A 112,813-nucleotide genomic window follows, 5' to 3' on the forward strand; every position below is an offset into this window, starting at 1 on the left:
CGGATTGTTCGCGATTCGTTAACACGCAATAAACGCCATGGGCATTTATTGCCTGGGCAGCAATCTCTACAGTTGCATCCATCGATGAGCCGCAACCGTATAACGACTCACCGAGGCTGGACAAGACGGAGCGCGACAGTAGGCGCTCACCGCCATGCCCGGACAAGTTTTTATGACCGTTTCACTCAAAGGATGACCACCATGTTCGCCAAGCAAGCCCAAATCGCCGTCGCTGCCCTCGCCTTTGCCGTGGCCGGCAGCGCCTTCGCCGCCGATGCGCAGCGCAATGTGTTCGACACCGAGACCAACCTGCGCGCCCCGGCCGCCGAAACCAAGCTGACGCGTGAGCAAGTGCGCGCCGAGTTCCTGGCCGCCCGCGCCAATGGCGAAGTCAACGTGTTCGACAACGAGACCGTCGCTTACGTCAAGCCGGTCGTCCGCGCCGACCAGACCCGCCTGGCCCAAGCCAAGGCCAAGTAAGCCTCCTGCGGGGCGGCGGCCACCCCCACCGCCGAGTCCTGCACCTGGCACTGCTCCACTTCAAAGAATCGATACACGCCGATACCGGGCTGAAAGGACGCGCCACGAGCGCCCCAGCACGATGAGGCCTTGTCTCACCAAGACCCTGAAGGACACCACCATGTTTGCCAAGCAAGCCCAATTCGCCGTCGCCGCCGTGGCCCTGTCGCTCGCCGGCGGTGCGTTCGCCCAGTCGGCGCAACGCAATGTGTTTGACACCGAAACCGACCTGCGCATGCCGCCGGCCGCGTCGGCCCACGGCCTGACCCGCGAAGCGGTGCAAGCCGACTACATCGCCAAGCGTGATGCCAAGGGCATCTCGAGCTTCAACCCCGAGGCGTACTACTTCGCCCAGAACAACGACTCGGGCCCGGCCCTGATGGCGCTGTTCTCGAGCCAGAAGACGCAAACCGCGTCGGCCTCGGGCCTGACCCGCGAAGAGGTGCGCGCCGAAGTGCTGGCCGCTCGTGCGAACGGTGAAATGAACCCGTTCGACACCGAAACCAACCTGCGCCTGCCGCAGAACGTGCGCCGGCCGGCCCCGACCGCGCTGGCCCGCCGCTGAGCCACGGCGCCTGACCCGGCGCGGGGCCCTGGTGGCCCGGTTGATTCGCCGAGCGCCCAAAGCAAAAAGGGCGGGGAAAACTCCCCGCCCTTTCGCATTCCCCGACCCCTCTGCAATTCGCCACTCGACTTTATGCAAGCCGGTGGCGGCTGCCACCCACAAAAGGTTGATCCGCAGCCCGCTGAGCGCAGGGGTTTGTGCCAAGCCTCACGGATGCGCGGCCATCACCTCGGCCACCGAGGCCGTCAGGCGCTGGCCGTAGTCCAGGTGCAGGAACTCGTTCGGGCCGTGGGCGTTGCTCTTGGGGCCCAGTACGCCGCAGACCATCATCTGGGCCTGCGGGAAGCCCTGCTGCAGCAGGTTCATCAGCGGGATCGTGCCACCTTGGCCGATGTAACCCAGCGGCTCGCCGAAGTGGGTGCGTGAAGCGGCGTCCAGCGCCGTTTCCAGCCATGGGTCGGTGGCCGGCGCGTTCCAGCCGGTCGCGCCCCAATCGCCGGCCCGGCCGTCGGGCTGGAAGGTGACCTTGGCGTTGTACGGAGCGTTGTCCTCCAGCAGCGCTTTCAGTGCCACCGCGGCCTCGTGGCCCGGCACCAACGGCGGCAGCCGCAGGCTCAGCTTGAACGCGGTGTAGGGGCGCAGCACGTTGCCGGCGTTGGACAACGGCGGCAAGCCGTCGACACCGGTGATCGACAGCGTGGGGCGCCAGGTGCGGTTCAGCAGCGCCTCGACCGGGTCGGTCGTGGTGGGCAAGGCCACACCACCGTCGGCCCCGCAGGCCCACGGGTAGCGCTTCCAGACCTCGTCACCCAGCGTCTGCGCGGTGGCCTGCGCCTGCGCGATGCGCTCGGCCGGGATGTCGCAATGGAAGATGCCGGGCAGCAGGTTGCCGGTCTTCGAGTCCTCCAGCCGGTCCATCACCTGGCGCAGGATGCGAAAGCTCGACGGCACCAGGCCGCTGGCGTCGCCCGAATGGATGCCCTCGGTCAGGATCTCGACCTTCAGCGTGCCGGTGATGTTGCCGCGCAGGCTGCTCGTCAGCCACAGCTGGTCGTAGTTGCCGGCACCCGAATCCAGGCAGACGACAAGGCTGACGTCGCCCAGGCGCGCCCTCAGCTTGTCCAGGTAGAACGGCAGGTCGAACGAGCCGGACTCTTCGCAGCTCTCGATCAGGCCAACGATGCGCGGGTGCGGGATGTTCTGCGCCTTCAGCGCCTCGATCGCGCTGATCGCGGCGTAGATGGCGTAGCCGTCGTCCGCGCCACCGCGGCCATACAGCTTGCCGTTCTCGATCTTTGGCGTCCACGGGCCCAGGTCGGAACGCCAGCCACTGAACTCGGGCTGCTTGTCCAGGTGGCCATACATCAGCGCGGTTTGCGTGCTGCCGGCGCGGGTCGACTCGACCTCGAAGAAGATCACCGGCGTGCGGCCCTCGGCACGGATGACTTCCAGCGTCAGGCCCGGCACCTTGCGGCTTTCGACCCAGGTGGCGGCGTCGCGCACGACCTTGTCGATCAGGCCGTGTTGTTGCCACTCGGGATCGAACAACGGGCTCTTGGCCGGCACCGCGATGTAGTCGGTCAACTGCGGCACGATGCGTTCGCGCCAGGCGGTGTCGACGAAACGGCCGAGCGCGGCCGAGTCCAGTGAGGGGAGCTTGTCGGGGGCGTTCATGGTGTGAACCTCGGGAAGACGACGGTGGCCGAAAAGTGCGGCGGGTAAGCCGAGCCTGTGATTGTGCGCCGCCCGTGCAGGGGCCTATTCGGTGTGGGCCTGGAAATCGCGCCAGGTCAGCCCGGCCGGAGGCGGCACGCACTGGAACGGCGGCGGTGACGCCGCCATCTTGTCGGGGTCGTTGCAGACCTCGAAGAATTCGGCCGAGGCGGGGTTGCGGAACTCGCGCAGCCGCGCGGCCAGGTAGCTGGCCTTGTCGCGGTTGCCCGACTCGGCCAGCGCCTGGGCCCAGGCCAGCATCAGGCGGGTGTCCAGCAGCGAATGGGTCGTGGTGCCGAAGGCGGCCATGGCGGCCGAGGGCGGCGTGGTGGTCGTCGCCGCCGCGTAGTCGGCGTGGTGGGAGAAGAAGAGGCTGCCTTGGCCACGCTCGATCCGTTCGGGCAGCGGGCCGGCGTCATCGGTCGGTGCGTAGATCGCGACGACCTTCCAATAGTCGTACAGGGCGTACAGGCTGCCGACGATCATCAGGACACCGGCCAGGCGCAGCAAGAGCGGTGCGCCGAAGCGGGGCGCGGGCAGCTCGTGCTTGGGCTTCGCCGCTTCGGGCAGGCGCAGCGCATAGCCCCATGCCCAGGCCGTCGGCAGCAGAAAGTAGGCGTACCACAGCGGGTACTCGAACAGGCTGTGCACGCCGATCATCAGCACCATCATGAACGCGGCGCGTGAGCCGGCACCCTCTTCCCCCGGTACCCGCCACGAGCGCACACCGGCCTGCACCAGCGCCCACAACAGCAGGCCCAGCACCAGGCTGCCGAGTGGAATGCCCAACTCGACCCACAGCTGCAGCGGCAGGTTGTGCGTGTGGTCGAAGAAGGCAACGGGGCGGCCGGGGAACGGCGTCAGCGTCCAGGCGAAGTTGAATTCGCCGAAGCCCACGCCGGTCCAGGGTTGCTGCCGAATCATCTCGATCGTATTGGCCCAGATGCCGAAGCGCGAGGCCGACACATCGCCCTCCGCCAAGCGCCCTTCACCGCCGAAGGTGTGGCCGGTGGTGTGCGCCCAGCCACTCATCGCCAGCGCGATCAGCGCATAGGCCACGGGCGCAGAAACCAACGCGATGCGAACCCAGCGCGCGAGCCGCTTGTCGACCAAGCCCCATAGCGCGAGCAAGACCACACCGACGATGCCGGTGCGGGAGGCGGTCAGCACGACTGCCCACATCAATAGCCCTGCAATACCGAGCGCCAACACCTTTTCCCGTTGCCGAGCCAGTTGGCTCGCCTGCGCCAGCGGCACCCACTCGACCAGCGCCCACATGAGCAGGCTGCTCAGGTGATTGGGTTGTCGAAGGTTTCCCACCGCCCGGCCAGGTAGCCCGGAGTGTGCGATGAAGCTGCCATCGGCCGCAGTGGGTGCTAAGACCTGGAGTAGCGCGACCACCACGCTGGCCAGGCCGGCGAGCAGCATGGCTTGATGGAAGGCCCGCACCAGCGCGCCATCGCGGCGCGTTGCTGCGTTCAGGCCGTGCCAGGCCACGGCCGCGCCGGCGGCGAGCAGCGCCAACGCCGACCATGCCAATGGCGAGGACAGGCCTTCCTGCTGAGCCCAGCCGATCGCGACGAACAGGACCACCAGCGCCAGCCACAGCGGCTGCTCGTGCGCCGTTGGCGACAGGCCAGGCACCGGCACTGCGGCCAGCACCAGGCCCCAACCCGCGAGGGAAAGCAGCTGATTCAGCAGCGTGGCCGAGGGCGAGACGTTGTAGGCGACCAGCGTGGGGCCTGCGATGGCCAGCGCCAGCACGAGGTGGACGAGGAATCGGAAAGGCAATGCTGCCTGCGTCACGGGGGTGGATCGGGAGTCGGCCGGGGACGGCGCAGTATAGATAGAGGGTGCCCTTGCGCATGACAGCGCTGCACAATGTGCGGATCATCGAAGGCAGGGTTGCTCGTCCGCATGACAAGAACGCTGAAGCTGCTGGCCCGCGTGGGCATCGGGGGGTATTTGCTGCTCGTGCCGCTTGCATTCGTCTGGGTGCGTGGGCCGAGTGGACATGACGCCGCACGCATGCTGCAGGTGCTGCTGATGGCGATGTGTACGGTGGCCGCCGCGTGGCCGGGCGCGAATGGACCCACATTGCTGCCGCGCACCCCACTGTGGCGCGGCGTGGGCCTGCTCGCACTGCTGCTGGCCGGGTTGTCGGTGGCGCATGCCGCCGTGCCTGGGTGGGCGATGCGCGAGGTGGCGCTGTGGCTCGGCATGCTGGTTGTGGCAATGACTGTGGCGCAGGACTCCGGCGCCTGGCGCTGGCTGGGCTGGGCCGCCGTGCTGGGCACGCTCATCTACAACGTGGTCGCGCTGGGGCTGGGGCTGTCCGGCATGCTGCAAGGCTTCCCGGCACGCGGCGAAGAACTCGCGCTGGGCTACAACAATCATCGCTTTCTCAACCACGCCCAGACCGTCGCGTTGCCGCTCGTCGCCATGATGGCCGGCCGGCCGGGCGACCTGCGCTGCGGGCGTGCGCTGATCGGCGTTTCGCTCGTGAGCGGGGTGGCGCTGCTGATGGCCGTCGGCGGGCGGGCCACCGCGCTGGCGCTGGTGCTGGGCAGCGTGGCGGCACTGCTGGCTGCGCCGAAGGCAGGGTGGCGCGCGACCCGGTGGCTCGGTGCCGCTGCCGTGGCCGGCGGGCTTCTGTACGCACTGGAATTCGTGCTGTTGCCGGAATGGCTGGGCCTGCCTTCCGGAGACTTGTCCCGTCGCGTAGGCCAGGTGGATTCGGTTCACGCACGGCTGTTCCTGTGGCGCACCGCGCTTGGTCAAGTCTTTGAGTCGCCCTGGTGGGGATTGGGGCCGATGCATTTCGCCTATCGGCCGAACGGTGAGGCTGCACATCCTCACAACATCTACCTCCAGATTGCCGCGGAATGGGGCGTGCCCATGCTGCTGCTGCTCGTCGCTGCCGTGGGCATGGCGCTGGCGGCGCTGATGCGCCGGCTGCGCAATCTTGGCGTCGGCGCTGATGCGCAGATGGGTGCGGCGCTGCTCGTCGCACTGGTCGCCGCGCTGGTCGACGGCGGCGCATCCGGCAACTTCGTCATGCCGGTCTCGCAGGTGTGGATCGCCGTCGCGGCAGGGCTGGCATGGCGTTGGTGGCTCGATCAGTTGCCCCCACAGGCTGGGGCCGGCGTGAGGAACAGCCGGGGATGGACCGACGCCGCGTTGAGCGTCGGCGCCGCGCTGTTGAGCGCCTGGTTGCTCCTCGTGTCGGCGCGAGACGTGCCCCGCCTGGCGGAGCTGGGGAAGGCATCGGAAGCGCTGTCGCCCGCCTCGCCGCGTCAGAACCCCCGGTTCTGGTCGTCGGGCTGGTTCTGAGCGAGCTCACGCGCCCTGGCCGTCGCGGCGAACAGCAGGCCGGACCAGACCGCGAATTGCATCAGCGGGACCGGGTAGTAGAAGACGCCGTCAACCAGGCCGAAGGCCGCGTAGCCCGTCAGCAACGCGATGAGCGCGCGCACCCCGGTGTGTTGTTCGGCGGATTCGCGCCATCGCCATGGCCGCGGCGCGCGGCGCAGCAGTCGCAGCGCGAGAGCCAGCAGCAAGAGCGTGCCGACGAGCCCGAACTCCTCGAGCGATTGCAGCACGAAGTTGTGCGCCTGCGCGGTGTTGGCGAGGTACAGCCCGCGCCCAGGGCAGCACTGCGATGCGATGTGGCCGTCGGGGCCCCAACCGAACCATGGGTGCGCTGCGATCCCGCGCAGTGCGTCCAGCCACAGCTCCAGGCGGTCGTTCGTGCTCGCGATGTTGCCCAGCCGAGCACGCGCCCACAGGTGTTTTGACGTCAGCAGGCCTTGGGTCTGCAACAGGAGCGACACCCCTGCGGCCAAGGCGAGCGCGAGACCGGCGTGCAGCAGGAAACGCAGGCGGTGGCCGGCCGGCCACAGCATCGCCGCGACGAACACCAGCCAGGCTACGAAGGCCCCGCGCGAGCCCAGCTGGACAATGCCGAACAGGGCCGCCGCACCGAGCAGCACGCCCGTTAGGGCCAAGCGGTGCGATTGCAGCACCAGCGCGGCGCCGGCAGCGGCAGCGAGGTAGCCGAGGTAGCCGAAGTGGCGCACGTTGCCGAAGTGCGGCATGTGCGCCGCGGAGGCGTCCCCGCGTTGCACCATCACGAGCCAGAAGACCACATCCACCAGCACCAGCGCATGCACGACGCCGATGGCGACCAGGTAGGGCGCGAGGTCAACGGGCGTGGCGCGCTGCCACAGGAAGATCGCGAATCCGAGCAACGCCAGGCCGTAGTAGAGCAGCAGGCGATCGAGTGCCAGGGGCCACCGTGGTGCTCCGAACGTGGAGACGGCCATCGCCACCAGCAGCGCAATCAGCAACCAACGGATACCGCTGTCGATGTAGGGGCGCGGTGTGCCGGCCAGCAGCAGCAAGCTCGACGCCGCGATGAACAGCTTGGCAAGGATCAGCTGCTGTGCCAACTCCGCATCCGGCGGCATCGCGCCGGCGGTGCATAAATAGACGAGCAGGCCGAAAACGAGCGCGCCGCCCCAGGCACGCCAGGGCGAGGTCACGGTATGGAAGGCCGGCAAATCGCTCACTTCGCGGGCCGGGCCGCTCGGCGCGAGGCCATGGCCCCGGCTTGCAGCAGGCGCTGTCGGTAGGCGTCGATGCGCTGGATGTCCGCGGCCGCCGGCGCCTGTTCGCTCGGCACGACACCGGGGGCGAGCCGGTAGGTGCGGTACTGGCCGTCGCGCGGAGTGAAGACGGTAAGACGATCGTTGCAGCGCAAGCCGACGTCCTTCTTGGCAATCAAGGATTCCAGTTCGGACTCGCGCAGCCGCAATCGGCCCTCGTCGTCGATTTCATACAGCGATAGGCCTTGGGCCGCGACCTCGCGCAAGTCCAGATGTCGGTAGTCTTCGGCCGCCGCCAGGCGCAGCTCCGTCTCGACCGGGATGCAGTCCGAACTGCCGTTGAGCTTCACTTCACCGCTGCGCACGAAGCGCTCGATCGCCGGACGCACGTCGAGCAGCGAGACAAATTCCCCGTCTTGGGCGGGCTGACCCACGGGCTGCCCGTGGCGGTAATGCAAGGTCGCCAGCACGATGCGGTTCTGGTGCTCGCTCAGCAAGTTTGCCCCATGCCCATAGGAGTGCAATGGGTCCAATTCGCCATCGGCGCGTCGAACGGGCTCCATATCGCCGAGCGCCTCGCCATGGTCTGACAGCAAGATGACGAGCGTGTCTTCCAGGCGGCCCTGGGCTGCCAGGGCGTCCATCAGCCAGCCCACCTGCGCGTCGGCCGCGGTCAGGCCCTCGACGTGGCCGACACGAAGGGCATTGCCGCTTCGATGGGGCGCCGGGGTGGCGTGTCGAGTCGCGAAGGGGAAGTGCCCGCTGAGGAAGTGCACCGCGAGAAACAGCGGTCGCGGCCCGGCACTGGCGCGACCGATCTCATCAACAAAGCCCCGCGCGTCGTAGCTTGGGACGGCCGCCACGTTCAACCGCGAAAAGGGCAGCAGCCAATCGGCGGCACGGGTCTGCAGCAGCAGGTTGGTCAGCGGCGTGTCGTTGATGCCTTGGAGCACGAAGTCCAGTGCGCCGGCTTGTGGACCGACGACACGATCGAAGCCAAAGCTCTCGTCGATGTTGTTGAAGCGGCGTTCGTCGATCGCGTAGACGGTTTGGTAGCCCTGGGCCTTTAGGGTGCGACTGATCAGATCCTGGCGATCTACCTGCTCGATGCCCCGCAGGTTGAACAGCGCGCCATGGATCGCTGGCACATGGCCCGAAAGGATGGTCACCCAGGCCGGATAGGTTCGTCCCAGTGGCGTGTAGGCGTTGTCGAAACGGGTGCTCTGCGACAGCAAGTGCGCAAGACGGGGAAGGGCCGACTGCTCGCGCTCGAGCAGAGGCATCGAGAGTGAGTCGATCCCTATGACGATGACATTGCGCGTGGGCGCCGAACCTGCCCTCGCGACGGAAGTTGCGTGTTGGGCCAACATCAGTCCGCCGGCGGCAGCTGTAGCGGCGCCAAGCCCGTACGCGACAGGTTTCCAGCGTTGGCGTTGCGACCACAGCGCGGCAGCAAGACAAGCCGCCAGCACGGCGCTGGATAACGCCCAAGCCTGCGGATTGGCGATGGTGGCAAACGGCACGGAATAGTTCGAGTGGCTGAAGACCACCGCATTGCCCGCCGTCAACCAAACCCAGCCGGCCAAGAGCACGAGCAAAGTTGCCAGGAACGGCGAGACGACGGCGGTACGCGCCAGACCTCGCGCCAGCACCCTGAGCAGGGTATAGCACGCCAGCAGAAGGGTGAGGTGGGTGAGCAAGTCCCTAGCCAAGGCCCGTAGGACGGCTGGCGATGCCAGGGCATCCGCCGCACCCTGGCTCAGGCGGTTGTCAGAGGTGGCTGCCCCGAGCAGCGGGGACCAGACCGGTAACGTGTACACCGCTGCAAAGCCGGCGAACAGCAACACCTCGCAGGTGCCTTGCCGAAAGCTTGCCAACGCAGTCATGGTAAGTGCTTCGTCGGTGTTCGGGAAAGGAAAAACGGCCCCGGTGTCGTTCACGCGGGGCCGTCGGAATTCAGGGCCGCGGGGTGGCGGCGCTGCTCAGGTCATCAGCTGGCGCTGCGGCACTCGGACGGGACATACTTGAAGTCGCTGCTGGTCGAGCAATGCCAGTTGATCGGACCGCCGGAGACCTGTGTGGGGCTCAGGACGATAACGACGCTCTTCGCGGTGGCGTCCATGGTGACCGTGATGACGCCTGCGCTGCAGGCAAGGGTCGACACATGGCCGCCTACCGTTTGGTTGACGCCGGCGCAGGTATCGGCGGTGCTATTGGCCATGTTTTCGGACACGGTCGTCTTGGCGCCGGACGCCAAGCCAAGGCCCTCGGTCACGCGGGCGCGCACCGTGTAGTCCTGATACGCCGGCAGCGCAACCGCCGCCAAGATGCCGATGATCGCCACGACGATCATCAGTTCGATGAGGGTGAAACCTTGTTGGACGCGCTTCATGGTGAAACTCCTTGATCAGCGGGTGGGGGAGGAAACGTTGGGGGGCGGGATTCGCCCTTATCCCCCTAATTGCGAAACGCGTGCCAGCTTTTTCGGGGTCTTCTGGCGTGAACTTTGCACTGTCGTTGACGGATCTGGTCGCTTTTTGCCGCCCAGTTCTGTCGATGCCGCCCTAGGGTGACGAAATTTGTCAGTCGAGGTGCAGGGTCTGGCCGGCGGCCAGGGCCTGCACACGACGGCCGGGCAGGCGCCGCGCCAGATCCGCACGGATGGTGTCGAGCTCGCCGGGCTTGATGTGCGTCAGCAGCACGTCGGTGCCGGTGGGCACGTGGCGCAGTTCGTCCGCCAGCGACGACGGGCAGTGGTGGCGGCTGTCGGCGGCGATCGCGCGTTCGCTTTCGGCAAAGGCCACCTCGATCACCAGCTGTGCCACCGGACGCCCGGCCAATGACGCCCACAGGGCGGGGTTCGGACCGGTGTCGCCGGTGTAGACCCAGCTGCGCCCGCTGGGCGCCGTGACGGCGAAGCCGCAGGCCGGCACGGCGTGCGCGGCGGGCAGCACATCGATGGGCCGCTGGGCGGCGCCCAGGCGCAGGGTCTGGCCCACCGCGAGGGGCTGCAGCTGCAGTACAGGCTGGCTGGCGCTGGGCAGGCGGGTGAAGTCGGGCCACAGCCGGTCGTTGAACAGGTGTTGCCGCAACACCTGAAGCGTCTCGGGCAGCGCGTGGACCTGGATCGGCGCCCGGCCATGGCGGCGTCGCATGACGCTGTCGGCCAGCAAGGGCACACCCAGCACGTGGTCCAGGTGCGAGTGGCTGAGCAGGATGTGGTCGATGCGCGCCAGCTCGTCGAGCGTCAGGTCGCCGACGCCGGTGCCGGCGTCGATCAGCACGTCGTCGTCGAGCAGGAAGCTGGTGGTCCGGCAACCCTGGGCGATCGAGCCCGAGCAGCCGAGGATGCGGATGTTCATGCGGCGGCGACGGGCGCGAGCACCGAAAAGGTGATGAACGACAAGGTGGGTGGCGCCCCGGGGCGCGCAGGTCAACGCGCCAGGAGAGCCGGCGCATCGGACCGATGGTGCGGCGGCTGGCGCTGCAGCGCAAGATGCCAAGTGCGCAGATCGACTGTCACATTCGCGGCCCGGGTACCGCCGTGTCGACCGGCGTGAACAGCGTCACGATTGAGACACGCGCCCCGCAGGGCGCCGTGCCGCGATTCAGGCCGTTGCTTCAGCCTTGGATGAACTGCATCTGGGTGCCGGCCAGGTCGATGATGTCGCCGTTCTTCAGCGAGATCACGCCGTCGCCGACCTGGCTGCCGTTGACCGTCGGGTGCGACACGCCTTCGACGTGCGACAGCACGTAGCCGGTGGGGCGCTTGGCGATCGAGGCCACTTGCACGCCGGGTTTGCCGACGGTGGTGACGGCCTTGGTCAGCAGCACCTCGCGGCCGGCGGCGCCGCCGTTGAGCACCTTGATCGAGGCCGGGATCATCGCGTGCACTGGCGGCGGGATGGTCACCGGGTTGGCCGGGTTGAAGCCCGGGCGCAGGACCATCGTCTTCTCGTAGTCGGGCACCTCGTCGACCAGGTACTTGATGCGGTACTTGCCGATCTCGACGGTGTCGTTGTGCACCAGCAATTGCTTCTTGATCGCCTTGCCGTTGATGTAGGTGCCGTTGGTGCTGTTGAGGTCTTCGATGAACACATCGTGACCCACGGCCAACATCACCGCATGCTCGCCGCTGACGGCGAGGTTGTCGATCACGATGTCGTTGTACGGACGTCGACCCAGTGTCGTGCGATCTTTGGAGATCGGCACTTCCTTGATCACGACGTTGTCTAGCGAAACGACCAGCTTGCCCATGCCTGTCCTCTTGTTGTCACAGTTCAAACCCGCAGGTTCGACCTACGCGTGAACCACCTTGCCCCCTCAGGCGCGGCGGAACGGCCACCATGCACGCCCGGCGTGGGCGGCTCCCCCTTTGGCGCGTACCAGGACCACCGAGATATTATCCCGCCCGCCCGCCGCATTGGCAGCAGCAATGAGGGCGTTCGCGGTGGCCTCCAAACTGTCGCTTGCACGCATCACCTGTGCAATCGCGGCGTCGGGCAGCATGTCCGACAGGCCGTCCGAGCACAGCATCACCAGATCGCCCGGGCGCAATTCGTGCCCGACGACCTCCAGCTCGACCGCCGGCTCGACGCCCACGGCCCTCGTCACCAGGTTGCGGTTCATCGAGTAGACCGCTTCTTCGGGGGTCAGCAGCCCCGCGTCGATCTGCTCCTGGAGCAAAGAATGATCCCGGCTCAATTGCTCGAGCTTGCCGCCGCGCAGCCGGTAGGCACGTGAGTCGCCGATGTGGCCGACCCACAGCCGGTCGTCGTTGAACAGCGCGCTGACCAGCGTCGTGCCCATGCCGGCATATTCGGCCCGGCTTTGCGAGGCCTCGTAGACGACCTGGTTGGCGTGCTGGGCGCTGGCCATCATGGCCTGGCGGATCTCTTCTTCGTCCCGCGGGCCACTCGGCGCGGAGAGCCAGCGGGCGATGTCTTCGCAGACGCATTCGACGGCCATCGCACTGGCCACTTCGCCGGCGTTGTAGCCACCCATGCCGTCGGCCAGCACGGCCAGGGCCAGGTTTTCGTCGACCCGTACTGCGTCCTCGTTATTGCTTCGCGCGCGGCCGGTGTCCAGCGCGCTGAAGAATTCGAGTTGCATGCTCACGGGCGGAGTCGCGTTCAAGACGGCGTGGCGGTCGGGGGGAAAGCCATTGTGCCTGCGCCAGGGGGGCCTGACGCACCGGGAGAAACCAAGGCTGCGCGCAGCGCACTGCCGACGTGACGCAGTTCGCGCGCCAGCGCCACCCCGTCGGACGGGCGGTCTTCGGGCCGTTTGGCCAGCAGCTGGGCGACCAGGTTCGACAGCTCGACCGGCAGGTCGGGCCGCAGCGAGATCAAAGACGGCGCCGGCTGTGTGGTGATGGCCAGCAGCAGGTCTCCCATCGAGGCCGCCTCGAACGGCAGCCGACCGGTCAGCAGCTCGAACAGCACCACCCCCAAGGCATACAGGTCGCAGCGGCCGTCCACCGGCGCGCCGGCCAGCTGCTCGGGGGCCATGTAGACGGGCGTGCCGGCCAGCACGCCGCTGCGGCTGCGTTCGGCGTCGCTCAGGTGGGCACAGCCGAAATCGGCAATCTTCAGGACTGCCCGGCCGGGGCTGAACAGCAGGTTGGCGGGCTTGATGTCACGGTGCACCACGCCGTGGGTGTGGGCATGGTTCAGCGCCTCGGCGGCCTGGGCCATCAGCTCGATGACCAGGGGCTCGGGCAGCAGCCGCGGTGCGGCCGAATAGCGCGCCAGGTCGCTGCCCGGCACCCATTCCATCGCGATCCAGCCGACGGCGCTGTCGCCATGGCCTTCGACGCCGGCCCCGCGCGTGCGCACGATGCCCGGGTGCCGCAGGCGACCGGCGGCCTGCGATTCACGCAGGAAGCGCTCGCGCGTCAGCTCACCATGGTGCAGGCGCACGGTCTTGATGGCGACCGGCGCGCCGCTGTCGGGGTCGGTGGCCAGGTGCAGCTCACCCAGGGCGCCATGGGCGAAGGTTCGCACCAACGGGTAGCCGCCAACGGTGACCCCGGGCATTTCGCTGGCATCGGCCATGGCCGATGGCGGCGGCAGCTGGCGATCGCGCTGCCACGGCCAATGGCGCCGCAGCGCCCGGCTCCAGAACGTGGTTCCGTTGCCACCCATTCGCTTGAACCCCCCAATGCGTGCGTGGTTGGGGGCACCTTATCACAGGCGTTTTCGGCCCGTTGTCAGCGCTGGTGACCACCCTGCCGCCGAAACGAGTGACAGGGCTGTCGCCGAGGCGACGGCAGCGTCAGGCCGGCACGGCCTGCTGGCGCTTCTTGATGAACAGCCCCAGGCCGACGACCAGCGCGGCGCCGATCGCGGCACCGATGTACTGGGTGGTGTGCGGCAACTCGCCGAAGCGTGCCACCACGGCCGGGTCGGTCAGGATCATCTCGCCGGCCAGCCAGCCCAGCAGCGCCGCCCCGAGCGTGATGATGACCGGGAAGCGTTCCATCACCTTCAGCAGCAGGGTCGAGCCGAAGATGATCAGCGGGATGCTGATCGCCAGGCCCAGCACCAGCAGCACGGTGTTGCCCTTGGCCGCGGCAGCCACGGCCAGCACGTTGTCCAGGCTCATCACCAGGTCGGCCACCAAGATGGTGCGGATGGCGGCCAGCAAGCCGGTGTTCTCGGTGCTGCCGTCGCCCTCTTCGCCCTCGCCTTCTTCCAGCAGCAGCGAAACGCCGATGTAGACCAGCAGCACGCCGCCGACGATCTTCAGCCAGGGCCACTTGAGCATCTCGACCGCGATCAGCGTCAGCACGATCCGCATCACGATCGCCGCGGCGCTGCCGAAGAAAATCGCCTTCTTCTGCTGGTGCGGCGGCAGGCCGCGCGCGGCCAGCGCGATCACGACGGCGTTGTCGCCGGACAGCAGGATGTTGACCCAGATGATCGAGCCGAGGGCGGCCCAGAAGGCGGCGGAAGTGAAGTCCATCGTGGCCCCGGAAAACTTGGCGTCGCAGCAGAACGCAGAACAAAAAAGAGGGCGTGCAGCCCTCTTTCGGTCGGGCGCGCTGAAGTGTAGGTTCGAGCGCGCAGCGTCGCGTTCGTACAACTACGAACGCGGCGCGGAGGTCAGAGCAGGCCCTTGAGCAGCTTGCCCATCTCCGACGGATTGCGCGTGATCGTGAAGCCGCACTCTTCCATGATCGCCAGCTTGGCGTCAGCCGTGTCGGCGCCGCCGCTGATCAGCGCACCGGCGTGGCCCATGCGCTTGCCCGGGGGCGCCGTGACGCCGGCGATGAAACCGACGATCGGCTTCTTCATGTTGGCCTTGCACCAGCGGGCGGCTTCGGCCTCGTCGGGGCCGCCGATCTCGCCGATCATGATGACGGCGTCGGTGTCCGGGTCGTCGTTGAAGGCCTTCATCACGTCGATGTGCTTCAGCCCGTTGATCGGGTCGCCGCCGATGCCCACGGCCGACGATTGGCCCAGGCCGATCTCGGTCAGCTGCGCCACGGCTTCATAGGTCAAGGTGCCCGAGCGCGAGACCACGCCGATGCGGCCCTTGCGGTGGATGTGGCCCGGCATGATGCCGATCTTGATCTCTTCGGGCGTGATCAGGCCGGGGCAGTTCGGGCCCAGCAGCAGCGTGCGCTTGCCGCCAGCGGCTTCCTTGGCCTTCATCTTGTTGCGCACTTCCAGCATGTCGCGCACGGGGATGCCTTCGGTGATGCAGATCGCCAAGTCCAGGTCGGCCTCGACGGCCTCCCAGATGGCGGCAGCCGCGCCGGCGGGTGGCACGTAGATCACGCTGACGGTCGCGCCGGTCTGGCCGGCGGCTTCCTTCACGCTGGCGTAGATGGGGATGCCTTCGAAATCTTCGCCGGCCTTCTTCGGGTTCACGCCGGCGACGAAGCAGTTCTTGCCGTTGGCGTAGTCGCGGCAGCCGCGGGTGTGGAACTGCCCGGTCTTGCCCGTGATGCCCTGGGTGATGACCTTGGTGTCTTTGTTGATGTAGATCGACATGTTCTGTGCTCCTGGGCTTACTTCACCGCGGCGACGATCTTGGTCGCCGCTTCGGCCATCGTGTCTGCGCTGATGATGGGCAGGCCCGAATCGGCCAGCATCTTCTTGCCCAGGTCTTCGTTGGTGCCCTTCATGCGCACCACCAGCGGCACGTTCAGGTTCACCGCCTTGCAGGCGGCGATCACGCCGTCGGCGATGGTGTCGCACTTCATGATGCCGCCGAAGATGTTGACCAGGATGCCCTTGACGTCCGGGTTCTTCAGCATGATCTTGAAGGCCTCGGTGACCTTCTCGGCGGTCGCGCCGCCGCCGACGTCCAGGAAGTTGGCCGGCTCGCCGCCGAACAGCTTGATGGTGTCCATCGTCGCCATCGCCAGGCCGGCGCCGTTGACCAGGCAGCCGATGTTGCCGTCCAGGCTGATGTAGGCGAGGTCGAACTTGCTGGCCTCGATCTCGGCCGGGTCTTCCTCGTCGAGGTCGCGGTAGGCCACGATCTCGGGGTGGCGGAACAGCGCGTTGGCGTCGAAGTTGAACTTCGCGTCCAGGGCGATCAGGTTGCCCTTGCTGTCACGGTTGAGCGGGTTGATCTCGACCAGCGAGGCGTCCGTCTCCATGTAGCAGCGGTACAGGTTCTGGAACAGCGTCACGGCCTGGTCGACCGTGGTGCCGGTCATGCCGACGGCCGTGGCGACCTTGCGCACCTGCGCTTCGGTCAGGCCGGTCAGCGGGTCGACCAGCTCGGTGATGATCTTCTCGGGGGTCGAGTGGGCGACCTCCTCGATGTCCATGCCGCCTTCGCTCGAGCAGATCAGTGCAACCTTTTGCGAGGCGCGGTCGGTGACGAGCGAGACGTAGAACTCCTTCTGGATGTCCGCGCCTTCTTCGATGTACAGGCGGCGCACCTTCTGGCCTTCGGGGCCGGTCTGGTGGGTCTTCAGCTGCATGCCCAGGATCTGGCCGGCCAGCGTCTTGACCTCGTCCATCGAGCGGGCCAGCTTGACGCCGCCGCCCTTGCCGCGCCCACCGGCGTGGATCTGGGCCTTGACGACCCAGACGGCCCCGCCCAGCTTTTGAGCGGCCTCGGTGGCCTCCTGCACGGTGAACGCCGGGTAGCCGCGGGGCACCGGCACATCAAACTGGCGCAGGAGTTCCTTGCCTTGGTATTCGTGGATCTTCATGGGGCTGGTTTCGTGAGTTCAGGACGAAAGCGGGTGGCGACGTGGGCGTGAGGCTCAGTCGCCGCCGCCGGCGGCGGCCGGTCCGGATGCCGGCGTCGGATTTTGCGTCAGTTTGTTGGCACCGGGCTGACGGTACCAACGGGGGTAGTGCAGACGCACGGCTTCAGCGTCGGCCGCCAGCGCATGGCAGCGGTCGAGCTGGAAGGGTTGGGTGTCGCTGTCCGGGTGGACCTTGAGCACGTCGCCGGCGAAGGCCTGCACGACGGCCGTAGGCAGCACGTCGGCCAGCTCGGTCAGGTGGGTGCAGCCGTGCACGCCGCCCAGGCGCTCGCGCACGGCGCGCTTGAAGCCGCGCATCAGGTTCAAGCCGGTCAAGGCGGCGTAGCGGTCGCCATGCTGGTCGCAATGGCCGGGGTACGGCATCGCCAGCGATTCGGCGCCGGCCGCGACGATGTTGAACGAGGTGTCGACGACGATGCGCAGGTGCAGGTCGTGGATCGGTGCGCCGGCCGGGCGTTCGCGGCCGGGGCTGCCGGTCGGGCGGGTCTTGGTGTCGAGCACGAAGGCGTCGATGTCCCACAGGCCATCGCTGCGCGCATAGGCCTGGACCTGGATCGAACGCTGGTGCTTGAGCTGGCGTTGAGGGTCGGCGGGGGGCAACGGCATGGCGGGACAGCGGAGGTGCCCTCGGGCCGCCCCTGGGTCGGGGAGCACGGCGGGCAACATTTCACTGTAGCACGCGTGCTGCAATGCAGCATACGTGGTGGCCGCAACGGGTCGAACCGGTGGCGGGGCGGCCTATTCGTCGTCGCGGCCGCCGACCACGCGGCGCACCACATCGCCCGCAAAACCCCGCGCGGCGAGAAACCGCATCTGGCGTGCCCGCTCGGCCGGCTCGGTGGCCGGCTCGCCGCCGTACTTGCGGCGCCACACGTCGCGTGCCCGCGCCAGCTCGGTCTCGCGCAGCTGGCGTGCGGTGTCGGGGTCCATCTCGACGCCGTGGCGGGCGAGTTCTTGCTTGATGCGGGCCGTGCCCTGGCGCTTGGCGCGGGCGTGGATGCGGCTTTCGGCGAAGCGCGCGTCGCTCAGGTGGCGGGCGGCTTCGAGTTCGTCGAGCAAGGCGTCAACTTCGCTGGCCGTGGCTTCGGCGTCTTCAGCTTCGGCAAAGAGGGCCGGCGAGGCTTCGTCGGGCGTGTCCCACGGGTCGCGTGGGCCGAGCGCAGCGTTGGCGGCAGCCAGCGCCGCGAGGGCTTGCGCGCGCTTGCGGGCATGGGCCAGCAGCTTGCTGCGCAGCTCGGCCCGGCTGTGTTCACGCCGGGCCAGCAGCGCGAAGGCCTGTGCCTTCAGGCTGAGTGGTGGTCGTTTCACGCCACCCTCACCGCGGCGGGGGCGCCTTACTTGGCGGCCGCCTCTGCGCCGGCGTCACCCAGCAGCGGCACGCCCATCGCTTCGCGGACCTTGTTTTCGATCTCGCGCGCCAGCTCGGGGTTCTCGCGCAGGAACTCGCGCGAGTTGTCCTTGCCCTGGCCGATCTTCTCGCCGTTGTAGGCGTACCAGGAGCCCGATTTCTCGACGATCTTGGCGGCCACGCCCAGGTCGATGATCTCGCCTTCGCGGCTGATGCCCTCGCCGTAGAGGATGTCGAACTCGGCTTCCTTGAACGGGGGCGAGACCTTGTTCTTGACGACCTTGACGCGGGTCTCGTTGCCGATGATCTCTTCGCCCTTCTTGATCGAGCCGATGCGGCGGATGTCCAGCCGGACCGACGAGTAGAACTTGAGCGCGTTGCCGCCGGTGGTGGTCTCGGGGCTGCCGAACATCACGCCGATCTTCATGCGGATCTGGTTGATGAAGATGACCATGGTGTTGGTCTTCTTGATCGTGGCGGTCAGCTTGCGCAGCGCCTGGCTCATCAGGCGGGCCTGCAGGCCGGGCAGGCTGTCGCCCATTTCGCCTTCGAGCTCGGCCTTGGGCGTCAGCGCCGCGACCGAGTCGACGATCACCAGGTCGACCGCGCCGGAGCGGACCAGCGAGTCGACGATCTCGAGCGCCTGCTCACCGGTGTCGGGCTGGCTGATCAGCAGCTCTTGCAGGTTGACGCCGAGCTTTTGCGCATAGCCGATGTCGAGCGCATGCTCGGCGTCGATGAAGGCGGCCACGCCGCCCTTCTTTTGCATCTCGGCCACGACCTGCAGCGTCAGCGTGGTCTTGCCCGACGATTCGGGGCCGTAGATCTCGACCACCCGGCCGCGCGGCAGGCCGCCGACGCCCAGCGCGATGTCCAGCCCCAGCGAGCCGGTGGAGACGACTTCGATGTCTTCGATCACCTCGCCTTCGCCCAGGCGCATGATCGAACCCTTGCCGAACTGCTTTTCGATCTGGGCCAGTGCGGCCGCCAGGGCCTTGGACTTCTCGGTGTTCAGGTTTTTCACGGGTGCATCCATGGTGGCGGGCCTCCTCATTCGGGTCGATCGGTAGTCAGCAAAGTGGGGCCGATTATGTCAGAAGCTGGATATCTGTACAGTGGATTTTCGAGCCTTGTCGGCCGTCAAGCAGGGGACAGGGCGGCTCCCTAGAATCACCGTGACGGTGCCGACACGCAGCGTTCGGGCGAGCCCAAGAGCCGCCTGCCAAGGAGACAAGGCCGATGCGCATTCTGATTGCGGAAGATGACCAGGTGCTGGCCGATGGGCTGCTGCGCTCGCTGCGGGGCGCGGGCTACGCGGTGGACCACGTGGCCAGTGGAAGCGAGGCCGACGCCGCCCTCGCCTCGCACGAGTTCGACCTGGTGATCCTGGACCTCGGCCTGCCTCGCCTGCATGGGCTGGAGGTGCTGCGCAAGCTGCGGGCACGCGGCTCGAGCATGCCGGTGCTGATCCTCACGGCGGCCGATTCGGTCGAGCAGCGCGTCAAGGGCCTGGACCTGGGCGCCGACGACTACATGGCCAAGCCCTTTTCGCTGCAAGAGCTCGAAGCGCGCGTGCGCGCCCTGACCCGGCGCGGCCTGGGCACGGCGTCCAGCGTGATCAAGCACGGCCCGCTGAGCTTCGATGCGACCGGCCGGGTCGCCTACATCAACGACCAGATGATCGAGCTGTCGGCGCGCGAGATCAGCCTGCTCGAGGTGCTGCTGCAGCGCGCCGGCCGGCTGGTCAGCAAGGACCAGCTGGTGGCTCGCCTGTGCGAATGGGGCGAAGAGGTCAGCAACAACGCGATCGAGGTCTACATCCACCGCCTGCGCAAGAAGATCGAGCAAGGCCCGATCCGCATCGCGACCGTGCGCGGCCTCGGCTACTGCCTCGAAAAGATCCAGAGCTGACGGCGCCCGGGGTGCGCGCAGCGCGGCCCATGTCAAGCGGCGCGTGCGGCTTTGGCCCGGCCGGTTGGCTGCGCGGGCGCCCGCGAGCGGCCTTATGCTGACGGCGTGAGCAAGGCCAACTCCCGCGAGCAACGGTCGCTGTTCGGCGAGATCCTGGACTGGATGCTGGTGCCGCTGCTGCTGCTGTGGCCGATGAGCGCGGCCCTGACCTGGCTGGTGGCGCAGAACATCGCCGCCCGCCCCTACGATCGCGACCTCGCGCAGCTGACGCGCATGATCGCGCGCCAGGTGGTGGCCGCCGATGCCAACCTGCCGCACGACAAGGCCTTGCGCCTGCCCGAGCCGGCGGCGGCGCTGCTGCGCAGCGACGATGTCGACCGCGTCTACTACCAGGTGCTGGGCGAACAGGGCGAGCTGCTGGCCGGTGACCGCGAACTGCCGGCGCCGGACACCGATGCCGGCCTGGCACCGCCCGCCGGCGAGGTGCAGTTTCGCGACGAGACGGTGCAGAACGAGCCGGTGCGTGTGGCCAGCCTGCGGCTGGTGCCGGCGCCGGGCGAGCCGCTGCGCATCGGCCTGGTGCAGGTGGGCGAGACGATGGAAAAGCGCAGCCGCCTGACGACCGAGATCATCAAGGGCGTGCTGCTGCCGCAGTACGTGATCCTGCCGGTGGCGGTGCTGCTGGTCTGGTTTGCACTGGCGCGTGGCATCGCACCCTTGAGCCACCTGCAGCAGCGCATCCAGCGCCGCCAGAGCCACGACCTGAGCCCGATCGACCAGCACGATGTGCCCGAAGAGGTGGCGCCGCTGGTGCGCGCGATCAATGACCTGTTGACCCGGCTCGACCAGTCGATGGCGACGCAGAAGCATTTTCTGGCCGACGCGGCGCACCAGCTGAAAACGCCGCTGGCGGGGCTACGCACCCAGGCCGAGCTGGCCCAGCGCGAGATCGACAGTGGCGCCGGCGACGCGCAGTCGATCAAGCGCTCGCTGCAGCAGATTGCCCGCTCGAGCCAGCGCGCGGCGCACATGGTCAACCAGTTGCTGGCGATGGCCCGTGCAGAAGACGAAGAATCGGCGCGCAAGGCGCAGGATTTCAGCCTCGTGCGCCTGGCGGTGGACACGGTGCAGGACTTCGTGCCGAAGGCGATGGACAAGCGCATCGACCTGGGCTACGAGGGCCCCGAGGTCAGCGGCGACGCGGTGCCGCGCTTGCGCGGCCAGCCGATCCTGGTGCGCGAGATGATCCGCAACCTGGTCGACAACGCGCTGCAGTACACGCCTGAAGGGGGCACCGTCACCGTGCGCGTGACGCCCGACCCGTTCGGCCAGGTGCTGGTGCTGCAGGTGGAAGACAACGGCCCCGGCATTGCCGAAGCGGAGCGCGAGCTGGTGTTCCAGCCGTTCTACCGTGCGCTGGGCACGAACGTGGATGGCAGCGGCCTGGGGTTGGCCATCGTGCGAGAGATTGCCGACAAGCACCAGGCGACGGTCACGATCGACCAGGCCCGGCCCTCGGCGGGGTCCCCGGCCGGGGGGCCGGGGACGGTGTTCACGGTGCGCTTTCCGGTGCAGGCACCGAGCCGGTCCGGACCGGTCAGCGCCTCACCGGCCTAACGCCGAAACGTGATCACTTGGCGGTCGAGACCTTGCCGTCGGCCTTGGCGCCGGTCAGCGGGTAGCCGGCAGACCAGGTGCCGCTGTTGATCAGCGAGCCGGATTCGGTTGCGTACACCGACCAGGTGCCGTCGGTGTTGACGACCCAGCCGTAGGTGGTGCCGAACTGCACGGCGCTGGCTTCGGTCAGCGAGTAGCCCTTGACGAGGCTGCCGGCCAGCAGCTTGCCGGTCGGGCCCATCACGGCGTCGGGCGTGTAGGTGCCGCAGTTCGTGAAGTCGCGTTGGCCGGTCACGTAGCCGCCGTTGACGGTCAGGTTGGTGAAGCCGTCGCAGTAGCCGTCGAACTTGATGTTGGCGGGGATCTTGGCGGCTTGGGCAGCGCCGGCGGTGGCCAGCAGGACAGCGGCGATCGTGATGATCTTGGACATGTAGTGAGTGCTCCGAAAGTCAATGGTTGGTATGTTGTCGGCCTGACATCCGTTGCGCACCGTCTGCCATGCCGCGGCGCAGTCTAGTGACCAGACGTATCGAAAGCTCTCCCCTACTCATGGGGTGTAAGTTGTGTAAGGTGCGCGCGGTTGACGCGCGTCAGCTTTGCATCAACCGCCGGCTGCGCGCGATGGACATCAACATGCCCAGTGCCAGGCCGAGCGTGACCATCGCGGTGCCGCCGTAGCTGATGAACGGCAGCGGGATGCCAACCACCGGCAAGATGCCGCTGACCATCCCCATGTTCACCATCGCGTAGGTGAAGAAGCTCAGGGTCAGTGCGCCGCCGAGCAGCCGGGTGAACACGGTGGGCGCCTCGGCCGCGATGATCAGGCCGCGTATCAGCACGAAGCTGAAGCAGGCGATCAGCCCCAGCGTGCCGAGCAGGCCGAACTCTTCGGCATAGGCGGCGAAGATGAAGTCGGTGGTGCGCTCGGGGATGAACTCCAGGTGCGTCTGCGTGCCCTTCATGAAGCCCTTGCCGGTGGGGCCGCCCGAGCCGATCGCGATCATGCCCTGGATGATGTGGAAGCCCTTGCCCAGCGGGTCGGTCGTCGGGTCGAGCAGCGTGCAGACGCGGTGCTTCTGGTAGTCGCGCAACAGCGGCCACTTCACGTCGTCCTGGCAGATCTGGTCGGCCGAGAACACCAGCGCGCCGATCGCCAGCATGCCGGCCAGCAACACCGGCAGGATCAGCTTCCACGACAGGCCGGCAAAGTAGATCACGTACAGCCCGCCCGACAGGATCAGGATCGCGGTGCCCAGGTCCGGCTGCTTGACCACCAGACCGACCGGCACCAGCAGCAGTGCGCCGGCCACCGCGAAGTCGAGCGTGCGCAGCTGGCTCTCGCGCTTCTGGAACCACCACGCCAGCATCAGCGGCATCGCCAGCTTCATCAGCTCGCTGGGCTGGATCACGACACCGATGTTGAGCCAGCGCGTCGCGCCCTTCTTGGTGACGCCGAACAAGGCCGTGGCGACCAGCAGCACGACACCGACGGTGTACAGCGGGACGGCGACGCGCATCAAGCGCTGCGGCGGCACCTGGGCGACCAGGAACAGCAGCATCAGCGCGAGCAGCATGTTGCGGCCATGGTCGACGAAGCGTGTGCCGTGGTCGTAGCCGGCCGAGTACATCGTCAGCAGGCCCAGGCCACCGAGCACCAGCAGGCCCAGCAGCAACGGCAGGTCGAAGCCGGAGAACACCGGCAGGATGCGTTGCCACAGGGGCCGGCGTTCGATCACCACGCTCATCGCTGGCCTCCGGAAGCGGTGGCCGACGCCGCTGCAGGCCGCGGTGTTGACGGCAGCGCCGCCCGCGGCGCCGACGAGGCCGCGCCCGCCGCGCTGGCCGCGCTGGCCGCACTGGCGGCAGGGTCCGGCGCCGCCACCAGGCCCATCGCCACCGAGGCGCTCACGCCGCTGGGCAGCGGCACGTCGGCCGGCTTGCGCGGCGTGCCGATCGGCGCCACGCCCTTGCCTTCACGCACCAGCGCGATGTCCTCTTCGCTCGGGTATTGGTCCACCAGCAGATAGTCCAGCACCCGGCGGGCGATCGGCGCGGCGGCGCCCGAGCCCCAGCCGGCGTTTTCCACGATCACCGCCAGCGCCACGCGCGGTTCGTCCAGCGGCGCGAAGGCGATGTAGAGCGAATGGTCGCGCAGATGCTCGGCCATGCGGGCCGCGCTGTATTTCTCGTTGGCCCGGGCGCCCACCGCCTGCGCGGTGCCGGTCTTGCCGCCGCTTTGGTAGGCCGCGCCGGCAAACACGCGTGCCGAGGTGCCGGCGATCGTCACGCCGTTCATCGCATCGCGGATCACCGACACATGCTCGGGCTTCAACGGGATCGGCTCCAGCGCCTGCGACGAGATGCTGCGCTTTTCGCCGCTGACCATGTCTTCGACCTCGTGCACCAGGCGCGGCTTGAAGCGCTGGCCACCGGACGACAGCGTCGCCACGCCGGTGGCCATCTGCAGCATCGTGAAGTTGTTGTAGCCCTGGCCGATGCCCAGCGAGATCGTCTCGCCGGGGAACCACTTCTGCTGCTCCGGCTTCTTGAAGCGCCGGCGCTTCCATTCGGTCGACGGCAGGTCGCCGGTCAGCTCGCCTTCCATGTCGATGCCGGTCTTGCGGCCCAGGCCGAACGGCTCGAGCTGGTCGTGGATCAGGTCCACGCCCATCTCGTTGGCCAGGCTGTAGAAGTAGACGTTGCTGGAGGTCACGATCGCCGCGCGCATGTCCTTCGGGCCGGCGCGGTCGGTCTCGGGGCTGCCGAAGGTGCGGCCGCCGAAGCTGTAGGTCAGGTTGTCCATGATCACCGTGCTGGCGGCGCGCTTGCCCGAGTTCAGCGCCGCGATCGCCATGAACGGCTTGAAGGTCGAGCCCGGCGGGTAGGTGCCGCGGATCGCGCGGTTCAGCAGCGGCTTGTCGATGTTCTCGTTCAGTGCCGACCAGTTCTCCTGGTCGATGCCGTCGACGAACAGGTTCGGGTCGAAGGTCGGCTTGGAGACGAAGGCCAGCACCTCGCCATTGCGCGGGTCGATCGCCACCAGTGCGCCGCGGCGATCGCCGAACAACTGCTCGACCAGGGCCTGCAGCTTGATGTCGATCGACAGGATCAGCGTGTTGCCCGGGGTCGACGGCTTGCTGTCGAGCCGGCGCACCGCGCGCCCGCCGGCCGAGGTCTCGACCTGCTCGACGCCGGTGCGCCCGTGCAGCTCGCTCTCGTACGACTGCTCCAGCCCGAGCTTGCCGATGTACTCGGTGCCGCGGTAGTTGGCCTGGGTTTCTTCCTCCCAGTCTTCCATCGCCAGCTTCTCGGCCTGGTTGATGCGGCCGATGTAGCCGATCAGGTGGCTGCCGGTCTCGCCCAGCGGGTAGTTGCGGAACAGCCGCGCCTTGATGTCGACACCCGGGAAGCGAAAGCGCTGCGCGATGAAGCGCGCCATCTCGGTCTCGGACAGCCGGTTGCGGATCGGCAGCGACTCGAAGCTCTTGCTTTCCTCGAGCTGGCGTTTGAAGCGGCGCCGGTCGCTGGGCCGGATGTCGACCAGCTCGGCCAGGCCGTTGATCGTCGCCTCCAGGTCGTCGACCTTGCTCGGTGTGATCTCCAGCGTGTAGGCGGTGTAGTTGTTGGCCAGCACCACGCCGTGGCGGTCGACGATGCGGCCGCGGTTGGGCACGATCGGCACGATCGCGGTGCGGTTCGCCTCGGCCTTGGTCGACAGCTCGTCGTGGCGGATCACCTGCAGGTAGACCAGCCGCGCCGTCAGCAGGCCGAAGCCGAGCAGCACGAACAGCGCCGCGGCCAGGATGCGCAGCCGGAAGCGGTCCAGCTCGCGTGCAAGGTCCTTTAACTCCGTCACGCCGGGCTCACAGCGGGCGGTTCTTGTCCGGGTCGGGCGGGCGGCGCTGCGGGGCCAGCATCAGCGCGCTGGCGACCGGCCACAACGCGGTCTCGACCAGCGGCGCGAGCACCAGCGTCCAGCCCGGGAAACTGTCGCCGACGATCAGCCGCACGATCAGCGAGGCCGCGTGCGCAGCGAAGAACAGCGGCAGGACCTGCAGCATCTGCTGCAGCAGGCCGAACCACACCAGGCGGCGGTGGACCATGATCGCCAGGTAGCTCAGCACCGTGTAGGCCAGCGCATGCTGGCCCAGCAGTGCCCCCTGGTGCACGTCCATCAGCAGCCCGAACAGGAACGCCCAGCCGATGCCCACGCGGCGCGGCTGGTGCACGTTCCAGAACACCAGCGTCAAGGCCACCAGGTCGGGCATCGCGGCGCTGCGGCCCATCGGCACGATGTTCAGCGCAAAGGCCAGCAACAGCGTGAACCACAGGAACAGCGGGTTGACCGGCAGCAGCAGCTGGTCGCCGCGCGGCATGATCATGGTGTCGCCCCCAGAGAGGGTTGGATCATCGCCGGCCTCCGCGGCGCGTGCGCGCGTTCTCGGGCTCCGGCGGCGGCTCGGGCCGGGCCGGCAGCTGCACGCTCAGCGGCTCCAGCACCAGCACGTGGCGCACGCCGTCGGGCAAGGCGGCCGGGGCCAGCGCGATGCGGGCGAAGGCCGAGTCGGCGCGGCGGTCGACCGCCGCCACCTTGGCCACCGGCAGGCCGGGCGGGTAGACGCCGTCGGTGCCGCTGGTGGTCAGCACGTCGCCGGCCTGCACGTCGTCGTTGCCGCCGACGAAGCGCAGCTCCATCGTGCTGCCGTCGCCGTTACCGAAGGCCGCGCTGCGGTGCTGGGTGCGGGTGTTGATCACCGGGATCGCGGCGTCCTTGTCGACCAGCAGCGTGACCTCGGCCGAGAACGGGTAGACCCGCGTCACCTGTCCCAGCACGCCGGCCTCGTTGATCACCGGCGCGCCGGCGACCACGCCGTGCTGGCCGCCGCGGTCGAGGAACAGCTTGTGCGAGAACGGGTCGGGCGCCTCGTACAGCACCTCGGCGGCCAGCGTCTTCACCGGCACCGCGGGCCGCAGCTCGAGCAGGGCCCGCAGGCGGGCGTTTTCCTGCGCCAGCTGGTCGGCCCGGGCCGAGCGCTCGGCCTGCTCGGCCAGGCGGGCGCGCATCGCGTTTTCGTTGGCCAGCGCGGTCTGCAGGCCGGCCAGGTAGTCGCCGCCGCTGCCCCAAGCCTGAACCGGCACGGTGAGCACCCGCACCAGCGGCAGCAGCGCGGTGGCGGCCGCGGCTCGCAATGGTTTGATCAGGCCGACCCGGCCGTCGGCGGCCATCAAGAAGATCGCCAGCGCCGCGAACAGCGCGAGCTTGGTCCGCGCCGGCAAACCCTGGCGGAAGAACGGTGGTGGCGAGCGGTCGAGCGTGCCGAGGGGCATGGCGCTGGCGCTGGGTTAACCGGGGGCCGGGCCGCCGTGGTCGGGGCGCGGCCGGTGCGGCGCAGGCGAACCGCCGAGCGGCAGGTTCATGCGGGTTCCGGGCACCGGCCTACAACTCATGGCGGCCGAGCCTCAGCCTCACTCCGAGGTGAAGATGGCGCCCAGGCGCTCCATGCGTTCGAGCGCCATGCCGCAACCGCGCACCACGCAGGTCAGCGGGTCTTCGGCCACCAGCACCGGCAGGCCGGTCTCTTCGGCCAGCAGGCGATCAAGGTCGCGCAGCAGCGCGCCGCCGCCGGTCAGCATCATGCCGCGCTCGGCGATGTCGGCGCCCAGCTCGGGCGGGGTCTGCTCGAGCGCGTTCTTCACCGCCGAGACGATCTGGTTCAGCGGGTCGGTCAGCGCTTCGAGGATCTCGTTGGAGCTGATCGTGAAGCTGCGCGGCACCCCTTCGCTGAGGTTGCGGCCCTTGACCTCCATCTCCTTGACCTCGCTGCCGGGGAAGGCCGAGCCGATGCTCTTCTTGATGCTTTCGGCGGTGGGCTCGCCGATCAGCATGCCGTAGTTGCGGCGGATGTAGTTGATGATGGCTTCGTCGAACTTGTCGCCGCCGACGCGCACCGAGCCCTTGTAGACCATGCCGCCGAGCGAGATGACGCCGACCTCGGTGGTGCCGCCGCCGATGTCGACCACCATCGAGCCCGAGGCCTCGCTGACCGGCAGGCCAGCGCCGATCGCGGCGGCCATCGGCTCTTCGATCAGGTAGACCTCGCTGGCGCCGGCGCCCAGCGCCGACTCACGGATCGCGCGCCGCTCGACCTGGGTCGAGCCGCAGGGCACGCAGATGATGATCCGCGGGCTCGGCTTGAGCACCGAGCGCGGGTGCACCATCTTGATGAACTGCTTGAGCATCTGCTCGGTGACGGTGAAGTCGGCGATCACGCCGTCCTTCATCGGGCGGATGGCCTCGATGTTGCCGGGCACCTTGCCCAGCATGGCCTTGGCTTCCTTGCCGACGGCCTGGATGGTCTTCTTGCCGCTCGGGCCGCCTTCATGGCGGATCGAGACGACCGAGGGCTCGTCGAGCACGATGCCCTTGCCGCGGACGTAGATCAGCGTGTTGGCGGTGCCCAGGTCGATGGCGAGGTCGGTCGAGAAGTAACGACGCAGTGGAGCGAACATTGGCGGTCAAATGAGGGGGGCTGACAGCGCCGGGGCGAACGCACCACGGGCGCCGCAAGGGCGCACGATCGGGTTCAGAGCCTCGGACTGCATGGGATGGGGCGCGGCGTTGGAGCGCGGAGGGCTGGTGCGGTGCGGTGAGTGGCGCAGGTTAAGGCCGGGACACCGCAAGCTGAGGATTCCAAACGTGACCCACGACACCGCGTGTTTCGCGCTGCCTCTCGCGTGACCTTCACGGCGTCGTCATCGACCTGTCGGAAAGGCCGCACCAGAGTGAACCGGCGGCTTGTGGATTAACCGGAGATAATACCGCAAGCCCCTGTGGCCACCGAGGTAAGGCACCCTATTTTTGCGGGCCTGCCGCCCTCGAAAGCCCGCCGCGCATACTGCGCGCTTCAACCCAAGTCCATCTCATGCCACTCACCCCCGCGGATGTGAGCCGCATCGCCCATTTGGCGCGGCTGGAACTCTCGCCCACCGAGGCCGATGCGATGCTGGGCCAGCTCAATGGCTTTTTCGGCATCGTCGAGCAGATGAGCGCGGTCGACACGCGCGGCGTCGAGCCGCTGTACACGCCCCTGTCGGCGGTGCAGGCGGTCGAGCTGCGGCTGCGTGACGACCGTGTCACCGAATCGAACGACCGCGAAGCCAACCAGGCCAGCGCGCCGGCGCTCGAAAACGGCCTGTTCCTGGTGCCGAAGGTGATCGAATGAGCGCCCCCTCTTCTGCCCCCTCCTCTGCCTTGCATGACCTGGGCGTGGCCCAGCTGAGCCGCGCCCTGGCCGACAAGCAGGTCTCCAGCGCCGAGCTGGTCGACCACCTGCTGGGCCGCATCAACGACCAGCGCGCACTCGGCGCCTTTCTGCACGTCGATGCCGAGGGCGCCCGCGCGGCGGCCCAGGCGGCCGATGCGGCGCGCGCTGGCGGCCAGGGCGGCGCGCTGACCGGCGTGCCGATCGCCCACAAGGACATCTTCGTCACCAAGGGCCAGCCCTCGACCGCCGGCTCGAAGATGCTCGAAGGCTACGCCAGCCCGTTCGACGCGACGGTGGTGGCGCGCCTGGCGGCCGCCGGCGTCGTGAGCCTGGGCAAGCTGAACTGCGACGAGTTCGCGATGGGTTCGGCCAACGAGAACTCGGCCTACGGCCCGGTCCAGAACCCGTGGGACGAGGCGCGCGTGCCGGGCGGCTCGTCCGGCGGCTCGGCCGCGGCCGTGGCGGCGCGCCTGGTGCCGGCCGCCACCGGCACCGACACCGGCGGCTCGATCCGCCAGCCGGCCAGCTTCACCGGCATCACCGGCATCAAGCCGACCTACGGCGTGTGCTCGCGCTACGGCATGATCGCCTTCGCCTCCAGCCTGGACCAGGCCGGCCCGATGGCCCGCTCGGCCGAAGACTGCGCGCTGCTGCTGTCGGCGATGAGCGGCTTCGACGAGCGCGACGCGACCAGCCTGCAGCGCCCGCCGCAAGACTTCCATGCCCAGATGCTGGCGCCGCGTGCCGGCGCCTCGGCCGCCAAGCCGCTGCAGGGCCTGCGCATCGGCCTGCCGAAAGAGTTCTTCCCCGCCGCGCTGGCCGCCGATGTGAACGGTGCGCTGCGCGCCGCGCTGGCCGAGTACGAGAAGCTCGGCGCCACGCTGGTCGACGTGAGCCTGCCGCGCACCGAGCTGTCGATCCCGGTGTACTACATCATCGCGCCGGCCGAGGCCAGCTCGAACCTGAGCCGCTTCGACGGCGTGCGCTATGGCCACCGCGCGGCCCAGTATGGCGACCTGCTGGACATGTACAAGAAGTCGCGCTCTGAGGCCTTCGGCCCCGAGGTCAAGCGCCGCATCATGATCGGCACCTACGTGCTCAGCCACGGCTACTACGACGCCTACTACCTGCAGGCGCAGAAGCTGCGCCGCATGATCGCCGACGACTTCCAGGCCTGCTTCAAGGCGTGCGACCTGATCGCCGGCCCCGTGGCCCCGACGGTGGCGTGGAAGCTCGGCGAGCAGGGCGACGACCCGGTCAAGGCCTACCTGGCCGACATCTTCACGCTGCCCGGCAGCCTGGCCGGCCTGCCCGGCATGAGCGTGCCGGCGGGCTTCGGTGAAGGGGGCATGCCGGTCGGCCTGCAGCTGCTGGGCAACTACTTCGCCGAAGGCCAGCTGCTGCATGCGGCCCACGCCTTCCAGCAAGCCACTGACTTCCACACCCGCCAACCATGACCAGTGCACCGCAACTCGTTCGTGGCTACGAGGTCGTGATCGGCCTCGAGACCCACGCCCAGCTGTCGACCGCGTCGAAGATCTTCTCCGGTGCGTCGACCCAGTTCGGCGCCGCGCCGAACACCCAGGCCTGCCCGGTCGACCTGGCCCTGCCCGGCACGCTGCCGGTGATCAACCGCGGCGCGGTCGAGCGGGCGATCCGCTTCGGCCTGGCGGTCGGCGCCAAGGTCGCGCCGCTGTCGATCTTTGCCCGCAAGAACTACTTCTACCCCGACCTGCCCAAGGGCTACCAGATCAGCCAGTACGAGACGCCGGTGGTGCAAGGCGGCACGGTGCATTTCTTCGTCGGCGACCACGCCAAGACGGTGCACCTGACCCGCGCCCACCTCGAGGAAGACGCCGGCAAGTCGATGCACGAAGGGCTGGAGACGCCGGGCTGCTCGGGCATCGACCTGAACCGCGCCGGCACGCCGCTGCTCGAGATCGTGACCGAGCCCGACATGCGCTCGGCCGCCGAAGCCGTGGCCTATGCCAAGACCTTGCACACGCTGGTCGTGTGGCTGGGCATCTGCGACGGCAACATGCAGGAAGGCTCGTTCCGCTGCGACGCCAACGTGTCGGTGCGCAAGCCCGGCGCGCCCTATGGCACGCGGCGCGAGATCAAGAACCTGAACAGCTTCCGCTTCCTGCAGATGGCGATCGACGCCGAGGTGCAGTGGCAGATCGACGAGATCGAAGATGGCCGCGCCGTGCAGCAAGCCACGGTGTTGTTCAACCCGGACGCCAACGGCGGCCGCGGTGCGACGCGATCGATGCGCACCAAGGAAGACGCACACGACTACCGCTACTTCCCCGACCCCGACCTGCCGCCGCTGGTGATCGCGCCCGAGTGGGTGGCAGAGGTCAAGGCCGCGATGCCCGAGCTGCCCGGCGCGATGGCCGAGCGCTTCGTCACCGCCGACGGCCTGGCCGAGTACGACGCGTCGATGATGACGCAGAGCCTGGCCTTCGCGCGCTACTACGAGGCGGCGCGCGACGCGAGCAAGGCGCCGAAGCTGGTCGCCAACTGGCTGATGGGCGAGGTCAGCAAACGGCTCAACACCGAAGACCGCGAGATCGCCGACGCGCCGGTGGCGCCGGCGACGCTGGCCGCGCTGATTGCGCGCATCCAGGACGGCACGGTTTCGAACAACGCCGCCAAGCAGGTCTTCGAAGGACTGTGGACCGGCGACGGCACCGACGTCGATGCCGTCATCGAGGCCAAGGGCCTGAAGCAGATGAACGACAGCGGCGCGCTGGAGAAGATCGTCGACGAGGTCATCGCCGCCAACACCAAGTCGGTCGAGGAATACAAGGCCGGCAAGGACAAGGCCTTCAACGCCCTGGTCGGCCAGGTGATGAAGGCCAGCAAGGGCAAGGCCAACCCGGCGCAGGCCGGCGAGCTGCTGAAAGCCCGGCTGAGCTGAAGGCCCTGCTGAACAAGTCCCTCGCGGGCCGCGCGGGAGGCTGTCCAGCGTCGCCTTAAGCCGGCGGCGCGCCTACCGTGCCGCGGCGCGGTCGGCGATGTAGGCCCGCACCTGGGCCCAGCTGACGCTGCCGTGGCCGGCGGCGTCGATCGCGTCGAAATGACGTGCGACGAAGCCCAGCCCTGCGGCCTCGGCTTGTGTGCGGCTGATGCTGCCCTGGCCCGACACATCGGCCGCCTCGAAGCGGCTGCGCAGCTTGGCATCGACCTGCGCCTGCAGCGCCGCGCCCTCGCTGGCCAGCGCCGGCCGGGTGTGGCGCAGCGCTTCGGGCAGCGCCGGGTCGCGCAGCATCGGCGTGGCGGCAAAGGTGCAGACGGTGGCCAGCAGGGCCGCGGTCGCGGCGAAGGCCTGGCGTTGCCAGTGTTTCATTTCGCCACCTCCGGGTTCGACGCGCGGGCGGCCGCCAGCGCAGCTTGGTAGAACGCCACCAGGTCGGCCTTTTCGACCTGGCGCGAGCCATCGTCGAGGTAGGTCATGTGGCCGCCGGCATAGGTTCGAACCGTGAAGCGCGGCGCCAGGGCCGGCAGGCGTTGGAGGTCACGCTCGGTCTGGTAGAACGGCGTCGCCAGGTCGTCGACCCCCGACAGCGACAGCACCTGCAGCGCCGGGTTCAGCGTCATCGCGGCGGCCAGGTCGGGCACGCCGTCGGGCACGACATTGCCGTCGTGTGAGAAATCCCAGTAGTCGATCGCATTGGTGACGGTGGCATACGGCGTCTTCGTGCCATAGCCCAGCACATGCGGCAGGTAGGCGCGGATCGCGTCGCTGAACTCGCTGCTGATGACGGTCGACGACGGGTCGCCTTCTTGCGCCAGCGGGCTGCCGATCGGCACCGCCATGCGGGCGTCGTAGCGGCCGGTCAACTGGCCGGCGATCAGCTGGTGCTGGAAGCGGTCGGGCCCGAGGCTGAACTCGCTCTGCCACAGGCTGTAGGTCGCGCCGGTGTTGTCGACCAGCTGGTTGTACAGCGCGTCGCTCGGGCTGCCGGTGCCGGCCAGGTGGTCTTCGACCGCCGGGTGGTAGCTCAGCTCGGCGAAGCTGCGCATCTCGCCGAGGAAGGCGCCGAGGTCGGTCGGCACCGGGTTCGTCAGCTCGAACCAGGCGCCGACGGCCGAGTAGGTCGGCAAGAAGCCGGTGCAGTCGGTCGAGTCGGGTGCGAAGACCGCGCAGTTGCTGTTGTAGTCGAGGATCGACGACTGCAGCACCACGCCGGCCAGCGGCACGCCGGCCGATTCGAGCCGCTCGGCCAGCACCGCGCTGCGCAGCGTGCCGTAGCTTTCGCCGAACAGGAACAGCGGCGACGCGTTGCGGCCGTTCAAGGCCAGCCAGCGCCGGATCGCGTCGCGGAACAGGTCCGCGTCGGCGTCCACGCCCCAGAAGCTGCGGTTCATGTACGGGCTGATCGCCTCGGACAGGCCGGTGCCGACCGCGTCGATGAACACCAGGTCCGACTGGTCGAGCAGCGATTCGGTGTTGTCGACCAGCGCAAACGGCTTCACCGGCGCGGTGCTGGGTGCGCCGGTCACCAGCCGCTTCGGGCCGAACGAGCCCAGGTGCAGCCAGACGCTGGCCGAGCCGGGGCCGCCGTTGTAGAAGAAGGTCACCGGCCGCGTCGCCGGGTCGGCGCCGTCCTTGGTGTAGGCGACGTAGAACATGCTGGCCAGGGCCGAATCGCCGACCAGCGCGCGGGCCGTCAAATGGCCCGCGGTGGCGGTGTAGGCCAGCGTGCCGCCGCCCAGCGCCAGCGTGTGCTGGGTCACCGCGGCGGCTTCGGTGGCGCTGCCCAAGGCCGAGCCGGGCGCACTGCTGTAGCTCACCGGGTCGTCGTAGGCCAGCTCGACATCGCTGCCGCCGCCGCCATCACCCCCGCCGCCACCGCCGCCGCAGGCCGCGACCAGCAGCGCGAGCAGGCCGCCGCCGATGGCGGCAGACCAGGGCCGGGTGCGCCGCGCATGGGCGGCCGAACGGCGAGTCAACAGGGGCAGGTGCATGGCGGCAGCTTAACGCCGGGCCCGCAGGCCGAGTGAGCGGCTGTGACGAGACGGGCGCCGGGCGGTGCCAGCCCGCGGTCAGCGCGACGGCTTGCTGGCGCTTTCGGGGGGCGCCATGCCCAGGGCCTCGGGCCGCAGCGCCTGCACGACGAGCTTGCACGACAGCTTGTCCTGGCCCTTGCGTTCCAGCACCGCATCGCGCTTGACCAGCGTGATCGTGACGCCGGCCTTGGGCGACACGTAGCGGGCCTCGCGCGAGTCGCGCACCCGCTGCAGCGTCCAGTTCTCGCCTTCGTAGCGCACCTGGGCACCGCGGGGCGAGAAATCGCCCTTCAGCGTCGTGCCGCCGTCGCATTGGTAGTCGGCGGGCCCGGCGATCGCTGCCGTGCCGGCCAGCGCCATCGCGCCGGCGAGCAGCCACTGGTGGGCGGGGTGGCGGGCGGGGTGGCGGGTGAACGGCGAGGTGGGCAGGTCGGTCATCGGGCTGATCGCGAAGTGAGGGTCAAAAAAGGGCGCCGCGGCGCTCACGGGGCCGAGGATGCGCGGCTCGCCGGTGCCGACGGCGTCGTGATCGGCCCCATCGCGCCCGGCGCGGCGCCGGCCCACAGGGCCCGCAGCCGCTGCAGCTCGGCGTCGAACTGCTGGGTCAGGCGCTCGCGCTCGGCTTCCTGGTCGCGCAAGATGATGTTCTGGGCTTCGATCGCGCCTTCGTTGGCGGCGATGCGCGCGCGCAGCGACTGCGGCAGCACCTTGCCGGGGGTGGACTCGCGTTCGCGCTGCAGCGCCTGGTTTTCGACTTCCAGCTCGGCCAGGCGCCGGCGGGCGGCCTCGATCTGCTTGTCCACCGGCTCTTGCGCCCGGGTGCGCGCGGTGTCGTGCCGCACCAGGTCGGGGTAGCGCGTCAGCAAGGCGCGGTCGCGCCGGGCCTCGGCCTCGCGCGCCAGGCGGGCCTGGTCGGCATCACGCTTGGCCTTGTCGGCCCGGGCTTTCTCTTCAGGGCTTTGCGCCGGCGGCAGCACGCCCTTGGGGCTGCCGTCGCGGTTGAGCATGCGTTGTTCCTGGGCGATGCACTCGGGGATCGGCCGGTCCGAGCTGAGCCGGTGGCCTTGCGCGTCGATGCAGGTGTAGATCGACGTGGCCGGCGCATCACCCGGCTTGGACGGCTTCGGCGGCGTGGCGGCGCCCGCCGCCCCGGTCAACACCACCAGCAGGCCGGCCCAGGTGTTGCGCATGGCCTGGCTCACACGCCGTAGCGCTGGCGGTAGGCCTCGACGCGGCCGGCGTTCGCCTTCAGCACGGGGTCGTCGGTTTCAGCCAGGAATTGCATCAGGTCGGCCAGCGTGGCGATGGACAGGACCCGAAGGCCCAGGACCTGCTCAACGTATTGCACGCCGGAACGGTTGTCCGCCGCGTTGTCGCTGGCGCGCTCTTGCCGGTCCATCGTGATCGCCACGCCCACTGGCGTGGCGCCGGCGGCGCGGATCATGTCGGCCGCCTCGCGCTTGGAGGCGCCGTCGGTGATCACGTCATCGATGATCAGCACCCGGCCCTTGACCGGTGCGCCGACCAAGGTGCCGCCCTCGCCGTGGTCCTTGGCTTCCTTGCGGTTGTAGGCGTAGGGCACGCTCTTGCCCTCTTTCGCCAGCCCGATCGCCACCGCCGCGGCGAGCGTGATGCCCTTGTAGGCCGGGCCGAACAGCATGTCGAATTCGAGGCCCGAGGCGATCAACCGGCGTGCATAGAATTCGCCCAATCGCGCGAGCTTGGCACCGTCGTCGAACAGACCGGTGTTGAAGAAGTAAGGCGACTGTCGACCAGCCTTGGTCTTGAAGTCGCCGAAGCGCAGCACCCCGGCTTCCACCGAGAACTTCACGAATGCCTGCGCCAGCGGGTCAGTGGAGGCCATGTTCGACATCGAGGACAACACCCATGGGTTTTCGCCTGGTCACGCTCAACCTGAACGGCATTCGTTCGGCCGCCAACAAAGGTTTTGTCCAATGGGCTGAGCAAAGTCAAGCCGATTGTATGGGGGTGCAGGAGGTCAAGGCCCAGGCCGCCGACGTGGCCGGCCGCTTCGAGCAGGTGGCGGGCATGAACGGCCACTTCCACTATGCCCAGAAGAAGGGCTACTCGGGCGTCGGCCTGTACACCCGCCACGAGCCCAGCGAGGTCATCACCGGCCTGGGCGAGCGCGAGTTCGACGACGAAGGCCGCTATGTCGAGGTCCGCTTCGACAAGCCCGGCCGCAAGCTCAGCATCATCAGCTGCTATTTCCCCAGCGGCTCGTCGGGCGAAGAGCGGCAGCTGGCCAAGTACCGCTTTCTCGACGTGATCTACCCGCACCTGCTGTCGCTCAAGGGCCAGCGCCAGTTCATCCTGGTCGGCGATGTCAACATCGCCCACAAGGAGATCGACCTGAAGAACTGGAAGGGCAACCAGAAGAACTCCGGCTTCCTGCCCGAAGAGCGCGCCTGGATGACGCGGCTGCTCGAAGAAGCCGGCCTGGTCGACGTGTTTCGGCGCCTGAACGACAAGGCCGAGCAATACACCTGGTGGAGCAACCGCGGCCAGGCCTGGGCCAAGAACGTCGGCTGGCGGCTGGACTACCACCTGGCCACGCCGGCGCTGGCCGCGCACGCCCACCGCGAGCAGATCCACCTCGAGCCGCGCTTCTCGGACCATGCGCCGCTGACGATCGACTACGACTTCACGCTCTGAGCCACCCGGGCCGAGGATCGCGCCACCTGGCGTGGCGGGAATTGCTCGACCCCGCCCTGGCTTGTCCGTACCATGCGCCGGTGGTCCAGGACCGCGCGGCCTGCAATTCCGCCTTGTTGCGCTGTCTTTGCGGCCCGCAAGGAGCACGTCATGGGATTCTTCAGCAAGATACTCGCGAAGCTCGGCATTGGCAGCGACGACGCCGCCGCCGCTGACCAGGCGCCGGCGGCACCGGCCCCCTCCGCCGCCCCGGCGAGCCCGGGCGTCGCCGCTTCGGCCCCGGTGGTCAACCCGATCGCGCTGGTCGATGTCGTGGCGCAACTCGAGCAGCGCGCGGCCGCGAACCCGCAGAAGCTCAACTGGCGCACCTCGATCGTCGATCTGCTCAAGCTGCTGGACATCGACAGCAGCTTTGCGGCGCGCAAGGAGCTGGCCGTCGAACTGCACTGCCCGGACGACCTGATGGGCGACTCGGCCAAGATGAACATGTGGCTGCACAAGAACGTCCTGGCGCAGATCGCGGCCAATGGCGGCAACGTGCCCAAAGAGCTGCTCGACTGAGCCGGCCCGCGTGTCGTTTCACCAAGGGGCAATCTCATGCAAATGACAGACATCCTGGCCCAGATGGGCGGCCTGCAGTCGGTGGCCCGGGAACTCGGCGTCAGTGAAAGCCAGGTCGCCAGCGGCGCCGATGCGCTCGTGCCGGCGATCCTCGGCGGGCTCAAGAAGCAGGCGCAGTCGCACCCGGCCGGGCTCGAGGGGTTGGGTGGCCTGCTGGGGCAACTCGGCGGCGGTGGCATGCTCGACCAGGTGCTGGCCTCGCAGCCTACCGATGTGAGCCCGGGCAACGAGGTGCTGGGGCAGATCTTCGGCTCCAAGGACGTGAGCCGGACGGTCGCGCAGAACGCGTCGGCGCAGTCGGGCCTCGACCCCTCGTTGCTGCGAAAAATGCTGCCGATGCTGGCGATGATGGTCGCCGGCTACATGGCCAAGCAAGGCGGGGCCTCGGCCGTGCAGCCTACGTCCGAGACCGGTGGTGGCCTCGGCGGCGGCCTGGGGGGTGGGCTCGGCGGCCTGCTCGGTGGTTTGCTGGGCGGCGCGTCTGGCGGTGGGGGCGCACCGGGGCTGGGCGCGATGCTCGACATGAACGGCGATGGCAACCCGCTGGACGACATCCTGCGCATGGCAGGCAAGGCGATAGGCTAGTGTCCTGTCCCACAAATAACTGCCATCTGGCCGAACTGCTGCGCAGCGGGCCGCAATGGGGTGCTCGCCGCGTTGCCAAGCCGGGCAGATACCACCCGGTATCTGCCCGGCTCGGCGCCTTGCGTTCATCCCCATTTCGGCCCGTCCAAATGTCAGCTATTTGCGGGACAGGACACTAGTGCCCTGTCCCGTTCGAGCCCCAGGCGCCCTGCCGCGGCATCGGCTCGGCGCCACGTGGGCGTCCCCGTGGCGGCGCGCCGTTTCTAACGCTTGACCACCGCGGCCGCCAGCAGCGGCAGCTGCGCCAGCAGGATGCAGCCCAGGATCACAGCGCAGCCGGCCCAGCCGCTGGCGCTGAGGCGGTCGCCGGCCAGCAGCGCGCCGAAGAACGCCGCGAACACCGCCTCGCTCGACAGCACCAGCGCCGCATCGGCCGCGTGGGTGTGGCGCTGCGCCACCACCTGCGCGGTGTAGCCGATGCCGACCGACACCAGCCCGGTGTAGGCGATCGCGCCGGCCGCGGCCCGCACTGCGTCCCAGCTCATGCTTTCCAGCGCCACCGCGGCCACCAGGCTGAGCGCGCTGCAGACCGCGAACTGCACGCAGGCCACCGTGTAGGGCGCGCCCAGGCGGCCGGCGGCCCAGCCGACCAGCACCACGTGCAGCGCCCACGGCAGGCTGCTGGCGATGACCCACCAGTCGCCGACCACCATCTGCACCGCCTGGCCACCGGTCAACAGCCAGGTGCCCGCCACGCAGCCCAGCGCGGCCGGCCACGCCAGCCAGTGCGGCCGGTGGCGAAACAGCAGCCAGCCCAGCAACGGCACCGCCGGCACGTACAGCGCGGTCAGGAAGCTGGCGTTGGTGACGCTGGTGGTCAGCAGCCCGATCTGCTGCAGCGCCGCGCCCAGGAAGATCAGCGTGCCCAGGCCCAGCAACAGCAGCCAGCGCGGCGGGCCACCGCGGGGTTGCGGCGGCGCCGGCCGGCCCCGCTCGCGCCACGCCAGCGGCGCCACCACCAGCGCGCCCAGCGCAAAGCGCAGCCCGGTGAATCCCATCGGCTGCATGCTGTCCATGCCCCAGGATTGCGGCACGAACGCCAGGCCCCAGATCGCGGCCACGGCCAAGAGCAGCCCGTCGGCCTGCCAGCGTTTCATGTCGATGTCTTGTTGTACGGCAAAGCCGATGAGCATAGCCGCAGCGCGCAGCCCACACGGCCGCCACGGCGCACTGGACAGCCCGCGGCTCGGGGCCGAAGATGGCCCAGGCGATCGGGCCGCGAGGGCCTCGCCGGGGGCCGTGCACCGGCGCACGGTCGCACGGCACCGAGCCACGCAGACAGAGGACGCCATGCACATCGGTTGCACGACAGGTGGGGTTCGAGCCCGGCGATTCGCGGCGCTGCTGCTGACGGGCCTGGCGTTGGCCGGCGCGGTGAGCGCGTCGCGGGCCGCCGAGCTGGTGCTGGCCGCGGCGCGCACCGCGTTGTCGTTGCCGATCCAGGTGGCCGATGCGCAGGGCCTGTTCGTGGCCGAGGGCGTGGCGGTGCGGGTCACCGAATGCATCGGCGGCCAGCGCTGCCTGCGCCAGCTGTTCGACGGCGCGGCGGCGCTGGCCACCGCGTCCGACCTGCCTGTGATGTTCAACAGCTTCGGCCGCGACGACTATGCGGTCGTCGCGACCTTCGTCACCGCCGCCAACGACCTGAAGCTGATCGCCCGCCGCAGCGCTGGCATCTCGGCCGCCGCGCTGCTGGAGGGCAAGCGCGTGGGCACCGTCAAGGGCAGCAGCGCGCACTACTTTCTCGACGCCTTCCTGCTGTTCAACAACATCGACCCGCAGGCCGTCAAGATCGTCGCGCTGGCGCCCGAGGCCATGGCCGGCGCGCTCGAGCGGCGCGAGGTCGACGCGCTCGCGGTGTGGGAGCCCGACGGCTGGCTGGCGGTGCGGGCCGTCGGGCCCGACGCCATCGTGTTGCCCAGCCCGCGCATCTACACCGAGTCGTTCAACCTGGTGGCCAGCCGGCGCGTGCTGGCCGAGCGCGAGGACGACGTGGTGCGCGTGCTGCGCGCGCTGGCGCGGGCCCAGCGCTTCATCGCCGAGCGGCCCCGCGACGCGCAGGCCGTGCTGATGCAGCGCCTGGGCCTGGACCAGGCTTTCGTTGACTGGGTCTGGAACGACCTGGACTACCGGCTGGGGCTGAACCAGTCGCTCATCACCACGCTCGAAGCCGAGGCCCGATGGGCGCTGCGTGAAGGCCATGTGCCGGCCGGCCAGCGGGTGCCCAACTACCTGCGTTATGTCGAACCCGGCCCGCTGCGCCGCGCGCTGCCGGACAACGCGACGATCCTGCGATGAGCCCGGTTTCGGCGTCCACCCGTTGGCAGCGGCTGTGCCGCCGGCTGGCGGTCGGCCTGCTGGCCGGGCTGGGGCTGCTGGGCGCCGCCAGCGCGGGCGACCTGCGGCTGGCGGTGTCGCGCGGCCCGGTGTCGCTGCCGCTGTACGTGGCCGACGCCAAGGGCTACTTCAGCGCCGAAGGGCTGGGCGTGCGGCTGAAGGAATGCAACAGTGGCCGCCAGTGCTTCACCCAGCTCGAAGAAGGCCAGGCCGATCTGGCCACCTCGGCCGAACTGGTCGTCGCGCTGGACAGCCTGCGCTCGTCGAACGCGACCATCGTCGCCACGCTCAGCAGCTCTGCGCAGCAGATCAAGCTCGTGGCGCGGCGCAGTGCCGGCATCAACGTGCCGGCCGACCTGCGCGGCAAGCGGGTCGGCACGGTGGCCAGGACCTCGGCCCAGTTCTACCTCGACAGCTGGCTGCTGTACCACGAGGTCGACGCGGCCGAGGTGCGCGTCGTGCCGCTGGCCATCGACCAGCTGGTCGACGCGCTGGGCGCGCGCCGTGTCGACGCGGTGGTGATCTGGGAGCCGATCGCCGCGCAGGCGCAGGCCCGGCTCGGCATCGACCTGGCCGAGCTGCCGTCGCCCCGGGTCTACAACCAGCATTTCGTGCTGGCCTGCGGCCGGGCGCTGCTGGCCGCGCGCGAGGCCGATGTGCAGCGCCTGCTGCGCGCCCTGCTGCGGGCCCAGCAACTGATCGCCGAGCGCCCGGCCGAGGCGGCCGAGATCCTGGCCAGCCGGCTGCAGCTCGACATCGCCCTGGCCCGGGTCGCGCTGGGCGAGCACGAGTACCGGCTGAGCCTGACCCCGGCGCTGCTCAGCACGATGGACAGCCAGGCCCGTTGGGCCATCCGCGAGCGCCTGGTCGAGCCTGGCCAGCGCGTCGGCACGCTGCTGGGCGCGGTCGACCCCGCACCGCTGCGCAAGGTCGCGCCGCAGGCGGTCAGCCTGCCGATGCCCTGACGCGCCATGCGCATCCGCCACCAGCTCGCCGTCTCGGCCGTGATCGCCGCGGTGATGACCGGCGTGCTGGTGCTCGGGCTGGCGCAGGCGATGCGGGTCAACCAGGCCGCACTGCAGCAGCAGGCCGATGCGCAAGACGTGTCGCGCGACGTGGCCAGCCTGCTGACCCTGACCAACGAGTTCGCCACCTATGGCGGCGAGCGCGCCGCGTCGCAATGGCGGCTGCGCCACCAGCAGCTGGTGGCCACGGTCGATCGGGCGCTCGAGCGCTCGCCGTCGCCCGCGCTACTCGAGCTGCGGCGCAGCATCGACCACCTGCCGCCGCTGTTCGGCAAGCTGGTCGAGCAGTCGGCCACCGCCTCGTCGGCGCTGGACCAGCGGCGCCACGAGCTGCTGGTCGAGCGCCTGCTGACCGAGACCCAGGAGGTGATCGAAAGCGGCCACCGCTGGGCCCACGGCACCGCCGTGCGCCTGGCCGACGACCAGCGCCGCTACCACCTGATGGTGCTGGCCACGCCGGGGCTGCTGCTGGTGCTGCTGGTCGCGCTGGGGCTGATGGTCTGGCGCCGCGTGCTGCGGCCGCTGGCGCGCATCGAGGCCGCGGTCACTCGCATCCGCGCCGGCGACCTGTCGGCGCGTTGCCATGTCGAGGCGGCGGACGAATTGGGCGACACCGCGCGCGCGGTCGATGCCATGGCCGGCGCGCTGGCCGAGCAGACCGACGCATTGCGCGCCTCGGAGCTGCGCCTGCGGCTGGTGACCGACAACGTGCCGGCGCTGATCGGCTATATCGGCGCCGACCACCGCTACACGATGGTCAACAAGGCCTACGAGGCCTGGCACGGCCTGCCCCAGCGCGCCATCGTCGGCCAGCCGCTCGACGCGCTCGAAGACGTCGACAGCCTGGCCTTGTTCGCCCCCTACCTGGCGCGCGCCTTTGCCGGCGAGGCGGTCGAGTTCGACGCCGAGCTGGTGCGGCGCGGGCGCCTCTGGGCGGTGCACCTGAACTACATCCCGCACCGCAACGAGCAGGGCCGCACGATCGGCATCTATGTGATGGGCCACGACCTGACGGCGCTGCGCCAGAGCGAGCGCCAGCTGCGCGTGGTGATGGAGTCGTCGCCGCTGGGCATGTTCCACGCCGATGCCGCGGCGCGCTGTGTCTACGTCAACCCGGCCTGGTTGTCGATCGCCGGGATGAGTCTGGTGCAGAGCCTGGGCGACGGCTGGGAACAGGCCATCCACCCGCAAGACCGGGAACAGGTGCGCGCGACGTTCCGCGATGCCCGCGCGGGCACCAGCGTCATCGCGTCCGAGCACCGCTACCTGCGGCCCGATGGCCGGGTGGTCTGGGTGCGCGCGAATGGCGTGGCGCTGCGCGAAGGCGGGCGGGTGATCGGCTACATCGGCACGGTCGAAGACATCACCGCCCGCCGCGCGCTCGACGCCGAGCTGGCCGCCCGCAGCCAGGAGCTGGCCCGCTCGAACGCCGAGCTCGAGCAGTTCGCCTACGTCGCCTCGCACGACTTGCAAGAGCCGCTGCGCATGGTCACCAGCTACACCCAACTGATCCTGCGCCGCCATGGCGACAGCCTGCCGGCCGAGGCGCGCGAGTTCATGGGCTTCGTCGAAGACGGCGGCCGGCGCGCCCAGGCCCTGATCGGCGACCTGCTGAGCCTGGCGCGCGTCAACAGCCATGGCAAGCCGATGGCGGCGGTGCCGCTGCAGGCGGTGCTCGACGAGGTGGTGCGCGGGCTGCAGCTGCTGGTGCAAGACAGCGGGGCGCAGATCACGCACGACGAAGCGCTGCCAACCGTCTGGGCCGACCGGCGCCAGCTGGCCCAGCTGCTGCAGAACCTGCTGGCCAACGCGCTGAAGTTCCGAAGCGCCGCGCCGCCGCGGGTGCACGTGGGTGCGCAGCAGCAGGCCGACGGGCGCTGGCGCATCAGCGTGGCTGACAACGGCATCGGCATCGAGCCCAAGTTCCACCAGCGCGTCTTCACGCTGTTCCAGCGCCTGCACTTGCGCGACGAGTACCCGGGCACCGGCATCGGGCTGGCGATCTGCAAGAAGGTGGTCGAACGCCACGGCGGGCAGATCGGCGTCGACTCGGTGCCGGGTCGCGGCTCGACCTTCTGGTTCACGCTGGCCGCCGCCGACGGGCACCAGGGGGCCGTGCCGTGAGGCTCATCCGCCGCAGCGGGTGGTGGCTGGCGGTGCCGGCGCTGGCGCTGGCCTACTACGCCGCGGCCCGGCTCGGCCTGCTGCTGGCGTTCCAGCACAGCAACGCCTCGCCGGTGTGGCCGCCGTCGGGCATCGCGCTGGCGGCGCTGGCCGTCGGTGGGCGGCGCCTGTGGCCGGGCGTTGCGCTCGGTGCGTTCGCCGCCAACGCCGTGGTCTTCGCCGCCAACGGTGCGGCGCTGCCGGTCGTGCTGGGTGCCTCGGCGGGCATCACCGTCGGCAACTCGCTCGAGGCTTGGCTCGGCGCCACGCTGCTGCGGCACTGGATCGGCAAGCCCAGCCCATTCGAGCGCCTGGCCGACGTGGCCAAGTTCATCGTCATCGTCGCGCTGGCCAGCGCGGCCAGCGCCGCCATCGGCACCGCCACGCTGCTGGCCGCCGGCATCGTCGCGCGGGCGGCCACCAGCACCGTGGCGCTGACCTGGTGGACCGGCGACGCCACCGGCATGCTGGTGCTCGCACCGCTGTTGATGGCGCTGCGCCGCCGCGTCATCACGCCGGGGTCGCTGCGGGCGACGCTGCCGGTGCTGGCGCTGTTGGGCGTGGTGGCGGCGCTCGGGGTGCTGGTGTTCGCCTACCCGGCCAGCGCGCCGAACGCCGACCGCCGGCTCGTCTGGCTGTTCATGCTGTGCATCGCCTGGGCCGCCTACCGCCACGGCCCGCTCGGCGCGGCCGCCGCCACGCTGCTGACGGCCAGCCTGGCGGTCTGGGGCACCACGCGCGGGCTGGGCCCGTTCTCGCGCGGTTTGCTGAACGACGCGCTGATCGTGCTGCAGACCTTCGTCGGCCTGGCTGCCGTGACCGGCCTGGTGCTGGCGGCCGACCGGCGCGAGCGCCAGCAGCTGGGCCGCCAGCGCGTGGTCAAGCGCGACCTGGCCGTGCCCTGGGCGGTGCTGCTGGGCTGCCTGGGCGTCGCGGTGGTCGGCTGGCACCTGGTGGCCGACGACACCGAGCGGCGCGCACACGAACGCTTTGCCTATGTCGCCGAAGACATCCGCGACCGGATCGACGCCCGGATGACCGCCAACGAGCAGGTGCTGCGCGGCGCGGTGGGCCTGTTCGCCGCGTCCGACGATGTCAGCCGTGCAGACTGGCGGGCCTATGTGCAGCAGCTGGGGCTGGCGCAAAGCTACCCCGGCATCCAGGCGCTGGGCTTCGCCCGCTGGTTGCGCCCGGACGAGCGGGCTGCGCACGAGCAGGCGGTGCGCGCCGAGGGCTTTGCCGACTTCGCGGTGCGCCCGGCCGGCGAGCGCGACGCGTACGCCGCGATCGTCTACATCGAGCCGTTCGACGCCCGCAACCGGCGCGCGTTCGGCTACGACATGTTCAGCGAGGCCACCCGCCGCGCAGCGATGGAGCGGGCGCGCGACAGCGGCGAGCCGGCGCTGTCGGGCAAGGTCACGCTGGTGCAGGAGCGACCCGAGCGAGCAGACGGTCAAGAGGCCGCCGCACGGCCCGAGGGCGAGCACGACGTGCAGGCCGGCGTGCTGATGTACCTGCCGGTCTACCGCCAGGGCCAGCCGGTCGAGACCGTCGCGCAGCGCCGGGCGCAGCTGCTGGGCTTCGTCTACAGCCCGCTGCGCATGACCAACCTGATGCGCGCGGCGCTCGGCCCGGTGGCCGAGCTCGAGGGCGTGGCGGTGCGGCTGTACAGCGGGCGCGACCTGCTCGACGCAGACCACCTGCTGTTCGACAACGGCGGCCGCGCTGGCGCCGGCGCCGGCGCGCCGGCGTTCAGCAGCCGCAGCACGCTGGTGCTGCCCGAACAGGCGTGGACGCTGCAGGTCGACGGCCTGCCGCTGTTCGAGTCCCACATCGACCTGCAGAAGGCCCAGATCGTGCTGATCGCCGGCGTCGGCCTGAGCCTGCTGCTGTTCGCCCTGGTGCGGGCCCTGACGCTGACCCGCGAACGCGCGCTGCTGCTGGCCGAAGACATGAACGTCGCGGTGCGCGATTCGCAGGCCCAGTTCCGCTCGCTGGCCGAGTCGGCCAGCGAGGCGATCGTCATCGTCGACAGCGCCGGCCGCGTGCGCTCGTGGAACGGCGCGGCGCAGGCCATCTTCGGCCACACCGAAGCGCAGATGCGCGACCAGGCCCTGGCCCGGCTGGTGCCGGCGCGCGACCAGCCGGCATTGCGCGAGGGGCTGCTGCGGGTGCAGGCCGGGCTGCCGGCGCACGCGCTGGGCCATGCGATGCAGCTGACCGGCCTGCACGCCGACGGGCGCGAGTTCCCGATCGAGCTGTCGCTGGCCAGCTGGGACAGCGCCGGCGGGCGCTTTTGCAGCGGCATCATCCGCGACATCACCGAGCGCGAGCGCGCGGCCCAGGCGCTGCGCGACAGCGAGCAGGCGGCGCGCGAGGCCGAGCGCCAGCTGCAGGCGGTGCTGCGCGCCTCGCCGGTGGGTGTGATCTTCACCGACGCCCAGGGCCAACTGGTCTACGGCAACCCGGCCTACCTGCGCATCGCCGGCCTGAGCCTGGACGATGCACGCATCGGCGGCTGGGGGCGGGCGATCCATGCCGACGACGCGGCGCAGGTCGACCAGGCCTGGCGGCAGGCGATCCAGGGCCTGGCCTCGTTCGCCGGCGAGTACCGCTACCTGCATGCCGACGGCCGCATCGTCTGGGCCCGCGCGGTCTCGGCCGCGATCGTCGAAGACAGCCGCACCACCGGTTTCGTCGCGATCGTCGAAGACATCAGTGCCCGCGTCGCGGCCGACGCCGAGCTGAAGACCAAGACCGAGGCCCTGCAGCGCTCGAATGCCGAGCTGGCGCAGTTCGCCTACGTCGCCTCGCACGACCTGAAAGAGCCGCTGCGCACGGTGGCCAGCTACAGCCAGCTGCTGCTGCGCCGCCACCAGGCCCAGCTCAGCCCCGAGGGGCAGGAGTTCGTCCAGCTGATCGGCGAAGGCGCCAAGCGCGCGCAGGCGCTGGTGTCGGACCTGCTGAGCCTGGCCCGGCTCGACAGCAGCGCCGGGCCGATGCGCCCGGTGGCGATGCAGGCGGTGTTCGACGACGCCCGCCGGCGCCTGGCCGGCGCGCTGCACGACAGCCAGGCCCGGCTGACCCACGGCCCGTTGCCGCGGGTGCTGGGTGACCGCGCGCAGCTGGTGCAGCTGCTGCAGAACCTGATCGAGAACGGCCTGAAGTTCCACCAGCCCGGCCAGGTGCCGGTGGTGCACGTGTCGGCCACGCGCGAGGCCGACGGCGCTTGGCGCATCAGCGTGGCCGACCAGGGCATCGGCATCGAGCCCCGCTTCCACGAGCAGATCTTCACGATCTTCCAGCGCCTGCACCGGGCCGAGATCCCGGGCACCGGCATCGGGCTGGCGATCTGCAAGAAGGTGGTCGAACGCCACGGTGGGCACATCGGCGTCGAATCGATTCCTGGCCAGGGCGCGACCTTTTTCTTTACCATGGCCCCAGCGGAGGCAGAAGCGCCCGACACGCCGCGGGCTCTCGACACCCAGTGATGAACATCCTGCTCGTCGAAGACAACCCGGCCGACATGCGGCTGGTGCGAGAAGCCATGACCGAGTGCGAGGCACCGGCCGCGCTGCACTGGGTGGCCGATGGCGGCGCGGCGCTCGATTTCCTGCACCGCACCGGCGCGCACCGCGAAGCCCCGGTGCCCGACCTGGTGCTGCTCGACCTGAACCTGCCCGGCATCGGCGGCAAGGAGGTGCTGGCCGAGATCAAGCGTGATCCCGAGCTGAGCAGCATCCCGGTCATCGTGCTGACCTCGTCGGCGGCGCGCCAGGACGTGCTCGACGCCTACCGCGCCCATGGCAATGCCTACATGGTCAAGCCGGCCGACTTCGAAGACTACCTCGCGCTGGTCGACCACATCCAGTCCTACTGGCTCGGCGCCGTGCTGCTGCCCAGCCGCACCACCTGAGAGGTTGAGAGTCTTTCACCCATGCCCGCCTTGCGCGCCAAAACCCGCCGGCCCTTCGCTGCAAATGCTCGCCATAGCCCGAGCTATGGCTGCGCTTTGCGCCTCGATCCGTCGCGCTCTGACACGCCTTTCGGGCACGGCCGAAAAGCTCTCACCCTCTGAGCGCACGACCGCCCTCGCCCATGTCTGATTCGCCCTACGTGCTGCTGGTCGAGGACAACCCGGGCGACGCCCGCCTGGTGCGCACGATGTTCGACGACGCCCCGCCGGGCACGCTGCCCGAGCTGCGCTGGGACCAGACCGTGCGCGCCGCGGGCCTGCGCCTGGGCCGCGAGCCGGGCTGCACCGCGGTGCTGCTCGACCTGGGCCTGCCCGATTGCGACGGCCTCGAAGCGCTGGCGCTGCTGCGCGACCAGACCGAGCAGGTGCCGATCATCGTGCTGTCGGGCAACGACGACGAGGAGGTCGGCCTGTCCGCCGTCGTCAACGGCGCCCAGGACTACCTCGTCAAAGGCTCGTTCGACGCCGGCCTGCTGCGGCGCGCGCTGCAGTACGCGGCGCACCGCAAGCGCGTCGAGCAGAAGCTGATCCAGCGTGCGATGCACGACCACCTGACCGGCCTGCCGACCCGCGCACTGCTGCTTGACCGCTTGCGCATGGCGCTCAACGCCACCGACCGCTCGGGTAGCCGCGGCGCGCTGCTGTTCATCGACCTCGACCACTTCAAGCAGGTCAACGACGTGCACGGCCATGCTGCCGGTGATGCCGTGCTGCTGGCCGCTGCGCAGCGCATGCTGGCCGGCGTGCGCGCCAGCGACACGGTGTCGCGCGTCGGCGGCGACGAGTTCATCGTGCTGTTGCCGGTGGTCGGGCCCGACGACGCGGCGCAGGCGGTGGCGCAAAAGCTGCTGCAGGCCTTGTCGATGCCGGTGGCCGTGCCCGGTGGCGAGGTCGGCATCAGCGCCAGCATCGGGGTGGTCGAGTTCGCCGCCGGCGAGGCCAGCGCCGAGCAGCTGATCGCCCGCGCCGACGAGGCGATGTACACCGCCAAGCGCGAAGGCCGCGCGACCGTGCGCCAGGCCTGAGCGCGGGGCCGGTTGGCACCGGTGGCCCTGGCCGTCATGCGAACATCTCGCCCGTGCTGCACTACCACACCCTCCCCGTCACGCCGTTCCAGCAGAACTGTTCGCTCGTCTGGTGCGACCAGACGCTTGACGCTGCGCTGATCGACCCCGGCGGCGAGGTCGAGCGGCTGAAGGCGGCCGTCGCCGAACGGGGCCTGAAGCTGGTCGCCCTGTGGCTGACCCACGCCCACATCGACCATGCCGGCGGCACCGGCACGCTGGCCCGCGAGCTGGGGCTGCCGATCATCGGCCCGCACCCGGGTGACCAGTTCTGGATCGACGGGCTGCCGCAGCAGAGCAAGATGTTCGGCTTTCCGCCGGCCGAGCCGTTCACGCCGACCCGCTGGCTCGACGACGGCGACACGGTCACGCTCGGCCACAGCACGCTGACGGTGCGCCACTGCCCCGGCCACACGCCGGGCCATGTCGTTTTCCACAGTGCCGAAGCCCGGCGTTGCTTCGTCGGCGACGTGCTGTTCGCCGGCTCGATCGGCCGCACCGATTTCCCGGGCGGTGACCATGCGACGCTGATCGCCAGCATCACGCAGCGCCTGTGGCCGATAGGCGACGAGACCGTCTTCATCCCCGGCCACGGCCCCGAAAGCAGCTTCGGCCACGAGCGCCGCAGCAACCCCTTCGTCGCCGGCACCTGACGCGCGCGCCCGTCGGGGCGGGCCGCTTCTGGCCGGGCGCCGTGCGCCCATGCGGGGGCACCCCCCTAACTTGCAGGCGTTGGTGAATTTGTCACAGGGCGTGACCGTCAAAGTGGCCGCACAGGGGCAACCCACGTGCCTAAGCTTCGAGCCTCACTGGAACCACATGTCGTCCCGCGGTCGCGGGCCCAAGGCGTGAACTCCGGTGCAAGGAGGTTGACCATGGAACTCTGTGTTTCACCGGCTCTTTCCGCTCCGAGCCTGGCGCTCCGCCGCCCGGCCCTGGCCCGAGACGACGACGGCCCCGCCTGGGGCGCTGGCATCGCCGCGCTGGGCGATGCACTGGGTTACAGCGGGCCCGAGCGGCGTGGCGGCGCCGCGCTGCTGACCCGCCTGATGACCCTGATGCTCGACGAGATCGACTACGGCCTGCTGCTGCTGGGCGATGGTGGCCGCGTGTTGCACGCCAACCATTCGGCGCGCGCCAGCCTGGCGGTGCCGCAGCACCCGCTGCAACTGCAAGGCCACGAGCTGCGCACCCGGCTGCAGAAAGACGCCGCCCCGCTGCACCAGGCGCTGCACGCGGCCGCCTGCCGCGGCCTGCGCAAGCTGATGACGGTGGGCGAAGGCACCCAGCGCGCGGGCATCGCGATCGTGCCGCTGCTGGCCACGCCCGGCCACCACGCCGCGGCGGCGCCGACGGTGCCGGCCACGCTGCTGGTGCTGGGCCGGCGCGAGGTCTGCGGCGGCTTGTCGGTGCAGGGGTTCGCCCGCGAGTACCGGCTGTCGCCGAGCGAGGCCCAGGTGTTGAGCGCGCTGTGCGAAGGCTGCAGCCCGAACGAGATCGCCGAGCGGCATGGCGTGAAGATCGCCACCGTGCGCACGCAGATCGCCAACATCCGCGCCAAGACCGGGGCCGACAGCATCCGCGACCTGGTGCAGCAGGTGGCGGTGCTGCCGCCGATGGTGGGCGCGCTGCGGCGCCAGGCCGAGGCGCCGGCCTCGGGCTTCGGCGCGAGCCTGCTGACGGCCTGATCGCCGCGGGGCCCCGGGCCCGGCGTGGCGTTCCGGCCACACGGGCCCGGGAGCTGACCTGTTATTCAGGCGACACCCCGGCGCCCGGCGTGGGCCGGCGCAGGGGGGCTTGCTAGCATGGCCCTCATGGCGTCGCTTGCCCCACCCCGTCCGCCCGACGAGGCCGCCGAGCTGCTGGCCAGGCTGGCGGCAAGCGCCCCCGGCGTGGCTGCGCTGGCGGCGCGCGGCGAGGTGCGCCGTTACCGCAAGGGCATGCTGCTGATCCAGGAGGGCGACCAGGGCGACACGCTCTACATCGTCCTGCAGGGCCGGCTGCGGGCTTTTGCCGAAGGCGACAACGGGCGCGAGATCACCTACGGCTCGTACGGCGAGGGCGAATTCATCGGCGAGATGAGCCTGGACGGCGGGCCGCGCTCGGCCAGCGTCGAGACGCTCGAAGCCACCGTCTGCGCCGTGGTCACGCGGGCAACGCTCGAGCGCCACCTCGCCGACGAGCCCACCTTCGCGTTCGAGCTGCTGTCCAAGGTGATCCGCCGCGCCCGCGCCGCCACCGTGTCGGCCAAGCAGCTGGCATTGAACGATGTTTACGGCCGCCTCAAGCTGCTGCTCGAAGGCAGCGCCGTGCCCCAGCCCGACGGCAGCCTGTGGATCGTCGAACGGCTGACCCACCAAGAGATGGCGCACTACCTGGGCTGCTCACGCGAGATGGTCAGCCGCCTGATGAAAGACCTGCAGGACGGCGACCACGTCACGGTCGAGGGCAAGGGGTTGCGGTTGAAAAGCAGGTTGCCGATGCGGTGGTAGATGAGGCCCCTACGGCCCCCCGGGGGCCTGCCCCCCGGGGGGGCTCGCGCAGCGGACTGGCAGAGCCAGATCCGCGCACGCCACTTGAAGGCGGCGGCTCCTGCGGAGCGCCGCGCCCCGCCCCATCAATTCGGTGCCGGGGTGGGGGGGCCGTAGATCTTGGGTGGGCGAGGGGCGACGGCGTAGAGGGGTTGGACTTTGGGCAGGGCGGCTTCGATGTCTTTGACGCGGGTCGGGCCGGCGGGGTGGGTGGAGATGAATTCGGGTGGGGCGCCTTCGGCGGCTTTCATCATCTTCTGCCACAGCGTCACGCCGGCTTTGGGGTCGTAGCCTGCGCGGGCGGCGAGGTCCAGGCCGACCAGGTCGGCTTCGGATTCGTCTTCGCGCGAGAAGCGCAGCGTCAGCAGCTGCGCGCCGATGCTCAGCGCCGCGTCGCCGAGGTCGCCCAGGCCGAACAGTGAGCTGATCAGCCCGGCGCCGACACGTGTGGCCACCGTCTTGCCCATGCGTTCGCGGGCGTGCTCGCGCAGCGCGTGGGCCATCTCGTGGCCCATGATCATCGCGACCTCGTCGTCGCTCAGCTGCAGGCGCAGCAGCAGGCCGTCGTAGAAGGCGATCTTGCCGCCCGGCATGCAGAAGGCGTTCAGGTCTTTCTTGTGGATCAGGTTGACCTCCCAGCGCCACTTCGCGGCACGGCTGTTCCACGAGGCGGCGAACGGGATGATGCGCTGGGCGATCGCGCGCAGGCGGGCCAGCTGCCGGTCGTCGTCGCCGGCCAGCAGGGCCCTGCCGTTGGCCTCGCGCTTGAGCTGGCCGTATTGCTGCGTCGCCGCCTGCTCGACCTGCTCGGACGAGATGAACCGCGCGAAGCGCGATTCGCGCCCGATGTCCCCCCGAACGCCATCTTGCGCCCGGCCGAGCGCCGGCAGCAGCGCGCCGGCGGTGCCGGCCAGCAGCCAGCCCCCGGTGCGACGGCGCTGGTGGCGCCAACAGGCGCAGCCCGTGTCGTGTGCCGCGAGCGGCGGCAGGTCAAGCGGCGGGTCGTACGGCATGGGCTGCTCGAAAAGACGGACTGGCCCATTGTGGGGTGCCGCCAGGGCCCCTGCGATCGGCGTCTACCCGCTGGGCGCGGGCAGCCCGGCGGCGTGTCAGTCGTCGGTTGCGCCGGCGCTTGCCGGGTCCACGTCCAGCGCCTTCACGCTGGCCCGCATCAGCCACAGCATCACCAGAGCCGGAAGCGCGAAGACGGTCGAGACGACGAAGAAGGTCGGCCAGCCGATCGAGCTGGCCAGCACGCCGGCCAAGGGCCCGACCCAGACCCGGCCGATCGACGCGAAGGCCGACAGCAGCGCGTACTGCGTGGCCGAGAAGCGCTGGTTGGTCAGGCTCATCAGGAACGCGACGAAGGCCGCGGTGCCCATGCCGCCGGTCAGGTTCTCGAGCGCAATCACCAGCAGCAGCCCGCCGTCGACCGGCGTCGGGTGGGCCAGCTTGACGAAGCCCAGGTCGAACGGCGGCAGCGTCAAGCCCGGCAGCGCGCCCTGCCCGTTCACCGCCAGCCACCAGAAGCCCAGGTTGCTCAGCATCTGCAGCACCCCGAACAGCAGCAGCGCGCGCCACAGCCCCAGGCGCAGCATCAGCGCGCCGCCGAGCAAGGCGCCGAGCACCGTCAGCCACAGCCCGAGCACCTTGTTGACCACGCCGACCTCGGCCGGGCTGAAGGCCATGCCTTGCAGCAGGAACGGCGTCATCAGCGAGCCGGCAAACGCGTCGCCGAGCTTGTACAGCACGATCAGCACCAGCAGCGCGGCCGCGCCCGGCTGCGAGAAGTAGTTCGACAGGCCCGACAGCAGGGTCTCGAAGCGGGCTTTGCGTGCCGCCCAGGCGGCCAGCGGCAGGGTGATGCCGATGCCGACCAGCAGCAGCCCCAGGTCCAGCCAGCCGCGTGCGCCCGGGTGGGCCGCCAGCGGGCCGGCCAGGCCGGCGTGGGCTGCATCGAACAGGCGGTTGGTCAGCAGATAACCCGCCGCCACCGCCACCGCCACCGCCAGGAAGCCCAGCAGGTCGCGCCGCATCGGCGTCGGTGTCGCCGGCGGCATCGGCAGGCGTGGCAGCGCGAACGCGCTCAGCACCGCGGCGCCGGCCATCAGCCCAGCCATCAGCTGGTAGACCTGCGGCCAGGTCCAGCCATTGCCTTGCTGCGGGTCGGTCCAGATCATCGCGACGCCGCCCGAGACCACCATCGCCATCCGGTAGCCCATGGTGTTCAACGAGGCGCCCAGGCCGCGCTCGCGCGGCGGCAACAGGTCGCTGCGGTAGGCGTCGTACACGGCGTCCTGCGAGGCTGACAGAAAGGCCACCGCCACCGCGATCAGCCCGAACAGCGCCAGCTCGGTGCGCGGCGAGGCCGAGGCCATCAACCACAGCGCGGCGGCCAGCGCCAGCTGGGTCAGCACCAGCCAGCCGCGCCGCCGGCCGAGGACCGGCAGGTCGAAGCGGTCCATCAGCGGCGCCCAGAGGAACTTGAACGTGTAGGGCAGGCCGACCAGGCTCAAGAAGCCGATCGTCTTCAGGTCCAGCCCGTCCAGGCTCAGCCAGGCCTGCATCGCCTGGCCGGTCAAGGCCAGCGGCAACCCCGATGCAAAGCCCAGCAGCGTGATGACGACCAGGCGGTGCAACACACCGAGCGGGTGCGGGCGGGCGCCCGGCGGGGGGGTCGAAGGCATGGGCCGCGATTCTAGGAGCGGCCCCCAAACACCCCAGGGTCTGCCCCACGCGGGGTGGCCGTTCGTTTCTTGAACGCCACCTTCATGTATCACGAGGATGGCGCCGGCTGTTCATTGGCCTCACAATGGACTTGTCAATATCCAGCGCTGGGTCGTGCAAGTTCGCACACTTGGCGACGGAGCCTCAACATGATGAACGATATGGCGGGATGGATCTGGCCCCTGTTGGCCGTGGTGATTGGCTTGGTGGCGGGCTTGGCGCTCGGCGCCCGGCGCCGGGGTGGGCGCCGGCCGGCCCATGCGTCGGCGCGCGACTCGGGCATGCAAGACCACGGCCCGGCATCGCAGCTGCCGGCCTTGGCCGAAGGCGGCCGCGATTCGACGCCGCAGCAGCGGCTGCTCGAAAGGCTGCGTGCGGCCAACCTTCAGCTGAGCTCGCAGCTGAAGTCGCTGGCCGAATCGAACTCGCGCCAGGCGCAAGAGCGTGAGCAAGAGCGCCAGAGCGACCGCCTGCGCCAGGAGCGCGAGCTCGAAGAGCTGCGCCAGGCCCACGCCAACGAGCTGTCGCACCTGATGAACACGCTGGTCGAGCAGGTCGACGGGCTCAACAAGGCGCACGCCGAGCAGATCAAGGCCCTCGAAACCGAGATCGAACGCGCGCGCCAGGACGGCCGCCGCTCGACCACCCATTCGGCGCCCGGCGCATTGGCCGGCGGTGGGTCTGGCTCGACCCGGCCTGGCGGCATGGGCGCCGCGCAGGTCACGGCGGCCGCGGCCGCCCCCGCCGCTGCGCCGGCCTCGACGCGCAGCGGCGCCCCGGCGAGCGACTACTCGGTCACCTTGCCGATGGAAACCTTCCGCGGCGAGCGCTGAGGTCTTCTCAGGCACTGAGCCCAGGGGCCGCGGGCCGGCCCGCTGGGCCGCGCAGCGCGGTGCGTCGTTGCGCGCTCATTCCTGGTGCGCGATCGCCTCGGCCAGCGCCAGCAACCGCTCGCGCGGCAAGGGCCCGACCAGCGCATAACCGGCCGGCCCGTCGACCCAGTAGAACAAGCCCAGCCCGTTGACCGCTTCATAGCGGAAGGTGGCCGGCGCGTCGGCGCCCTTGCGCCGCAGGTACACGGTGACCCGCTGGCCCGCCGCGTCTTCGTACATCAGCTGCGCGCAGGGGCCGCCGGCCTCGGGCAGCAGCCGCCCGCCGACCAGCCGAAAGCCCTGCGCGCGCAGGTCGAACATCTTCACCGGCACGTCCAGCCGCTTGGTCAACCAGCGCGACAGGTGCTCTTCCTGCGCACGCTGTGTCGCCGCGTCGCCGTCGACCGCCACCTCGACCGGGTGCTTCGTCTCGGGCACGTAGACGGCATGGGCCAGCGCGGCGAAACGGGCCCAGGGCTCGGCCGAACCCACGGTCGACAGCGGGGCCGAACCCATGGCCGTGGGGGCAGCCGGCCCGGCAGCGGCCACCGCCTGCTGGCGGCCCCACCAGGCCCCGCCCAGGCCACCGGCCAGGCCGCTGGCCAGCACCAGCGCCGCGGCCAGTGCCTGCCAGCGCGGCGCGGGCCGGCCGGCGCCGGCCGGCGGCCGTGGCGCGGCCACCCAGTCGCGCCAGTGCGGCGGCAGCGGCTCATCCAGCTCGGCGTCGAGCCGGCTGCGCAGCGCGTCGCGGTCGGCCGCCCACAGGCGCACCTGGGCTGCGTCCTGCGGGTGCTGCTGCAGCCAGGCCTGCACCCGCAGCGTGGTGGTCTCGTCCAGCTCACCGTCCAGCCAGGCGCTGAACATCTCGTCGCTCGGTCGCATCGAAGGTTGCTTGGGGTCCATCGTCACACCACCCGCCGCAGGCCGCGCTGGGTGTCCGGTTGCGGGGCGCCGCCTTCCAGCGCCGCGCGCATCGCCAGGCGGGCGCGCGACAGGCGCGACATCACCGTGCCGATCGGCGTGCCCAGTACCTCGGCACATTCGGCATAACTCAGTTGTTCCACACCCACCAGCAGCAGCACCTCGCGGTGCTCGCGCGTCAGCCGCGCCAGCGCCGCCAGCAGGTCCATCCGCAAGGCCGTCTGCACGCCGGGGTCGCCGGCTTGGCCGCCGCCGGCCTCTTGGTGTTCGGCCAGCTCACCCGGGTCGACGAGCGTGAGGCGGCGCTCGCGGCGCAGCCGGTCCAGGTGGGCGTTGTGGGCGATCGACAGCAGCCAGACGCGGATGTCGCGCCGCTGATCGAACTGGTGCCAGTGCGTCAGCGCCCGCTCGACGGTCGACTGCACCAGATCGTCGGCCGCATGCCCGTCGAAGCTGAGCGAACGGGCATAGCGGCGCACCCGCGGCAATGCGTCCAGCAGTTGTTGTCGAAAGGGTTCGGGGGCGTTCACCCCTGGGATACGCGGCGGCACGGCGGATTATTCCGCCGGGGGCCGCCAGGTGCTCGGCCAGGTACCCGGGGATTCAGCGCGCCAGCGCGCGGCGCAGGCGCTGCAGCCAGCCGGTGGGCAAGGGGCGGCTGGCGGTCACGGCGCCGGTGTCCCCATGGGCGCGGGGCGTTTCCAGCAGCCGCAGCGGCGGCCGTGGGCTTTCGCCGGGCCAGGCGTCCAGGCTGTGCAGGGGGCGGTGCGTCGCGTTCATGGCTTTGGTGTTTACCCGCAGCAATACGGGCTCGATCCAATGTAGACGGCCGCAGATTTGCCTGCAATGCAGCAGTGTGCAGTAGCAGTTTGCGAATTTGCAGCCATCGGCGACACTGCGCCCATGCCCGACCTCGACTGGAGCGACCTGCGCTACGCATTGGCCATTGGCCAGGGTGGCTCGCTGGCGGCCGCCGCGCGCCAGCTCGGCGTGAACCACACCACCGTGCTGCGCCGGCTCGACGCGCTCGAAGCCCGCCTCGGCGCCCGGCTGTTCGAGCGCATGCGCCAGGGTTACCAACCGACCGAGGCCGGCGCCTTGCTGCTCGAGCAGGCCCGGCGCATGGCCGACCAGGTCGACGAGATCGAGCGCCGGGTGCAGGGCCGCGACCGCGAGCTGACCGGCCAGCTGCGGCTGACCACGGCCTTCGTCGTGATGGAACACCTGCTGCCCGCGCCGCTGGCCAGCTTTGCCCGCGCCTACCCGGGCATCGAAGTCGAGGTGCTGGAGAACGCCTTCCTGGTCGACCTGGCCCGGCGCACGCCCGAGTCGTCGACCAGCTGGTCGCAGCGCCAGGCCGACGTGGCGCTGCGCCTGTCGAGCACGGTGGCCGAGCACTTGGTGGGCCGGCCGCTCGGCGACGCGCCCTGCCGTGTCTACGCCTTGCGCGGGGCGCCCGGCCTGCCGCAGGCGGTGACGCCGCTGGCCGAGCTGCTGAAGGACGCGCCGTGGGTCGCCTTCGAGCGCGACGGCCGCTCGCGCGTCTACGACCGCTGGATGCGCCAGCACCTGGCGCAGGCGCGGGTGAAGGTGCGGGTCGACATCTTCAACGCCGCGGCGGCGATGCTGCGCACCGGCATCGGCATCGGCGTGCTGCCTTGCTTCATGGAGGCCAGCCACCCCGAGATGGTCGCGGTGTCCGAGGTGATCCCCGAGATGACCGTGCCGGTGTGGATGCTGACCCACCCCGACCTGCGCGACACCGCGCGGGTGCGGGTCTTCATGCAGCACGTGGGCGACGAGATCGCCGAGCGGCTGCGCCAGTACGGCGGTTGAGGTTCACGCGCCAGGCCTTTGATTTTCAAGGCCAATCCGGCGTCGCCCGGGGTGCGGTGGGGCCGATCGACTACACTGCGGCAGCGCCTCGCTCCAACCGACGCGCCCCCCACCTGGCCGCGTGCCCCGCTGGCAACGCCGGATCCAGGTCTTCACTGGGCGTGCGATCGCCATCCATCGGCGGCCCGCTTTCTCGACACCCCGGCAGGTTGACACCGCCGAAGTCGAAACCCCTTTCTTCCCAGCCCGTCGGCGCACCGTTTGGTGGTGTGCCTGCACAGTTTTTCGGTGCGTGCCCGTGGTGGGCCGCGCCCTGACCATGATCACCCGCGAAAAAACCCTCTCCATCGGCAAGTACCTCGTCTCGCCGCTGACCCGCCGCACCGACAGCGGCCAATACGCCGCCTCGGTCTCGATCCGCAGTGGCAGCGGCAGCAGCACGCACGACCGCATCTTCCGCTTCGTGCCGCAGTTCCCGACCCGCGCCGGCGCCAGCCAATACGCCACCCAGCAAGGCCTGGCCTGGCTGCAGGCCACGGCCGTGGCCTGACAAGCCCGGCTTGCCTTCGCCTGGGACGCGAGTACGATGGGCCGCGCAGGCGCTGGCCTGCTTCATCGTGGCGTCCGACGGTGGTTGTGCCTGGCGCCGCACTCTCCTTGGAGTCTCGCCCTCTTCCAGGTTGCTTGTCCGGGCGCATGCCAAGGAACGCCATGTTGGGCTCCCGTCTACCCCCCGCGCGCATCGACGTGTTGCGACGCTCGCTGGCCGAAAGTGCCGGCCTGCTGCAACGCCGCCGCGCCGCCGACATCCCCAGCGTCGACATCGACGACTACGTGGCGCTCAACTGGCTCGAATGGCACGGCGGCACGCTGCGCCTGACCCTCACCGGCCAAAACGTCACCCGGCAGCAGGCGCAGCACTGGTCGACCACCTGAGGCCGCCCGCCTGGCGATGATGTGCACGATGCACGCTTGACGGCCCGGCACCTGCCCCCAACTGGGTGGCATGAACACGACTGCCGCCCCGACCCATGTCGCCTGCCCCGCCTGCGGCGCTACCAACCGCGTGCCCAGCGCCCGCCTGGCCGACGACCCGGTCTGCGGCCGCTGCGGCGCCGAGCTGCTCAGCGGTGAGCCGATCGAGCTGACCGACGCCAACTTCGAGCAGGTGACCCGCGCCAGCGGCCTGCCGGTGGTGGTCGATTTCTGGGCCCCGTGGTGTGGCCCTTGCCGCACGATGGCGCCGCAGTTCGCACACGCGGCCGCGCAGCTCAAGGGCCGCGCGCTGTTCGTCAAGGTCAACAGCGACGACAACCCGCGCACCTCGGCCCGGTTCGCGATCCGCAGCATCCCGACACTGGTCAAGCTGCAGGCCGGCCGCGAGGTCGACCGCGTCAGCGGCGCGATGCCGGCCGGCCAGGTGGCGGCATGGGCGCTGTCGCCCGCGCCGCGCGGCTGAGCCCGCGGCCGCTCAGCTGGTCGACAGCGCCTGCGCGCAGCGCTGCGGCTCGACCAGGCCTTGCGCCGCGTCGACCACCGCGTGGGCGCGGATCACCGGCGGCTGCGAGGTGACCGCGCCGAAGATCGTGGCGATCGCCACGTCTGCCGCGTCACGCCCGGTGCCCAGCCGCACGAAGCCCATCGGGATCGCCGTTCCTGATGGGTCGAAGATGTACCAGCGATCGCCCAGGTAGACCTCGACATAGGCGTGGAAGTCCGGCGGCCCCAGCACCGGGTCGGCGCCGTAGTCGGTGCCGGTTGCAAACCGAGCCGGGATGTTGACGGCCCGGCACAGCGCGATCATCAGGTGGGCGAAGTCGCGGCACACGCCCTGGCGGGCGATCAGCGTATCGACCGCCGAGGTGCTGGAGTTCGAGGTGTTCGACGTGAAGCTGACCCGGCTTTGCACCCACTGCATGATCGCCTGCACCCGGCCGTGGCCCTGCCACAGCCCGCCGAACTCGGCGATCGCCGTGTGGATCAGCCGGTCGGACTGGCAGTAGCGGCTGGGGTAGAGGTAGCCCAGCACCTCGGGCGGCAGGTGCTGCACCGCCACCTCGCCCAGCGTGGCCGGATCGGCGCGGTGGTGCGCCAGGTCCACCGTGGCGCCGTAGACCAAGGTCAACGGGCCCGGCGCCGCATGCAGCCGCAGGTAACGGTTGCCCGAGAACGGGTCGGTGTCCAGCCGCGACACCACCGCCTGGCTGATGAACAGCCGCTCGGCCGACACCGTCTGGCACGGCGTGTGGGCGGCGTGGATGTTCCAGATGAAATCGGCCCCGTGTTCGCCGACGTGGTACTGGAGCTCGACTTCGAGCTGGATGCGGACGGTGGGGGCAGAGGTGGGCATCACCCCAGTGTGCACGCATCGGCCGCCGCCCGTGCGCGCCGGCCACCTTGGCCTTCACCAAAAGCCCCTTCAGCCCGGCGGCGTGGTGCCCCTGAGACGCAGCGAGGTCAGCTGGTCGCCCCACCACAACCCCATCGTGCGGATGAAGGCCACCACCTCCTGGCCATGGCGCACCGGGTGGTCGGGCCGCAGCGTGGCCCAGCCGCGGTGCTCGACGCTGACCTGCGTGTGGCCCGAGGCGGTGCGCGCGAACAGCACCTCGACCTCGGTCGACTCGCCGGCCGCGAAGTTGATGCCGCGCCAGCTGAAGACCAGCCGGCGCGGTGGCTCCCAGACCTGCACGCGGCCGATCTCGTGCACCCGCTCGGCGCCCTGCTCGTCGTGCCACGACTCGAAGACCCGGCCGCCGACGCCCGGCTCCATCGCCATCAGGCCGCGGTCGCCGGGCGCGATGCGAAAGCGCCGGCCGCGCCGCCACCACAGGTCCATCTGCTCGGTGAACAGGCGAAACGCCGCTTCGGGTGCGACCGCCACGCCGACCATCGCGCGGGCCCGGTCGCGGGGGGGCGACGCCGAGGTGTCGTTCATCGCCGCCCTTTCGCCGCGGCCGAGCGCCGGCGCGGGGCGGCCTTCGGCGCGGGGGCCGCCACCGCCGCCTCGGCATGCGCCTTGAACGCCAGCAGCTGGTCGTCCCAGAAGGCCTCCAGCTCCTGCAGCCAGTCGCGCAGCGGCGCAAAGCCGGCCGGCTCCAGCCGGTACAGCCGCACCCGCGCATCGTGGTCGGGCTCGTCGTCGGTGATCAGGCCCGAGCGGCGCAGCACGCGCAGGTGGCGGCTCAGCGCCGGCGGTGTCATCGACAGCGCATCGGCCAACTCGCCGGCGCGCTGCGGGCCGGCGCGCAGCAGCTCGACCACCGCGCGCCGGGTCGGGTCGGCCAGCGCGCTCAAGGCCTCGTCGATGCCTTGCGTGTTCATCCGCGGATGCGCTGGCTGACCCACCACATGTGGCCCTCGGGGTCGAGCGCGCCGTAGCTGCGGTCGGCCCAGTAGTCGTCGCCGTAGTCGTGCACCGCCGGCTCGCTGATGATCTTCGCGCCGGCCTGGCGCGCGCGCTCGCAGTGTGCGTCGACATCGTCGACATAGATCATCAGCGACTGCGTCACGCCGCCGGCGCTCAGCGGGCTCAGCATCTTGGTGCCGAAGCGGGCGACCTCGTCGCGCTCCTGGCCGACCATGATCAGGCCCTCGCCATAGGTCAGCTCGCTGTGTTCGATCCGGCCGCCCTCGCCTTCGACCTTCAGCCGCACTTCGAAGCCGAAGGCCTCGCAGAGCCAGTCGATCGCCTTCGCGGCGTCGCGGTAGCTCAGGCCCGACGAGATGCGGGGCCAGTCGGCGGGGGTCGGTTTCATGGTGGTCTCCGGGGGTGGTGTTTGGCGCCGATTCTGTTAATAGTTAACCCAATCGTCAACTAAATACCGCACCCCCGGCAGGGCGAAGACCCCGCGCGGCGGCACGGCAGATTTCAACTGTTGCAACTTTCCGGGCCGGCCGGCCGCAGGTTTCAGCGGCTGCGTCATCTTCAAAATCCCCGGTTCGTGGCGGCTTCCTACATTGCGCTCAACCGGTGCGGCGGCAAGCCCGCCGGCCTGGTGGGCAGGTGGGTGTGCGGCGATGCCGCTGCCGGCCTGACCGGAGGCAAACCGAGGTCGCTGTCCCGAGGGGCGGTACCCGGTCCACACAACAAGGATGGGCAACGCGATGTACCGTCACCCGACACGACCCGACACGACCCGGCAAGACCCTGCTGGCCCTGGCCGCGCTCGCGGCGATCATGAACCCGACGGCCACCTGGGCGCAGGACGCCGCGCCGGCGCCCGCCCCGGCGGCCAGCGCACCACCGCCGGCCGACGCAGCCGAGACCGCCAAGCCGGCCGACACCAAGCAGCCTGACACCACCCAGGTCGACACCATCGTCGTCACCGGCACCGCCAACCGCTCGGGCAAGCGCAAGCTCGAAGCGCCGATGTCGATCACCACCGCCAACGAAGAGCAGATCAAGGAGGCGGCCCCGTCGACCGCGGCCGACCTGCTGAAGATCGTGCCCGGCGTGTTCGCCGAAACCACCGGCGGCAACGGCGGCGGCGCCAACATCCGCGTGCGCGGTTTCCCGATGGACGGCGACGCACCGTACACGACGATCCAGCTCAACGGCTCGCCGGTCTACCCGGTGCCCACGCTGAGTTTCTTCGACAACTCGGGCCTCTTCAGGCTCGACGACACGATCGAGCGCGTCGAGGTGCTGCGCGGCGGCTCCAGCCCGATCTACGGCAGCGGCCAGCCCGGCATCACCGTCAACTTCATCCAGAAAAAAGGCGGCGACACGGCCGAAGGCGGTCTGCGCCTGACCACCGGCACCGGCGCGCTGCGTCGTGTCGACGGCTTCTTCGCCGGCAAGCTGGCCGACAAGTGGTCTGTCAGCGTCGGCGGCTTCTACCGCAGCGCCAACGGCGTGCGCGACACCGAGTTCCCGGCCGACCGCGGCGGCCAGCTCAGTGCGCTGCTGACGCGCAAGCTCGACGACGGCGAGATCAGCTTCTCGGCCCGTGTGCTCGACGACAAGAACGCCTTCTTCACCGGCGTGCCGCTGCTGTCCAGCGACAACGGCAAGAAGCTCTCGGCCTACCCCGGCTTCGACCCCGGCACCGGCACCTTCTACAGCAACGAGCTGCGTGGCATCTCGCTCGAAGTGGCGCCCAACGATGGCCAAGGCGACAACGGCCACGTGAAGCGCGACCTGGCCGACGGCCGCGGCGCGAAGGCGACGATGCTGGGCGCCTCGATCGACAAGCGCTTCGACGCGTGGACGCTGTCGAGCAAGCTGCACGTCACCAGCGCCGACACGCCGACCTACGCGCTGTTCACCGGCGGCAACCCGCAGACGCTGGGCGAGTACATCGCCAGCCAGGTCAGCGCCGCCAACGCCAGCCCGGCGGTGGTGGCCGCGGCCGGCGCCCCGGCCACCGGCGGCAGCGCCAGCTTCGTCAATGGTGGCCAAGCCTTGACCGACATGGACCGCGCGGTCATCACCGCCGGCCTGTGGACGGTGGACAAAAAGCTCAAGTCCTTCAGCAACGAGACGCGGCTGTCGCGCGAGCTGTTCAAGGGCAACACGCTGACCGGCGGCCTGTACCTGGCCGACTACTCGTCGCACGACCTCTGGTACCTGAACCACACCGTGCTGATGACGGCCGAGCACCACGCGCGCCTGGTCGACGTGGCGCTCGACAACGGCGTGCTGGCCTCGCGCCACGGCTACGTGGCCCCGCCGTGGACCTACTACGTCAACGCCGACTACGACGGCCGCAACCAGGCGCTGTTCCTGGCCGACGAATGGAAGCTGAGCGACGCGCTGAGCATCGACGCCGGCGTGCGCCACGAGAGCCAGCGCATCGACGGCACGCTGGAGAACACCAGCGCCGGCGACCTCGACGGCAACCCGCTGACCTTCTACGACAACAACCTGTCGTACTTCAACGGCAGCTACCGTCAGCTGCACTACAAGGGCGACGCCACCTCGTGGACGCTGGGCGGCAACTACAACTTCAGCCGGTCCTTGAGCGCCTTCGTGCGCGCCAATTCCGGCCACAAGTTCCCCAGCTTCGACGACCTGCGCGACGGCAAGGACGGCACCGAGCACATCGACCAGTACGAGGTCGGCCTGAAGACCGCCACGCCGCTGTACACCGCCTTCGTCACCGTCTACACCAACAGGCTGCGCAACTCGCAGTTCCAGGTCTTCACGGTCAACGGCAACGAGGTCGCGCACGGCGGCTCGGACACGACGGGCCTCGAGTTCGAAGCCGCGCTGCGCCCGATCACCAACCTCGAGTTGTCACTGACCGGCAACCTGCAGCGCGCCAAGTACGTGAACTTCGGCGACAACACCGGCAACGCGGTCTCGCGCCAGCCCAAGGCCCAGTTCCGCTTCACGCCCAGCTACAAGATCCCGACCGAGATGGGCGACTTCAAGCTCTATGCCACCTGGACGCATGTCGGCGACCGTTATGGCGACCACGCCAACCTGCAGACGCTGCCGTCGTACAACACGCTCGACCTCGGCGCGGTGGCCCACCTGGCCAACGGCATCGACCTGCGGCTGACCGGCACCAACGTGACCAACACGCTGGGCATCACCGAAGGCAACCCGCGCCTGGCCGGCACGGGCGTCAGCGACAGCGGCGTCTTCATGGGCCGCCCGCTGATGGGCCCGGCCTACGAGTTGTCGATCGGCTTCGTGTTCTGACCCCACCGGGTCTCCTCGAGCCGCCTGTACCACCGGCTTGTTTCACGGCCCTGCCCGCTGCGCGGCGCAGGGCCATTTTTCGTGCGCCACGGCATCCGGCCCGAAGGGGATCGAATTCGACCGCAAGCGCCGGAGTGCCGGGCTGTGTCACGATCCGTAGGCTGCCTGCATCGAATCCAACGATGCGAGGCCCCCGATGACCATGAGCACCAAGAGCGAGATGCGCGCGCTGCAGGCGGCCGCCACCGTGGCCGACCCACGCTGGGCCGCGGTGGCGGCGCGCGACGCGCGCGCCGATGGGCAGTTCTTCTACGCTGTCCGCACGACCGGCGTGTACTGCCAGCCCAGCTGCGGCGCGCGCACGCCGCGGCCCGAGAACGTGGCCTTCCACGCCAGCATGGCCGACGCCGAGCGCGCCGGCTTTCGCCCCTGCCGCCGCTGCAGGCCCGACCAGCCCAGCCTGGCCGCGCAGCAGGCGGCGATGGTGGCCGGCCTGTGCCGCCACATCGAGCAGGCCGAGCAGCCGCCGACGCTGGACGCGCTGGCCGCGCGCGTGGGCCTGAGCCCGTTCCATCTGCACCGCGTGTTCAAGGCCGTCACCGGCGTCACGCCGCGCGCTTATGCCCGCGCCCAGCGGGCCGAGCGCGTGCGCCGCGAGCTGGCCGCTGCTGGCACGGTGACCGAGGCCATCTACGGCGCCGGCTACAACTCGGGCAGCCGCTGCTACGAGCAGGCCGACCAGGTGCTGGGCATGACGCCGACGCGCTTTCGCGCCGGTGGGGCCGACACCGAGATCCACTTCGCGATCGGCCAGTGCTCGCTCGGCGCGATCCTGGTGGCGCGCAGCCCGCGCGGGGTCTGCGCGATCACGTTGGGCGACGACCCGCAGCAGCTGGCGCGTGAGCTGCAAGACCGTTTCCCGCAGGCCCGGCTGATCGGGGGCGACGCGCGGTTCGAGCGGCTGGTCGCGCAGGTCGTCGGCCTGGTCGAGGCGCCGCAGCTGGGGCTGGACCTGCCGCTCGACCTGCGCGGCACGGCCTTTCAGCAGCGTGTCTGGCAGGCCCTGCGCCAGATCCCCGCCGGCCAGACGCTGAGTTATGCCGAGCTGGCCGAGCGCATCGGCGCGCCGACGGCGGTGCGGGCGGTCGCGCAGGCCTGCGGCGCGAACACCCTGGCGGTGGCGATCCCCTGCCACCGTGTGGTGCGCAGCGACGGCGCGTTGTCGGGCTACCGCTGGGGCGTCGAGCGCAAGCGCGCGCTGCTGGCGCGGGAGGGCCAGGCATGAACGCGCCCGATCGTGCGGCCGGCCTGGCGCACCCCGCCGGCAGCATCGACGCGCGCATCGCAGCCATCGACGACCAGGCCCTGGCCGACGCGCTGAACGCCGAGGGCTGGGCGCGCATCGAGGGCCTGTTGACCGCCGCCGAGTGCACCGGGCTGGCCGCGCGCTACGGCGACGATGCGCCGACCTTTCGCAGCCGCGTCGTGATGGCCCGCCACGGCTTCGGCCGCGGCGAGTACAAGTACTTCGCGTACCCGTTGCCGCCGCTGATCGGTGCCTTGCGCGAGGCGCTCTACGCCCGCCTGGCGCCGATCGCCAACCGCTGGCACGAGGCGATGGGCCTGGCGGTGCGCTTCCCTGCGCACCACGCCGAGTTCCTGGCCCGGTGCCACGCTGCCGGCCAGCGGCGGCCGACACCGCTGCTGCTGCAATACGGCGAAGGCGACTACAACTGCCTGCACCAGGACGTGTACGGCGAGCAGGTCTTTCCGCTGCAGGTGGTGCTGCTGTTGTCCGAGCCCGGGCGTGACTTCGACGGCGGCGAGTTCGTGCTGACCGAGCAACGCCCGCGCATGCAGTCGCGCCCGATGGTGCTGCCGCTGCGCCAGGGCGATGCGGCGGTGATCGCGGTGCACCACCGCCCGGTGCAGGGCACACGCGGCCACTACCGCGTCCAGCTGCGCCACGGCGTCAGCCGGCTGCGCTCGGGCCAGCGCCACACCGCGGGGATCGTCTTCCACGATGCCGCCTGACCTGCACAGCCTCGACCTCTTCGAGCGCCCCGCGCAGCAGCCGATCGCGCCCGGCGCGGTGCTGCTGCACGGCTTGGCGCTGGCCGCGGCGCCGCAGCTGCTGGCCGACATTGCGCAGGTCACCACCGCCGCGCCATTGCGCCACCTCGTCACGCCCGGCGGCTTTCGCATGTCGGTCGCGATGAGCAACTGCGGCGCGCTCGGCTGGGTCAGCGACGAGCGCGGCTACCGCTACAGCGCCACCGACCCCCTGACCGGCCAGCCGTGGCCCCCGATGCCGGCGTCGTTTCGCGCGCTGGCGGCCGACGCCGCATCACAAGCCGGCTTCGGCGCCTTCGAGCCCGATGCCTGCCTGGTCAACCGCTACGAGCCCGGCGCGCGCCTGACGCTGCACCAGGACCGCGACGAGCGCGACAAGCGCCAGCCGATCGTCTCGGTCTCCTTGGGCCTGCCCGCGATCTTCTTGTTCGGAGGGCCCAAGCGCAACGATCGCCCACAGCGCCTGCCGCTGGTCCACGGCGATGTGGTCGTCTGGGGCGGCCCATCACGGCTGGCCTACCACGGCGTGCTGCCGCTGGCCGACGGCGAGCACCCGTTGACGGGGCCGTACCGCTTCAACCTGACGTTTCGGCGCGCCGGGTGACGCTGGGTCGCCAACTTGGCTTCAACCTGCGCGCGCTCGGCGCCGCACGAACGCCTGCGTCGCCGCGCGCGCCTCGGCCGACGCCGCGGCGATCATGAACTGCGCGGCTTCGACCTGCAGCGCTTCGTCGATCGGCAGGTTGATGCCGCGGGTCACCGCGCGCAGCGAGGTGGTCACGGCCACCGCCGAATGGCGCGTGATCTGGTGCGCGAGCGCGAGGCACTCGTCGATCAGCCGGTGGCTGTTGTCGACCACTCGATTGACCAGCCCCAGCGCGGCGGCGCGCTCGGCGTCGATCGCTTCGCCGGTCAGGATCATCTCGAGTGCGCGTTTGCGGCCGATGTGGCGGGGCAGCCGTTGCGTGCCGCCGAACGGCGGCGGAAAGCCGAGCTTGATCTCGGGCTTGGCGAAGGTGGCGTGTGGCGCGGCCAGCGCCAGCGCGCAGGCTTCGACCGTTTCGCAACCACCACCGAAGGCCAGGCCGTTGACCGCCGCGATGATGGGCTTGGCGAACGACTCGATGCGCCGCGTCATGCCCTGGCCGCGGCTGACGAAGTGGCGGTAGGCGGCTTCGGGTGACGCGGCGAGATCGGGTGCGAAACCATCGATGTCGGCGCCGGCGCTGAAGGCCTGCGTGCCGGCACCGGTCAGCACCACGGCGCGCACCGAGTCGTCGGCCTCGATGCGCGCAAGCTGCTCCATCAGCTCGTCGATCAGCGCGTAGCTGAGTGCGTTCAGCTTGGTGGGGCGGTTCAGTGTCAGCACAACGTGCGGGCCGTCGTGGTCGGCGATCACGGGTGAGGGCATGCGGGCTCCTGCGGGGTTCAAGAGGGGGTTCGGGCATCATCGGCACGCACCACCCGCCGTGGTGCGACCATTGGTCACGCCCGGCATTCCATCGCTTCATGCCCCACCCCGCCGACAGCGCCGCCGCCCGCCTGCTCAGAACCTTGTCGCTCGATGCATTGCGCGGCTTCGAGGCCGCGGCACGGCGGCTGAATTTCACGCTCGCGGCCGACGAGCTGTGCCTCACCCAGTCGGCCGTCAGCAAGCAGATCAAGGCGCTCGAAGAGGCGCTGGGCCTCACGTTGTTCGTGCGCGGCGCCCGCGGCCTGAGCCTGACGCCCGAAGGCCGCACGCTCTACAGCGGCGTGGCCCCGGCGCTGCAACAGCTGGCGCAGGCACTGGAGCCGATGCTCAACCGCGAGCGGCAGACCGTGTCGATCACCGTGACGCCGTCGTTCGCCTCGCTGTGGCTGGCGCCGCGGCTCGCCGCGTTCCACCACGAGCACCCGGCCATCGATGTGCGGGTCGACGCGGCCGAGTCGAACCTGGCGCTGGAGCGCGAAGGCTTCGACCTCGCCGTGCGCCTGGCGCGGCCTGGTGAGGAGGGGGCTGAAGCCGATCCGCTCTGCCGGCGCCTGACGCGTGAGCGCCTGATGCTCGTCGCTGCGCCGTCAATGGCGGCCCGCGTGTGCAGCCCCGGCGATTTGTTGCGGCTGCCGTTGCTGGTGTTTCACCACGCCGTGCAGCGCCACCCGTGGATGAGCTGGTCGCACTGGTTCAGCCAGCTCGGCCTGGCGCAGCGCGCCGACCAGCCGGTGCTGCAGTTCTCGCAGTACGACCACGTCATCAAGGCCGCGATCGAGGGCGCCGGCATCGCCATTGGGCGGGCACCGCTGGTGTGGCCGTGCTTGCGCGCGGGGCAGCTGCAGGTGGTGTGGCCCGAGTTGCAGGCCGATGGGCTGGACTACCTGCTGCTGATGTCGCAGCGCTCCGCCCCGCGGCCCGAGGTGCGGGCCCTGGCCGGGTGGATCGAGCAGACCTTGGCGGCGGACGGTATGGGTTGAGCGGGCGTTCGCCGGCGCCTCGGCCGACGCTGGCCGCTACCGCGGCCCCAAGGCCCACTTCAGGCCGCGCGTGATCAGGATCGGCGCGACCGTCAGGTGGTCTTCGCCCGCGATCACGTCGGCTCGCAGGCGCAACCCGGGCGTTGGCCGCGCCTGCAGCGCCGAGGCGAACGCGCGCATGTCGGCCACCATGTCGACCTCGTGCGCATAGCGGCTCGGGTCTTTCGCCCCCTTGGGCGCCCGGCCCTCGTATTCACCGACCCCGAGGTAGACATCGGCCCGCAGCGGCGCCTTGGTGTCGAGCGCCCAATCCTTCTGGCGTGCGAACAGTGCATGGTGGTCGAACCACAGCGACGGGCTGCCCAGCACATAACCCTGGAACAGGCCGGGCTCGTGCGTCAGCACGTCGGCACCGAGCAGCGCGCCATACGAATGGCCTGCAAAGACCTTGCGCGACAGGTCGGCCCGGTAGTGCGCGGCGATGAAGGCGAACACCTCGTCGGCGATGAAGCGCCGAAAGCCCGCCGCCTCGCCGAACACCGGCGCACGGCCGGGCATGTCGGACACGACCTTCGCCCCACCGTTCGGCGTCGGCGTGTAGTCGCGCCGCCGGCTGAACTCGGGCGTGTCGCCCTTGGCGTAGCCCAGCCCGACCAGGATGAACTCCGGCAGGTCGTCGCTGTGCCCGCCGACGCGCGCGGCGATCGCCCGCGTGAGCGGAAACGCATACGGCGCGTCGGTGACGAAGACGACCGGGTAGCTGCGGCCCGGCGTGGTCGCATACGACTTCGGCAGCGCGACATACAGCTCGTAGTCGCGCTGCAGGCGGCTGGCATGCAGCAGGTGGACGGCGGTGTCGGGCAGCGCGTAGGCCGCGGCGGCGGGCTCGCCGGCAGTGGTGGTGATGGGCAGCAGCGCGAGCAAGGCGAGCGCCACCCGGCAAAGGGTACGGGTCATGGGCAAGAAAGGTGGAGGCAAGAAGGTGCAAGGCCGCGCGAAGCGCCGCGCGTCATGATGGAGTCGGCTCGGCGTCAGGCCCCCACAGCCTGTCCAACCAGGTGGTGGCGGACGCATCGAAGCCCTGCGCATTGCTCAGCAGCAGCAGCGACAGGCCGTCCGCCGGGCAGCGCAACACCAGCGAGGTGAAGCCGGCATACGCGCCGCCGTGGAACATGAACCGGCGGCCGGCATGGGGCAGCAGCTCCAGCCCGAAGCGATACGGTTCGGCGGCGGGGCCGAAACGTTGGTCTTCGGCGCAGCAGCGGGCCAGCAGGCTGTGATCACCGTGGTGGCGCCAGTCGTCGAGCCACCGCCCCTCGGCCCGCACCAGGTCGTCGAGCGTCGACCACAACCCGCCGTCGCCCCAGGTGGCCAGCGCCACCGGCAGCTCGTGCCACTCATGGGCCTCGGGTGTCGCCCGGCCGTAGCTGCGCGCGCGGCGAGGCAGCACCCGCCATGGCTGGTCCTCAAAGCTGGTGTCGCGCAGGCCCCAGGGCTCGAAGAACCGCCGGTGCGCCAACGCATCGAGGCGGCAGTCGGCGTCTTGCTGCAGCCACTCGGCCAACAGCACGTAGTTGCTGTTGCTGTAGTCGTGGCGCGCGCCCGGCGTGAACGAGACATCGTCGGCCCGCCGGATCAGGTCCAGCGCTTGAGTCTGCGTGACCACGTCGTTGGCGTGGTGGCCGAGTTGCGCGCCCCATAGGAACAGGTAATCGGCGATCCCGCTGGTGTGGCGCAGCAGGTGGCCAGCGCAGACGGGCTGCGCGTAAGACGCCAGCGCCGGCAATTGGGGCCGCAGGTCCTTGTCCAGCGCCAGCCGGCCCTCGGCCACCGCGTCGAGCACCAGCGCGGCCACCCAGGGCTTGGACTCCGAGGCGAGGTAGCAGCGCGTGTCACCGGCCAGCGGCTGCTGCCACTCCAGGTTCGCCATGCCGTGGTGCACGCTGCGCAGCGCCTGCCCGTCGGCCACCAGTGCCGCGCAGAAGCCCGGCCCGTCGGGCGCGTGCTGGGCGCGCAGGGGCTGGATGGCCGCGTCGAAACGGTCCAGCCGTCGAGAAACTTCAGGGGTCATGCCGGGGGGGCGTGGGGGCCGGGAAAGGCGGGGCACGCAGCATACCGAAGGCGGCCCGGCGCCCGGCCTATGCGTGCTGGCGCATGCCCTCGCGGTACGCTGTCGCGATGGATTCCCTGATCGCCGCCGCCGCGCGGGCCCTGGTCGTTGGCGACACGCTCGGCGCGCTCAAGCGCGTGGCGCTGCGCGACGACCCGCCGGCGCTCGCGCTGCGCGGCATCGCGATGGCGCAGCTGGGTGAGCACGCGCGCGCCCGCGAACTCTTGCGCAGCGCGGCCAAGGCCTTCGGTGCCCATGAATCGCTGGCGCGTGCGCGTTGCCTTGTGGCCGAGGCCGAGGTGGCGCTCGCGTTGCGGGACGTTGGCGGCTTGCCGCGCACGTTGACCAGCGCGGCGGCCACGCTCGACGCGCATGGGGATCGGGCGAACGCGCTGCAAGCTCGGTTGATCGCCGTGCGCCGGCTGATCTTGCTCGGCCGGGTCGACGAGGCGGCCGCCACCATGGCCGGCATCGACACCCGCGGCGCGCCGCCGTCGCTGCAGGCCATGGCCGAGCTGGCGGTGGCCGAGGTGGCGCTGCGTTCGTTGCGCACCGTGCCGGCGCGGGCGGCCCTGGCGCGTGCGGCGGAAGCGGCCGAACGTGCGCGCATCCCGGCCCTCGCGGCCGAGGTGGGCGAAGCGCGAGCCGCATTCGATCGACCTGCTGCTCGCCGCGTCCACGCCGGCCACGAATGGCCGCTGCGGCTGGACGAGGTCGAGGCGCTGCAGGCCTCGGGCGCGTTGGTGCTCGACGCCTGCCGCCGCGGCCTGCGCCTGGGCGAGGCCTGGTTGCCGCTGGCGCGCCGGCCGGTGCTGTTCGTGCTGGCGCGTGCTCTGGCCGAGGCGTGGCCCGGCGATGCCGAACGCCACTCGCTGATCGCGCGCGCCTTTCGCACCCGCCATCCAAACGAGACGCACCGAGCGCGGCTGCGTGTCGAGATCGGGCGCCTGCGCTCGCTCGTGGCGCCGTTCGCGCGGGTCGCGGCCACGTCGCGTGGCTTCGCGCTGACGCCGTTGGGCGAACGGTCGGTCGCCGTGCTTCTGCCGCCGATCGATGGTGAGCAGGCCGCGCTGCAGGCGCTGCTGGCCGACGGCGCGGCCTGGTCCACCTCGGCGCTGGCGCTCGCGCTCGGCGTCAACCAGCGCACCGTGCAGCGCGCGCTCGCCGAGCTGGCAGCCGATGGCCGGGTGCGCTCGATCGGCCAGGCCCGCGCGATGCGCTGGCTGGCGCCGCCGCTGGGCGGATTCACGACGATCTTGTTACTCCCCGCTGCGCTGCCACCTGGGTAGATTGCGGTCCATCGCACCGGCCACCGGTGCACCACGAGGAACGCGACATGACCCCCAACCTGACCCCCTCCAGCGACAACGGCACCCCCGCTGTCCGCGCCGCCGAGATCGTGCGCGAGTACGGCCCGTACACCGGTATCGACAAGATCAATGGCGTGACCCACGACGGCCACCAGGTCTGGGCGGCCGCCGGTGCGCAGCTGATCGCGATCGACCCCGACAGCGGGCAACTGGCCCGCACGCTCGACTGCGCGGGCGACGCCGGCACCGCCTTCGACGGCACCCACCTGTACCAGATCACCGAAGCGCGCATCGACAAGATCGACCCCGCCACCGGCCAGGTGGTCGCGACGATCGCCGCGCCGGGTCACGGCCGCGACTCGGGCCTGGCCTGGGCCGAGGGCAGCCTGTGGGTCGGCCAGTACCGCGACCGCCAGATCCTGCAGATCGACCCCGCCACCGGCGCCGTGCTGCGCACGATCGAAACCAACCGCTTCGTCACCGGCGTGACCTGGGTCGACGGAGACCTGTGGCACGGCACCTGGGAGGGCGACGAGAGCGAGCTGCGCCGCATCGACCCGGGCAGCGGCGCCGTGCTCGAACGGATCGAGATGCCGCCAGGCACGGGCGTCAGCGGGCTCGAGTCCGACGGCGCCGGCCTCTTCTACTGCGGCGGCGGATCGAGCGGCAAGGTGCGCGCAGTGCGGCGGCCGAAGAAGAAGGCGACTGCGTGAACGCGACGCTGCGGCGTTCGTAGCCCGCAGCGTTTGCCCGGGCCCTCGCGCCCGGCACCCCTGTCGGTTTCCCGACCGACGACCCACGCACCGACCGTGGCGCACCCCGTGAGGCGGGCGCGGGATCGGTGCGCCCATTTCCCTCCACCAGTCGACCACGCTCGACGAGCCCAAGGAACACACCATGCCCACCACCACGACGACCATCCACCCCCGCACCCCGAATCACCCGACGGCCTCACGGACCCAATGGGTCGAACAGCGCACGGCCTTGCTGGCACGCGAGAAAGAGCTGACGCGACTGCGCGACCAGATTGCACGCGAGCGCCGCGCGCTGCCCTGGGTGCCGATCGAGAAGAGCTATGTCTTCGATGCGCCCGAAGGCCGCCGCACGCTGGCCGAGCTGTTCGACGGCCGCTCGCAACTGGTGGTGCAGCACTTCATGTTCGCGCCGGGCTGGGAGGCCGGCTGCAAGAGCTGCTCGTTCATGGCCGACCACATCGACGGCACCCAGCCGCACCTGGCCCAGCGCGATGTCACCTTGCTGGTGGTCTCGCGCGCACCGCTGGCCGACATCGAGCGCTTTCGCCGGCGCATGGGCTGGCAGTTCAAGTGGGTCTCGTCGTTCGGCACCGACTTCAACCACGACTTCGGCGTCAGCTTCACGGCCGAAGAGCGGGCGAGCGGTGCGGTCGACTACAACTACACCCGCCAGCCCTTCCCGCTCGAAGAGGCGCCCGGCCTCAGTGCGTTCTACCGCGGTGACGATGGCCAGGTGTTCCACACCTACTCAACCTACGGTCGCGGCGTCGAGCTGATGATGGGCACCTACGACTTCCTCGACATCGCACCGAAGGGCCGTGACGAGGACGACCTGGGCTACACGATGGAATGGCTGCGCCACCACGACCGCTACGAGCGGACGGCGGTCGAGAAGGCGTCGACGGCGTCGTGCTGCGCACGCGGTTGATCCGCAGTCGGCTCGGGCGCGAGGCCGCATGATGGACGACGTCTGGCCCTGGCTGGTGCTGGCGGGGGCCGGCGCCTTGCACGGCCTGAACCCCCTCACCGGCTGGCTGTTTGTCGCCGGGCGCGGCGCGCCAGCCGGCCACCGGGTGTCGACGTGGCGAGCGCTGGTTCCGATCGCCGCTGGTCATCTGGCATCGATGGGCGTGGTGGCGGTCGCCGTCGTTTTCGGCCGCTCGCTCGACCGCACATGGCTGCAGGCCGCAGCGGCTGGGCTGCTGGCCGTCGTCGCGGGTTTGCACTGGCGGGCACGGCGCTCGAAGCGTGTGTGCGTGCCGGCGGGCCACGCCGGCCTGGCCCTGTGGTCGTTCATCGTCGCCACTGGCCACGGCGCCGGCCTGATGCTGGTGCCGGCGCTGATCCCGCTGTGCGCGCCAGGCCCCTTGGCCCGGGCGGCTTCGGCCACCGGCTCGCTGACGATGGCATTCGCCGCGGTCGGTGTTCACACCGTCGCGATGCTCGCGGCGAGCGGCGCGGCGGCCAACGTGGCGCACCGCCTGTGGGGCCTCGGGGCTTGTCGGCTGGTGGGCCTCAGGCCGAGGCCACTGTCCGCGCCACCAGCGCTGCGCTGAGCGCTGTTGGGGCCGGCAACGTGTGTGCGCCCAGGCCCGACTCGAACCCACGCAGATCCGCCATCCACGCATCCGCCCCCCGCAGCGCGCCTTCGGCCCCAACGCCGATCGCATACATCCCCGCCGCCTTGATCGCATCGATGCCGGCCTGCGCGTCCTCGACGCCGATGCACTCGGCCGGCGGCACGCCCAGCGCGGCGGCGGCGCGCAGGAAGATCTCGGGGTCGGGCTTGCTGCGGTGCAGGGTGCGGGCGTCGACGACGTGGTCGAAGCGGTCGGTGATGCCCAGGCGCTGCAGTACCGTCGGTGCGTTGTGGCTGACCGAGGCCAGCGCGATGCGCAGCCCGGCAGCGCGGCAGGCCGCCAGGGCGTCGGCAGCGCCCGGCAGCAGGTCGCCGGGGCCGAGGCCGCCGAGCAGGCGCTGGTAGTGCGCGTTCTTGCGCGCCGCCAGCGTCAGCTTCTCGGCTTCGCGCCACGAGCGTGACGGGTCCTGCGCCAGGATCAGCGCCAGCGATCCCATCCGGTCGACGCCCTTCAGGCGCTCGTTGAACGCCTCGTCGAACGGCAGCCCGAGCGATTCGGCCAGTGCGCGCCAGGCCAGGAAGTGCAGGTGCGCGGTGTCGGTCAGGACGCCGTCGAGATCGAAGATGACGGCGCGGCAGGGGTCGGGGCGGGGCATGGGGTGTTGGTCAGTGGTGGGGTCAAGGTGTCGATCACGCCGGCCGCGGCCAGCGGCAGCCGCACGCTCGGTGCGTCGGGCGACAAGGTCACGCCCAGGCCGTGGTGCCACAGCGTGATTTCGGCGCCGTCGGTCAGGCGGTACTCGGCGGCATCGCGGTGCACCGAGACCTCGAGCCGCGCGCCTTGCCAGTGCAGGCGAAAGCGGAAGTGCGTCCACGCGGCCGGCAGGCAGGGTGCGAAGTGCAGCCGCCCGTCGAACAGGCGCAGGCCACCGAAGCCCTGCGCCAGGCCGAGCCAGGCACCGGCCAGCGCCGCGGTGTGCACGCCGTGCTGGGTGTTGCCGTGGGTGTTGTCCAGGTCGGTGCGGGCGCCGCGCATGAAGTAGTCGAACGCGGTGTCGATGCGGCCGATCTCGGCCGCGACGATGCCGTAGACGCAGGCCGACAGCGACGAGTCGTGCGTGGTCAGCGGCTCGTAGTAGTCGAAGTCGCGGCACTTCTGCTCGTAGGTGAACTGCTCGCCGCGCAGCAGCAGCGCCAGCACCACGTCGGCCTGTTTGCAGACCTGGTGGCGGTAGATCACCAGCGGGTGGTAGTGCAGCAGAAGTGGCCGGTTATTTCCGCTGACCCCGTTGTCGTTCGAAAACGGCCAGTGCGGCTTGTGCAGGAAACCGTCGTCCTGCGGGTGCACGCCGGTCACTGGGTCGACCGGCAGGTACATCTGCGCCGCCGCGGCGCGCCAGCGGGCCGGCTCTTCGGCGCCCAGGCCGATCGCCGCGGCGATGCGCGCATGCGCCGCCGGCTGCTCGGCCGCCAGCCAGCCGGCCAGCTCGGCGGCGTAGGCCAGGTGCTGCTGCGCCATCGCGTTGGTGTAGAAGTTGTTGTCCACCATCGCGGTGTATTCGTCGGGCCCGGTCACCTCGTGGATGCAGAAGGCGCCGCCGCGGCGCGGGTCGTGGTGGCCGAGGTCGAGCCAGATGCGCGCGGTGTCCAGCACCAGCTCGGCGCCCATCGTGGTCATGAACACCGTGTCGCCGGTGGCCTGGGCGTATTGCTTGACCGCATGCGCGATGTCGGCGTTGATGTGGGCCTGCGCGGTGCCGGCCGGAAAGTAGGCCGAGCTTTCGGCGCCGCCGGTGATCGTGCGCCACGGGAACAGCGCGCCCTTGGCATGCGCCATCTCGCGCGCCCGCTGGCGTGCCGCCGGCAGCGCGCGCCAGCGGTACTCGAGCAGTGCGCGGGCGATCGCCGGTGCCGTCCACAGCATCACCGGCAGCACGTAGACCTCGGTGTCCCAGAAGCTGTGGCCTTCGTAGCCTTCACCGGTCAAGCCCTTGGCCGCGATGTTGGTCGCGCCGTCACGGCCGGCCGATTGCAGCAGGTGGAACAAGCCGAAGCGCAGCGACTGCTGCACCCGCTCGTCACCACCGACCTCGACATCGGCGTGCTGCCAGTAGTCGGCCAGCCACGCCGCCTGCTCGTCGCACAGCGTGTCGAAGCCGGCGCGGCGCGCGTTGGCCAGCTGCGCCAGCGCCAGCTCGGCCAGGGCCTCTTGCTCGGCTTGCGGGCCGTGAAGGTAGCAGCCGAACTTGGTCAGCGTCACGCTCTGGCCCAGCCGCAGCTCGCCGGCCACCTGGTGCGACAAGCGCTCGCCGGCGCGCGGCAAGTCGGGCCGCGCCTCGAAGCCTTCGGGGCTGTCGACCACATGCTCCAGTGCGCTGACCAGCGCCAGCCCGCTGTGCTCGGTGCGCTGCATCAGCAGCATCGTGCTGCCGGCCTGGCGGCTGGCCTGCCACAGCAGCGGAGACGGGCGCGCGGCGCCGACGCGCGGGTCATTGGCCGCGCCGACATTGGGCGTGCACGCGTCCAGCGTCGACAGCAGCCGCACCGGGCCGCCGGCATCGAGCGCGGTCACCTGGTAGCGCACCGCGTAGACGTCGGGCCGCGTGAAGCTGACGATGCGCTCGCTGGTGATCGCGACCACGCGTCCACGCGGCGAGCGCCACTGCACGTGGCGCGTGAGCACGCCACGGCGAAAGTCGAGCCGGCGTTCGTAGGCCACGAGCTGGCCCTGCGTCAGGTCAACGCACTCGTCGCCCAGCGTCAGCTCGATCGCCTTGCCGTTCGGCAGCTTGAGCTGGAACTCGTTGTGCCGCGCCAGGCCGAACGCGTCCTCCGGGTAGTGGATCGGCTCGCGCTCGTACAGCCCGTTGAGGAAGTTGCCGTCCTGCGATGTGCTGCGGCCTGGCGGCAGCGGTTCGTCATGCGCGCCGCGCAGGCCGATGCGGCCGTTGCCGAGCGCGAACAGCGTCTCGGCCAGCGCCACCCGCTGCGGGTCGAACAAGGTTTCGGTCAGGCCCCAGGGCTCGGGGGCACACAGCGGCGCAAGGGCGGGTTCGGCGGCATTCATCGGGGTACTTCGTTGGGAAAGTCGAGCGGGTCAGTGCGCGGTGGCAAGCCGCGGTTGCGCGCGGCCGTCCTGGCGAAACAGGTGCAGCGCCTCGGGTGGCAGCGTGTAGGCCAGGCGGTCGCCCACGCGCAGGTCGTCGCGCGTGGTCTTCACCAGCAGCGCCGGCTCGGGCACGATCGCGCCGTCTTTGGCCACCACGCCGCTGGCCAGCGGCCCCTCGTGGCCGGCGAGGTAGACGTAGGCGTGCTCGCCCAGCTGCTCGACATGCGAAACGCGGCCGCTGCCCGGGCCTTCGCCGAGCCGCACATGCTCGGGGCGGATGCCGATCGTGACCGCCTCGCCCGCGGCCAGCCCGGCGGCGGCCACGCGCGCCTCGCACGGCTGCGCGCCGGTGCGCAAGGTCACGCCGCTGTCGGCCAGCGCCTGCACCGTGGCGGGCAGGAAGTTCATGCCCGGCGAGCCGATGAAGCCGGCGACGAATGCATTGGCCGGGTGGTGGTACAGCTCCAGCGGGTGGCCGACCTGGGCGATGCTCGGCAACTCGCCGCGCTCGGCGGCGGGCCGCAGCAGCACGATCTTGTCGGCCAGCGTCATCGCCTCGACCTGGTCGTGCGTCACATAGACCATGCTGGCCGAGCCCAGCGCACGGTGCAGCCGGGCCAGCTCGACACGGGTGCGCACGCGCAGCGCGGCGTCCAGGTTTGACAGCGGCTCGTCGAACAGCAGCACGCTGGCCTGGCGCACGATCGCGCGGCCGATCGCCACCCGCTGGCGCTGACCGCCGGACAGGTCGCGTGGCTTGCGCTGCAGCAGCGACTCCATGTCCAGCATGCGCGCGGCCTCGCGCACGCGGCGGTGGATCTCGGCTTCGGGCAGCTTGCGGTAGCGCAAGCCGAAGGCCATGTTCTCGTACGCCGTCATGTGCGGGTACAGCGCGTAGCTCTGGAACACCATCGCCACATCACGCTCGGCCGGCGGCATGTGTTCGACGCGCCGGCCGGCGATCGAGATCGCGCCCTCGCTCGGCTCGTCCAGCCCGGCCAGCAAGCGCAGCAGCGTCGACTTGCCGCAGCCCGAGGGCCCGACGAAGACGCAGAACTCACCCGGCTCGATCACCAGGTCGATGTCGCGTAGCACATGCTGGTCGCCGAAGCGTTTTTGTACATCTCGCAATTCGATGCGGCTCATGCGGTACTCCTTAGCCTTTGACGGAACCCTGGGTCAGCCCAGAGACGATGCGGCGCTGGAACACCAGCACCAGCAACAACAACGGCAGCGTGACGATCACCGATGCGGCCATCAGCGCGCCCCAGGGCAGCTCGAACTTGCTCGGCGCACTGATCAGCGCGATCGCCACCGGCACCGTGCGCTCTTCGGTCGACAAGGTGAAGGTCAGTGCGAACAAGAACTCGTTCCACGCGGCGATGAAGGCCAGCAGCCCGGTCGCCACCATTGCCGGCGCCAGCAGCGGCGCGAAGATGCGAAACACCAGCGTCAGCGGGCCGACACCGTCCATCGCCGCGGCCTCTTCCAGCTCGCGCGGCAGCTGGCGCGTGAAGGTGACCAGCACCCACACGGTGAACGGCAAGGTCAGCATCAGGTCGGCCAGCAGCAGTGCGCCCAGCGAGTCGTACAGGCCCAGCACCCGCACCAGCTCGAACATGCCCGACAACACGGCGACCTGCGGGAACATCGACGCCGCCAGGATCGTCAACAGCAGCAGCCCGCGGCCGCGAAAGTCGACCCGCGCCAGCGCCCAGGCCGCCATCAGCCCGAGCAGCATCGACAGGCCGACCACGCCGAGCGCGACCAGCGCCGAGTTCAGCAGGTTGTGCGCGAACGGTTGGTCGCGGAACAGCGTCAGGTAGTTGTCCAGCGTCGGCTGGTCCGGCCACAGCTGGGGCGAGAACAAGCCCTCGCGCTGCTTGAACGAGCTGGAGATCGCGACGGCCAGCGGTGCCAGCGTGACGAACAGCAGCAAGGCCGAGGCCAGCGCGTAGCCCACCCGGCCGAGGCCGCGTTTGATGGCATGGCTCATGTGGTCCGCCTTTCGTGGCGGCGCATCAACCCCATCGCGCCGATCGTCAGCAGCGCGATGATGAAGAACAGCGTGGTCGCCGCGGCCGAGCCGTAGCCGACCTGCTGGAAGTCGATCAACTGCTCGCGCACGAAGACCGACATGCTGCGCGTGTCGCGGCTGTTCGAGGTCATCACGTAGATCACGTCGAACACGCGCAGCGCATCCAGCAGACGAAAGACGACGGCGACCCCCACGCCGGGCAGGATCAGCGGCAGCGTGATGCGGCGAAAGGTCGCCAGGCGCGGCACGCCGTCGACCCGCGCGGCTTCGAGGCAATCGCCGGGCACCATCTGCAGCGCAGCCAGGATCAGCAGCGCCATGAACGGCGTGGTCTTCCACACGTCGACCGCGACGACCGTCGCCAGCGACAGCGCCGGGTCGGCGGTGAAGGCCAGCGGCGTGCTGATCAGCCCGGCGGCCAGCAGGTAGTGGTTCACCACGCCGAACTGGTCGTGCAGCATCCAGCTCCACATCTTGGCCGAGACGACCGTCGGCACCGCCCACGGCACCAGCATCGCGGTGCGCAGCAGCAGGCGGATGCGCGAGGGCTGGTTGATCAGCAGTGCGACGCCCAGGCCGAGCAGCGTTTCGAGCGTGACCGAGGTGACGGCGAAGACCAGCGTGTTGCCGACCGCGCTCCACCAGTCCGGGTCGGCCCACAGACCGTATTCGCCGATGTAGTTTTCAAGCCCGACGAAGCGGCGTGTCGGTTCGGACAGGCGCGCATCGGTGACGCTGAGCCAGATCGTGCGCACCAGCGGCCAGCCGGCCACGCCGGCCAGCGTGACCAGCAGCGGCGCCAGCATCCACAGCGCCCAGCGGCGGCGCTGGCGCACCAGGCCGCGTGGCCGCCGCCCCGGCGGCGCTGCGGCATCCGCGTCGACGCTGGCCTGCGAGCGCAGCTTCAGTTCCATCGCCCACCGCGGCTGGCGCGCTTCAGGTTGCTTTCGAGCTTGGCCAGCGCTTCGTCGGGCTGCGCGCGGCCGGCCAGCACATCGTGCGTGGCGTTCCAGAACTCGTTGCTGACCTTGTTGTACTGCGAGCCTGTGGCGGCGGTCGGCCGCGCCACGGCACTGGTGAACGCGCCGACCAGGTCGCCCATGAACGGGTTGGCCTTCAGCACCTCGGCGTCCTGGTACAGCGCCGGTCGCGTCGGGTTGAACGAGCCGGCCAGCGCGCGCTCCTTTTGCACCGCGGCGCTGGTCATGTACAGCACCAGCTCGGTCGCGAGCGCGGCGTTGCGCGAGTACTTCGACACCGCGAGCGATTCGCCGCCCAGCGTGGCCGCGGGCTTGCCACCCGGGCCGGCGGGCAGTGGCGCCACGCCGATCTTGCCCTTGATCGTGCTGCCGTCGGCCTGCGCCAGCGACCACGCATAGGGCCAGTTGCGCATGAAGACGGCGTTGCCGGCCTGGAACACGCCGCGCGATTCTTCTTCGGCGTAGTTCAGCACGGCGGTCGGCGAGATGCTGCCGACCCAGCCGGCGGCCGTCTTCAGCGCGTCGGCCAGCTTCGGGTTGCGTGCGCTGATGCGGCCGTCGCTTTCGACGATGCTGCCGCCGCCATGGCTGACCGACCATTCGAGCGCGTTGCAGGTCAGCCCTTCGTAGGCGCGGCCCTGCCAGACGAAGCCCCACATCCGGTCGTTGCCGGCGGCGCGCTCGGCGTCTTGAATGCGGCGCGCGCTGGTGGTCAGCTCGGTCCAGGTGGTCGGCACGGCGAGCTTGTGCTTGTCGAGCAGGTCCTTGCGATAGAACAGCAGCCCGGCGTTGACGAACCACGGCATCGCGACGAGCCGGCCGCCGACGGTGTTGTTGGCCACGAAGGCCGGAAAGTGCTGGCCCTCGGCACCGCCGCTGGCGGGCTTCAGATCTTGCAAGTGGTTGGCCAGCAGGCCGGGCCACACCACGTCGATCTGGAACACGTCGATCTTGTCGGAGCCGGCGCCCAGCACCTGCTGGTACAGCGCCAGCCGTTCGCTCGCGTCGTTCGGCGTCGCGACGACCTGCACCTGGTTCCCTGTCTGCTTCGCCCAGGCCTCGGCCGAGCGTTTGCACAGCTCCAGCTCCTGGCCGACCGAGCCGCACGAGATCTTGATCGAGGCGGCCTGGCCCGCCGCACCGGTGGTGGCCAGCGCGAGGGCGATGCCGGTTCGAAGCCAACGGCCCGTTGTACGCATGGGTGAGGTCTCCTTGTGTCGTCGTTCGTTCGAAGTGCGCAGCAAAGGCGGCTCCCGCCTTGCGCATGTCGCCATCTCACCCGGCCGGGATGAACGGCCGATTACGAATGTTGACCAACCGATGAAACACGGGCGGCGCTTGGTGGCGCCTCGTGTGCCGGTGCCTCGCCCAGTGCCTGGCGCAGCGCCGGTGCGGCAAACGGCTTTTGCAGAAACGGCACGCCCGCGGGCCAGGCCTGGCTGGGGGTGGCCGACAGCTCCGGTGGCAGGCCGGACATCAGCACCACCCGCAGCCCGTGCTGTTTCGCGGCCACCGCCTGGGCCAGCGCCAGGCCACTCAGGCCGGCGCCAAGGCAGATGTCCGACAGCAGCACGGTGGCCCACGGCCCAGCGTCGAGCAAGGCCTCGGCCTCGGCCACGTTGCCGGCGCCGCGCACCTCGGCGCCGGCGGCTTCGAGCTCCTCGGTCACCGTCTGGCGCAGCGCCACGTCGTCGTCGACCAGCAGCACGCGGTGTCCGCGCAGGTCGGCCTGGCCGGGCACGGCGCTGTCGCCGTCGGCCGGTGCCTCCACCGGGCGCGGCGCGGCCGGGAAGCGCAAGCTCACGCAGGTGCCAGCGCCGGGCTGGCTGGTCAGCGTGATGTCGCCGCCGCTTTGCTTGACGAAGCCGTAGACGATCGACAGGCCCAGCCCGCTACCGACGCCCGCCGGCTTGGTGGTGAAGAAGGGTTCGAAGACCTTGCGCGTCGTCGCCTCGCTCATGCCGACGCCGGTGTCCAGCACGCTCAGCTCGATGCCGTCGCGGCCGTCGTCCAAGGTGCAGCCGCGGCTGCGCACCGTCAGCGTGCCGCCGCCGGGCATCGCCGCGGCGCTGTTCATCACCAGGTTCAGCAGCGCGTTTTCCAGCTGGCCACGGTCCACGCGCACGCCGCGCGCTTGCGCGCCCAGGTCGAGCTGCACTTCGGTGGCGTCACCGGCGCTGTACTCGACCAGGTCGCGCATCTCCTCGACCATCTCGTCCACCGGCACCCACTCGGCCTCCAGCGGCTGGCGGCGGGCGAAGGCCAGCAGCCGCCGCACCAGCCCGGCCGCCGAGCGCGCGGCGCGCTGCACGCGCGACCACTGCGCATGCGCGCGCGGCGAGCCGGCGAGTTCGCTTTCCAGCAGCGCCAGCGTGCCCAGCATCGTGCCGAGGTAGTTGTTGAAATCGTGCGCCACGCCACCGGTCAACTGGCCCAGCACCTCGAGCTTCTGCGCCTGGTGCAGCTGGCTTTCGATCGCGCGGCGGGTGGTCTGGTCGGTGGCCAGCGTCACGCTGCCGCCGCTGGCCATCGTGCGGGTGCGCAGCTCGAGCAGCGTGCCGTTGGGCAGCTGCAGCGCCAGGTGGTCGTGCCGGGCCAGCGCGGCGGGGTCGGTGCCGGCCAGCGGCTGCGGCGTGCCGGCCGGGCTGGTGCACCAGGTGGTTTCGGCCGGCAGCGTGGCGAACAGGGCCGGCGCGGTCACGCCGGCCGTCACGGTGATGCCGTGCGGCGCCAGCAGGTGGGCGAAGCGCCGGTTCCACAGCAGCAGGTGCTGCGCCGGGTCGAACACCGCCAGGCCGTCGGTCAGGCTCTCGTGCACGGCGTCCAGCAGCGCGCGTTGCTCGCGCAGCTCGGCCACCAGGCGCTGGCGCGCCAGCACGTGCTCGCGAAAGACCTCGAAGCTGCGGGCCAGCGCGCCCAGCTCGTCGCGCCGCGCCGGGGCCGGCCGGCGCGGCGCGGTGTCGCCCTCGGCCAGCCGGGTCATGCCATCGGTCAACGATTCGATCTCGGCCACCAAGGCACCGACATAGCGCGCGGCGCCGACCGCGATCACCAGGCAGCCGAAGGCCAGGATCAGCATCCAGCCTTCGCCGAAGCGCACCGCGCTGTGCACGCTGCGGCTGCGTTCGGCGGCGCTGCCGCGCAGCTCGGCAACGTGGCGGCCGACCTCGGCGTTCAGCTCGTCGGCGTTGGCGCGGGTGTCTTCGACCAGGTACTCGGTCGCGCGCTTGAGCGTCACCAGCCGCTGGCGCAGCGCCAGCAGGCCATCGGGCGCGGCCAGCTCGGCCAGCGTGCCGGCCATCGGCGCCGGCAGCTGCGGCAACGCGCGCCGCTGCCGTGCGGCCAGCAGCAAGGCCTCGGCGTCGGCCTGGAAGCGGCCGACCTCGGCCGGGTCGGGCGCCACGCTGCCCAGCACCAGCGTCGACCACAGCGCGGCCACGGCCGGGTCCAGCGGCTGCGGCGCGTCGCGGTGCAGCCGGATGCCCAGCTCGTTCAGCCGCTGCATCGCCGCCGACAGCTGGTCCTGCGTCGTCAGGCTGCGCTGCGTCAGCTCGACCAGCCCCGCCAGGTGGTGGGCCACGCCCTCACGCAGCCGCGGCAGCGCCTCGCCCAGCGCCGGCGTCGGGCGCAGCCGCTCGGCCTGGGCCTGCACCTGCTCCAGCAGCGCCTGGGCCTCGTCGCGCGTGGCGGCCAGCTCTTCGGTCGAGGCCGAGTCGCTCATCCGCCGCGCCAGTGCGGCCAGGCGGGTCGTGCGCTGCGCCAGTTCGAGCGCCAGCGAGATGTTGGGCAGCAGGTCGTCTTCAACGCCCACCAGCGCACGCTGCGTGCTGCGCATGCCGTACCAGCCGACGACAGCCAGCCCGATGGCCGCGACCAGCAGCACGCCAAAAGCCGCCAGCAGGCGTGTGCGCACCCGGGTGGTCATGGGGCCCCCACGCCCCCTCCGGGGGCTGCCTTGCAGGCCGCGCCGAGCCAGAGGCTCGGCCCTTTGCTAGGCACAAACAGTCCTCGGGACTGTTCATGTCCGAGCAAAGCCCCCCGGGGGGGCTCGCGCAGCGGACTGGCGAAGCCAGATCCGCGCACGCCACCGGATGGGCGGCGGCGCTTCGCGCGCCTGCAACAGCGCCGACCGTTTGCTCCGAGCTTCTCAGGCCTGGGCGCGGGGCCGGCGTTCCGCACCGCAGTCATACCTTCTGCACGTCCGCCGCGAAGGCGTAGCCCAGGCCGCGTTCGGTGCAGATGTAGCGCGGATGCTTCGGGTTGGGCTCGATCTTGCGGCGCAGGCGCAGGATCAGCACGTCGATCGTGCGGTCGAAGACCTCGGTGTCGATGCTGCGGGTGTGCTCGAGCAGCTGGTCGCGTGACCAGACCCGGCGTGGTTGCCGCACGAAGGCTTCGAGCAGCCGGTACTCGGCCTGGGTCAGCGGGCAGGCGCTGCCGTCGACATGGCGCAGGTCGCGCTCGGTCACGTCGAGCAGCCAGTCGCCGAAGCGCAGCTGCTCGCCGCGCGGCGCCGCGGGCGGCTTCGGTGTGGCGGGTTCGGTGGCGGCGGGCGTGTCGGCCGCGGCGGCGTGGCCATAGCGCCGCAGCACCGCGCGCACCCGCGCCACCAGCTCGCGCGGGCTGAACGGCTTGATCAGGAAGTCGTCGGCCGCCAGCTCCAGCAACAGCACGCGGTCGGTCTCGTCACTGCTGCCGCTGATCATGATGATCGGCGCGTCGCTGCGCTGGCGCAGCAGCCGGGCCAGCGTCAACCCGTCCTCGGCCTGCAGCCGCAGGTCGAGCAGCAGCAGGTCGTAGCGTTGCGCCGCCAGCAGGCCACGCGCGGTGGCGCCGTCGGGCGCGCCATCGGCTTCGAAGCCGGCCTTGCGCAGCACGTCCTGCAGCGAAGCCACCATGTCCGCCTCGTCGTCGACGACGAGGATGCGAGGTCTTGTCTCCACGGTCTCTCCACCGGCTCGTGGGCCTGTGTGTGATGTCAGCTGTCTTTATCGGGCCGCAGGGCGGCCGGGTCTTCGGTAGTAATACCAAAGCCACCCCCGCCGGTGATTTCATTTGCAGATTTCAAATGTTTCAGAAGGGGTTCACAAGGACGCGCGCCACGCGTCCGGACCCACGCCCCACGGGGTATCTCCGTGCGCAGTTCCATCCCGAGAAGATGCAACGAGGAACAGCCAGGCGCCCCGTAGACTGCCCGACTTCTGACTGGAGGATCAGCCGACATGAAAAAGACACCCGCCTTCGCTGCCCACCCTTTTCGCGCGCTGGCGCTGGGGCTCATTGGCACGACTTGCCTGGCCACGCATGTGCAGGCGCTTCCGACCTATGAATGTCAGCTCCTGCGTCCCGTCGACGGCGTGCCCGCCGACAGCTATCCCGAAGCCATCAACCGCCGCGGCGACGTGATCGGCTCCTTCGAGGAGAGTCCTCGCGCGTGGGACAGCACGAACAAGGGCCGTGCCCTCACGCTCGAACCCGGATCCGGTCTCTACACCATGGGTGGCATCAATGACGATGGCTACGCCGTCGGCTCTGCAATCTATGCCAACGGTAGCAACGGCTCCAACCGGGGTGTCTCCTACCTCTGGGCGCCCGACGGAAGCTATCAGCGCTTGTCTCAGCACGAGGGCCAGATCACGGGCGTGTCAGGCATCAACAGCGCCGGCGTGATCGCCGGCTGGACCCAGCTTTACAACGGCCCGGATACCGCGACGCTCTGGGAGGACGGGCAGCAGCGGACCTTGAAGCCCCTGCAATCCGGCAAGAGCGCCCAAGCGATCCAGATCAACGACAAGGGTGTGGTGGTGGGCCAGGCCGAACGCACCGTGGACGGCGTGCTGGTGACACACGCGGTGAGGTGGAGGGACGGACGGGTGCGTGACCTCGGCGCCCTGCCGGGACACAAGTTCTCCACCGCGCTGGCCCTCAATACCTTCGGCGTGATCGTGGGCTACAGCCGCGAAGACGTTGATGTCGGTCTCACGCAGCCGGTCGCCTGGGTCAACGGTGTCATGCAGTCCCTGATTTCGGATCAATCGGGGGGGCTGGCCCGCAGCGTGAACAAGCACGGCGAGATCGTGGGCTACACGCAATGGTTCGGCAACACCCGGGCCGCCTATTGGCCCCATGCCGGCGCGGAACCAGTGGCTGTCGAGAGCCTGATCGACTGGCGTTACCCCTGCCGGTCCGCCGACGGCCAAAGGGCCACACTGAGCATGGCAACGGCCATCAATGCAGGAGGCGTCGTCGTCGCCTACGGCTCCGTGTCGGGCAACTACCCACCCATCCCCTTCAGGCTGGTGCCGATGACCAAGCCATGAGCGCCCGGGCGCCGCGACGCCCCGCCATTGGCTGCCGGCCGGGACGCCGTTTGGGGGCGTCGCACGCAGCCTCTCGCGAGAAACGCCGGGCCCCGCTGCGCGAATGGCGTCACAGATGATGCCCTCAGCGCCATCCCCAGGTTGGTGGCAGGTCGGCCTCGGCCAACCATCCAGTTAACTCATAGAGTCAGTGGATTGCCGATCCACGCATCGGCGATGTCGCCGGCATGCGACCCATGCCAATAAGAACCACAGGAAGAAGAATCCGAATGACAACGACTCGACATCTTTCTCGCTTCGCCCTTGCACCGGTGTTCATCGGTGTGGCCTGCCTGGCCTCGCCGGCCCTGGCACAGCCCGTCTTCCAGTGCGAACAGCTGGAGCTGCCCGCAGGCAACACGCCGGGCAGCTGGCCGATGGCCATCAACCGAAGCGGCGCCGTGGTGGGCGCCTTCGGCATGTATGGCATCGGAGACTACACGCCAGGCAAATGGGGCAAGACCGGGCAGAAGCGACCCCTGGCGTATGAGGACGGCGCCACCGGCTTCCATCTCGGCGGCATCAACGACGACGGCTATGCGACCGGCTACAACACCGCGTGGACGGGCCCGAATCATGATCAGCTCCCCTCCGGCTACATCTGGTCGCCCGATGGAACGGCCTCGCGCCTGACCCAGTACCAGAACCAGAACACCGCAGGCAACAGCATCAACAACGCCGGTGTCGTCGCCGGCAGGACGTCGCTCTCCAGCACCCCGCTTCTTTACAAGGCGACGCTGTGGGAGGACGGCGCGCAGAAGTATCTGCCGCCGTTGCAGGCCGGCATGGCCGCCGAAGCGCTTCAGATCAACGACAAGGACGTGGTGGTCGGCTGGTCCCGCCTCACCGTTGATGGCGAGCAAACGACGCACGCCGTGAAATGGGTGAACCGCAAGGCGAAGGACCTGGGCACGCTGCCGGGGCACCGGGCTTCGGCTGCGCAGGCGCTCAACACAGCGGGTGTGATCGTCGGATACAGCGTCGGCGTGACAAGACAGCCGGTCGCCTGGGTCAACGGGGTCATCCAGCCCTTGACGGCCGACCAGTCCGCGGGCGAGGCACTCAGTGTGAACCGGCGGGGCGAGATCGTCGGCAACACGACCACACGGGGTGCCACCTACTGGCCGCAGGCCGGCGCAGAACCGGTGGCGCTCGACAGCGTCATCGCGGCGGATCACCCCTGCCGTTCGGCCGAGGGTGCGGTGATCTCGCTGCGCGAGGCCACGGCCATCAACGCGGGCGGTGTGATCGTGGGCTACGGCGACGCCACGACGCCGTCGGGCAATCACTACCTGGCCGGCTTCAAGCTCGTGCCGGTGCCCGCGCAGTAAGCGGCTTCCAGGCCACCAGCCAGCGGCGGAGCGAGGGCGTAGAGCCTGGCCTCCGCCGTTCTTGTCACTGCACCTCGATCTTGCACAGCGCCCAGACGAACTTGACGCCGGCGGCTTGCGTCTGCAGCTCGGGGTGCTGGTCGCGCGGGTAGGCGACGAACAGCGGGCCGTGCTTCGTGTCGGTGATGCGTTGGCCGTCCTTGGTGTGGGCGACCAGCGGGCCGTAGGTGGCCAGGTCGGTCAGCGGGATGATCGCCGCGAAGCCGTCGTGCGCGACGGCGCGCAGCTTGGTGGCCGAGGGGTCGACGCCGGCGGCCTTCAGCACCTCGGCGATCGTCGGGCCGGTCCACTCGGCCACCGGTGTCCATTCGGAGCCGGTCTTCAGCTTCTTGGTCGGCAGCTTCAGCAGCTCGGCTTCGCTGTAGCGGTAGCTCGCGCTGGCCTTGTCGTTGAAGTTCTTGATCTTGCCGCTCACGGCCAGCATGGCGCCAGCCGGGCATTCGGTGCTGTCGGCGGCGTGGGCCGGGCTTGCCGCGAGGGCCATGAGCGTGGCGAAGGATGCTGCCGCGTGCGTGAAGGTCATCTCGTTCTTCCTGCGTGGTGCCGGCTGGTGGTGCCGCGGCGATTCTAGGCAGCGACGACGAGGTGCCGCTAACCTTGCCGGTCCACTCAAAGTCAACGGGGTTCACGACGCTCATGAGCAACACATCGCACATCGCCCGACGAAGCTTCCTCGCCATCCAGCCCGATGGCCAGTCCATCCGCGTGACTGTTCAGATCGGACTGCCGTACGAGGTGGCCAGCGAGGAATGGGCCGTGCCGGTGTCGATGGAGGGCCTGCATGATCGCCTCGGTGACCTCCATGGCCTTGATTCATGGCAAGTGGTTCAGCTGGCGTTCGAATTCATCGTCCAACTGCTGGAGCATTTCGTGCGTGGCGGCGGCAGCCTGTGCTGGCTCGACACCCACGATCGATTCGATCCCGCGGATCTGCTGCCCGGGCAAGGCGATCGCGCGGGCTAGCATGCCAAAGCCGGACTCGTTGGTGTCAGCGCCCTATCGACCGCACTTCTATTCGGCCAAACGGGACGCCAGTCGCCCTTTGCATGTCACGGAGCTTGTGCGATATCGACGTTACCTTTGCGGGGTGCACCTCCAACCAACGAATGAGGTGTACCGGCACGAAGAATGCGAGTGACGCAGCGAGCAGCCTGTCCGATGGGTCGAACCTTCCCGAGGTCTCGCATCGATTGACCATCCCCTGCAGGACGCCAGCAAGTAGCTCGCGTTGCTGCTTTGGCGAAGCACCTTCCAGCGGCATCAATGAAGAAGGTCCTTCAAGTCGCCACTCGCGTTCCCAGGAGTGCGCAGCTGTTTCGCAAAAGCGGAGTTCATGGATGAACCGCAGCCAGGACCGGCGCACCGGGTAGCCGCGCAATTCTCTTGCGGACGAGATCAGCATTGATTGGAGCCGATTGGCCATGTCGTCGCCAGCTGGGTCAAGTATCGGACGGTGCTCTGGCGCAAATCGGTCAAAGATGTGCGCCAAACGCTGCACATCGCTACCTTGCGGATCCAAGTAGCGAACTTGATGGACCTCTCGCCCCGCAAACGCCCGCTTATCGATGGCGACTCCAAATTTCCCGAAGTGCTTCAAGAACCTGTTGGCATTGTTGCCCCCAGGCTCGCAAAAGCAGACCATGCTGGTACCTTGGCCTTCCAGCACCCGGCCCCGCGCGACGACGTCAAGTACCCCATTTGAATGCTCCGTGAAGAGGAAGCCATAGCGCAGCATCGATAGAAGATCTGCTTGGCTATCGGTGTAGTGGACCAAGACGGGCGGAAGCGGCTGTGACATTACGTCGCCAGTTCGGCACGAAAGCGCTGCAGCACGTGGTACCCACCGGCCGATTCGGCCAGCACGTAGCCGTCGTCGGCGCGCCAGCGCACGGTCGGCGGCGGCGCGGTGCCGGCCGGCAGCGCCGCGCCGCTGCCATGGCGGGCCAGCGTGACGTGGGGGCGCAGCGGTCGCGCCTCGACCGGCAGGGCGAGGGCGCGCAGCGCGTCGCCCAATGCCGTGTGCAGCGCAGCGAGCGCGGCCGGCGTTTCGCCGCGGGGCTGCAACACCGGGATGCCGTGGTGCCAGACGGTGAAGTCGTCGAGCATCAGCTCGAACGGCGTGAATGCTCGCGCAAGGCCCTGGTGCAACGCGGGCAGCCGGGCCCGCGGCACGTTGCCGATGAAATGCAGCGTCAGGTGCAGGTGGGCCGGTGCCGTGAGGCGAGCGTTGGAGGGCCAGCGCAGCGCCTGCTGCCAGGCCTCGATGGCGCGCCGCGTCGCTGCGTCGGGCCAGAGCGCCAGGAACAGGCGGGCGGGGTCGCGGGGCAGGCCGGGCGGCGCGGGCGGGTGGGGGCTCATCAGGGCGATTGAACCGCGTCTGCCGGGCCGGCGCCAGCCGCGGGCCCGCCGCCGGCGGCGCCGCCGGGCGCCATCCGGGCTGGCCTGCCCCTGGAATCTCCCCGGGCCGCCGGTCACCCGGGGCTGACACAATCCGCGCCGGATTCGGGCCGCCCTCGGTGGCCCTTCGGCTATTTCGGCCTGGTCGACCCACAAGGCTTGACCAGTCACCCGGGCCAACCGGCGCCCGCCGGCGGCCCCCATACCTGCACGACCGACACCATGGCACTGCAACAACTGACCGAAGAACAGATACGCACCTGGACCCGCCGCGAGAAGGACGAGTGGTGGTTGAAGAACGTCTACCGCGGCGACATGGCGCAGCTGACGTTCCGCTCGGGCCTGACCGGCTTCCTGCTCGGCGGCGTGCTGGCCGCCACGGCGCTGTACATCGCCGCCAAGACCGGCATCACGATCGGCGTCGGCCTGACCTCGGTGATCCTGGCCTTCGCGATCTTCCGCATCCTGCACGGCGCCGGCATGGTGCAGGACATGACGATCCTGGAGAACAACTGCACCCAGTCGATCGCCACGGCGGCCGGCTACACGGTGACGGCGCTGAGCTCCAGCCTCGGCGCCTACATGCTGGTCACCGGGGTCATCATCCCGTGGTGGCAGATGATGATCTGGATCGTGCTGATCGCCTGCATCGGCGTGCTGATCGCGTTCCCGATGAAGCGCCGCTTCATCAACGAAGACCAGCTGCCCTTCCCCGAGGGCCGCGCCAGCGGCGTGGTGCTTGATGCGCTGTACCACGGCGCCGCCGGCGCCGGCATGTTCAAGGCCCGGCTGCTGGGCGTGGTCGCGGTCGGCACCGCCACCTGGCAGGCGCTGGTCAGCGATGGCTGGATGAAGCTGATCCAGTTCAAGATCCTGCGCATGGACCAGTGGGCCGGCATGAAAGAGCCCTGGGTGGTGCAGGAGCGGCTGGACACCTACTACTACCAGGCCCAGGGCGCGGCGCTGAAGATCCTGGGCACCGACATCCGCGTGCTGGGCCTGCGCCTGACGCTGGACGCAGCCATGCTCGGCGTCGGCGGCCTGATGGGCATCGCGGTGGCCACCAGCTGCCTGCTCGGTGCCTTCATCAACTTCGTCGTGCTGGCGCCGATCATGATCGAGCGCGGCGACATCGTGGAGCGTGTGCTGGCCAGCGGCAAAGTGGTGCCGATCTCGCGTGCCGAGATCGTCAACCAGTGGTCGCTGTGGTGGGGCGTGGCGATGATGGTCGCCGGCGCGCTGGTCGGCCTGCTGGCCAAGCCCGAGCTGTTCACCTCGGCCTTCAAGTCACTCAAGGGCACCGGCACCAACAAGGCCGTCACCGCCGGGCCCGACCCGCTGAAGGACATCGAGCTGCCGCTGTGGATGAGCTGGGTCGGCGTGCCGGTGCTGAGCATCCTGGGCGCCTATGTCGCCCACCTCTTCTTCGGTGTGCCGATGTATCTGGCGCTGGTCTCGCTGCCGCTGATCTTCGTGCTGACGGTGATCTGCACCAACTCGATGGCGCTGACCTCGTGGACGCCGACCGGCGCGCTGTCGAAGATCACGCAGTTCACGATGGGGGCGATCGACAAGACCAACCCGGCCAGCAACCTGCTGCCGGCCGGCATGACGGCCGAGATCGCCGCCAACGCGGCCAACCTGCTCTCCGACATCAAGCCGGGCTACATGCTGGGCGGCAAGCCGCGCCACCAGGCCGCCGGCCACGTGATCGGCCTCGTCGCTGGCGTGGCGGCCTGCGTGCCGCTGTATTTCCTGCTGTTCCTGCCGCCGGACGCGAACGGCGTGCGCTCGACCGCCACCATCATCAGCGAACAGTTCGCGATGCCCGGCGCGCTGCAATGGAAGGGCGTGGCCGAGATCATCGCCAAGGGCTTCGGCGGGCTGCCGGTGTCGGCGCTGATCACGATGGGCGTGGCAGTGGCCGCGGCGATCGCGATCGAGCTGGCGCGTGTCTTCACCAAGGGCCGCTTCCCGCTGTCGGCGGTGTCGATCGGCCTGGGCGTGGTGCTGCCGCCGGAATCGACCTTCGCGATGTTCGTCGGCGCGCTGATCTTCTGGCTGATGGGCCTGAAGCACAAGACGCCCGGCACACGCAAGCACGTGATCTGGGTCGAAGGCGCCGAGCCGATCTGCGCCGGCCTGATCTCGGGCTCGGCGCTGATGGGCATCGGCAACGCGATCCTGAATGTGCTGATCAGCTGACGGGCACGTTCCACTGACCGAAGAAAAGCGGCGCCTGGGCGCCGCTTTTTTGTTCTGGCGCGCCGGGTCAGGCCGCCGGTGCCGCCGGGATCAGCAGCCCGCGTGCGACCGCCGGCCGCGCGACGAAGGCTTGCAGCACCCGCTGCACGTTGACGAAGTCGGCCATGCCGACCAGCTCGCCGGCGCCGTAGAAGCCGCCGAGGTTGCGCACCCACGGGAAGGTGGCGATGTCGGCGATGGTGTACTGGTCGCCCATGATCCATTCGCGGCCGGCCAGGCGCTGCTCCAGCACCGCCAGTAGGCGCCGCGATTCGGCCACGTAGCGATCGCGCGGGCGCTTGTCTTCGTAGTCCTTGCCGGCGAACTTGTGGAAGAAGCCGACCTGGCCGAACATCGGCCCGATGCCGCTCATCTGGAACATCAGCCACTGCAGCGTTTCGTAGCGGCCGGCGGCGTCTTTCGGTTGCAGCTGGCCGGTCTTGTCGGCCAGGTACTGCAGGATCGCGCCCGATTCGAACAGCGCCAGCGGTGCGCCCCCCGGGCCGTTGGGGTCGATGATGGCCGGGATCTTGTTGTTCGGGTTGAGCGACAGGAAGGCCGGCGAAAGCTGGTCGTTGGTCTCGAAGCCGACGCGGTGCACCTCGTAGGGCAGCCCGGTCTCTTCGAGCATGATCGAGACCTTGACGCCGTTGGGCGTGGGCAGCGAGTACAGCTGCAGGCGGTCGGGGTGGCTGGCGGGCCACTTGCGGGAGATCGGAAAGTCGCTGAGCGTCATCGTCATCGGGGGTGGTCCGTCGGCATGCCAAACAGCCGCCGATTCTGGCGATGCACCGTCCGCACCGTGCGGCCGCGGCGATAGACCGCCCGCCGGCTGTGGCCTTGGCGCGCGGCGCCTGCAGCGCGGCCCGTTTGGTGCTCGCTTCAGCCGGCCGCCAGCGCTGCTCGCCGGCGAGCGGCGAAGTCAACGAACCAATCGACCGCCGCCGCGTTGGCCATCGCGTCGCGGTTCATCACCTTGGCCGGGTCGGCGCCCTGCAACAGCTTCTTGACCGGCAGCTCCATCTTCTTGCCGCTCAAGGTGCGCGGGATCGCCGGCACCGCGAAGATCTCGTTAGGCACATGGCGCGGCGACAGCGCCTGGCGGATCTCGGCCACCAGCCGCTTCTTCAAGGCGTCGTCGAGCGCCACGCCTTCGCGCAGCACGACGAACAGCGGCATGTAGCTGTCCTGGCCGAGGTATTCGAGGTCGACCACCAGGCTGTCGAGCACCTCGGGCAGCGCCTCCACCGCGCGGTACAGCTCGGCGGTGCCCATGCGCACGCCGTGGCGGTTGATCGTCGCGTCGCTGCGGCCGTAGATGACGGCGCCGGTGGCTTGCTCGTGCGGTGTCAGCCGGATCCAGTCGCCATGGCGCCAGATGCCGGGGTACATGTCGAAATAGCTGTCGTGCAGGCGCTGGCCGCTCGCGTCGCCCCACAGGTACAGCGGCATCGACGGCATCGGCGCCGTGCAGACCAGCTCGCCGACCTCGTCGACCAGCGGCCGGCCACGGCCCGACGCATCCGGTTCGCTCCACGCTTCGACCGCGGCGCCGAGGCAGCGGCACTGCATCTCGCCGGCCACCAGCGGCAAGGTCGGCAGGCCGGCGACGAAAGCGCCGGCGAAGTCGGTGCCACCCGAGATGCAGGCGATCCAGATGTCGCGCCCGTCGACCTGCGGCAGTTGCTGCCAGATCCAGCGGTAGCTGTCGTCGGCCAGCGGCGAGCCGGTCGAGCCGACGGCGCGCAAGGCCGACAGGTCACCCAGCGCCTGCGGTTGCACGCCGGCCTTGAGGCAGCCGGCGTAGAACGCCGCGCCGGCGCCGAAGAAGGTGCAGCGCGACATCGCCGCGAAGCGCCACAAGGGTGACCAGTCGGCCGTGCCGTCGCACGATGCCGGCGAGCCGTCGTACAGGCCCACCGTGGTGCCGCCCAGCAAGCCGCCGACCTGGCAGTTCCACATGATCCAGCCGGTCGAGCTGTACCAGAAGAAGCGGTCGCCGGTCTCGACCGACGCGCCGAGGTTGTTGTGCAGCGTGCCGCCCTTCAGCGCTTCGAGCACGATGCCGCCGTGGCCGTGCACGATCGGCTTGGGCAGGCCGGTGGTGCCGCTCGAATAGACGATCCACAGCGGGTGGTCGAACGGCAGCCACTCGGGCTCAACCTGTTCGGCGCCCTGGATCAGCGCGGCAAAGTCGTGCCGCGCCACGTGCGGCGGCGGGGCCTCGGGCGCCCCGCCCAGCACCGCCACGTCGACCACATGCTTCAGCGTCGGCAGCCCGTCCAGCAACTGCGCGACCAGCGCGCGCCGGTCGTGCGCCTGGCCGCCGAAGCGGTAGCCGTCGGCGGCGAAGATCAGCGTCGGCTCGATCTGGCGAAAACGGTCCAGCACCGCCACCGGCCCCATGTCGGGCGAGCAGACCGACCAGACCGCGCCGATGCTGGCCGCGGCGAGGAACGCGATCACCGTCTCGGGCCGGTTCGGCAGCAGCGCGACGACACGGTCACCGCGCTGCACGCCGAGCCGTTTCAAGGCCGCGGCCAGCGCGCCGACCTGCTGCCGCAGCGTGGGCCAGGGCAAGGTGTGCAGCGCGCCCGCCACGAGCCCGGGCTCGTCGGTCCAGACGATCGCCGGGTGGCCCGCCGCGTGGGCCGCGTCGGTGTGGCGCAGCACCTGGCGCGCGTAGTTCAGCTGGGTGCCGGGGAACCACCGGGCACCGGGCATGCGGCGCTCGGCCAGCGCAGCGTCGGGTGGGGTCGGCGACTCGATGTCGAAATAGTCCCAGATCGAGCGCCAGAACGCGTCGAGCTCGGTCACCGACCAGTGCCACAGGTCTTCATAACGCGTGAACTGCAGGTCACGCGTGTCGGCCAGCCAGCGCTGGTAGGCGCTGATGCGGGGTTCGGGCACGTTCATCGGCACCTCGGGGTCGGTGGGGGTCAGGGGATCAGCGGCGGGGTCGGGTCGGTGGGGGCGGTGGGGGCCGGTGGGGTGTCCCCCGCCGGTGGTCGCGCCGGTTGCCGCTCGTCGATGACCACGGTGTGGGCCGCCTTGTCTTGCAGGCCCTGGCGGTTCGGGTCCCACAGCAGCTGCACCAGCCCCAGGCCGCCGGTGGCCATGCCGGCCAGGTAGCCGCCGAAGCGCTTGAAGCTGAGCAGTGGCGTCATCGGCTTGCCGGTGATCTCGACCACCCGCAGGCCGAACAGCCGCTTGCCCAGCGTTTGGCCGCGCCACCAGGTCGGCAGCATCGTGAAGTACACCAGCGACCAGCCGTAGCTGACGCCGAAGTCCAGCCCCAGGCGGCGCAGCCGTTCGCGCCAGTTCTCGGCCTTGGCGGCTTCTTCGGCCGCTTGGCGCTCCTTGGCCAGCTGGCGTTGCAGCCGCTGCACTTGCGCCTGCAACGCTGCGGTGGACTCGGCGGCCGACGCCGAAGCGGCTGAAGCGACCGACGCCGGTGCGGCGATGCCGTGGGCCGCCGAGGCGCCGGGCGCCGGTGCGAGCAGGGCCGCGATCACCGCGTCGTCATCGGCGTCGTCGTCGGCCGCCGCCTCGCGGGCGGGGCTGTCATGGCCGTCGCCGCGCAGCGTGTCGACCACCTCCTGCACGCCGGCATAGGCCAGCAGCGCGACCAGTGCCCACGCCGCCACCGTGCGCCACGGCGAGGGCCCTTTGCGGCGCACGCGGGCCCGCTCGGCCGCGCCCAGCCCACACGCCGCCAGCAGCCAGAAATTGGTCAGCGACGACACGAGGCCGATCGCGGCCAGGTCGACCGCCATCGCCAGCAGACGCCGCTGCGGGCGCGCCAACGGCTTGCCGAGCAAACCGGGGGCAACGTTCAGCTCTTCGGGCGTGACCCAGCGGCCGAAGTCCGGGCCGCCGGGCCGGGCTCGCAGCGCCAGTGCGCGCCACGACGCGCTCATCGGGCCTTCGCGCCGGGGGCCGGGGCGATGTCGACGTACTGCCACCAGTCGACCCAGAACAGCGGCCGCCGAAAGCCCTGCACCTCGCGTTGCGCGAGGTCGGTGATCAGCGTGTGAAAGCGTGCGCGGTACGGCATCCACGCCACTGCCAGGCGCTTGGCCTCGACGAACGCGGCCTCGCGCTCGGGCCCGTCGGGCAAGGCGGACAGGCGCTGGTAGACGGCGTCGAACTCGGGCCGCTTGAAGCGCGCCATGTTCTGCCCGCCGATCTGGCTGCCGTCGTAGCGTTGCAGCGCGCCTTGGCTGTCGGGCGAGGCCGAGACATTGCCCACATGCCAGATCTGGAAGTTGCCAGCGCGCGCGGCCTTCAGCAGCTCGGGCCACTTGCCAGGCTTGAACTCGACCCGGATCTGCAGCGCCTTCATGTCGCGCTGGTACTGCTCGGAGATCTGGCGCGCGCGCTGGTCGGTCTCGATCGACCACTGCAGCACCAGCGGCGAGCCATCGGGCCGGTCGCGCCAGCCGTCGCCGTCGTGGTCGGTGTAGCCGTACAGATCGAGCAGCGCCTGCGCACGCGCCGGGTCGTACTCGCTCATCTCGCTCTTGAACTCCGGGTCGAACGACAGGGTGTTCGGCGCGATGGGGCCCTGGGCCAGCACACCCTGCCCTTTGTGCACCAGGCGGATCTCGCGCGCCACGTCCAGCCCGAGCGAGATCGCCCGCCGCAACGCCACCTTGTCAGGCGTGTAGCCGCCGACCACCGGGTCGTCGAGGTTGAAGAAGGTGGCGTAGATGTCGGCCCGCACCCGGCGCCAGCCCTGCACGCCCTGCTTGGCCAGGTTCGGTGCCACATGCCCGTTGGGCATCGCCAGGCTCGAATACTCGGGCGGCACCTGCTCGATGAAGTTGTGCTGGCCGTTCAGAAAGGCCAGCCAGCGCGGCTGGTTCTCTTCGATGATCGAGACCTCGACCCGGTCGACCATCGGCAGCCGCCGGCCCTTGAAGCGCGCCAGGATCGCCTGGCCCTCGGCATCGTCGGCGGCCGGCTCGGCGTCGTAGAAACGCTCGCGGTAGTCGGGGTTGCGCTCCAGCGCGATGAAGCTGGCGCGGCGCCACCGCACCAGCTTGAACGGCCCGGTGCCCACCGGGTGCTCACCCACCTTGTCGCCATAGGCCTGGGCGACTTCGCGCGCGAAGCCGCCGAGCAGGTCGCTGGCGGCCAGAAACTCGATGAAGCGTGGCCGCGGCTCGGCCAGCTTGAAGCGAATCGTGTAGCGGTCGAGTGCGCGCAGGCCTTCGACCGGCGCGTCGTAGTCGAAGGGCTTCTTCTGGTCGAGGCTGCGTTGGCGCGCCTCGGCCAGGCCGAGCAGCTTGTAGCTGTCGACATAGCCCCAGACGGGGCTCTTCAGCGCCGGGTCGGTGAAACGCTTGATCGCGTAGACATAGTCCTCGGCCACCAGCTCGCGCTTCTTGCCATTGAAGGCCGGGTCGTCGGCGAAGTAGATGCCGGGCTGCACGCGCACGGTCCAGGTGCGCCAGTCGTCGCTGTGCTCGGGCAGCGCCTCGGCCGTCAGCGGCTTGAACTTGGCCGGCCGCGCCAGGTGGTCGTAGGTGTAGAGCGCCTCGAAGATGTGGGCCGTGACGATGCGCGAGTAGATGTCGTTGATCTGGCTCGGGTCGAAGCTGGTCTCGGCCGTGCGGAAGGCATAACGCAGCACCTTGGGCGCCGCGCCGTCGTCGGCCCGCGCGGGCCCGATCAGCAGCGCCAGCAGGCCCGCGAGCGCGACGTGGACAAGGCGTTTCATGGCGAGGTGGCGCGGGCGCGCAGGTCGAGGTCGATGTCCATGTACTGCCAGCTGCCGCGCAGGTAGGGGTGGCGGCGGTAGCCGATGACCCAGGGCTGCATCACGTCGTTGACGATGCGATGGGCCGAGATCTTGTAGGGCATATAGGCCACGCCCAGCCGCTTGGCCTGGTGGATCAGCGCGTCGCGCTCGGGCCCGTCGGGCAGCACCGATTGGCGCTCGAACAGCGTGTTGTAGGCCGGCAGGTCGAAGCGCGCGTGGTTCGACTGGCCTTTGTTGGGCCCGTACATCAGGCCCAGCAGGTCGCTCGCGTCGGGCACAGTGGCGCTCCAGTTCAGGCCCCACATCATCAGCTTGCCGGCGCGCGACGATTTCAGCTGCTCGGGCCACTTGGCGATCCTGAACTCGATGCGCACGCCCAGCGCGTCCATCGATTTCTGCCACACCTCTTGCAGCATGCGCGACTGCTGGTCGGGCGAGGCCGCGTACTCGATCAACAGCGGCGAGCCGTCGGGTTGCTCGCGCCAGCCGTCGCCGTCGCGGTCGGTGTAGCCGTACAGGTCGAGCAACGCGCGCGCCTTGGCCACGTTGTGCTCGCTCATCTCGCTCTTGAACGCCGGGTCGTAGCCCGCCATCTGCGGCGGCACGATCGCCTGCGCCGGCATGCCCTGACCCTTGCGCACCTGCATGATCTCGCCTTGCACGTCGTAGGCCAGTCCCATCGCCCGGCGCAGCGCCACCTTCTCGGGCGTGTAGCCGCCGACGACCGGGTTGTCCATGCCGAAGTAGCTGTACGAGATGTCGACGCCGATCGCTCGCTCCAACTGCAGGCCGCGCTTTTTCAGGTTCGGCAGCAAATGCCCGCCGACCACCACCGAGGTGGTCAGCTCGGGCGGCAGGCGCTCGATCCAGTCGTGCTCGCCGTTCAGGAACGCCAGCAGGCGCGGCTGAGACTCCTCGACGATCGAGACCTCGACCCGGTCGATCAGCGGCAGGCGCCGGCCCTTGAGCCGCGAGGCAATCGCCTGCGAGCGCGGGTCGTCGGCCGGCGCCTGGGCGTCGTAGTAGACCTCGCGGTAGTTCGGGTTGCGCTCCAGCGCGATCAGCGACGAGCGCCGCCATGCGGCCAGCCGGTAGGGGCCGGTGCCCACCGGGTGCTCCATCGCGTGGTCGGGGTCGGCCTCGATCACCTCGCGTGCCACCGCGCCGGTCATCGCCGCGTCGGCGAACTGGTAGGCCAGGCGCGGCATCGGCTCGGCCACCGTGACGACGAAGGTGTAGCGGTCGAGCGTCTTCAGGCCCTCGACCTCGGTGTCGTAGTTGAAGGGCGTCTTGTCTTTCAACGTCTTCGCGCGCAGCTCCGACAGGCCCAGGATCTTCGCGTTCTCGAAGTTGAACAGGTTCGGGCTCTTCCAGCGCGGGTCGTAGTGGCGCTTGATCGAGTAGACGTAGTCGGCCGCGACCAGCTCGCGCTTTTTGCCCTGGAACACCGGGTCGTCGGCGAAGTAGATGCCGGGCTTGAGCCTGAAGGTGAAGCGGCGAAAGTCGGCCGAGATCTCGGGCAGGCCGACGGTGGTGCCGGGGCGCAGCGCGACCGGCCGGGCGAGGTAGTCGTAGGTCAGCGGCGCATCGAAGATGTTGGCGGCGATGACGCGCGAATACACGTCGCTGAGCTGTGCCGGGTCGAAGCCGCTTTCAGCGACCGGGAAGGCGTAGCGCATCACCTTGGGCGGTGCGTCGGCGAGCGCGGCCTGTGCGCCGGTCAAGACCCCCAGCGCCAGCACGGCGCCGCGAAGAACTGCAGCAAATGTCATGGGGAAACGGTCGGTGGGGCCACGTCGACGAAAGCGTGGAAGGGCCGCAAGAAAGGATGGGGGCGAAAGCCCAGCAGCCGCGGCCAGTGCAGGTTCACCTGCAGCCGGTGCACATGGGCCTTCATCGGCAGGTAGGCCAGCAGCAGGCGATTGGCTTCGGTCATCACCGCCTGGCGCTCGGGGCCGTCGGGCAGCTCGCCCTGGCGCTCGAACAGCGTGTTGAAGGCCGGCAGGTTGAAGCGCGACAGGTTGTCGCCGCCGATCGCCGGGCCATAGCCCAGGCGCAGGAAGGTGCCGCCGTCGGGCGCGTCGGCGTTCCACGACAGGAACCAGATCATCAGCTTGCCGGCGCGGGCGGCCTTGGCCTGGTCGGCCCAGTTGCCCAGCGTGAACTCGATGCGCAGGTGCAGCGCGCGCATGCGGCGTTCCCACAGCTCGTTGAACGGGCGCAGCGATTGGGCGCGGTCGGTGTGGTACTGAAGCACCAGCGGCGAGCCGTCGGGCCGGTCGCGCCAGCCATCGCCGTCGCGGTCGGTGTAGCCGTACAGGTCGAGCAACGCGTTGGCGCGCCCCGGGTCGTAGGTGCTCATCTCGGTCTTGAGCGTCGGGTCGTAGCCGAAGGTCGAGGGCGGCACGATGCTCTGCGCCGCCAGCCCCAAGCCTCGGCGCAGCGCGCGGATCTCTTCGTCGTTGTCGTAGCCCAGCCCGATGGCGCGCCGCAGCGCCACCTGGGCCGGGCCGTACCCGCCGATCACCGGGGCGTCCATGTTGAACACGGTGTAGACCACGTCCGGCCGTGCCAGGCGTTGTGCCTGTACGCCCTGGCGCCTCAGGTTGGGCGCGAGCTTGCCGCCGGGGTACGCCACTGGCGCATAGGTGGCCGGCAGGTTGATCACATCCAGATCGCCTTGCAGGAACGCCAGCCAGCGCGGCTGGTCTTCGTTGATCAACGCGATCTCAACCCGGTCGACCATCGGCAGCCGGCGCCCGCGCAGCGTGCGGGCGATCGCCTCGGCCTCGGCGTCGCCGGGCGTCGGCGTTTCGTCGTAGAACTGCTCGCGGTAGCCGGGGTTGCGCGCCAGCACGATCTGCGAGCCCTTGCGCCAGTCCGCCAGCACGAAGGGCCCGGCGCCGACCGGGTGGTCGCCGATCGTGTCGCCGTAGTGCTCGACCACCTCGCGCGCCACTGGCGCTGCGGCCACGATGCCGGTCAGGTTGAAGACAAAGCGCGGGTCGGGCGTGTCGAGCCTGAAGCGCAGCGTGTAGCGGTCGATGGCCTTCAGCCCGTCGACCGGCGCGTCGTAGTCGAGCGGGGTCTTCTGGTCGAGCGCGCGCTGGCGCAGTGCGTTCAGGCCGGTCAGCCCGAGCGCGGCAAAGGTCGGCAGCTGCGGGCTCTTCCAGCGTGGGTCGAAGATGCGCTTGATCGCATAGACCACGTCGGCGGCCACCACCTCGCGCGGCTTGCCGCCGAAGGCCGGGTCGTCGGCGAAGTGCACGCCGCTTTTCAGCCGCACCGTGTACTCGCGCCAGTCGGCGCTGGCCTCGGGCAACGCCGCGGCCAGCTGCGGCTTGACCTTCACCGGCCGGGCCAGGTAGTCGAAGCGGTACAGAGGCTCGAAGATGCTGCCGGCCACCTCCTGGCTGTAGATGTCCTGCAGGCCGGCCGGGTCGAGCGTGGTCGCGTCGCTGAGCATCGCGTAGCGCAGCACCTTGGGTGCCGGCGCGCCGGCTGGCGCCGCGCAGGGCGCAGCTGCCGGCGACAACGCCAGCGCGATCAGAAGACAACGAAGAAATGAGGCCCGTCGCAGCACCGGGCAACGATAGTGCATCGATCCGCCGCCGGGCATCGGGGGATGCGATCAAGCGCCTCCAAAATGCGGGGCAAACGCCGAGCAAAGTGCGGCCGACACGCCCCTACACTCGCGCATCTTCACGAAGCGAGTCCCTGCGAAGGGATATCCCCCGACATGGCGGCCTATGTGATCCGGCGCCTGTGGCAAATGGTGCCGACCTTGTTCGGCGTCGTGCTGCTGGTGTTCGTGTTGTTCAAATTCTTCGGCGGCGACCCGGCCGAAATCCTGGGCGGGCTCAACGCGACCCCGCAGCAGGTCGATGCGATCCGCGAGCAGCTCGGGCTGAACAAGCCGTGGTGGGTGCAGCTGGGCATCTTCTTGAAGCAGATCGCGACCTTCGACTGGGGCAAGAGCTGGGCCACCAACGAGTCGGTGGCGAACCTGTTCGCCACCCGGCTGCCGGCCACGCTGACGGTGATGACGCCGATCCTGCTGCTGGACACGCTGCTGGCGATCCCGATTGCGCTCGGCGTGGCCTATGTGCGCGGCTCGCTGACCGACCGCGCGCTGATGGTGGCGACCACGGTCGCGCTGTCGATCTCGTTCCTGGTCTACGTGATCGTCGGCCAGTACGTGTTCGGCTTCCAGCTCGGCTGGTTCCCGGTGCAGGGCTGGAGCGATTCGACACTCACCAACCTCGTCACCTACGTGCCGCTGCCGGTGCTGCTGGCGGTGGCGGTGGGTGTGTCGCCGCAGACGCGGCTGTACCGCAGCTTCTTTCTCGACGAGCTGGGGCAGGACTACGTGCGCACCGCGCGCGCCAAGGGCCTGGGCGAAGGGCCGGTGCTGTTCAAGCATGTGCTGCGCAACGCGCTGATCCCGATCCTGACCAACATCGGCCTGACGCTGCCGGGGATCTTCGTCGGCTCGTTCCTGATCGAGGTCTTCTTCTCCATTCCCGGCCTGGGCCGCGAGGTGCTGCTGGCGGTCAACCGCAGCGACTACCCCGTGATCCAGGCCGTCACCGTCTACCTGGCGATGCTGACGATGCTGATCAATCTGGGCACCGACCTTTTGTACAAGGTCGTCGACCCGCGGGTGGTTCTCAAATGAGCGCAGTCATGGGCACGGCGGGCATGGCGCCCGCACTGGAACGTTCCGAAGGCGTCTGGCACGCCGCCTGGCGGCGCTTCAAGGGCGATCGGCTGGGCGTCGTCTGCATGGTCATCGTGCTGGCCTTTCTGCTGCTGATCGCGGCGGCCGCGGTGGGGCTGGTGGCCAGGCATTGGCAACAGGAAGTGGGTGTGCCGAACGCGCCGCCAACGCTGCTGGGCCCGGCGCCGCCTGAGGCCACCGGCGCGATCGAACAGCCCAAGGGGCCGAACGTCGACATCAGCGACATCGACCCGCTGGCGCCGAAATACAAGGAATGGGCCGAGCGCGCCAAGCAGTACCAGACCGCCGACACGGTCAAGGCCGAGACGCTGCCGCTGGGCGGTGACCGCCTCGGCCGCGACGTGTTGTCCAAGGCCGTCAAGGGCACGCAGATCTCGGTCTTCGTCGGCGTGCTGGCGGCCGTGGTGGCCACGCTGATCGGCACGCTGCTTGGCGCGCTGGCGGGCTTTTTCGGCGGCAAGGTGGGCGACTTCCTCGAGTGGCTCTACAACGTGTTCACCGCGATCCCCGACATCCTGCTGATCTTCGCCTTCGCCGCGGTGTTTGGCCGCGGCATCGGCACGGTGGTGGTGATCCTCGGGCTGGTCGGCTGGACGGGGCTGTATCGCCAGGTGCGCGCCGAGTTCATCAAGCACCGCACGCGCGAGTACGTGCGGGCGGCCGAGGCGATCGGCGCGTCGACCACCTCGCGCATGTTCCGCCACATCCTGCCCAACGTCAGCCACGTGATCCTGGTGCGCATGAGCCTGCTGGTCGTCGGCTTCATCAAGAGCGAGGTGATCCTGTCGTACCTCGGCCTGGGCGTGCCGGTCGACCAGGTCAGCTGGGGCACGATGCTGGCCGATGCCCAGGGTGAGCTGATCCTGGGCTACTGGTGGCAGCTGGCCGCGGCCACCGCGTTCATGGCCACCTTCCTGATCGCCTTCTCGCTCGCCGCCGATGCCTGGCGCGACGCGCTGGACCCGAAGCTGCGGGGGATCGAGTAAATGACCAGTCTTTTGTCGATCCAGGACCTGAAGGTCGCCTTCCGCATGGGGCAGGTGCACGGTGTGGTGCAGCGCGCCGAAGCGGTCGGCCGAGGTGATGCCGGCGTCAGCTTCGACGTGGCCGAACACCAGACCGTTGCGCTGGTCGGCGAGTCGGGCTCGGGCAAGAGCGTCACCGCGATGTCGATCGTCAACCTGCTGCCCGACAACGCTGAGCGCTCGGGCCGCGTGCTGTGGCGCGGCAACGATCTCTTGCAGGCCGACCGCGCCCACCTGCGCGCGCTGCGCGGCCGCGAGATCGCCTGCGTGTTCCAGGACCCGATGTCCTCGCTGAACCCGGTCTTCAGCATCGGCGAGCAGCTGATCGAGCCGCTGGTCACGCACCTGGGCCTTCGCCCTAAGGCCGCGCTGGCGCGGGCCGAACAGCTGCTGGTCGAGGTGGGCATCCCCGAGCCGGGGCGGCGGCTGAAGGCCTACCCGCACGAGCTGTCGGGCGGCCAGCAGCAGCGCGTGATGATCGCGATGGCGCTGGCCTGCGAGCCCAAGCTGCTGATCGCCGACGAGCCCACCACCGCGCTCGACGTGACGATCCAGCGCCAGATCATCGAGCTGCTGGCCCGGCTGAAGGCCCAGCACGGCCTGTCGGTGCTGTTCATCAGCCACGACCTGGCGCTAGTCGGCGAGATCGCCGACCAGGTGGTGGTGATGCGCCAGGGCACGGTGCGCGAGCGGGGCCCGGTGGCGCAGATCTTCAACGACCCGCAAGACGCCTACACCCGCGCCCTGCTGGCCTGCCGGCCGAGCCTGGGCGAGCACAACCCGGCGCGGCTGATGGTGATCGACGACCACATCGCCGGCCGCTCGGCCCACGGCGTGGCCACCGCCAAGAACCCCGACGCGCCGGTGGTGCTCGAGGTCAAGGCGCTGGCCAAGAGCTTCTGGCTGAAAGAAGGCCTGTTCGGCAAGCGCGAGTTCAAGGCGGTGCGCGACGTCAACTTCCGCCTGCGCCGCGGCCACACGCTGGGCGTGGTTGGCGAATCGGGCTCGGGCAAGACGACGATGGGGCTGACGCTGCTGCGCCTGCACGAGCCGACCGAGGGCGAGGTGCTGTTCGACGGCCGCAACCTGCTGACGCTGCGCGACGCCGAGCGCCAGGCAATGCGCCGCCGCATCCAGATCGTGTTCCAGAACCCCTATGCCTCGCTGAACCCGCGCTTCACGATCGGCCAGACGCTGGTCGAGCCGATGACGATCCACGGCATCGGTGCCGACGTGACCGAGCGCGAGCAACGGGCCCGCGAGCTGCTGGGCAAGGTCGGACTCGACGACCGTGCGTTCGGCAAGTACCCGCACGAGTTCTCGGGCGGCCAGCGCCAGCGCATCGCCATCGCGCGCTGCCTGACGCTGAACCCCGAGGTGCTGGTGCTCGACGAAGCGGTCAGCGCGCTCGATGTGTCGGTGCAGGCCCAGGTGCTGAACCTGCTGCGAGACCTGCAGGACGAGCTGGGCCTGGCCTACATCTTCATCAGCCACGACCTGGCGGTGGTGCGCTTCATCAGCGACGAGGTGCTGGTGATGAAAGACGGCGAGGTGGTCGAGCAGGCCGATGCCGAGACGATCTTGCGCGCACCGCAGCAGGCGTACACGCGCAAGCTGATCGGCGCGGTGCCCAGGGGTTGGCAGCCCGAGACCGCCTGATGGCCCGGATGCAGGTGCGGCCGATCGCGGCCCACGATGCCGCCGAGGTCGACACCGTCATCCGACGTTGGCATGGCACCAATGTCGACAGTTATTGGTACAACGACACGCACCAGAACCACACGCTGGAAGGGGCCCGCGCCTTCTTCTTGGCCGAGGTGCTGCCGACCTGCGAGGTGCTGGTGGCGCTGGTCGACGGCGTGCTGGCCGGCATGACCGCGCTGCAGGCGCCGTGGATCATGCAGATGGCGGTGTTCGCCGAGTACCGCCGGCACGGCGTCGGTAGCGCGCTGCTGGCGGCGGCGCGGGCACGCTCGCCCGCCGAGCTGCGCTTGTTCACCTTCCAGCGCAATCACGCCGCGCGTGCGTTCTACGAGCGGCACGGCTTCATCGCTCAGCGCCTGGGCACCAGCCCGGCGCCCGAGAACGAGCCGGATGTCGAATACGCTTGGTTCAGCGCGCCGCATTGAGGCGACGCTGAACAAGTCCCTCGCGGGCCGCGCATCCCTGCTTTGGGCGGTCTGCTGCGTTGCAAATCCTCGCCATAGCACAAGCTATGGCTGTGGTTTGCGCCTTGCAGCCCATCCCAAACCAGGGCGCGCAGCCTCGCGGGGACTTATTCAGCGTCGCCTTGACGCGCTGCGCGGCATGACCGGCTGACGCCGGGGCGATTGCACCAGGCGCTGGCGAAAGCCCCGAGTCGTGCCCTGGGGGGCGCTGTCTACACTGCCGGCGGGCCTGGCACACACCGTGCAAGGCCCCACCGACACGCGAGCTTCCCAAGGAGAACGATTCATGAGCCTGCTGCCGACCTGGCGCGAAGTCCCGGCCCGAGCCGGTGCCGTCGTGGCCCCCGACGAACGATTGCCCTGGCCGCAGACCGTGGCGCTGGGTGTGCAGCATGTGATCGCGATGTTCGGCGCGACGGTGCTGGCGCCGATCCTGATGGGGTTCGACCCGAACGTCGCGATCCTGATGTCGGGCATCGGCACGCTGATCTTCTTCGTCGTCGTCGGCGGCCAGGTGCCGAGCTACCTGGGCTCCAGCTTCGCCTTCATCGGCGTCGTGCTGGCGGCCACCGGCTACGCCGGTGGTGGGCCCAACGCCAACATCGGCGTCGCGCTCGGCGGCATCATCGTCTGCGGGGTGATCTATGCGCTGATCGGCCTGGGCGTGATGTCGGTCGGCACCAAGTGGATCGAATCGCTGATGCCGCCGGTGGTGACCGGCGCGGTGGTCGCGGTGATCGGGCTGAACCTGGCCGGCATCCCGATCAAGAACATGGCGCCGACCGATTTCGACAAGTGGATGCAGGCGGTGACCTTCGTCTGCATCGGGCTGGTGGCCGTGCGCACCAGCGGCATGCTGCAGCGGCTGCTGATCCTGGTCGGGTTGATCCTGGCCACGGCGATCTACGCGGTGCTGACCAACGGGCTGGGCTGGGGCACGCCGATCAACACCGCTGGCATCGCCGCGGCCGCGTGGGTGGGTGCACCGCATTTCGCGGCGCCGGTGTTCGACGGCCGGGCCATCTTGCTGATCGCGCCGGTGGCGATCATCCTGGTGGCCGAGAACCTGGGCCATGTGAAGGCGGTCGCCGCGATGACCGGCCGCAAGCTCGACCCGTACATCGGTCGCGCGTTCCTCGGCGACGGCATCGCGACCATCGTCTCGGGCAGCGCCGGCGGCAACGGCGTGACGACCTACGCCGAGAACATCGGCGTGATGGCGGCGACCAAGATCTACTCGACCGCGATGTTCGTCGTCGCCGCGCTGATCGCGGTGCTGCTGGGCTTCAGCCCCAAGTTCGGCGCGCTGATCCAGAGCATCCCGCTGCCGGTGATGGGCGGCGTGTCGATCGTCGTCTTCGGCCTGATCGCGATCGCCGGCGCCAAGATCTGGGTCGACAACCGGGTCGACTTCTCGAACAACACCAACCTGATCGTCGCCGCGGTCACGCTGGTGCTGGGCACCGGCGACTACACACTGAAATTCGGCGGCTTCGCACTCGGCGGCATCGGCACCGCCACCTTCGGCGCGATCGCGTTGCACTGGCTGTTGAAGAAGAAGCCCCGCTGAGCGCCGGCGGGGCTGCACGCCACCCATTCACTGGTGGCGTGACGGGAGGGCGTCGTACAGAATAAGGATTACATCCAGATACGACGGGAGCAGGATGTGACCGATCCATCCGAGGTGCACGGCCCAGTGGTCCGCACGGCGCGCACGGTGCTGGTGGTTGACGTCGTCGAATACGTCCGGCTCATGGAGCAGGACGAACAGGGCACGGCGCAACGCTGGCAGCTGTTCGTCGACGAGGTGTTGAAGGTCTTGCTGCCCCGCCACGGCGGGCGACTGGTCAAGAGCACGGGGGATGGGTTGGTGGCCGAATTCGAGGCCGTTCCCCCTGCCATCCAGTCCGCCCACGACATGCTCCAGTCCATCGCCCGGCTCAATGCCAGCCAGCCGCCCGAACGGGCGATGTGGCTGCGCTGCGCCGCCACCGTCGGCGACCTGTACGCCAACGACATGGACATCCAGGGTCGCGCCGTCAACCTCGCGTCGCGGCTGGCGGCGCTGGCCTCGCCGGGCGACATCGTCGTGTCGGCCGAGGTGCGCGACCGGCTGGTGCCGGGGCTCGATGCCGAGCCCGAAGACCTGGGCGAGTGTTACCTCAAGCATGTGCCGCAGCCGGTGCGCGCGTACCGCCTGGGCCACTGGGTCGACCGCCCGGCGGCCAACGTCGACGCGCAGGCCGACCCGCTGCGCGCCGGCGTGGCGGTGCTGCCGTTCGCGGCGCGGGTGGCGGCGGCCGAATACGCCGCGCTCGGCCACCTGCTGGCCGACGAGGTGGTCAGCGGCCTGAGCCGCGCCGAGCACCTGCACGTCATCTCCAGCCTGTCGTCCGGCGCCGCGGCCGACCGCGGCCTGGGCGTGGCCGAGCTGGGCCAGGTGCTGCACGCGGCCTACCTCGTCGCGGGGTCTTACCTCGTGGTCGGCTCGGTGGTGCGCCTGCATGTCGAGCTGGTCGAGTCCGACACCCAGACCGCCGTCTGGAGCGACGACCTGACGGCCCGGCTGGACGACGTGCTGCTGGGCCACGACGCCATCGTGCCGCGCGTGGTCGCCCAGGTGGGCGCGACGATCTCGCAGCAGGAGCTGGCCCGCTCGACCGGCCGACCGCTGCCCAACCTGCAGAGCCACCAGCTGCTGATGGCCGGCATCGGGTTGATCCACCGCTCGTCGCGGCAGGATTTCGAGCGCGCCCACGACATCCTCGAGCACCTGGCGCAGCGCCACTCGCGGCTGCCGCAGCCGTTTGCCTGGCTGGGCAAGTGGCACGCAATGCGGGTCGTGCAAGGCCTGTCGGACAACCCCGAGCAAGAAGCGCAACGTGCGCTGGACCGCGCCCACCGCGCGCTCGACGCCGACGCCAACAGCAGCCTGGCGCTGACGATGATGGGCCTGGTGCACGGCTTCATGCTTCGCGACCTGGACGCCGCCGAGCGCGACTACGCGCAGGCGCTGCAGGCCAACCCGAACGAGGCGCTGGCGTGGCTGTACACCGGCACGCTGCGCGGCTGGCAGGGCCGCGGCGACGAGGCGTTCGCCGCCGCGACCAAGGCGCTGGCCTTGTCGCCGCTGGACCCGATGAAGCCCTATTTCGATTCGCTCGCGGCCTTCTCGGCGCTGACCGCGGGCCGCCTGACCGAGGCCCGCGGCTGGGCCCAGGCTTCGCTGCGGGCCAACCGCCTGCACACCGCCACCCACCGCACGCTGGCGATCGCCCAGTGGCTCGGTGGCGATGTCGCAGCGGCGCGCTCGACCATCGCCGAGATGATGAAGGTCGACCCGTCGTTCAGTTGCGCCCGCTACCTCGAGCGCTTCCCCGGCGGCCAGACCCCGATGTCGCGTGACTACGCGCGCATCCTGCGCGACGCGGGCGCGGCCCACTGAAGCCCCAACGGCCAAGGCCCGGGCGCCAGGCGTCCGGCCGCGGCCCGTCCAACACGGAAGGGATGATCCATGGCTTTCCTGACCAGCCACACGAGCCACACCAGTCATACGAGCCACACCAGCCACACGAGCCATGCGGACTACGTCAGCTATTCGGGGCAGGATGCGAGCCCGCTGCTGGCCGAGGGGCTGATCGCGTCGCAAACCGGCTTGAACCATTGGGAGCTGGACGGCCAGCGGCGGCCGTTGTTTGCCAACCCCATCGTTGAAGATCGAAAGGGCTTTGGGGGCAAAGACCAACTCATCACCAGCCCGCGGCGTCGATTCTTCGAGATGGAGGCAGAGCCCCGGGCCTATGTCTGTCATGCCGAATTGATGACCCTGCTGGACATCGACAGCACCGTGGACACCAGCAGTGCGGACGTTGTCGCAGAGGCCAAGCTGGTCCTTCGCAACAAGGCACGCCCGACGCTGCTGACTTTGCAGCGGCCCACCTACAAGCTCTTTCGTGCGCAGCTGGACCTGGTGCACGAGATGTCGAAAGAGCGCAGGGAGCGCTATGTCGAGATCCTGCCGCAGGTCTACCCGGCGCATGCGTGGTGGGCCCAGGTGGTGGGCCTGCGGCCGGACCGGCACCGCATGACCTTGGAGTTTCTGGACGCGGCACTGAACTTCACATGCAGCACGGTGTTCCGCCTCAAGCAACTGTTTGCCTGCCCGCGTCCCTTCGAATACACGGGCGATCTGCAGCCGATGCTGATGACGCCAGGCCACGACAGCTGGCCCAGCGGCCACGCCACTGAGTCGTTCCTGATCGCGCGAGTGCTCGATAGCTTCGCCAGGCAGGACGACGCCCGGGCGAAAGTTGACGCGGCCTTGTTCGAGGTCGCCGCGCGCATTGCAGAGAACCGCGAGGTCGCGGGCCTGCACTTCCCCGCCGACAGTGCGGCCGGCCGCATCCTGGGCGACACCCTGGGCCGGCTCGTGTTGTGGCACAGCGCGGGCGGGCAGGCCAAGGTCGAACTCAAATCGCGCGAGTTCCTGCCGTCGAAGTTCTACGCCAACGACACCGAGCCGAGAGCGAAGCCGCACCTGCCGAATGAAGTGAGCGACTTCGACAAAGACTACGGTGGCACGACGTTGACCGACGTGGTCGACCCGCCAGTGCCCACGCAGCCCTACATGCAGTGGCTGTGGGAAAAAGCCCAGCAGGAATGGGCGTGAACCATGGCCACCACCGCACTGTCCTGCGCGGATCTCGACCCCTACCTGGCCTGGGCCCAGACCACCGGCTTTGCCGCGGTGTTGCAGCGCCCCAAGGGCCTGCTGCGGGTAGCCTTCCAGTTTCGCGACGATCGGCAGCGGGCTCGTTTTGCCGCTCAGTTCCTGGCCCTGGGCGTGGGCCTGGCACCGCACTACATCGAGGCCGTGCAGAGAAAAGGCTGCCGCTTCGTCTGTGCCGACGTGCCGCCAGATGCTCTGCCGCTTGCGGCGGCTCTGGCGTCGCGCATCAAAGTGGGATTGATCGGCAATGCAGAACAACTGCCTTTGCAAGATGGTGAGCGTGTCGCCCGTGGCGATCTCAACTCGCCGCTGATGAAGCCCAAGGCGGTGCGCCGTCTGCGGCGCGCGCTGGCCGGCGGCGGCGGTGGCCGGGTCGACGGCCTGCGCGACATCGCCAAGGTCAAGACCTCAGGCACCAAGGCCGGGCCGGCCCATCAGACGAAAGACGTTGCCCCGTCGACCGCGCCGATGATTGCAGTGATCGACTTTGGCTGCGCCTTCGCGCACCCTTGCTTTCAGCGTGATGGTGGCACCCGCATCCGACACTTCTGGGACCAAGGCCGTGGTGTCGAGGCGGGTTGGCAGCACGAGCTGGCGCCGGCTTGGCCATGGCGCACACAACCCGAGTTCGGCTACGGGCGCGAAGCCGATTGCGAGCGCCTGAATGCGTTGATGGCCGGCGTTCGCAACGGTGCGACGCCGAAGGCCGGTACGCCCACCGCCGCCGGCTTCGAGGAAGCGTGCTATCTGGCAGCGGCGTTGCCTGAACTGCTGGAGCCCTGGTCGCACGGGACGGCGGTGCTCGGCATGGCCGCGGCGGAGTCGCCACCCTGGCTGAGTGGCGCTCCCGCGCCAGACGAAGCTGCCAAGGCCGACCTGATCTTCGTGCAGCTTCCGGAAGCTGCCATCGAGGACTTGTCCGGCGGTTGGGTCACGACCTATGTGCTCGATGCCTTGGAGTACGCGATGGCCAAGGCCGGCGACCGCCCTTTGGTGGTCAACATCAGCATCGGCTCCCACGGCGGGCCGCACGATGGTGGTTCATTGCTGGAGGCGGCGATCGAATATTTCATGAAAAACCGCCATGGCCTGCACGTGGTCCTGGCCGCCGGCAATGCAGCGGACAAGCGAGGCCATGCGGTCGCACAGATTCCTGCTGAGCGGCAAGGAGAACTGCGCTGGGTCGTGCCGGATCGCGACCCGACGCAGAGTTTCCTGGAATTCTGGTACCCCCGCGCCAACCCAGGCGAGCAGCCTCAGTTCACGGTCCGGCGTCTGAGCGGCGGGCCTTGTTTGTCGGCGCCGGGTGAGGTTGCGCGCGACGCCGCGGGGGTTCCTTGCGCGGCGCTGTGGCAATTGCCCACGTCGACCGCCGGCGGCAACTCGGGCATGACGCTGTTTGCGCTGGCGCCGACGATGGCGCGCCAGGGCGCGACGAATTCAGGCATCGGGGTTGCGCCGGCCGGCGCCTGGATCATCGATGTCTACAACCCGTCGAAGCAGCCCATCGAGGTGCATGCGTGGATCGAGCGCGACGAGCCAGGTGCGGGGCCGCTGTCCGATAGGCCGGACTCGGTACTGGTCGCTCCCAAGGACGGCGCGTTCAAGGTGACCGACGCGACGACCTTGACGGGCCAAGCCACGGGAACGGCGCCGTGGGTGGTCGGTGGCTACGAGTTGTTCCGACCGAGGGCAACGAATCCGCCCGAGCCGATGGTCGAATCGGGGCGGGGCCCGGC

General features: G+C 69.9%; 102 protein-coding genes (1 of these 102 running past the window's edge). 46 read left to right on the plus strand and 56 right to left on the minus strand.

The features are described 5' to 3' along the window. Positions 1-201 precede the first annotated feature (201 nt). The gene (locus tag ACE3SG_RS06980; protein WP_374563536.1) at positions 202-480 is read left to right on the plus strand and encodes a DUF4148 domain-containing protein; all 279 of its coding nucleotides are present in this window, start codon (positions 202-204) and stop codon (positions 478-480) included. Between the two features lie 160 nt (positions 481-640). Then, the gene (locus ACE3SG_RS06985) at positions 641-1,084 is read left to right on the plus strand and encodes a DUF4148 domain-containing protein (RefSeq protein WP_374563538.1); all 444 of its coding nucleotides are present in this window, start codon (positions 641-643) and stop codon (positions 1,082-1,084) included. A 207-nt stretch (positions 1,085-1,291) separates the two neighbouring features. On the opposite strand, the gene ACE3SG_RS06990 is transcribed toward ACE3SG_RS06985, so the two are convergent. Together ACE3SG_RS06990 and ACE3SG_RS06995 are read right to left on the minus strand one after the other, a co-directional pair. Further along, positions 1,292-2,758: a M20 family metallopeptidase gene (locus ACE3SG_RS06990; protein WP_374563540.1), complete on the minus strand. Its 1,467-nt coding sequence runs from the start codon at positions 2,756-2,758 to the stop codon at positions 1,292-1,294. Positions 2,759-2,842: 84 nt separating this feature from the next. Beyond that, positions 2,843-4,588, minus strand: coding sequence for a Wzy polymerase domain-containing protein (locus ACE3SG_RS06995; RefSeq protein WP_374563542.1), 1,746 nt, complete (start codon positions 4,586-4,588; stop codon positions 2,843-2,845). Positions 4,589-4,714: 126 nt separating this feature from the next. Between ACE3SG_RS06995 and ACE3SG_RS07000 the strand changes: the two genes are divergently transcribed. Then, on the plus strand, positions 4,715-6,130 hold the full coding sequence (locus ACE3SG_RS07000) for an O-antigen ligase family protein (protein ID WP_374563544.1): 1,416 nt from the start codon (positions 4,715-4,717) through the stop codon (positions 6,128-6,130). Here the strand turns inward: ACE3SG_RS07000 and ACE3SG_RS07005 are convergent. The 13 genes from ACE3SG_RS07005 to recA all read right to left on the minus strand — a co-directional run bounded on the left by ACE3SG_RS07005 (position 6,094) and on the right by recA (position 19,026). After that, the gene (locus tag ACE3SG_RS07005) at positions 6,094-7,368 is read right to left on the minus strand and encodes an O-antigen ligase family protein (protein WP_374563546.1); all 1,275 of its coding nucleotides are present in this window, start codon (positions 7,366-7,368) and stop codon (positions 6,094-6,096) included. The genes ACE3SG_RS07000 and ACE3SG_RS07005 overlap by 37 nt on opposite strands. Continuing rightward, a complete protein-coding gene (locus ACE3SG_RS07010; protein ID WP_374563548.1) occupies positions 7,365-9,344 on the minus strand; it encodes a sulfatase-like hydrolase/transferase in 1,980 nt (659 codons plus the stop codon). The genes ACE3SG_RS07005 and ACE3SG_RS07010 overlap by 4 nt, the downstream gene beginning before the upstream one ends. Before the next feature lie 50 nt (positions 9,345-9,394). Further along, positions 9,395-9,796, minus strand: a complete 402-nt coding sequence (locus tag ACE3SG_RS07015; protein ID WP_374563550.1) for a pilin — start codon at positions 9,794-9,796, stop codon at positions 9,395-9,397. A gap of 190 nt (positions 9,797-9,986) precedes the next feature. Beyond that, entirely contained in the window at positions 9,987-10,766 is a 780-nt protein-coding gene (locus ACE3SG_RS07020; protein ID WP_374563551.1) for an MBL fold metallo-hydrolase, read from the minus strand. Positions 10,767-11,025: 259 nt separating this feature from the next. After that, positions 11,026-11,661 carry an FHA domain-containing protein gene (locus ACE3SG_RS07025; RefSeq protein WP_374563553.1) on the minus strand — a complete coding sequence of 212 codons (636 nt, stop codon included), beginning with the start codon at positions 11,659-11,661 and terminating at the stop codon, positions 11,026-11,028. Between the two features lie 66 nt (positions 11,662-11,727). Continuing rightward, positions 11,728-12,516: a Stp1/IreP family PP2C-type Ser/Thr phosphatase gene (locus ACE3SG_RS07030; protein WP_374563555.1), complete on the minus strand. Its 789-nt coding sequence runs from the start codon at positions 12,514-12,516 to the stop codon at positions 11,728-11,730. Positions 12,517-12,536: 20 nt separating this feature from the next. Further along, positions 12,537-13,550 (minus strand): serine/threonine-protein kinase, encoded by a 1,014-nt coding sequence (locus ACE3SG_RS07035; protein WP_374563557.1) that lies wholly within the window; start codon positions 13,548-13,550, stop codon positions 12,537-12,539. A 130-nt stretch (positions 13,551-13,680) separates the two neighbouring features. Beyond that, complete coding sequence (locus tag ACE3SG_RS07040; RefSeq protein ID WP_374563559.1) at positions 13,681-14,370, minus strand: TerC family protein; 690 nt, start codon at positions 14,368-14,370, stop codon at positions 13,681-13,683. A 140-nt stretch (positions 14,371-14,510) separates the two neighbouring features. Beyond that, on the minus strand, positions 14,511-15,404 hold the full coding sequence (sucD, locus tag ACE3SG_RS07045; protein ID WP_374563561.1) for a succinate--CoA ligase subunit alpha: 894 nt from the start codon (positions 15,402-15,404) through the stop codon (positions 14,511-14,513). A 17-nt stretch (positions 15,405-15,421) separates the two neighbouring features. Then, positions 15,422-16,582, minus strand: a complete 1,161-nt coding sequence (gene sucC, locus ACE3SG_RS07050) for an ADP-forming succinate--CoA ligase subunit beta (protein ID WP_374563563.1) — start codon at positions 16,580-16,582, stop codon at positions 15,422-15,424. 54 nt (positions 16,583-16,636) lie between these two features. Then, positions 16,637-17,248, minus strand: coding sequence for a DUF2889 domain-containing protein (locus tag ACE3SG_RS07055; protein WP_374563565.1), 612 nt, complete (start codon positions 17,246-17,248; stop codon positions 16,637-16,639). Positions 17,249-17,380: 132 nt separating this feature from the next. Continuing rightward, positions 17,381-17,950: a RecX family transcriptional regulator gene (locus ACE3SG_RS07060; protein ID WP_374563567.1), complete on the minus strand. Its 570-nt coding sequence runs from the start codon at positions 17,948-17,950 to the stop codon at positions 17,381-17,383. Positions 17,951-17,976: 26 nt separating this feature from the next. Further along, positions 17,977-19,026 carry a recombinase RecA gene (recA, locus tag ACE3SG_RS07065; protein ID WP_374563569.1) on the minus strand — a complete coding sequence of 350 codons (1,050 nt, stop codon included), beginning with the start codon at positions 19,024-19,026 and terminating at the stop codon, positions 17,977-17,979. A 203-nt stretch (positions 19,027-19,229) separates the two neighbouring features. Between recA and ACE3SG_RS07070 the strand changes: the two genes are divergently transcribed. Together ACE3SG_RS07070 and ACE3SG_RS07075 are read left to right on the plus strand one after the other, a co-directional pair. Then, positions 19,230-19,901, plus strand: coding sequence for a response regulator transcription factor (locus ACE3SG_RS07070; protein WP_329724668.1), 672 nt, complete (start codon positions 19,230-19,232; stop codon positions 19,899-19,901). Positions 19,902-20,063: 162 nt separating this feature from the next. Next, positions 20,064-21,518: a sensor histidine kinase gene (locus tag ACE3SG_RS07075; protein WP_374563923.1), complete on the plus strand. Its 1,455-nt coding sequence runs from the start codon at positions 20,064-20,066 to the stop codon at positions 21,516-21,518. Between the two features lie 13 nt (positions 21,519-21,531). Here ACE3SG_RS07075 and ACE3SG_RS07080 read toward each other — a convergent pair whose 3' ends face one another. The 6 genes from ACE3SG_RS07080 to ACE3SG_RS07105 all read right to left on the minus strand — a co-directional run bounded on the left by ACE3SG_RS07080 (position 21,532) and on the right by ACE3SG_RS07105 (position 28,028). Continuing rightward, positions 21,532-21,948, minus strand: coding sequence for a hypothetical protein (locus ACE3SG_RS07080; protein WP_374563572.1), 417 nt, complete (start codon positions 21,946-21,948; stop codon positions 21,532-21,534). 160 nt (positions 21,949-22,108) lie between these two features. Beyond that, entirely contained in the window at positions 22,109-23,263 is a 1,155-nt protein-coding gene (rodA, locus tag ACE3SG_RS07085; RefSeq protein ID WP_374563574.1) for a rod shape-determining protein RodA, read from the minus strand. Continuing rightward, positions 23,260-25,374 carry a penicillin-binding protein 2 gene (gene mrdA / locus ACE3SG_RS07090; RefSeq protein ID WP_374563575.1) on the minus strand — a complete coding sequence of 705 codons (2,115 nt, stop codon included), beginning with the start codon at positions 25,372-25,374 and terminating at the stop codon, positions 23,260-23,262. The genes rodA and mrdA overlap by 4 nt, the downstream gene beginning before the upstream one ends. 7 nt (positions 25,375-25,381) lie before the next feature. Further along, entirely contained in the window at positions 25,382-25,900 is a 519-nt protein-coding gene (mreD, locus tag ACE3SG_RS07095; protein WP_374563577.1) for a rod shape-determining protein MreD, read from the minus strand. A 25-nt stretch (positions 25,901-25,925) separates the two neighbouring features. Continuing rightward, a complete protein-coding gene (gene mreC / locus ACE3SG_RS07100; RefSeq protein ID WP_374563579.1) occupies positions 25,926-26,846 on the minus strand; it encodes a rod shape-determining protein MreC in 921 nt (306 codons plus the stop codon). 138 nt (positions 26,847-26,984) lie between these two features. Beyond that, complete coding sequence (locus tag ACE3SG_RS07105; protein ID WP_374563581.1) at positions 26,985-28,028, minus strand: rod shape-determining protein; 1,044 nt, start codon at positions 28,026-28,028, stop codon at positions 26,985-26,987. A 413-nt stretch (positions 28,029-28,441) separates the two neighbouring features. On the opposite strand from ACE3SG_RS07105, the gene gatC reads away from it, so the two are divergent. Genes gatC through gatB form a run of 3 tightly spaced genes read left to right on the plus strand, consistent with a single transcriptional unit; the run spans position 28,442 to position 31,706 of the window. After that, complete coding sequence (gene gatC / locus ACE3SG_RS07110) at positions 28,442-28,741, plus strand: Asp-tRNA(Asn)/Glu-tRNA(Gln) amidotransferase subunit GatC (protein ID WP_374563583.1); 300 nt, start codon at positions 28,442-28,444, stop codon at positions 28,739-28,741. Next, entirely contained in the window at positions 28,738-30,240 is a 1,503-nt protein-coding gene (gatA, locus tag ACE3SG_RS07115) for an Asp-tRNA(Asn)/Glu-tRNA(Gln) amidotransferase subunit GatA (RefSeq protein WP_374563585.1), read from the plus strand. The genes gatC and gatA overlap by 4 nt, the downstream gene beginning before the upstream one ends. Next, entirely contained in the window at positions 30,237-31,706 is a 1,470-nt protein-coding gene (gatB, locus tag ACE3SG_RS07120) for an Asp-tRNA(Asn)/Glu-tRNA(Gln) amidotransferase subunit GatB (protein WP_374563587.1), read from the plus strand. Before gatA ends, gatB begins: the two co-directional genes overlap by 4 nt. 72 nt (positions 31,707-31,778) lie before the next feature. Here the strand turns inward: gatB and ACE3SG_RS07125 are convergent, their stop codons facing one another. The 5 genes from ACE3SG_RS07125 to pyrE all read right to left on the minus strand — a co-directional run bounded on the left by ACE3SG_RS07125 (position 31,779) and on the right by pyrE (position 35,663). Continuing rightward, complete coding sequence (locus ACE3SG_RS07125) at positions 31,779-32,135, minus strand: EF-hand domain-containing protein (protein WP_374563589.1); 357 nt, start codon at positions 32,133-32,135, stop codon at positions 31,779-31,781. Continuing rightward, positions 32,132-33,757, minus strand: coding sequence for a S10 family peptidase (locus ACE3SG_RS07130; protein ID WP_374563591.1), 1,626 nt, complete (start codon positions 33,755-33,757; stop codon positions 32,132-32,134). Before ACE3SG_RS07130 ends, ACE3SG_RS07125 begins: the two co-directional genes overlap by 4 nt. Positions 33,758-33,835: 78 nt before the next feature. Then, the gene (locus ACE3SG_RS07135; protein WP_374563592.1) at positions 33,836-34,237 is read right to left on the minus strand and encodes an MliC family protein; all 402 of its coding nucleotides are present in this window, start codon (positions 34,235-34,237) and stop codon (positions 33,836-33,838) included. Between the two features lie 44 nt (positions 34,238-34,281). Then, a complete protein-coding gene (locus ACE3SG_RS07140; protein ID WP_374563594.1) occupies positions 34,282-34,989 on the minus strand; it encodes a DUF4124 domain-containing protein in 708 nt (235 codons plus the stop codon). Positions 34,990-34,997: 8 nt separating this feature from the next. Beyond that, positions 34,998-35,663: an orotate phosphoribosyltransferase gene (pyrE, locus tag ACE3SG_RS07145; RefSeq protein ID WP_374563596.1), complete on the minus strand. Its 666-nt coding sequence runs from the start codon at positions 35,661-35,663 to the stop codon at positions 34,998-35,000. 23 nt (positions 35,664-35,686) lie between these two features. Here pyrE and ACE3SG_RS07150 point away from each other — a divergent pair, with 23 nt between their 5' ends. The 3 genes from ACE3SG_RS07150 (at position 35,687) to ACE3SG_RS07160 (ending at position 37,681) form a co-directional block, all read left to right on the plus strand. Further along, positions 35,687-36,475: an exodeoxyribonuclease III gene (locus tag ACE3SG_RS07150; RefSeq protein WP_374563598.1), complete on the plus strand. Its 789-nt coding sequence runs from the start codon at positions 35,687-35,689 to the stop codon at positions 36,473-36,475. Between the two features lie 150 nt (positions 36,476-36,625). Next, complete coding sequence (locus ACE3SG_RS07155) at positions 36,626-37,036, plus strand: DUF3597 domain-containing protein (RefSeq protein ID WP_374563600.1); 411 nt, start codon at positions 36,626-36,628, stop codon at positions 37,034-37,036. Between the two features lie 36 nt (positions 37,037-37,072). Further along, positions 37,073-37,681: a DUF937 domain-containing protein gene (locus tag ACE3SG_RS07160; protein WP_374563601.1), complete on the plus strand. Its 609-nt coding sequence runs from the start codon at positions 37,073-37,075 to the stop codon at positions 37,679-37,681. Between the two features lie 263 nt (positions 37,682-37,944). Here ACE3SG_RS07160 and ACE3SG_RS07165 read toward each other — a convergent pair whose 3' ends face one another. Continuing rightward, a complete protein-coding gene (locus ACE3SG_RS07165; protein ID WP_374563603.1) occupies positions 37,945-38,838 on the minus strand; it encodes a DMT family transporter in 894 nt (297 codons plus the stop codon). Between the two features lie 193 nt (positions 38,839-39,031). Between ACE3SG_RS07165 and ACE3SG_RS07170 the strand changes: the two genes are divergently transcribed. The 9 genes from ACE3SG_RS07170 to ACE3SG_RS07210 all read left to right on the plus strand — a co-directional run bounded on the left by ACE3SG_RS07170 (position 39,032) and on the right by ACE3SG_RS07210 (position 50,798). Continuing rightward, positions 39,032-40,039, plus strand: a complete 1,008-nt coding sequence (locus ACE3SG_RS07170; protein ID WP_374563605.1) for an ABC transporter substrate-binding protein — start codon at positions 39,032-39,034, stop codon at positions 40,037-40,039. After that, on the plus strand, positions 40,036-41,043 hold the full coding sequence (locus ACE3SG_RS07175) for an ABC transporter substrate-binding protein (protein ID WP_374563607.1): 1,008 nt from the start codon (positions 40,036-40,038) through the stop codon (positions 41,041-41,043). The genes ACE3SG_RS07170 and ACE3SG_RS07175 overlap by 4 nt, the downstream gene beginning before the upstream one ends. 6 nt (positions 41,044-41,049) lie before the next feature. Beyond that, the gene (locus ACE3SG_RS07180) at positions 41,050-43,227 is read left to right on the plus strand and encodes a PAS domain S-box protein (protein ID WP_374563609.1); all 2,178 of its coding nucleotides are present in this window, start codon (positions 41,050-41,052) and stop codon (positions 43,225-43,227) included. Beyond that, the gene (locus ACE3SG_RS07185) at positions 43,224-46,757 is read left to right on the plus strand and encodes a CHASE domain-containing protein (RefSeq protein WP_374563611.1); all 3,534 of its coding nucleotides are present in this window, start codon (positions 43,224-43,226) and stop codon (positions 46,755-46,757) included. Before ACE3SG_RS07180 ends, ACE3SG_RS07185 begins: the two co-directional genes overlap by 4 nt. After that, positions 46,757-47,182: a response regulator gene (locus ACE3SG_RS07190; RefSeq protein WP_374563613.1), complete on the plus strand. Its 426-nt coding sequence runs from the start codon at positions 46,757-46,759 to the stop codon at positions 47,180-47,182. Before ACE3SG_RS07185 ends, ACE3SG_RS07190 begins: the two co-directional genes overlap by 1 nt. A gap of 182 nt (positions 47,183-47,364) precedes the next feature. Continuing rightward, positions 47,365-48,267 carry a diguanylate cyclase domain-containing protein gene (locus tag ACE3SG_RS07195; RefSeq protein ID WP_374563615.1) on the plus strand — a complete coding sequence of 301 codons (903 nt, stop codon included), beginning with the start codon at positions 47,365-47,367 and terminating at the stop codon, positions 48,265-48,267. 53 nt (positions 48,268-48,320) lie between these two features. Then, positions 48,321-48,959, plus strand: a complete 639-nt coding sequence (locus tag ACE3SG_RS07200; RefSeq protein WP_374563617.1) for an MBL fold metallo-hydrolase — start codon at positions 48,321-48,323, stop codon at positions 48,957-48,959. Between the two features lie 222 nt (positions 48,960-49,181). Continuing rightward, positions 49,182-49,994 (plus strand): helix-turn-helix transcriptional regulator, encoded by an 813-nt coding sequence (locus tag ACE3SG_RS07205; RefSeq protein WP_374563619.1) that lies wholly within the window; start codon positions 49,182-49,184, stop codon positions 49,992-49,994. A 126-nt stretch (positions 49,995-50,120) separates the two neighbouring features. After that, entirely contained in the window at positions 50,121-50,798 is a 678-nt protein-coding gene (locus ACE3SG_RS07210) for a Crp/Fnr family transcriptional regulator (RefSeq protein ID WP_374563621.1), read from the plus strand. A 125-nt stretch (positions 50,799-50,923) separates the two neighbouring features. Here the strand turns inward: ACE3SG_RS07210 and ACE3SG_RS07215 are convergent, their stop codons facing one another. Further along, positions 50,924-51,850 carry a M48 family metallopeptidase gene (locus ACE3SG_RS07215; RefSeq protein ID WP_374563623.1) on the minus strand — a complete coding sequence of 309 codons (927 nt, stop codon included), beginning with the start codon at positions 51,848-51,850 and terminating at the stop codon, positions 50,924-50,926. A 96-nt stretch (positions 51,851-51,946) separates the two neighbouring features. Continuing rightward, positions 51,947-53,524, minus strand: coding sequence for an MFS transporter (locus tag ACE3SG_RS07220; RefSeq protein ID WP_374563625.1), 1,578 nt, complete (start codon positions 53,522-53,524; stop codon positions 51,947-51,949). Between the two features lie 189 nt (positions 53,525-53,713). Between ACE3SG_RS07220 and ACE3SG_RS07225 the strand changes: the two genes are divergently transcribed. Then, on the plus strand, positions 53,714-54,397 hold the full coding sequence (locus ACE3SG_RS07225; RefSeq protein ID WP_374563626.1) for a hypothetical protein: 684 nt from the start codon (positions 53,714-53,716) through the stop codon (positions 54,395-54,397). Positions 54,398-54,472: 75 nt separating this feature from the next. On the opposite strand, the gene ACE3SG_RS07230 is transcribed toward ACE3SG_RS07225, so the two are convergent. The 3 genes from ACE3SG_RS07230 to ACE3SG_RS07240 all read right to left on the minus strand — a co-directional run bounded on the left by ACE3SG_RS07230 (position 54,473) and on the right by ACE3SG_RS07240 (position 56,137). Then, a complete protein-coding gene (locus ACE3SG_RS07230; RefSeq protein WP_374563628.1) occupies positions 54,473-55,318 on the minus strand; it encodes an anti-sigma factor in 846 nt (281 codons plus the stop codon). Positions 55,319-55,341: 23 nt separating this feature from the next. After that, the gene (locus ACE3SG_RS07235) at positions 55,342-55,887 is read right to left on the minus strand and encodes an RNA polymerase sigma factor (protein ID WP_374563630.1); all 546 of its coding nucleotides are present in this window, start codon (positions 55,885-55,887) and stop codon (positions 55,342-55,344) included. A 73-nt stretch (positions 55,888-55,960) separates the two neighbouring features. After that, the gene (locus ACE3SG_RS07240; protein ID WP_374563631.1) at positions 55,961-56,137 is read right to left on the minus strand and encodes a hypothetical protein; all 177 of its coding nucleotides are present in this window, start codon (positions 56,135-56,137) and stop codon (positions 55,961-55,963) included. Between the two features lie 123 nt (positions 56,138-56,260). Between ACE3SG_RS07240 and ACE3SG_RS07245 the strand changes: the two genes are divergently transcribed. The 4 genes from ACE3SG_RS07245 to trxC all read left to right on the plus strand — a co-directional run bounded on the left by ACE3SG_RS07245 (position 56,261) and on the right by trxC (position 58,652). Next, positions 56,261-57,193 carry a LysR family transcriptional regulator gene (locus ACE3SG_RS07245; protein ID WP_374563633.1) on the plus strand — a complete coding sequence of 311 codons (933 nt, stop codon included), beginning with the start codon at positions 56,261-56,263 and terminating at the stop codon, positions 57,191-57,193. A gap of 319 nt (positions 57,194-57,512) precedes the next feature. Further along, positions 57,513-57,743 carry a hypothetical protein gene (locus ACE3SG_RS07250; RefSeq protein WP_374563635.1) on the plus strand — a complete coding sequence of 77 codons (231 nt, stop codon included), beginning with the start codon at positions 57,513-57,515 and terminating at the stop codon, positions 57,741-57,743. A 161-nt stretch (positions 57,744-57,904) separates the two neighbouring features. Continuing rightward, positions 57,905-58,129, plus strand: coding sequence for a hypothetical protein (locus ACE3SG_RS07255; RefSeq protein ID WP_374563637.1), 225 nt, complete (start codon positions 57,905-57,907; stop codon positions 58,127-58,129). A 70-nt stretch (positions 58,130-58,199) separates the two neighbouring features. Then, complete coding sequence (trxC, locus tag ACE3SG_RS07260; protein WP_374563639.1) at positions 58,200-58,652, plus strand: thioredoxin TrxC; 453 nt, start codon at positions 58,200-58,202, stop codon at positions 58,650-58,652. 12 nt (positions 58,653-58,664) lie between these two features. On the opposite strand, the gene ACE3SG_RS07265 is transcribed toward trxC, so the two are convergent. The 4 genes from ACE3SG_RS07265 to ACE3SG_RS07280 form a co-directional block, all read right to left on the minus strand. Next, the gene (locus ACE3SG_RS07265) at positions 58,665-59,543 is read right to left on the minus strand and encodes a transglutaminase family protein (protein WP_374563641.1); all 879 of its coding nucleotides are present in this window, start codon (positions 59,541-59,543) and stop codon (positions 58,665-58,667) included. A 69-nt stretch (positions 59,544-59,612) separates the two neighbouring features. Then, positions 59,613-60,131 (minus strand): SRPBCC domain-containing protein, encoded by a 519-nt coding sequence (locus tag ACE3SG_RS07270; protein ID WP_374563643.1) that lies wholly within the window; start codon positions 60,129-60,131, stop codon positions 59,613-59,615. After that, the gene (locus tag ACE3SG_RS07275; RefSeq protein ID WP_374563645.1) at positions 60,128-60,517 is read right to left on the minus strand and encodes an ArsR/SmtB family transcription factor; all 390 of its coding nucleotides are present in this window, start codon (positions 60,515-60,517) and stop codon (positions 60,128-60,130) included. Before ACE3SG_RS07275 ends, ACE3SG_RS07270 begins: the two co-directional genes overlap by 4 nt. Further along, positions 60,514-60,951: a VOC family protein gene (locus ACE3SG_RS07280; RefSeq protein ID WP_374563647.1), complete on the minus strand. Its 438-nt coding sequence runs from the start codon at positions 60,949-60,951 to the stop codon at positions 60,514-60,516. Before ACE3SG_RS07280 ends, ACE3SG_RS07275 begins: the two co-directional genes overlap by 4 nt. Positions 60,952-61,373: 422 nt before the next feature. On the opposite strand from ACE3SG_RS07280, the gene ACE3SG_RS07285 reads away from it, so the two are divergent. The 4 genes from ACE3SG_RS07285 to alkB all read left to right on the plus strand — a co-directional run bounded on the left by ACE3SG_RS07285 (position 61,374) and on the right by alkB (position 66,522). Beyond that, complete coding sequence (locus tag ACE3SG_RS07285) at positions 61,374-63,845, plus strand: TonB-dependent receptor (protein WP_374563649.1); 2,472 nt, start codon at positions 61,374-61,376, stop codon at positions 63,843-63,845. Positions 63,846-64,041: 196 nt separating this feature from the next. Beyond that, positions 64,042-65,130 carry a bifunctional DNA-binding transcriptional regulator/O6-methylguanine-DNA methyltransferase Ada gene (ada, locus tag ACE3SG_RS07290; protein ID WP_374563651.1) on the plus strand — a complete coding sequence of 363 codons (1,089 nt, stop codon included), beginning with the start codon at positions 64,042-64,044 and terminating at the stop codon, positions 65,128-65,130. Further along, positions 65,127-65,879, plus strand: a complete 753-nt coding sequence (locus ACE3SG_RS07295; protein WP_374563653.1) for a 2OG-Fe(II) oxygenase — start codon at positions 65,127-65,129, stop codon at positions 65,877-65,879. The genes ada and ACE3SG_RS07295 overlap by 4 nt, the downstream gene beginning before the upstream one ends. Further along, complete coding sequence (gene alkB / locus ACE3SG_RS07300; protein WP_374563655.1) at positions 65,869-66,522, plus strand: DNA oxidative demethylase AlkB; 654 nt, start codon at positions 65,869-65,871, stop codon at positions 66,520-66,522. The genes ACE3SG_RS07295 and alkB overlap by 11 nt, the downstream gene beginning before the upstream one ends. Positions 66,523-66,543: 21 nt before the next feature. Here the strand turns inward: alkB and ACE3SG_RS07305 are convergent, their stop codons facing one another. Beyond that, complete coding sequence (locus ACE3SG_RS07305) at positions 66,544-67,329, minus strand: crotonase/enoyl-CoA hydratase family protein (protein ID WP_374563657.1); 786 nt, start codon at positions 67,327-67,329, stop codon at positions 66,544-66,546. A gap of 98 nt (positions 67,330-67,427) precedes the next feature. Here ACE3SG_RS07305 and ACE3SG_RS07310 point away from each other — a divergent pair, with 98 nt between their 5' ends. Continuing rightward, positions 67,428-68,372 carry a LysR substrate-binding domain-containing protein gene (locus ACE3SG_RS07310; protein WP_374563659.1) on the plus strand — a complete coding sequence of 315 codons (945 nt, stop codon included), beginning with the start codon at positions 67,428-67,430 and terminating at the stop codon, positions 68,370-68,372. A 36-nt stretch (positions 68,373-68,408) separates the two neighbouring features. On the opposite strand, the gene ACE3SG_RS07315 is transcribed toward ACE3SG_RS07310, so the two are convergent. Then, positions 68,409-69,329, minus strand: a complete 921-nt coding sequence (locus ACE3SG_RS07315) for an alpha/beta hydrolase (protein ID WP_374563661.1) — start codon at positions 69,327-69,329, stop codon at positions 68,409-68,411. Between the two features lie 52 nt (positions 69,330-69,381). Next, on the minus strand, positions 69,382-70,443 hold the full coding sequence (locus ACE3SG_RS07320) for a serine hydrolase domain-containing protein (protein ID WP_374563663.1): 1,062 nt from the start codon (positions 70,441-70,443) through the stop codon (positions 69,382-69,384). Positions 70,444-70,550: 107 nt separating this feature from the next. Here ACE3SG_RS07320 and ACE3SG_RS07325 point away from each other — a divergent pair, with 107 nt between their 5' ends. The 4 genes from ACE3SG_RS07325 (at position 70,551) to ACE3SG_RS07340 (ending at position 74,103) form a co-directional block, all read left to right on the plus strand. After that, positions 70,551-71,771, plus strand: coding sequence for a helix-turn-helix domain-containing protein (locus ACE3SG_RS07325; protein WP_374563665.1), 1,221 nt, complete (start codon positions 70,551-70,553; stop codon positions 71,769-71,771). 47 nt (positions 71,772-71,818) lie between these two features. After that, positions 71,819-72,505 carry a hypothetical protein gene (locus tag ACE3SG_RS07330; protein WP_374563667.1) on the plus strand — a complete coding sequence of 229 codons (687 nt, stop codon included), beginning with the start codon at positions 71,819-71,821 and terminating at the stop codon, positions 72,503-72,505. Positions 72,506-72,689: 184 nt separating this feature from the next. Beyond that, entirely contained in the window at positions 72,690-73,475 is a 786-nt protein-coding gene (locus ACE3SG_RS07335; protein WP_374563669.1) for a DUF899 domain-containing protein, read from the plus strand. Positions 73,476-73,551: 76 nt separating this feature from the next. Then, positions 73,552-74,103 carry a hypothetical protein gene (locus ACE3SG_RS07340; RefSeq protein WP_374563671.1) on the plus strand — a complete coding sequence of 184 codons (552 nt, stop codon included), beginning with the start codon at positions 73,552-73,554 and terminating at the stop codon, positions 74,101-74,103. Here the strand turns inward: ACE3SG_RS07340 and pgmB are convergent. From pgmB to ACE3SG_RS07380, 8 genes are all read right to left on the minus strand, one after another. Beyond that, positions 74,063-74,782 carry a beta-phosphoglucomutase gene (gene pgmB / locus ACE3SG_RS07345; protein ID WP_374563673.1) on the minus strand — a complete coding sequence of 240 codons (720 nt, stop codon included), beginning with the start codon at positions 74,780-74,782 and terminating at the stop codon, positions 74,063-74,065. The two genes, ACE3SG_RS07340 and pgmB, sit on opposite strands and share 41 nt — an antisense overlap. Beyond that, positions 74,728-77,193: a glycoside hydrolase family 65 protein gene (locus tag ACE3SG_RS07350; protein ID WP_374563675.1), complete on the minus strand. Its 2,466-nt coding sequence runs from the start codon at positions 77,191-77,193 to the stop codon at positions 74,728-74,730. Before ACE3SG_RS07350 ends, pgmB begins: the two co-directional genes overlap by 55 nt. Before the next feature lie 30 nt (positions 77,194-77,223). Beyond that, entirely contained in the window at positions 77,224-78,381 is a 1,158-nt protein-coding gene (locus tag ACE3SG_RS07355) for an ABC transporter ATP-binding protein (protein ID WP_374563677.1), read from the minus strand. A gap of 10 nt (positions 78,382-78,391) precedes the next feature. Next, the gene (locus ACE3SG_RS07360; RefSeq protein ID WP_374563679.1) at positions 78,392-79,231 is read right to left on the minus strand and encodes a carbohydrate ABC transporter permease; all 840 of its coding nucleotides are present in this window, start codon (positions 79,229-79,231) and stop codon (positions 78,392-78,394) included. Further along, a complete protein-coding gene (locus ACE3SG_RS07365) occupies positions 79,228-80,187 on the minus strand; it encodes a carbohydrate ABC transporter permease (protein ID WP_374563681.1) in 960 nt (319 codons plus the stop codon). Before ACE3SG_RS07365 ends, ACE3SG_RS07360 begins: the two co-directional genes overlap by 4 nt. Further along, complete coding sequence (locus tag ACE3SG_RS07370; RefSeq protein ID WP_374563683.1) at positions 80,178-81,452, minus strand: ABC transporter substrate-binding protein; 1,275 nt, start codon at positions 81,450-81,452, stop codon at positions 80,178-80,180. The genes ACE3SG_RS07365 and ACE3SG_RS07370 overlap by 10 nt, the downstream gene beginning before the upstream one ends. A 101-nt stretch (positions 81,453-81,553) precedes the next feature. Beyond that, the gene (locus tag ACE3SG_RS07375; protein ID WP_374563685.1) at positions 81,554-84,178 is read right to left on the minus strand and encodes an ATP-binding protein; all 2,625 of its coding nucleotides are present in this window, start codon (positions 84,176-84,178) and stop codon (positions 81,554-81,556) included. A gap of 259 nt (positions 84,179-84,437) precedes the next feature. Beyond that, the gene (locus ACE3SG_RS07380; protein WP_374563687.1) at positions 84,438-85,196 is read right to left on the minus strand and encodes a response regulator; all 759 of its coding nucleotides are present in this window, start codon (positions 85,194-85,196) and stop codon (positions 84,438-84,440) included. A 279-nt stretch (positions 85,197-85,475) separates the two neighbouring features. On the opposite strand from ACE3SG_RS07380, the gene ACE3SG_RS07385 reads away from it, so the two are divergent. Both ACE3SG_RS07385 and ACE3SG_RS07390 read left to right on the plus strand, forming a co-directional pair. After that, complete coding sequence (locus ACE3SG_RS07385) at positions 85,476-86,573, plus strand: hypothetical protein (RefSeq protein ID WP_374563689.1); 1,098 nt, start codon at positions 85,476-85,478, stop codon at positions 86,571-86,573. Positions 86,574-86,842: 269 nt separating this feature from the next. Next, entirely contained in the window at positions 86,843-87,943 is a 1,101-nt protein-coding gene (locus ACE3SG_RS07390) for a hypothetical protein (RefSeq protein ID WP_374563691.1), read from the plus strand. A 64-nt stretch (positions 87,944-88,007) separates the two neighbouring features. Here ACE3SG_RS07390 and ACE3SG_RS07395 read toward each other — a convergent pair whose 3' ends face one another. Next, entirely contained in the window at positions 88,008-88,526 is a 519-nt protein-coding gene (locus ACE3SG_RS07395) for a molybdopterin-dependent oxidoreductase (RefSeq protein ID WP_374563693.1), read from the minus strand. A gap of 113 nt (positions 88,527-88,639) precedes the next feature. On the opposite strand from ACE3SG_RS07395, the gene ACE3SG_RS07400 reads away from it, so the two are divergent. Further along, positions 88,640-88,966, plus strand: a complete 327-nt coding sequence (locus ACE3SG_RS07400) for a hypothetical protein (RefSeq protein ID WP_374563695.1) — start codon at positions 88,640-88,642, stop codon at positions 88,964-88,966. Between the two features lie 25 nt (positions 88,967-88,991). Here the strand turns inward: ACE3SG_RS07400 and ACE3SG_RS07405 are convergent, their stop codons facing one another. Next, complete coding sequence (locus ACE3SG_RS07405; RefSeq protein ID WP_374563697.1) at positions 88,992-89,777, minus strand: hypothetical protein; 786 nt, start codon at positions 89,775-89,777, stop codon at positions 88,992-88,994. Between the two features lie 23 nt (positions 89,778-89,800). Continuing rightward, positions 89,801-90,361 carry an RNA 2',3'-cyclic phosphodiesterase gene (gene thpR / locus ACE3SG_RS07410; RefSeq protein ID WP_374563699.1) on the minus strand — a complete coding sequence of 187 codons (561 nt, stop codon included), beginning with the start codon at positions 90,359-90,361 and terminating at the stop codon, positions 89,801-89,803. Positions 90,362-90,622: 261 nt separating this feature from the next. Here thpR and ACE3SG_RS07415 point away from each other — a divergent pair, with 261 nt between their 5' ends. Next, positions 90,623-92,605 carry an OPT family oligopeptide transporter gene (locus ACE3SG_RS07415; protein WP_374563701.1) on the plus strand — a complete coding sequence of 661 codons (1,983 nt, stop codon included), beginning with the start codon at positions 90,623-90,625 and terminating at the stop codon, positions 92,603-92,605. Positions 92,606-92,672: 67 nt separating this feature from the next. Here ACE3SG_RS07415 and ACE3SG_RS07420 read toward each other — a convergent pair whose 3' ends face one another. The 6 genes from ACE3SG_RS07420 to ACE3SG_RS07445 all read right to left on the minus strand — a co-directional run bounded on the left by ACE3SG_RS07420 (position 92,673) and on the right by ACE3SG_RS07445 (position 102,012). Further along, a complete protein-coding gene (locus ACE3SG_RS07420; RefSeq protein ID WP_374563925.1) occupies positions 92,673-93,380 on the minus strand; it encodes a glutathione S-transferase N-terminal domain-containing protein in 708 nt (235 codons plus the stop codon). A gap of 146 nt (positions 93,381-93,526) precedes the next feature. Next, positions 93,527-95,560 carry an acetoacetate--CoA ligase gene (locus ACE3SG_RS07425; RefSeq protein ID WP_374563703.1) on the minus strand — a complete coding sequence of 678 codons (2,034 nt, stop codon included), beginning with the start codon at positions 95,558-95,560 and terminating at the stop codon, positions 93,527-93,529. Between the two features lie 23 nt (positions 95,561-95,583). Beyond that, a complete protein-coding gene (locus ACE3SG_RS07430) occupies positions 95,584-96,564 on the minus strand; it encodes an RDD family protein (protein ID WP_374563705.1) in 981 nt (326 codons plus the stop codon). Next, a complete protein-coding gene (locus tag ACE3SG_RS07435) occupies positions 96,561-98,369 on the minus strand; it encodes an ABC transporter substrate-binding protein (protein WP_374563707.1) in 1,809 nt (602 codons plus the stop codon). Before ACE3SG_RS07435 ends, ACE3SG_RS07430 begins: the two co-directional genes overlap by 4 nt. After that, positions 98,366-100,183: an ABC transporter substrate-binding protein gene (locus ACE3SG_RS07440; protein ID WP_374563709.1), complete on the minus strand. Its 1,818-nt coding sequence runs from the start codon at positions 100,181-100,183 to the stop codon at positions 98,366-98,368. The genes ACE3SG_RS07435 and ACE3SG_RS07440 overlap by 4 nt, the downstream gene beginning before the upstream one ends. Continuing rightward, positions 100,180-102,012 (minus strand): ABC transporter substrate-binding protein, encoded by a 1,833-nt coding sequence (locus tag ACE3SG_RS07445; RefSeq protein WP_374563711.1) that lies wholly within the window; start codon positions 102,010-102,012, stop codon positions 100,180-100,182. The genes ACE3SG_RS07440 and ACE3SG_RS07445 overlap by 4 nt, the downstream gene beginning before the upstream one ends. Before the next feature lie 138 nt (positions 102,013-102,150). Between ACE3SG_RS07445 and ACE3SG_RS07450 the strand changes: the two genes are divergently transcribed. The 8 genes from ACE3SG_RS07450 to ACE3SG_RS07485 all read left to right on the plus strand — a co-directional run. Beyond that, on the plus strand, positions 102,151-103,089 hold the full coding sequence (locus ACE3SG_RS07450; protein ID WP_374563713.1) for an ABC transporter permease: 939 nt from the start codon (positions 102,151-102,153) through the stop codon (positions 103,087-103,089). After that, positions 103,086-104,138, plus strand: a complete 1,053-nt coding sequence (locus tag ACE3SG_RS07455; RefSeq protein ID WP_374563715.1) for an ABC transporter permease — start codon at positions 103,086-103,088, stop codon at positions 104,136-104,138. Before ACE3SG_RS07450 ends, ACE3SG_RS07455 begins: the two co-directional genes overlap by 4 nt. Beyond that, positions 104,139-105,836 (plus strand): ABC transporter ATP-binding protein, encoded by a 1,698-nt coding sequence (locus tag ACE3SG_RS07460; protein ID WP_374563716.1) that lies wholly within the window; start codon positions 104,139-104,141, stop codon positions 105,834-105,836. After that, the gene (locus tag ACE3SG_RS07465) at positions 105,836-106,306 is read left to right on the plus strand and encodes an N-acetyltransferase family protein (protein WP_374563717.1); all 471 of its coding nucleotides are present in this window, start codon (positions 105,836-105,838) and stop codon (positions 106,304-106,306) included. Before ACE3SG_RS07460 ends, ACE3SG_RS07465 begins: the two co-directional genes overlap by 1 nt. Positions 106,307-106,631: 325 nt before the next feature. Next, a complete protein-coding gene (locus ACE3SG_RS07470) occupies positions 106,632-107,915 on the plus strand; it encodes a solute carrier family 23 protein (protein ID WP_374563719.1) in 1,284 nt (427 codons plus the stop codon). A 96-nt stretch (positions 107,916-108,011) separates the two neighbouring features. Continuing rightward, positions 108,012-109,790: an adenylate/guanylate cyclase domain-containing protein gene (locus ACE3SG_RS07475; RefSeq protein ID WP_374563721.1), complete on the plus strand. Its 1,779-nt coding sequence runs from the start codon at positions 108,012-108,014 to the stop codon at positions 109,788-109,790. A gap of 69 nt (positions 109,791-109,859) precedes the next feature. Then, positions 109,860-111,014: a phosphatase PAP2 family protein gene (locus tag ACE3SG_RS07480; protein ID WP_374563723.1), complete on the plus strand. Its 1,155-nt coding sequence runs from the start codon at positions 109,860-109,862 to the stop codon at positions 111,012-111,014. A 3-nt stretch (positions 111,015-111,017) separates the two neighbouring features. Beyond that, positions 111,018-112,813: the 5' portion of a S8 family serine peptidase gene (locus tag ACE3SG_RS07485; RefSeq protein ID WP_374563725.1), read on the plus strand. The gene runs 310 nt beyond the window's last position; only the first 1,796 of its 2,106 coding nucleotides appear in the window; it begins with the start codon at positions 111,018-111,020; its stop codon lies off the right edge, out of view.

Source organism: Ideonella sp. (genome assembly GCF_041914305.1).
GTDB lineage: Bacteria > Pseudomonadota > Gammaproteobacteria > Burkholderiales > Burkholderiaceae_C > Ideonella.

Coding starts and splice junctions, on each gene's coding strand:
- ACE3SG_RS06980 (WP_374563536.1), top strand. CDS start 202: ATGTTCGCCAAGCAAGCCCAAATCGCCGTCGCTGCCCTCGCCTTTGCC.
- ACE3SG_RS06985 (WP_374563538.1), top strand. CDS start 641: ATGTTTGCCAAGCAAGCCCAATTCGCCGTCGCCGCCGTGGCCCTGTCG.
- ACE3SG_RS06990 (WP_374563540.1), bottom strand. CDS start 2,758: ATGAACGCCCCCGACAAGCTCCCCTCACTGGACTCGGCCGCGCTCGGC.
- ACE3SG_RS07000 (WP_374563544.1), top strand. CDS start 4,715: ATGACAAGAACGCTGAAGCTGCTGGCCCGCGTGGGCATCGGGGGGTAT.
- ACE3SG_RS07015 (WP_374563550.1), bottom strand. CDS start 9,796: ATGAAGCGCGTCCAACAAGGTTTCACCCTCATCGAACTGATGATCGTC.
- ACE3SG_RS07020 (WP_374563551.1), bottom strand. CDS start 10,766: ATGAACATCCGCATCCTCGGCTGCTCGGGCTCGATCGCCCAGGGTTGC.
- ACE3SG_RS07025 (WP_374563553.1), bottom strand. CDS start 11,661: ATGGGCAAGCTGGTCGTTTCGCTAGACAACGTCGTGATCAAGGAAGTG.
- ACE3SG_RS07030 (WP_374563555.1), bottom strand. CDS start 12,516: ATGCAACTCGAATTCTTCAGCGCGCTGGACACCGGCCGCGCGCGAAGC.
- ACE3SG_RS07035 (WP_374563557.1), bottom strand. CDS start 13,550: ATGGGTGGCAACGGAACCACGTTCTGGAGCCGGGCGCTGCGGCGCCAT.
- ACE3SG_RS07040 (WP_374563559.1), bottom strand. CDS start 14,370: ATGGACTTCACTTCCGCCGCCTTCTGGGCCGCCCTCGGCTCGATCATC.
- sucD (WP_374563561.1), bottom strand. CDS start 15,404: ATGTCGATCTACATCAACAAAGACACCAAGGTCATCACCCAGGGCATC.
- sucC (WP_374563563.1), bottom strand. CDS start 16,582: ATGAAGATCCACGAATACCAAGGCAAGGAACTCCTGCGCCAGTTTGAT.
- ACE3SG_RS07055 (WP_374563565.1), bottom strand. CDS start 17,248: ATGCCGTTGCCCCCCGCCGACCCTCAACGCCAGCTCAAGCACCAGCGT.
- recA (WP_374563569.1), bottom strand. CDS start 19,026: ATGGATGCACCCGTGAAAAACCTGAACACCGAGAAGTCCAAGGCCCTG.
- ACE3SG_RS07070 (WP_329724668.1), top strand. CDS start 19,230: ATGCGCATTCTGATTGCGGAAGATGACCAGGTGCTGGCCGATGGGCTG.
- ACE3SG_RS07075 (WP_374563923.1), top strand. CDS start 20,064: ATGCTGGTGCCGCTGCTGCTGCTGTGGCCGATGAGCGCGGCCCTGACC.
- ACE3SG_RS07080 (WP_374563572.1), bottom strand. CDS start 21,948: ATGTCCAAGATCATCACGATCGCCGCTGTCCTGCTGGCCACCGCCGGC.
- rodA (WP_374563574.1), bottom strand. CDS start 23,263: ATGAGCGTGGTGATCGAACGCCGGCCCCTGTGGCAACGCATCCTGCCG.
- mreD (WP_374563577.1), bottom strand. CDS start 25,900: ATGATCATGCCGCGCGGCGACCAGCTGCTGCTGCCGGTCAACCCGCTG.
- mreC (WP_374563579.1), bottom strand. CDS start 26,846: ATGCCCCTCGGCACGCTCGACCGCTCGCCACCACCGTTCTTCCGCCAG.
- ACE3SG_RS07105 (WP_374563581.1), bottom strand. CDS start 28,028: ATGTTCGCTCCACTGCGTCGTTACTTCTCGACCGACCTCGCCATCGAC.
- gatC (WP_374563583.1), top strand. CDS start 28,442: ATGCCACTCACCCCCGCGGATGTGAGCCGCATCGCCCATTTGGCGCGG.
- gatA (WP_374563585.1), top strand. CDS start 28,738: ATGAGCGCCCCCTCTTCTGCCCCCTCCTCTGCCTTGCATGACCTGGGC.
- gatB (WP_374563587.1), top strand. CDS start 30,237: ATGACCAGTGCACCGCAACTCGTTCGTGGCTACGAGGTCGTGATCGGC.
- ACE3SG_RS07125 (WP_374563589.1), bottom strand. CDS start 32,135: ATGAAACACTGGCAACGCCAGGCCTTCGCCGCGACCGCGGCCCTGCTG.
- ACE3SG_RS07130 (WP_374563591.1), bottom strand. CDS start 33,757: ATGCACCTGCCCCTGTTGACTCGCCGTTCGGCCGCCCATGCGCGGCGC.
- ACE3SG_RS07135 (WP_374563592.1), bottom strand. CDS start 34,237: ATGACCGACCTGCCCACCTCGCCGTTCACCCGCCACCCCGCCCGCCAC.
- ACE3SG_RS07140 (WP_374563594.1), bottom strand. CDS start 34,989: ATGCGCAACACCTGGGCCGGCCTGCTGGTGGTGTTGACCGGGGCGGCG.
- pyrE (WP_374563596.1), bottom strand. CDS start 35,663: ATGGCCTCCACTGACCCGCTGGCGCAGGCATTCGTGAAGTTCTCGGTG.
- ACE3SG_RS07150 (WP_374563598.1), top strand. CDS start 35,687: ATGGGTTTTCGCCTGGTCACGCTCAACCTGAACGGCATTCGTTCGGCC.
- ACE3SG_RS07155 (WP_374563600.1), top strand. CDS start 36,626: ATGGGATTCTTCAGCAAGATACTCGCGAAGCTCGGCATTGGCAGCGAC.
- ACE3SG_RS07160 (WP_374563601.1), top strand. CDS start 37,073: ATGCAAATGACAGACATCCTGGCCCAGATGGGCGGCCTGCAGTCGGTG.
- ACE3SG_RS07165 (WP_374563603.1), bottom strand. CDS start 38,838: ATGAAACGCTGGCAGGCCGACGGGCTGCTCTTGGCCGTGGCCGCGATC.
- ACE3SG_RS07170 (WP_374563605.1), top strand. CDS start 39,032: ATGCACATCGGTTGCACGACAGGTGGGGTTCGAGCCCGGCGATTCGCG.
- ACE3SG_RS07175 (WP_374563607.1), top strand. CDS start 40,036: ATGAGCCCGGTTTCGGCGTCCACCCGTTGGCAGCGGCTGTGCCGCCGG.
- ACE3SG_RS07180 (WP_374563609.1), top strand. CDS start 41,050: ATGCGCATCCGCCACCAGCTCGCCGTCTCGGCCGTGATCGCCGCGGTG.
- ACE3SG_RS07190 (WP_374563613.1), top strand. CDS start 46,757: ATGAACATCCTGCTCGTCGAAGACAACCCGGCCGACATGCGGCTGGTG.
- ACE3SG_RS07195 (WP_374563615.1), top strand. CDS start 47,365: ATGTCTGATTCGCCCTACGTGCTGCTGGTCGAGGACAACCCGGGCGAC.
- ACE3SG_RS07205 (WP_374563619.1), top strand. CDS start 49,182: ATGGAACTCTGTGTTTCACCGGCTCTTTCCGCTCCGAGCCTGGCGCTC.
- ACE3SG_RS07210 (WP_374563621.1), top strand. CDS start 50,121: ATGGCGTCGCTTGCCCCACCCCGTCCGCCCGACGAGGCCGCCGAGCTG.
- ACE3SG_RS07215 (WP_374563623.1), bottom strand. CDS start 51,850: ATGCCGTACGACCCGCCGCTTGACCTGCCGCCGCTCGCGGCACACGAC.
- ACE3SG_RS07220 (WP_374563625.1), bottom strand. CDS start 53,524: ATGCCTTCGACCCCCCCGCCGGGCGCCCGCCCGCACCCGCTCGGTGTG.
- ACE3SG_RS07225 (WP_374563626.1), top strand. CDS start 53,714: ATGATGAACGATATGGCGGGATGGATCTGGCCCCTGTTGGCCGTGGTG.
- ACE3SG_RS07230 (WP_374563628.1), bottom strand. CDS start 55,318: ATGCGACCGAGCGACGAGATGTTCAGCGCCTGGCTGGACGGTGAGCTG.
- ACE3SG_RS07240 (WP_374563631.1), bottom strand. CDS start 56,137: ATGAACGCGACGCACCGCCCCCTGCACAGCCTGGACGCCTGGCCCGGC.
- ACE3SG_RS07245 (WP_374563633.1), top strand. CDS start 56,261: ATGCCCGACCTCGACTGGAGCGACCTGCGCTACGCATTGGCCATTGGC.
- ACE3SG_RS07250 (WP_374563635.1), top strand. CDS start 57,513: ATGATCACCCGCGAAAAAACCCTCTCCATCGGCAAGTACCTCGTCTCG.
- ACE3SG_RS07255 (WP_374563637.1), top strand. CDS start 57,905: ATGTTGGGCTCCCGTCTACCCCCCGCGCGCATCGACGTGTTGCGACGC.
- trxC (WP_374563639.1), top strand. CDS start 58,200: ATGAACACGACTGCCGCCCCGACCCATGTCGCCTGCCCCGCCTGCGGC.
- ACE3SG_RS07265 (WP_374563641.1), bottom strand. CDS start 59,543: ATGCCCACCTCTGCCCCCACCGTCCGCATCCAGCTCGAAGTCGAGCTC.
- ACE3SG_RS07270 (WP_374563643.1), bottom strand. CDS start 60,131: ATGAACGACACCTCGGCGTCGCCCCCCCGCGACCGGGCCCGCGCGATG.
- ACE3SG_RS07275 (WP_374563645.1), bottom strand. CDS start 60,517: ATGAACACGCAAGGCATCGACGAGGCCTTGAGCGCGCTGGCCGACCCG.
- ACE3SG_RS07280 (WP_374563647.1), bottom strand. CDS start 60,951: ATGAAACCGACCCCCGCCGACTGGCCCCGCATCTCGTCGGGCCTGAGC.
- ACE3SG_RS07285 (WP_374563649.1), top strand. CDS start 61,374: ATGAACCCGACGGCCACCTGGGCGCAGGACGCCGCGCCGGCGCCCGCC.
- ada (WP_374563651.1), top strand. CDS start 64,042: ATGACCATGAGCACCAAGAGCGAGATGCGCGCGCTGCAGGCGGCCGCC.
- ACE3SG_RS07295 (WP_374563653.1), top strand. CDS start 65,127: ATGAACGCGCCCGATCGTGCGGCCGGCCTGGCGCACCCCGCCGGCAGC.
- alkB (WP_374563655.1), top strand. CDS start 65,869: ATGCCGCCTGACCTGCACAGCCTCGACCTCTTCGAGCGCCCCGCGCAG.
- ACE3SG_RS07305 (WP_374563657.1), bottom strand. CDS start 67,329: ATGCCCTCACCCGTGATCGCCGACCACGACGGCCCGCACGTTGTGCTG.
- ACE3SG_RS07310 (WP_374563659.1), top strand. CDS start 67,428: ATGCCCCACCCCGCCGACAGCGCCGCCGCCCGCCTGCTCAGAACCTTG.
- ACE3SG_RS07315 (WP_374563661.1), bottom strand. CDS start 69,329: ATGACCCGTACCCTTTGCCGGGTGGCGCTCGCCTTGCTCGCGCTGCTG.
- ACE3SG_RS07320 (WP_374563663.1), bottom strand. CDS start 70,443: ATGACCCCTGAAGTTTCTCGACGGCTGGACCGTTTCGACGCGGCCATC.
- ACE3SG_RS07325 (WP_374563665.1), top strand. CDS start 70,551: ATGGATTCCCTGATCGCCGCCGCCGCGCGGGCCCTGGTCGTTGGCGAC.
- ACE3SG_RS07330 (WP_374563667.1), top strand. CDS start 71,819: ATGACCCCCAACCTGACCCCCTCCAGCGACAACGGCACCCCCGCTGTC.
- ACE3SG_RS07335 (WP_374563669.1), top strand. CDS start 72,690: ATGCCCACCACCACGACGACCATCCACCCCCGCACCCCGAATCACCCG.
- pgmB (WP_374563673.1), bottom strand. CDS start 74,782: ATGCCCCGCCCCGACCCCTGCCGCGCCGTCATCTTCGATCTCGACGGC.
- ACE3SG_RS07350 (WP_374563675.1), bottom strand. CDS start 77,193: ATGAATGCCGCCGAACCCGCCCTTGCGCCGCTGTGTGCCCCCGAGCCC.
- ACE3SG_RS07355 (WP_374563677.1), bottom strand. CDS start 78,381: ATGAGCCGCATCGAATTGCGAGATGTACAAAAACGCTTCGGCGACCAG.
- ACE3SG_RS07360 (WP_374563679.1), bottom strand. CDS start 79,231: ATGAGCCATGCCATCAAACGCGGCCTCGGCCGGGTGGGCTACGCGCTG.
- ACE3SG_RS07365 (WP_374563681.1), bottom strand. CDS start 80,187: ATGGAACTGAAGCTGCGCTCGCAGGCCAGCGTCGACGCGGATGCCGCA.
- ACE3SG_RS07370 (WP_374563683.1), bottom strand. CDS start 81,452: ATGCGTACAACGGGCCGTTGGCTTCGAACCGGCATCGCCCTCGCGCTG.
- ACE3SG_RS07375 (WP_374563685.1), bottom strand. CDS start 84,178: ATGACCACCCGGGTGCGCACACGCCTGCTGGCGGCTTTTGGCGTGCTG.
- ACE3SG_RS07385 (WP_374563689.1), top strand. CDS start 85,476: ATGAAAAAGACACCCGCCTTCGCTGCCCACCCTTTTCGCGCGCTGGCG.
- ACE3SG_RS07390 (WP_374563691.1), top strand. CDS start 86,843: ATGACAACGACTCGACATCTTTCTCGCTTCGCCCTTGCACCGGTGTTC.
- ACE3SG_RS07395 (WP_374563693.1), bottom strand. CDS start 88,526: ATGACCTTCACGCACGCGGCAGCATCCTTCGCCACGCTCATGGCCCTC.
- ACE3SG_RS07400 (WP_374563695.1), top strand. CDS start 88,640: ATGAGCAACACATCGCACATCGCCCGACGAAGCTTCCTCGCCATCCAG.
- thpR (WP_374563699.1), bottom strand. CDS start 90,361: ATGAGCCCCCACCCGCCCGCGCCGCCCGGCCTGCCCCGCGACCCCGCC.
- ACE3SG_RS07415 (WP_374563701.1), top strand. CDS start 90,623: ATGGCACTGCAACAACTGACCGAAGAACAGATACGCACCTGGACCCGC.
- ACE3SG_RS07420 (WP_374563925.1), bottom strand. CDS start 93,380: ATGACGCTCAGCGACTTTCCGATCTCCCGCAAGTGGCCCGCCAGCCAC.
- ACE3SG_RS07425 (WP_374563703.1), bottom strand. CDS start 95,560: ATGAACGTGCCCGAACCCCGCATCAGCGCCTACCAGCGCTGGCTGGCC.
- ACE3SG_RS07430 (WP_374563705.1), bottom strand. CDS start 96,564: ATGAGCGCGTCGTGGCGCGCACTGGCGCTGCGAGCCCGGCCCGGCGGC.
- ACE3SG_RS07435 (WP_374563707.1), bottom strand. CDS start 98,369: ATGAAACGCCTTGTCCACGTCGCGCTCGCGGGCCTGCTGGCGCTGCTG.
- ACE3SG_RS07440 (WP_374563709.1), bottom strand. CDS start 100,183: ATGACATTTGCTGCAGTTCTTCGCGGCGCCGTGCTGGCGCTGGGGGTC.
- ACE3SG_RS07445 (WP_374563711.1), bottom strand. CDS start 102,012: ATGCACTATCGTTGCCCGGTGCTGCGACGGGCCTCATTTCTTCGTTGT.
- ACE3SG_RS07450 (WP_374563713.1), top strand. CDS start 102,151: ATGGCGGCCTATGTGATCCGGCGCCTGTGGCAAATGGTGCCGACCTTG.
- ACE3SG_RS07455 (WP_374563715.1), top strand. CDS start 103,086: ATGAGCGCAGTCATGGGCACGGCGGGCATGGCGCCCGCACTGGAACGT.
- ACE3SG_RS07460 (WP_374563716.1), top strand. CDS start 104,139: ATGACCAGTCTTTTGTCGATCCAGGACCTGAAGGTCGCCTTCCGCATG.
- ACE3SG_RS07465 (WP_374563717.1), top strand. CDS start 105,836: ATGGCCCGGATGCAGGTGCGGCCGATCGCGGCCCACGATGCCGCCGAG.
- ACE3SG_RS07470 (WP_374563719.1), top strand. CDS start 106,632: ATGAGCCTGCTGCCGACCTGGCGCGAAGTCCCGGCCCGAGCCGGTGCC.
- ACE3SG_RS07480 (WP_374563723.1), top strand. CDS start 109,860: ATGGCTTTCCTGACCAGCCACACGAGCCACACCAGTCATACGAGCCAC.